We start from the raw sequence: 115343 nt of genomic DNA on the forward strand, positions 1-115343 counted from the left end.
GGATCGACCTCGATCCGCACCACCCGGGTCCTGGGCTCACTGCTCGCCGGCGACCTGTTCACGCGCCCAGCGATAATCCGCCTTGCCCGCCGGGCTGCGGCTGATGGCCGGCCGGAAGACGACCGCCTTGGGCAGCTTGTACCGGGCCAGTGACCCCGCGGCGTGCTCGACCAGTTCGTCGGCGCCCACCATGGTTCCCTCGGCGCACTGCACCACCGCGACGACCTCCTGCCCCCAGCGCTCGCTGGGCCGTCCCACGACCAGGACGTCGGCTACGCCGGGATGGGACGCGAGGGCCATCTCGACCTCCTCGGCGAAGATCTTCTCGCCACCGGAGTTGATCGTCACCGCGTCGCGGCCGAGCAGTTCGACGGTGCCGTCGGCGCGGTGCCGCGCCCGGTCACCGGGCAGCACGTACCGGACTCCGTCGATCACCGGGAACGTCGCCGCGGTCTTGGCTTCGTCGCCCTTGTAGCCCAGCGGGGTGAACAGCCGCTTGGCCAGCCAGCCCAGGCCGTCGTGGCCGGGTTCGAGCACCGAGGCGAGATCCTCGGCGACCACGCGGGTGTCCAGGCCCGCCGAAAAGGTACCGGTGGAGACGAAACCGGCGGCCGAGACGTGGTGCAACTGGGTCCCGGTCTCCGACGAGCCGACCCCGTCGAGCACGGCCAGTCCCGGCACCGCGTCGATCCACTCCTGTTTGAGCACGGGGTTCAGCACCGCGCCGCCGTTGGCGATCGCGGCCAGCGAGGACACATCGGCGACGCCGGACCGCACCGCGGCAAGCAGCGGCCGCGCCATGGCATCGCCGACGACGATGGCGATCGCCACCCGTTCCCGTTCGATCGCGCGCAGCGTCTCGTCCGCGTCGATCCGGTCGACGACCGGGGAGAACACGACCGACTGCCCGGTGGTCATCGCGGTCAGCACCGCCCACTGGGCGGCGCCGTGCATCAGCGGCGGCAGCAGCATCAGCTTCACCCCGGGATTGGCCGCGGCCCTGGCACCGATCTCCTCGTAGGAGCCCACTGTGGCGCCGGTGTTGACATCGCGGCCACCGCAGGCGGCCATGTAGATGTCGTGCTGGCGCCACAGCACGCCCTTGGGCATTCCGGTGGTGCCACCCGTGTAGAGGACGTAGAGGTCGTCGGGTGAGGGAGTCACCGGCGGCGGCACCGGGTCGGTCTCGGCCAAAACCGTCTCGTAATCGACTGCGCCGTCCAGCAATTCGTTGCCCGAGTCGTCGGCGATCTGGATCAGCACCCGCAATCGGGGCAGTTCGGCGCGGATCTCGGCCACCCGCGGCGCGAAGGCCGCGTGGTAGATCAGGGCCGTGGCTCCGGCATCGGCGAGCAGGTGGCCGAGTTCGCTCTTGACGTACCGATAGTTGACGTTGAACGGCGCGACCCGGGCGCGGAACGCCCCGACCAGGCTCTCGATGTACTCGTGGCCGTTGTGGGCGTAGATGCCGAGCAGATCCTGCCCGACCTCGTGACCACGCAGCGCCGAACGCTCGGTGTGACAGCCGAGCCCACGCTGATGCAGATAGGCGGCCAGGCGGATGGAGCGCTCGGCGGTCTGGGCATAGGTGCGGCGGTGTTCGCCCTGGATGACCAGTTCCCGGTCCGGCAGCGCGGCCGCGGCAGCGTCGGCGGCTCCCACCAGGGTGAACTGTGCCGGTTCCGGCCCGGCGGTGGCAGCGGACAACATGACTCCTCGAAATTCGGCCGTCGGCGACGGCGCGTCGGATGGGGGAAGTGAGTGGGTGCGGCGATCAGGCATCAGCGGTGCAGGTCCGCACCGGCAGCCGCCCCGCGACCCGGCGGGCGGTGCGCCACCGGGCGGCTCGCAGGGCAAGGTCGACGATCCGGACCGTCCACTGCCCGAAGGGTGGCGCGGCGATTCCGGTGATCGGGAAGGGCAGATCGGTGCCGGCGACGGTGCGCCGATGGCTGAAGGTGTCGAAGCCGGTTTTGCCGTGATAGGCGCCCATGCCGCTGTGGCCGACGCCGCCGAACGGCGCGTTCTCGGAGAACATGTGGATCGCGAACTCGTTGCGGGCCACCCCACCGCTGCGGGTGCGGGCGACGAACGCGCGGAAGTCGGCGCGATCGGGGCCGTACCAGTAGGCCACCAGTGGCGACGGGTGGGCGTTGATGTGGTCACTGACCTCGCCGAGCGTGGTGTACGGCCGCAGCAGCAGCACCGGACCGAAGACCTCCTCGGTGGCGATACGCATGTCGTCGGTGACGTCGTGGATCAGCGTCGGCGCGATCTTGCGCCGGTGCGGATCGGGCAGCGATTCCCCTTCCGGCGCCACCGATTCCACCCGGGCGCCGCGAGCGCGGGCATCCGCGATCAGCTCGACGATCCTGGTGTAGTTCGCGTCGTCCACCGAGGAGGTGTAGTCGTCGTTGTCGCCGATCGTGGGGAACATGCCGCGCAGTTCGGACCGCAGAGCCTCGGTGAACCCGGCCATGCCGTCCTCGGGCACGAAGACGTAGTCCGGGCACACACAGACCTGGCCGCCGTTGACCATGCGCGCGCGAGCGATCCGGTTCGCGGCGCGGCGCAGATCGGCGCCGGGGCCGACCACGACCGGATTCTTGCCGCCGAGTTCGAGGGTCACCGGGACGAGATTCTCGGCGGCGGCGCGCATCACCTTCCGGCCCACCCCGGTCGACCCGGTGAAGAACAGGTGATCGAAGGGAAGCGCGGTGAACGCCGCGCCTACCTCCGGACCGCCGACGACGATCGAGAGCTCGTCGGGATCGAAGTATCGCGCGGCGAGCACGCGGGTGAGTTCGGCCGTGCGCGAGGTGATCTCCGACATCTTGATCATCACCCGGTTGCCCGCCGCGAAGGCCGAGGCGGCGGGAACGACCACCAGCTGCAGCGGGAAGTTCCATGGGCCGACGATGCCGACCACGCCGAGCGGGCTGGGATGGATCTCGGTGCGGATACCGAAGCCACGCGAGAACGGATTCGGCTTCTCCGGGCGCATCCACCGCGCGACATGGGAGCGGGTGTGCTCGAAAGCGGCGAGCATGCCGAGGATTTCGGCGAACAGGGTGCCGGTGCGCGACCGGGTGCCGAAGTCCTGCGACATCGCTTCGGCGTAGTCGTCGATGTGATCGAGGACCATGGCCAGCAACCGGTCGATCCGGTCGCGCCGCACCGCGGCCGACGGCTGCCCCTCTCGCAGGAACGCCGTGCGCTGGCGAGCCAGCATCGCCGGTAGCTCCGCCGGGTCCGTCGCGGCCGGGTCGGAGTGGACTCCGGCGCCTGCTGTGTTGGTGGTCGTGATCTCCATGGGCGGGTGCCTCTCCGGTGCAGCGTCAGATCAGGTCGAACGGGCCGTCGGCGATCGCGGTGCGCAGGCCGGCGAGGTCGACGCCGAGATCGGCGGTGGCGCTCACACACGCCGCGACGTCCTTGCGCAGGAATGGGCCCGCCAGCTTCCCGAATTCGGCGAAACCGCCGGTCTTGCGGATCGAATCCGCCGCGAAGCTGTTGCCGCTGGCCACCGCCAGCGCGTCGAGGAGCTGGTTCTCCTCGACGCCGAGCTGCCTGCCGACCGCGGCGGCGACCCCGACCAGCTGGGCATTCGCGGCGAAGAGAGCGTTGTTGATCAGCTTCACCCCCAGCGCGCTACCGAGCACGCCGGTGGTCATGACCGTGCTCGAATAGGCCTCCAGCACCGGACGGACAGCCCCGGCGGCTTCGGCGGGACCGCCGAGCAGCACAGTCAGCCTGCCGTGGGCGATGTCCTCGGACGAACCACTCACCGGGCCGTCGAGCAGGACCGGCCCCTCCGGGTATTCGGCCGCGAGCGCCTTGACCGTCGACACCGCGCCGGTGGTGTGCGAGACCACCACCGCGTCGGGCCGGGCCGTCGCCAGCAGACCGGACGGACCGCCGAGCACCTCGATCAGCTGGGGGTCGGAATACAGGCAGGTGATGATCACTTCGGCACGCTCGGCGATCGTCGCCGTCGAGTCGACGACCTCCGCGCCCGCGGCCCGCAACCGCTCGCGCACGTCGTCGCGGCGGGCGTACACGATGGTCCGGTATCCGGCGGCGACCAGCCGGACCACCATCGGTTCGCCCATGCGCCCCGCCCCGACAAACCCGACAACCTTCGACATCTCGCGCCTCCTCATCGGCCGCATCCTCGCGACCGGACGTCAGCGCGAACCCGGCGCGCTGCGTACAGATGCTACTCCAGTAATGCCAACTGTAAACAACTTCTTGCACCCGGCACACCCCCACAATAGAGTCTGGATGAAAGCCATACCGTTGCTATTACAATATGGCCGACTAGAGGGAGGGCCAGTGACCGGCCGACACACCGACAAAGTCGCTTTCATCACCGGCGCCGCACGTGGGCAGGGGCGAGCCCACGCGATCCGGCTGGCCACCGAGGGCGCCGACATCATCGCGGTCGATCTCGCGGGCCCGCTGCCCGCGGCCGTCCCCTACGACTCCGCGACGCCTGCCGACCTCGACGAGACCGTGCGTCTGGTCGAGGCGACCGGGCGCAGGATCATCGCCCACCGGGTCGATACCCGCGACCTGGATGGGTTGCGCGCGGCCGCCGACGCCGGCGTGGCGGCGTTCGGCCGCCTCGACATCGTCGTGGCCAACGCGGGCATCTGCATCCCCCAGGTCTGGCACGAGATCACCGCCGAGTCGTTCCGCGACGTACTCGACATCAATGTCACCGGCACCTGGAACACGGTGGCCACCACCGCGGGTCATCTCGTGGACGGCGGGCGTGGCGGCTCGATCATCCTGGTCAGTTCCGCGGCGGGGGTGAAGATGCAGCCGTTCATGGTGCACTACACCGCCAGCAAGCACGCGGTGACCGGGATGGCGCGAGCACTGGCCGCTGAGCTCGGCAAGCACCGGATCCGGGTCAACAGCCTGCATCCCGGCGCGGTCGCCACTCCGATGGGCGGGGGCGACATGGTGGCCGCCCTCGGGCGGGCACTGCAATCCAATCCGCAACTGGCACAGATGGGCACGCCGTTCCTGCCGGAGTGGATCGCCCAGCCCGAGGACATCGCCGCGGCGGTGAGCTGGCTGGCCGCCGACGATTCCCGGGCGGTGACCGCCGCGCAGATCGCGGTCGACCTCGGCTCCACGCAGTACTGACACGAAAAGGAATCCACGCCAATGCCACTTCTGGACGGACGCGTCGCAGTCGTCACCGGCGGCGCCCAAGGTATCGGGCTGGCCATCGCCGCAGCGTTCCTGCGCGAAGGGGCCTCGGTCGTCCTCGGTGATCTGAATCCCGGTACCGCCCTGGCGGACCTGGGCACCGACCGAGTCCGCGTCACCCGCTGTGACGTCACCAGCGGCGCCGACGTCGAGGCGCTGCTGGCCACCGCGGTGACCGAATTCGGGTCGGTGGACGTGATGGTCAACAATGCCGGGATCACCCGCGACGCCTCGATGCGCACCATGCGCGAAGAGGACTTCGACCAGGTGATCGCCGTGCATCTCAAGGGCACCTGGCACGGCACCCGCCACGCCGCGGCGATCATGCGTGAGCAGGGCCGGGGCTCCATCGTCAACATCTCCTCGCTCTCGGGCAAAGTCGGGATGGCCGGGCAGACCAACTATTCGGCCGCCAAGGCGGGCATCATCGGCCTCACCAAGGCCGCAGCCAAGGAGACCGCCCGATTCGGCGTGCGGGTGAACGCGATTCAGCCAGGCCTGATCCGCTCCCCCATGACCACGGCCATGCCGGAGAAGGTCTGGGACCAGAAAATGGCGGAGATCCCGATGGCCAGAGCGGGTGAACCCGGAGAGGTCGCGGCGGTCGCGCTGTTCCTGGCCTCCGACCTGTCGTCTTACATGACCGGCACCACCCTGGAAGTCACCGGCGGGCGGTTCATGTGACCGGATGGCAGGCACACACCGTGGTCACCGACGACTACGTCGATCCCGCCCCGGTGGCCGCGTTGAATGCCCTGTTCGACTCCGGGGCGGCGGCGATCGGGGTGGGCGATCCGCTACCGCCCCTGTGGCATTGGGCCGCGCTGGCCCGCTGGCCCGTCTCGTCGGCCATCGGCGCGGACGGGCACCCGGCGCGTGGGTCGTTCCTGCCGCCGGTGGAGCTGCCGCGTCGCATGTTCGCCGGCGGCACGGTGTCGTTCCCCGGGACGGTGCACGTGGGATCCACCGTCCGCCGGGAGGCGCGGGTGGTCGCGGTCGACGCCAAGAACGGCCGCTCCGGTCCGCTCACGGTCGTCGAAGTCGAGATACGGCTGTTCGCCGAGACCGGTGCGCTCGCTGTCGTAGAGCACCAGAACCTCGTCTACCGGGGCGCCGGTACCGCCGCGCCGGCGGTCGAGTCCGACCGGACCTACCAGTGGCCGCGCAACCCCCTGCAGCGCAGCAGCGCATGGGACTGGCAGCTGCACACCGACCCGACCGTGCTGATGCGGTTCAGCGCGGCGACCGCCAATCCGCACCGCATCCACTACGACCTGTCCTACGCGACCGCGGTCGAAGGATATCCCGGCCTGGTTGTGCACGGTCCGCTCATGACCCTGGCCATGGCCGAGACCCTGCGCTGGGAACAACCGGACCGGCGCCCGGCCCGGCTGCGCCACCGCAACATCGCCCCGCTGTTCTGTGGCGATCCCGCCCGGATCCGGCGTCGCGAGACCACCGATGGCGACCTCGCTCTCGCCGTCCACACCGAGCCCACCCCCGGCCAGGCGGTCGAGCACACCGTGCTCACCGCCGATTTCACCGTCGACGGAGACCCAGCCCATGCGTGAAACTGTCATCTGCGAGCCCCTGCGCACCCCGATCGGACGCTACGGCGGCGCGTTCGCCTCGCTCACCGCGGCCGAACTGGGCGTGATCGCCCTGAAGGGCCTGCTCGACCGCACCGGCATCGACCCGGACATCGTCGACGACGTCGTTCTCGGGCACTGCTATCCGAGCAGCGAGGCACCGGCGATCGGCCGGGTCGTTGCCCTCGACGCGGGCCTGCCGGTGACCGTCGGCGGCATGCAGGTCGACCGGCGCTGCGGCTCGGGTCTGCAAGCCGTCGTCCAGGCGGCGATGCAAGTCGGCAGTGGCGCCTGCGATGTCGTCGTGGCAGGCGGTGTCGAATCCATGACCAACACGCCGTTCTACTCCACGGATATGCGCTGGGGTGGTGCGCGTGGCGGTGTCCGGGTGCACGACGCGCTGGCTCGTGGCCGCGAAACCGCCGGTGGCCGTTTCCATCCCGTCCCCGGCGGCATGCTCGAGACCGCGGAGAACCTCCGGCGCACCTACGCGATCACCCGCGAGGAACAGGACCGGCTGGCGCTGACCTCGCACCAGCGCGCGATCGAGGCCGCGCGCAGCGGAGTGCTCGCCGCGCAGATCGTCCCGGTGCCCGTGCGCTCCCGCAAGGGCGAGGTGCTCGTCGACACCGACGAACACCCCAGGTCGGACACCACTCTCGAATCCCTGGCCGCGCTGAAACCCGTTCGGGCGGCGCTGGATCCGGAGTCGACCGTCACGGCGGGCAACTCCAGCGGCCAGAACGACGCCGCTTCGATGTGCCTGGTGACCACCCGGGCCAAGGCCGAGGAATGGGGGCTGACTCCCCTGGTCTCGCTCACCTCGTGGGCCGTGGCCGGGGTGCGCCCCGATGTCATGGGTATCGGACCGGTCCCCGCGACGGAGGCGGCGTTGCAGCGGGCCGGACTCACACTGGCCGACATCGACCTGATCGAGTTGAACGAGGCGTTCGCCGCCCAGGCCCTGGCCGTCATGCGGGAGTGGAAGTTCGGCGAACGTGATGCCGAACGCACCAATGTGCACGGATCCGGAATCTCGCTCGGGCACCCCGTCGGCGCCACCGGTGGCCGGATGCTGGCCACCCTCGCCAGGGAACTGCACCGCCGCGAACAGCGCTACGGTCTGGAAACGATGTGCATCGGCGGCGGGCAGGGCCTGGCCGCGGTGTTCGAGCGGGTGAACTGACCATGACACTGCGCCGCTTCACCTCCGTCGACGACCTCACCGAAGCCCTCGGCGAACCCATCGGTCCCAGCCCGTGGATCGCCATCGGCCAGGAACGCGTCGACACGTTCGCTGCGTGCACCGGCGACGACCAGTGGATCCACGTCGATCCCGACCGCGCCGCGAGCGGGCCCTACGGCACCACGATCGCCCACGGTTACCTCACCCTGTCCCTGCTGCCCCGCCTCGGCCGCGATCTCTACACCCTCGAGTTCGGCACAGCCCGGATCAACTACGGCAGAACAAGGTCCGCTTTCCCGCCGCGGTCCGCACCGGAACCCGGGTCCGGGCGGTCGCGATCCCGCTCGCCCTGAGCACCGAGGGCTCGCGGGCCCTGCTCACCGTCAGCTGGTCGGTCGAGAACGAGGACGGCGACAAGCCCGCGCTGGTCGCCGAGACCCTCACCGCGATCATGCTCTGATCCTCGCCGCCGGTCCGCCCCGGCCGGCGGCGCCGTCCCTTCCACGAACGGATCCACCGATGAAACTCGCGCACACCCACGGACTCACCGACGTGCAGACCGAAATACTCTCCGCTGTCCGGACTTTCGTCGACAAGGAGATCATCCCCACCGCCCAGCAGCTCGAGCACACCGACACCTACCCACAGGACATCGTCGACCGGATGGCCGAACTGGGCCTGTTCGGCCTCATGATCGACGAGGAGTACGGCGGCCTGGGTGAATCCCTGCTGACCTATGCCCTGTGCGTCGAAGAGCTGGCGCGCGGCTGGATGAGTGTTTCCGGTGTCATCAACACCCATTTCATCGTCGCCTACCTGATCGCCCGGCACGGCACCCCCGAGCAGAAACAACGGTTCCTGCCACGCCTGGCGACCGGGGAGATCCGGGGCGCGTTCTCCATGTCCGAACCCGAACTCGGCTCCGATGTCGCCGCCATCCGCACCAAGGCGACCCGCAACGAGGACGGCGGATACACCCTCGACGGCCGCAAGATGTGGCTCACCAACGGCTCGACAGCCACTCTGGTCGCCACGCTGGTCCGTACCGACGAGGGACAGCCACGCGCACACGACAATCTCACGACCTTCCTCCTCGAAAAGCCTGTCGGCCTGGGCGAAGTCGCACCGGGCCTGACCATCCCGGGCCGACTCCACAAGATGGGCTACAAAGGCATCGACACCACCGAGATGCTGCTCGACGGCCACACCGTGCCCGCCGAGGCGGTCCTGGGCGGCACCACCGGCCGTGGGTTCAAGCAGATGATGGACGGTATCGAGGTCGGTCGCGTCAATGTCGCGGCCCGCGCCTGCGGGATCGCGATCCGCGCCTTCGAACTCGGCGCCCGCTACGCCCAGCAGCGCAGCACCTTCGGCAAACCCATCGTCGAGCACCAGGCGATCGAGTTCGCGCTCGCCGAGATGGCGACCAAAGTGGAAGCGGCGCATCTGATGATGGTCAACGCGGCCCGGCTCAAGGACTCCGGCCTGCGTAACGACGTCGCGGCGGGCATGGCCAAGTATCTGGCCAGTGAATTCTGCAACGAGGTGACGCAGGCCGGGTTCCGGATCCACGGCGGCTACGGATACTCCACCGAGTACGAGATCGAACGCCTCATGCGCGAGGCGCCGTTCATGCTGATCGGTGAGGGCACCAGCGAGATCCAGAAGCGCATCATCGCCAAGGGCGTACTGCGCGACTACCGGATCTGACTGTGCCGATACCCGCATGGTCCAGGCAGCTATGGGACGAATTGCGCGGCGACTGACATCACTTGCGCCAGAACCGGAAACACTCGGCGAGCCCACGCAGAACCTCGGCGCGATACCTCGCGGGCACCTTGTACACCGCGAGCCCGATCGCCACAGTCCGGCCGACGGTTGCAATGGCCAAGGCCAGAGCCGCAATCAGGATCAATGTTGTGGTCATCGGTGCTCCATCACGCCTTCTGCTAGTTCGGTGAGACCAGCTGAGCCTGATGCACCGCCATATTCCGATAGGTGGCACAACAGGACAATGATCGACGACTCCGCGTCACACGATCCGAACGCCTCCAACCAATCCCGACAACGGCGTCCGCCACTCGACGCGGTCTGCGAGATCGTGATTGCCGAAGACCGAGACAGCGAGCCGCTGGCACGGCAGCAGACTGAAGCTCTTCTCGACATCCTGCGGTGGCACGCCACACAACGCCCGCCGTCTCGGTAGTCACTGGCCAGCGTCAGCTGGAAACTGCCATTGCCGTGGTGCGATATGTGTCGAAACGCGCGTAAGCCCGCAGGCCGAATACGAGCTAACCCCACTACGACGGAATCGACCGCACCGGCGAGGGTTGTGTTCGGCTGCGACTCGAGGACCTCCTGGGCGGCACTCAACGCCGCCCGATGAAAGTTCTCAGACTTCCTCTTGGTTCCGAGAACGGACGGCCGCCGCGGCCCGCCCGCCAAGCGACTGGTACATGGAAACCACACCCGACGGTGTCAGTCACGAGCAACAGGCCCCTGAAAGGGGCCGGGCGATCGTCGTTTCGGTGGGTTCGGGCCAGGTCACGAAATCCGTCCCGGCTCCGGCTCCTGGCATCGTGCCGAGCGTGAGGACGTACTGACAGATCTCGTCGCATCCAACTCACCGCTCATCGCGGTGACTGGTCGCAGCGCGGTGTGCTCATGGTGGTGACAACGTTGTTCGGTGGTGCACGTCCAGGCGGAAAAGTTCGTCGCCAACGGTGCAGAATCTCAGGTCGCGGCCACGCAATATTTCCCTCGCACCACTCAAAGGCGAGAGGAAATTCCTTGTCCAGCAAGACTATTCAGTGGCTCCGGATCGCACCCTTCGTCGCGGCCATCGCCGTGTCGCTCGGGGTTGTCACGCCATCCCACGCCGCCGACAACCCTTACGAGAAGGGCCCGAACCCCACCGAGGCGAGCGTGACCGCCGAGAAGGGGTCATTCGCCATCGCCGAAGCCCCCGCACCCTCGGGCGCCAGCAACAAGTTCAACAAGGGGACCGTCTACTACCCGACGGCCACCGACCAGGGAACGTTCGGTGCGGTCGCCGTGGCCCCCGGTTTCACCAATCCCGAGTCCATCATCAGTTGGCTCGGCCCCCGCCTGGCCTCCCAGGGCTTCGTCGTCATCACCCTCGAAACGAACACCACACTGGATTTGCCCGAATCCCGTGGCGACCAGTTGCTCGGGGCCTTGGACTGGCTGACCACCCAGAGCCAATACAAGGACCGCATCGATCCCACCCGCACCGCCGTCGTCGGGTTCTCCATGGGTGGCGGTGGCGCGCTGCGCGCCGCCGAGGACCGGCCGGCATTGAAAGCCACCGTCGGTCTCGCACCGTGGGAGCCCTACTCCGCCTGGCAGAAGGTGACCACACCAACGTTGCTGATCGGCGCCGCCGACGATGTCATCGCGCCCACCGGAGCACATTCCGAGCCCTTCTACGACCATCTGACAAACGCCAGGGACAAGGCCTACCTGGAGTACAACTTCGGCAACCACTTCAAGCCGGTGGAGGCCAACGCGACCAACACGAAGTTCACACTGTCGTGGCTGAAGCGGTTCGTCGACAACGACACCCGCTACGACCAGTTCCTGTGCCCCGGCCCGTCCAAGTCGGCGGAGTTCCAGGAATACCGAAACACCTGTCCTCTGGGCTGAGCGGCAGCCGGGGAGGGTCGGCCGATGCCGCCCCTCCCTCGGTTCTCGGGCGAAATTCCGTGCAGATCCTTGCGGCACGAGCAGGAGGCGACTGTGCCGAACCATCGCGGAGGCACCCGATCATGGCGAACTCGAGTGCCGTCTGCGGCTTTCAGGTTTCTGCGTGTGGGAGCGCTGGTAGCGATCACGATCTACATGTCGTTGCACACAGCAGAAGTGCCAGCGACACCGGCGGGCATCACAACCACCGAAATCCGCCGCGAGATCCCGCCACACATCTCGCCCACGTCACCACGGTTCGAACCAGGGCTCGTGACCTCGCCCAGCGACCCTACGCCCAACCAGCACATTCACGAGCAAGGATCGTCACCGACAACTGAATCCGAGAACACATCCAAGCCGATCTGGAACTAATCGCTTAGTTGACTGGCTGACACAAATCTAGATGCACATTTCTTTGCCTTCTATAGACATATAGTTGACTAGATCGAGTGCTATGATGCACAGATGGCACTACGCAACGCGATCCTGGCCGCCCTCCTGGACGGCGAGTCCTCCGGCTACGACCTCGCCAAGGAGTTCGACGCATCGGTCGCCAATTTCTGGATGGCCACACCCCAGCAGCTCTACCGAGAACTGGACCGGATGACGGCCGAGGGCCTCATCGAAACACGGGTTGTGCAGCAGGAGCGCCGACCGAACAAGCGGTTGCACTCCCTCACCGAAGTCGGCCACGCCGCGCTCCACGAGTTCGTCGCCAGCGAGTCCAAGCCGACAGCCATCCGCGACGAGTTGATGGTGCGAGTGCAGAGCATGCAAACCGTAGACGCGCCGGCGGTACGAGTAGCGGTCGAAGAGAAGCGAGAGTGGGCGGTCGCCAAACTCGCTCGCTACGAACGGCTCCGCTCCCGCCTGCTCGCGGGGCGAACCGAACAGGCCTATCTGGAGGAAGCCGAACGCGTCGGCCCCTATCTGACCTTGATGCGGGGAATCTCCTTCGAACAGGAGAACATTCGCTGGAGCGAATTCGCATTGGCGGTCATCGACCGCCGCATCAGCGCCCAGGTATGAGAGGCACCGTGCGGGATCACGCACGCAGCAGCGCCGATTGAACCGTCTGTAGCCGTTCGACGTCGCCACGGAATCCAGCCACAGCGTCGTTGTAGAGGAACGCCTCCCACAATCGCACCAAGGCGTAGGCCAGCGTGGCCGAATCGATCGGTGGCCGATAGCCCCGCGCTTCGGCCTGCTCGATCAGGTTCTCGACGGTGGCCACCGCCGCCTGGTGCACCGGTCCGTCGCTGCGAGTGACCAGCCGCAAGGCTGCGGTTGACTCATTGTCGAAATAGGTTCGGAGCGAGTCGTCTTCGACGAGTAGATGGATGGTGCGGTCCAGTATTTCGCCCAGCCGATCGCTGCCGACAGCCTGCGCGTGCCGGTCGGCGTAGGCCACGGTGCGTTCGAGCTGGCGCGCGATGGCCGCGCCGAGCAACCCGTCGCGCGATCCGAACCACCGATAGACGCTGGCGCGGGCGACGCCGAGCTCGGTGGCGATGGCGTTCACGTCGAGCCGTTTGCCCGCCAGGAACATGGCGACGGCGGCTTTCAGCACGTCCTCCGGGCTCGCCGATGCCGGCCGGCCCGGCGCCCTGGACCCCTCTGCGCGTTTCACCGGAAAAGCATAGGAGCCAGTGGCAGTTGCTCGACGCCCCGCCACAAAACTATTTGAGACATTCAAAGCTCTGTGTATCATATTCGGTATGATTCGCATTCGGGGAGCTGTGCTCGAGGAAACCGGCAGAGCCCGTCCCTACGTCGACACCCGTCCGATCACCGTGTGCGACCTCGATCTCGACGGCCCCGGACCCACCGAGGTCCTCGTGGCGATCAAGGCCGCGGGGGTGTGCCACTCCGATTTGAGCGTGGTCGACGGTAACCGGCCGCGACCGCTGCCCATGCTGCTCGGACACGAAGCGGCAGGCACGGTGCTGGCGGTCGGTGACGCGGTCACCGATGTCGCCGTCGGTCGGCAAGTGGTCATGACGTTTCTCCCCCGCTGCGGGAGTTGCGATGCCTGCGGTCACAGCGGGGCCGATTGGAGTCGCGACGGCCGACTACCGTGCACCGAGGGCACCCGTGCCAATGCGGCCGGGGAACTGCTGAACCATCCAGGGCATCTGGTCCGCGACGGCGCTCGGGTGCGCCATCACCTCGGGGTGTCAGGGTTCGCCACCCACGCCGTTGTAGATCGCGCATCGCTGGTGGTGGTCGGAGACGATGTGCCCGCCGAAGTAGCGGCACTGTTCGGATGCGCGGTGCTGACCGGTGGTGGAGCGGTGCTCAATGTCGCGCGACCGCAACCGTCGGACAGCCTGATGGTGGTGGGTCTCGGCGGCGTCGGGATGGCAGCGCTGTTGGTGGCGAAGGCGATTGGCGTCGAACGGGTCGTCGCGGTGGACCGCGTGGCCGACAAGCTCGACGCGGCGATGTCCCTCGGTGCCACGGAAGCGATGACCCCGGACGAGGTCATCGCCTCAGGAACCCGGTGCCAGTTCGCCATCGAGTGTGCGGGACATCCCGCGGCCCTGGAAACCGCATACGCCGCGACCCAGCCCGGCGGCATGACCGTCACCGTGGGTCTGCCCGCTCCCGACGCCACGATCACGCTGCCGCCGCTGAGTCTCACCGCCGAGGCACGCACTCTCGTCGGCAGCTACCTGGGTTCAGCGATTCCGGCACGCGATGTTCCGCGCTACGAGCAGCTCTGGCGGGAGGGGAAGTTGCCGGTGGAACGGCTGATCTCCGCCCGCATCGAACTGCCCGCGATCAACGACGCGATGGACGCGCTCGCCGACGGCACAGCCATCCGACAGATCATCGTTTTCGACCAGCAAGATCAGGAGCTACCATGACCCGCACTCTCGACAAGCTGTACGACGGGCTGCCGACAGGTCACTTCATCGGCGGTGAATGGCACGTCGGCAACACAGATCTGCCGGTGGAGAACCCCGCCACCGGTGCCGTGATCGCTACCGTCGCCGATGGCGGCCCCGACACTGCCGCGATCGCGCTGGACGCGGCAGTCGCCGCCGCGAACGACTGGGCAGCGACAGATCCGCGCACCCGATCCGACATCCTCATGAAGGCCTTCCACCTGCTGCATGAGCGGGCGCACCGGATCGCGCAGATTCTGACGCTGGAGATGGGTAAGCCGCTCGCTGAAGCACGCGGTGAGGTCGTCTACGGCGCCGAGTTCCTGCGCTGGTTCGCCGAGCAGTGCGTGCAGGCGGGTGGCGAGTACTTCCGGGCACCCACCGGCGGGCAACGAATTCTGGTGACGAAACAGCCCGTCGGTCCGGTGCTGGCCATCACGCCATGGAACTTCCCCCTGGCCATGGTGACCCGCAAGGTAGCGCCCGCGCTTGCCGCCGGGTGCACCATCGTGCTCAAGCCCGCCTCCCAAACGCCGCTCACCGCATTGGAATTGATGCGCGTATTCCAGGACGCTGGCGTGCCCGCCGGTGTGGTCAACTGCGTCACCACCAGTCGGTCGGCGGCGGTCGCGACCACCATCATCACCGACGAGCGCCTACGCAAGCTCACTTTCACCGGCTCCACCGGGGTCGGCCGCAAGCTGCTGGCCCAGGCATCCGAGCGCATCCTGCGTACTTCCATGGAACTGGGCGGGAACGCGCCCTTCGTGGTGTTGGCCTCGGCCGACCTGGACAAGGCCGTCGCCGGCGCGTTGGCGGCCAAGATGCGCAACGGCGGACAGGCGTGCGTGGCGGCCAATCGCTTTCTCGTGCACGATTCCCTGGCTGTCGAGTTCGCCGAGCGGCTGACTGCGGCAATGTCGGCCCTAAGGATGGGCGATGGCATGGATCCGGCGACCGCGTTGGGGCCACTGATCGATCGCGCTGCGGTCGATCAGATGCACTGGTTGATCGAGGACGCGGTGGCCCGTGGTGCCCGTGTCCATTCGACTGCCGAACTCCCCGACAGCCCTGGACACTTCGTTCGCCCGGTGGTCCTGACCAAGATCGATCCCAAGGCGCAGGTGTGGCGCGAGGAAATCTTCGGCCCCATCGCTCCGGTCCGGGCCTTCTCCGATATCGACGAAGCGCTCGCTCTCGCGCAGGACACCGAATCCGGGTTGGCCGCCTATGTCTTCGGCGAGAAGCTCGGGGAGACGATGAATTTCGCCGAAGGCCTGCAGTCGGGCATGGTCGGCATCAACACGGGGATCATCTCCGATCCGGCGGCACCCTTCGGTGGCGTCAAGGCGTCCGGCCTCGGCCGTGAGGGCGGCAGCACCGGCCTCGATGAGTACCTCGAGACCAAGTACCTGGCACTACGACTGTCCTAGCCGGACATCGAAATCAGCCGGTCGGCGCACGGCCGACCGGCTGATTCCGACGGTTTCGAGAACAGGTCAGATCGCCAGGGCCAGGCGCGTTCCCTGGTCGATGGCCCGTTTGGCGTCGAGCTCGGCGGCTACGTCCGCGCCACCGATGACGTGAACACTCATGCCCCGGCCTACCAGCTCCGAGTGCAGTAGCCGATTGGGTTCCTGCCCGGTGCACAGCACGATGTTGTCGACTTCGAGCACGTATGCGGTGTCGTCGAGCCGGTAGTGCAGTCCCAGGTCGTCGATGCGTTCATAGCGGGCGCCCGCGATCATGATGACGCCGCGGTGCTTGAGCTCGGTGCGATGGATCCATCCGGTCGTCTTGCCGAGGCCAGCGCCGACTTTGCTCGACTTACGCTGCAGCAGAGTGACTTCGCGCACCGGAGCCGGACGCACGACATCGGTCAGGCCGCCCCGCGCGCGATGTTCGGCGTCGACCCCCCATTCGGCGAGAAAGGTGGCGACATCGGGTTGCACCGCAGGATCGGGCGCGGTGAGGAACTCGGCCACGTCGAACCCGATGCCTCCCGCACCGAGCACAGCGACCCGGTTCCCCACGACAGCCTTGTCACGCAGGACATCCAGATAGCCCAGCACCATCGGGTGGTCGACGCCGGGCAGCTCGTCCGGAATCCTCGGGACGACACCCGTGGCGAGCACGATCTCGTCGAAAGACCCGTCGGTGAGCCATTCCGCAGTGGCAGTGACGTTGCGGCGCAGCCGAACACCGGTCTCGGCGAGGCGATGCCGGTAGTAGCGCAGCGTCTCGTCGAATTCGTTCTTGCCCGGAACCTGGCGCGCGATATCGAGTTGTCCACCGATCTCTGCGGCGCTGTCGAAGAGCGTGACCACATGACCACGCTCCGCGGCGGTAGTGGCGAAAGCCAGGCCCGCGGGCCCCGCACCGACAACGGCGAGACGCTTGCGCCTACGGGTCGGCCCGAGCACGAGTTCGGTTTCGTGGCACGCGCGCGGATTCACCAGGCAGGAGGTGATCTTCATGCTGAAGGTGTGGTCCAGGCAGGCCTGGTTGCAGCCGATGCAGGTGTTGATCCGCTCGGGAGTGCCCGCGGCGGCCTTGTTCACGAAGTCGGGGTCGGCGAGGAAGGGGCGTGCCAGCGACACCATGTCGGCGTAGCCGTCGGCGAGCAGTTCCTCGGCCTTGTCCGGGGTGTTGATCCGGTTGCTGGTGACCAGCGGAATCGAGACCGCGCCCATCAGCTTCCTGGTCACCCACGCGTACGCGCCGCGCGGCACCGAGGTGGCGATGGTGGGGATGCGGGCTTCGTGCCAGCCGATGCCGGTGTTGATGATCGTCGCGCCCGCGGCCTCGATCCGCTGGGCCAGGTCGACGACCTCGTCGAAGGTCGACCCGTCGGGCACCAGGTCCAGCATGGACAGCCGGTAGACGACGATGAAATCCGCGCCGACCGCCTCGCGGACCCTGCGCACGATCTCGACCGGGAACCGGACCCGGTTGTCGTAGCTGCCGCCCCAGCGATCGGTGCGCTGGTTAGTGTGGGCGGCGATGAACTCGTTGATCAGGTAGCCCTCCGAGCCCATGATCTCCACCCCGTCGTAGCCTGCCAGTTTCGCCAGCCTCGCGCAGCGCACGAAGTCCTCGATGGTCTGCTCGACCTCGGCATCGGAGAGTTCACGTGGCGGGAACGGGCTGATCGGGGCTTGTAGCGGGCTCGGCGCGACAAGCTCGGGATGGTAAGCGTATCGACCGAAATGCAGGATCTGCATGGCGATCTTGCCGCCGGCGGCGTGCACGGCATCGGTGACGATGCGATGGCGGTGTGCTTCGGCTTCCTCGGTCAGCATCGCCCCGCCCGGGTAGGGGCGCGCCGCTTCGTTCGGCGCGATACCGCCGGTCACTATCAGGCCGACACCGCCGCGCGCCCGCTCGCCGTAGAAGGCGGCCATCCGCTCGAAACCCTGGGGCGCTTCTTCGAGCCCGACATGCATCGAGCCCATCAGCACGCGGTTGCGCAGCCTGGTAAAGCCCAGATCGAGCGGTGCGAGCAGGTGCGGATAGTGCGTCGTGTTCATCGAGGACCTACCGATCATTTCCAGGTAAAGGGCATCGCCGATACGAGCCCACGTAGTCAATTTTGCTACTATGTTCGCACGATAGCTTCTGCGGAAGATCGGCGTCTAGCGCTTGTTGACCGATGCCAGCTCGCTCGGTACTGTTCAAATCGTTTACTCAACGATTTGAATATGAGGTGTGCGATGCATCCGTTCCGTGTGGCCGTCGAGGCCGAAGACATGATCGCGCTGGAGGCGCTGCTCGCCGACAACGTCGTCTTCCGCAGCCCGGTGGCATTCGCGCCGTATCCGGGCAAGCCGATCACCGCCGCGATCCTGCGTGGCGTGACCCGAGTGTTCGAGGATTTCCGCTACGTCCGCGAGATCGAGGACGCCGGGGGTCGAGATCACGCCTTCCAGTTCGAGGCGACCGTCGACGGCAAGCAGGTAGCCGGCTGCGACTTCCTGCATTTCGACGAGGACGGCAAGATCGACGAGTTCACCGTGATGGTGCGTCCGCTCTCGGCAGCCAAGGCGCTCGCCGAGGCTATGGCGGCGCAGTACCCGCGTATCCAGGCCGAAGCGGCAGAGCAGGTGCAGCGCGAGACGGCCGATGCCGGAGCCGAGCAGCGGTGACGCACTACAAGAGCAACATCCGGGACCTGACATTCAACCTGTTCGAGGTCCTCGGTCTCGGCGAGTTGCTCGACGCCGGCGCCTTCGGCGACCTCGACACCGACTCGGTGCTGGACATGCTCGAGCAACTGCGACGCGTCGCCGAAGGCCCACTGGGCGCCTCGTTCGCCGATGCCGACCGCAATCCCCCGGTCTTCGACCCCGAGACCAACTCCGTCACCTTGCCCGAGTCCTTCAAGGACAGCTTCCAGGCACTGCGGGAGATGGGCTGGGAACGACTGGGTCTGCCCAGCGATCTCGGTGGCATTCCCCTGCCGCGCGCCGTGTACTGGGCACTGAGCGAATTGGTCCTCGGGGCCAACCCCGCGGCCTATATCTACGCGCTCGGCCCCGGGTCGTCGGCGGTGTTCGCGACCGGCAGCGACCAGCAGCGCGCGATCGTGTGGACCGCCGTCGAGCAGGGCTGGGGTGGCACCATGGTGCTGACGGAAGTCGATGCCGGCTCCGATGTCGGAGCACTGCGCACCAAAGCGATCCCTCAGCCCGATAGCACCTGGCACATCGAAGGAGTGAAGCGATTCATCAGCTCCGCCGATTCCGATGATCTGTTCGACAACATCTTGCATCTGGTCCTGGCGCGAGCCGAGGGGTCAGGTCCCGGGACGAAGGGGCTGTCGCTGTTCTTCGTCCCGAAGTACCGATTCGACCCGCACACCGGCGAACTGGGCGAGCGCAACGGCGCGTTCGTCACCAACGTCGAGCACAAGATGGGCCTGAAGGTGTCGGCGACCTGCGAGTTGAGCTTCGGGACACACGGCGTTGCGGCGACCGGGTGGCTGGTGGGCGAGCTCGACAACGGCATCGCGCAGATGTTCCATATCATCGAGCACGCGCGAATGATGGTCGGCACGAAAGCGATCGCGACGCTGTCCAGCGGCTATCTGCACGCGCTCGCCTACGCCCGTTCGCGGGTGCAGGGTGCGGATCTGACCCGCGCCGCCGACAAATCCGCCCCGCGGGTGCCGATCATCGCCCACCCGGAGGTGCGGCGTTCGCTGATGCTGCAGAAGGCCTACGCCGAAGGCCTGCGGGCGGTGTATCTGTATACGGCCGCACACCAGGACCCCGCACTGGCGCAACGTATTTCGGGCGTCGATCCGGAGCTGGCCGCGCGAGTCAACGACCTACTGCTCCCGGTGGTGAAGGGGGTGGGCTCGGAGCGGGCCTACCGCTACCTCGCCGAGTCACTGCAGACGCTGGGCGGTTCGGGTTACCTGCAGGACTACCCGATCGAACAGTATCTGCGGGACGCGAAGATCGACTCGATCTATGCGGGCACGACCGCGATCCAGGCCCAGGATTTCTTCTTCCGCAAGATCGTTCGCGACCGAGGTGTGGCGTTCACACATCTATCGCAGCAGATCGTGGCGTTCGGAGAGAACACGGCGGGCTCTGCGGAGCTGAAGAATGAACGAGTACTGCTCACTGCGGCGCTCGACGACGTGCACGCCATCACCGCGACGCTGACCGCGCATGTTCTGGCGGCCGGTGAGGATCCGCATGGCCTGTACACGGTCGGGCTCGCCTCGGTGCGCTATCTGCTGGCCGTCGGCGACCTGCTGATCGGCTGGCGGCTGCTGGAGCATGCCGAGATCGCGCTCGGGGTCCTGCGTGATCCTGCGGCAGGCACCGATACCGAGTTCTATCTCGGCAAAGTCGCGGTCGCGCAGTTCTTCGCCCGCAATGTGCTGCCCGACCTGCACGCGCTGCGCTCGGTGGTTTCCGCCCTGGACAACGACATCATGCGGGTCGACGAAGCCGTGTTCTGAGTAGCGACCGGACCTGGGTCTCGTCGGGGGCACTCAGGTAGTCGGCGTTACGACAATGCCCGGGCGACGGATTCCGTTCGCCCGGGCATTGCGCTTGCTGCTACCGGCTCAGTTCCATCTTCTTGATCTTCCCGGTCGAGGTCATCGGGAGTACGGTGCGGAATTCGACGATTCGAGGGTACTTGTAGGCGGCGAACTGCTCCTTACCCCAGGCGATCAGCTCCTCTTCCGAGGTCGAGTCCCCGAGCGTTTTCAGCACGACCGCCTTCACCTCCTCACCGAGCGACGCATGCGCCACACCGATGACCGCGACCAGCGACACCGCCGGGTGAGTCATCAGCACCTCCTCGATCTCCCGGGGGTAGACGTTGTAGCCGCCGCGGATGATGACTTCCTTGGCGCGGTCGACGATGAAGTAATAGCCGTCGGCGTCGCGGCGGGCGAGGTCGCCGGTCCGGAACCAGCCATCGCGCAGGACCTCCGCGGTGGCTTCGAGCCGGTTGTAGTAGCCCTTCATGATCGGGTGACCCTTGATTGCGATCTCGCCGATCGCCTCAGGGTCGTCCGCTATTTCCGTCCAGTCGGCATCAATCAGCTTCATCTGGACTCCCCAGATCGGTTTGCCGATGGATCCGGGCCTGTTCGGTCCCGCCAGTGGTGAAAAGCAGGCTGCCGGAGAGGTCTCCGACAATCCGTATCCCTCGAGCACTCGGACACCGAGCCGTTCGGTGATCTGCCGGAGCAACGCGACCGGCATCGCGGCACCGCCCGAGATCGCGAATTGCAATGTCTCGGCGAATACTTCGGGCGCATCGACTTCGCCCAGCGCGCCGAGGAGAGCGTGATACATGGTCGGGACACCGGCGAAGTGGGTGACCGACTCGTCGCGCATGAGCCGCAACGCCTCGTGCGGTGCGAAGCGCGGCATCAGCACCACGGTCGCCGCAGAAGCGAAGGCGGTGTGCAGCTGCAGCGTTTGCCCGAAGGCGTGGAACAGCGGAAGCGCGACGAGATGAACCTCGGCGCCATCGGGCGCGCTGACCAGCCGCTGGGAGGTCATGGCGTTGAGTACGAGGTTCGCGTGGGTCAACTCGGCGCCCTTGGGCTGCCCCGTCGTACCGGAGGTATAGAGCACAACGGCGGAATCCGTCGACTCCGTGGCGGCGGATTCGAACGTCGTCGAACGACCCAAGAGCGCCTGCGCCAGGGTTTCGATGCCCGGCAGCGGCGACGGCGCCGACGGATCGTCGGTGATGACGAACAGGTGCCGACAGCCGTCGGCTTCGTCGAACCCGGCCCGGCCCTCGGTGGCCATCGGCAGGTCGATTGTGCCCTGGGCGCAGAAGTAGGCCACCGCGTCACTGTCGCGCAGGTGGTAGCCGATCTCTCTGGCTTTCAGTAGCACGTTCAGCGGGACTACGACGCCACCCGCTTTGAGGATGCCGTAGTAGACGATCGGGAACCACGGAGTGTTCGGGCACGACAGCGCGACCTTGTCACCGGTCCGGATTCCACGCTCGACCAGCAGCCCCGCCACCTGGTTGGCGGCGGCATCGATCTCGGCGTAGGTGAAGCGGGCGTCGCCGACCACCAGGGCCTCGCGGTCCGGATGGTTGCGTGCGGCGTCTTCCAGGAGAACAGCGAGATTGAGCACGTCAGGCGTCCTGTCCTCGGTCGGCGGGCCGCGGTGCTCGGACCGTCGGCGAAGAGCTGCGTCGGTGACGGCTTCTGTACATCCTGACTCCTATACTCACTTTTGTTAGTAGGTGTGTTTGCGATGCTATGACACGAGTCACGCATGCGTCCACGAGATTCAAATACTCAATTAGTTTCATATGTCGCCGGATGAGAATCATCACACTCCACGGTCATAGCTGCGCGCAATCAAGGCCGAGCGCAGCTGCCACAGACCCGAGGAGTGGGATGGGTCGATGCCTGTGAGGTGAGTGATCCGGCGCATGCGGTAGTCGACAGTGTTGGTATGTATGTGCAGTGCGCGAGCGGTATGTCGGCGGTTCATGTTGTTGGCCACGTACACCCGCAAGGTCTCGTACAGGTCGGGATGGTCGTCCAAAGGCGCCAGAATCTCCCCGAGCCGGGCTCGTCCGGGACCGGGTCGAGTCAGCTGGTACTCCAGGGCCAGATCGTTGAATCGATAGAGGCCGGGCGCGCAGTTCAGACGTTCGACGACATCGAGCAGCTCGTGGGCTCGTTTGGCCGCGTCGGGAATCTCCGAGGTCTGGGCGCTGATCAGCGTCGCCATGATCTCGGTGCGAGCCGACTGTGAGAGTTCCGCGATCAGGGCGTCGAGGGCTTCCTCGGCGGCCAGCTCTGTGGGGATCAACACGGTGCCGCCGTCCACCGACAACAACGCCAGAACCGGGCCGCCAAAGCGTTGCGCGAGTACGGATTGCACCCGCCTCAGTTTTCGCCGGGCCACGACACCGGCGTTGAGCCGCTTGTCGCGTTCGTCGGGATGTTCCCGGATCGACAGGGCCACGACCTGGTAGGCGCCCGCGATGGCGATCCCGCACTCACGCGACATCGTCGCGGTCGGCTGTCCGGCCAGCAGCGCGGAGGTCAAGGTGTGCACCGCGGTGTGATGCTGCCCCGAGACCACACGGTGCTCGAGGATGTAGGCGCGCGCCACGGTCGTGCACAGCAGATCCGAAATCGCCATGGCCGTACGGAATCCGTCGATCAGGGTGTCCGGATCTAGGGCAGCATCCCGGTCACGTTCGAGGTCCAGGCTCAGGCGCAGACCTTCGTAGAAGGCGTGCAGGATGGCGTCGATCGGTACTCCCTCGTGGGCCCACCCCGCGGCGGCTGCCGCGAGCCGGTGCATCTTCTCGCTCACGTCGTCGCCGTCGACGACCCCGCTGACGATCTCCAGACACGTTCGGATGACGGTGGTGATGTCGCCGGAGATCTCATCGCCCGGCAAGGTGGCGCAGGCTGCGACGTTGTCGACGAAGTGGCCGACGAGCTGACCGGTGAGCGTTCGCATGTCGCGCAACGGCTGCCACATCGATGCGCTGTCCAGGGGGATCGTCATCATCGACTTCCTCTCGCACCACGAACCGGCGCCGATGGTGCGAGAGGAATCCTTGCGCGATGACGGCGTCGGGTTCTTCGCCGTAGACGATGGAGTTTCCAGCGCCGGCTACTCACCGCCGAGCAAGACTGTCATCGCCGAGACAACACGGCGCCCGGGCTTGTCACCGCGGTGCGCGAAGAAGCTCCGCGTTCTCGGGGCGGTGGGTCAGGAGCCAATGCCGGACGGCGATCTGCAGAGCCATCTGGCGATCCGGCAGGTGCAAGTCCTCGCCGAAGAGTTCGTTGAGCCGACGGACGCGATGCCGGACCGTCTGCGCGTGGACACCGAGGCGCCGTGCGGCGGCGGGGGCATTGAATCGACATTCGAGGCAGGCGAGCAGGGTCTCGGCCAGCCGGTACTGCTCGGGACCATCGCCTGCCAAGGGCGCCAGCTGTTCTGCGGCCAGTCCGGCTACGAGGCCGCTGTTCTCCGAGATCAGCAGGTCGGGCACATAGTCAAGCGCACGGACCGGAGCCGCGGCTCGAATGCGGCTGCCCCGCACTAGGTTCAAGGTGCACAGTGCCCAGTTCAGAGAGTCGGCGACCGCACCCGGATCGACGGTCGGGCCGATGGCACCGATCCGGCCCTGCAACAGCGAGCGCAGCGCCTCGACGGTTTCCGGGCTGCCTGGGTCGGTCACGATGAAACACTGACGCTCGAGGTGCAGTCCGGATACCCAGTCCGCGGGGATATCGATGTCGGATCGACGAAAGGGATCGCGGGTCCACTCGTCGACGGCGACGGCCGCGACAGTTTCGGGCAAGGGCCATTCAGCCGCGGCCGCCGCAGCGCGGATGGCGGGTAGGTCCGGTTCCGGATCGATGAGCAGTTCGAGCAGCCTGCTGCGCTGCCGAGTCCGTTCGCCGCCGGCGGCGACATCGGCATAGCCCTCCCGCAAGGCCGCCATGACCGTGTTCTGGAAGATCAGCACCTGCTGGGCTACTTGCCCGATCGTCGCCGCCGTCACCGCCGGTAAGGTCATCGAGAGTTCGGCGAACCGCGCGATGGATACTCCGGTGCCGATCCGAAACGCCGTCTGCCGCAACTCAGGAGCGAAGCCCTCGGCCGCGTCCGTACGGCCTACTTCACGCAAGAACGCCCGCAAGTCGGTCAACGGGGTCTCGTCATCTTCGAGCAGGTCGAGAAATTTGGTGTTGCACCACTGGACGATCAAGGCGCCGATCTCGTGGTCCCGGCGGCCGAGGGGGCGCAGTTGATCGGCAAGCTCGGTTTCGATCGCTTCGATAGCGGCCCGGGAGACCTCGGCGTTGTGTGCTCTCAGCAACGCGATGACCTCGGCGGACTCGGACTCGGTGAGCTCGTGATCGATCAGGTTGTACCGCACTGGCGCCTCCGGGGACGTCCGCACCGGTCGGCTGTGTCGGCCTCGGACTTCGACCGAAATTGTCACGAAGAGGTCACGGACGAGATAGATTGAATACTCAATTTGTCAACTAGCACAGAGATTACCTGTCCGGGTGACGACGCCGTCGGGGAATCCGGACGCGCCGTCACGATGACGGGAGGGCACGATGACCGCACAACTCGACCGACGACTGCCGGATCTGCTCCGGTCACGCACCACTGACGTGATCGACGAGATCGAGCGAGACTTCCGACTCCGCACCCCCGGGATCGCCGACACCTGGGAAGCCGCCACCAGCTGGTCGCTCCGCGCGATCATCGATGAGACGATCACCGGTTTTCTCGACGAGCTCACCTGCGAGCCGCCGACCTGGTCGTCGGCGACCTCCCTATACCGACGACTCGGCGCGGAACTGGGCAATCAAGAACGGGATCTCGAACAACTACAAACCGCGCTGCAAGTCGGCGGCCAGGTCGCCACGCGCCGATTCATCAGCGCCGCCTATCGTCATGGCTGGAGCGAGCAAGTCCTCGCCACCCTCACCGACCACCTCTTCGCGCTGATATCCACGGCCGCGGAGGCCGCCAACCAGGGCTACCTCCGGCAACAGGGTCAGGTCGTCACCGATCGCGACCGGCATCGAACGAGTCTGCGACATCTCCTGATTCGCGATCGGGAGCCCGAACTGGACGAGATCCACGAAGCCGCCCGAGCAGCATCGTGGCCGGTTCCGAAACGGATCGCGGTATTGGCTCTCGCTCGCGACGACAGGCGGTGCCAGGCCATTCTGCCGCCCGACGTACTGATCGACTGGGAAGCATCCACACCGTACCTGATCGTGCCGGACCCGGATCGACCACAACTGATCCGACAGCTGGTCAACCTCACCAGGCAACGACACGTCGCGATCGGGCCGACCGCCGCGGTCACCAGGGGCGCACATTCGCTGCATTGGGCGAGCTACGCCATCACTCTGATCGAGCGCGGCATCCTCCCCGCCGCCCGCGGCATCCGTTGCGTGGAGCACGCCGCCACCATCTCGGCATCGATGGCCGAGGACCTGATGGATGCCTCCGCACAGGAGCTGCTGGGCGAGCTGGCCACATTGCCACCGCAACGAGCACAGCCGCTACTGGAAACCCTGTTGGCCTACCTCGAATGCGGCGGCAACGCCCTCGTCGCCGGCGAGAGATTGGGCATCCACAGCCAGACCGTTCGCTACCGGCTACGCCGCATCACAGAGCTGATGGGCCGACCCATCGACGATCCCGATCGCCGTCTCGACCTGATGAGCATCGTGAACTGGCAGTGCCGCACCATCACCGGCACCCAGGTCGCCTGACAGGCGGCCGCGACACAACCCTCCCGAGTAGCCCCCGGGGTCGGATCTCGATCTACCAATTCCGATTTGCTGGAGTCGCCGACTCGCCATCGAACTTCATCTCGACCCGGCCACGGGACAGTCTCCAGGAAGCGGTCCAGATTCTTGGTGTATTTGGTCGCGGACCGCAAACAAACAGGTCAGGCACGGTAACCGCGCTCGACCTGGTGTTCGCACCCCCATCTGGACTCGAAATGAGAAACCTGCCGATCAGGGGATGGTCACGCGGCTCGCGAGCCACCGGCCGTCCACCAGTTCCATGGTCATCTGTACGCGGCTGCGGTCGATCCGGGGATCGGTCGCGGCCGCGTTGCTCACCGTCTGATCGATGAACAGCAGTACCTCCACCTTGTCCGGCTGTGCGGATTTCACCGCCGCGTCCAGCACGGTGCCCTTGCCCGCCGCCTTGTTCTCGACGAGCAGCTGACGCAACTGGCCGCTGGAGCGGGTGTACATGTCCTTGAACTCGCCGGTGGACCCGTCGAGTACCGCGGTGAAATCGTGGTCCAGGTTGCCGGAATCGACACTGGTCAGGGTGACGGCGTAGGCGCGCGCCGCGGCGAGCCCGGCCGCGGCCGCGGACTCGGTGTCGCTGTCCTGCTTCAGTTTCCATCCGAAGACCGCCGCGAGGACGACCGCGACGACGGCGACGGCGATCAGCAGCGGGATCCGGATCTTTCGCCAGATCAGCAGGGCGATCATGCGCCGGATCTGCCATTTGGTCGGCAGCACCGCCTCGGGCTGCGCAGCGGCCGTGGGAGATTCGGCGGCCGCGGTAGCGGTGTCGGCGGTCGTCTCGGCGCCGGGATCGGAATCGGTGATCGCGTCGGCGGCGGTGTCGGTCTTCTCGGTCATCACGGGTCCTCGCTTCTACACAACGTACTGAGGGAGCTGTCTTCACTTGGGGGGTGCGGGTATCTCCTGGCCGGAATCGGCCAGTGGCAACGGAATCGGCAGGGAGAAGGGTCCGGTGGGCGTCACGGTGGCGGTCCGGTCGACCGGCTCGCCGGGCGGCGGCGGGCCGGGGACCCGTTCGCCCGGCGGGCGCGGTGCGTTGTGCGCGCCGCGGACCAGCAGCGACGGATCGGTGTCGGCGCAATAGGTGTAGAGGTAGGGCTCGACGTAGTTGTTGAGGGACGGCGCCTGGCGGGGCAGATCGTAGGTGCAGGTGCGCCGTGGATACAGGCTCACCAGGCCCCAGAAGCCGCCGTCGTGGATCACGGTCACCAGCGCGTCGAGCGTGGAGCCTGCGCGCTGGGTCGGGAAGAAGAACTCCTGGAGAGCCGGGACGCGCGTCGTGGTCATCGACGCAACGGTCGACAGGTTCGTCAGCAGCGAAACCACCGCCGTGGAATTGTCCGCCACCATCGTGTCCAGTGCGGCGAGTGTGCCCGGCGTGGTGTGCAGGAGCTCGGTGTATCCGCCGGTCTTCGCCTCGACGCCGCGCGCCGAGGCGGCCAGATCGGCGGCGAATCGGTCGAGCGCGACCGATCCCGAGCCCACCGTCGACAGCACCGTGCGGCTGTCGCGGATCAGCGACACCGTCTGTGGCAGCACGGCGTCCAGTGTCGACACCAGGAAGATGCCGCCGTCGAGCACATCGGCCAGTTTCTGTGGGCCGCCGGGTCCGGAGCCCAGTTCGTCGAGCACCGCGGTGAGCCGGGCGGGATCGACCTGCGCCAGGGTGCTGTCCAGCGTGCCCAGCATGCGCCACAGCGGTGTCGGCACCGACGTGCGGTCCTGGGTGATCACCGTGCCGTCGTCCAGATACGGCCCGGCCGATCGCCGCGGCCGGAAGTCGAGGAACTGCTCACCGGCGGTCGACAGGCTCGTCACCTCCACCGTGCCGTCGTCGGGCACCCTGACGCCGGCGTCGATGCGGGCCAGCGCCACCACCCCGCCGGGAGCGAAGTCGACCGCCGCGACCTCGCCGATCGGCACGCCACGCAACGTGACGTCCTGCCCGGGGAGCAGTCCACCGGATTCGGTGAGATGCACCCGGACCGTGATCGTCGCCGCGGTCGGATCGACGCCGAGGGCACCGAAGACCAGATACGTCGAACCGACCACCGCGGTCGTGGCGAGTGCGATCGCCGACACCGCATGCCGGTACCGTGTCCCACCGCGGACCAGGCCGACCAGCAGGCGCGCGGGCAGGTCCGCGGTGGCGACCATCGCGCGACGCAGGCTCACCGGCCGGGTCCCAGCACGCGTTCGCGCAGCCGCAGCAGCGTGTAGGTCAGGGAACCGACCATCGCCTGCCAATCGCTCGCGCCCGGGATCCGGCTACCGGGATCGGCTTCGTGCCCGGGATCGGCCAGCGCGCCGATCGCGAAGTCCTGCAGGTCCACGTTTCCGTGGGCGGAGGTGCCGCTGCTCAGTTTGATGATCGAGGGCAGCAGCTTGTTCATCGCGACCAGGCTGGTCGACGGGTCGAGGATGGCGTCGTTGAGGCCCGCCGAGATCCGGTCGAGATTGCCGATGAGGCCGCCGATCTCGCCACCGCGCAGCACCGGGAACTTCGCCAGCTCGGCGGTGACACCGTCGATCCGGCGGACCATGTCGAGCATCTGGGGCGCGTTCGCGTCGACGACGGTCGAGGCCGGGCCCGCCGCGGCGACGAAGTCATCGATCACCTGGCGATCCCTGGCGAGTTCGCCCACCAGCCGGTCGGTTTCGGTGAGGGCGCGGCGGATGTCGTCGGATCGGGCCAACAGCGCGGTCACCAGGGCCCGCGATTGCTCGATCAGGTCGCCGAGCCGGTCACCGCGATCGCCAACGGCCCGGCCGAACCCGTTGACCACGGTGGTCATATTGCGGATCGCGCCGCCGTTGACCAGCAGGGACGCCGTCGTCAGCAGTTCCTCGACGGTCGCCGCCGCCGAGGTCTGCCCGACATCGATGGTGTCGCCGTCCCGCATGGTCGCCGTCGCGAGCCCGGAATCGGCCGGGGCGTCCAGGGCCACATAGACATCGCCGAGCGGTGTCGCGGTGCGCAACTGGGCGCGGGTGCCGACCGGCAACGCGACATCGGCCCGGATGGTCAGGTGCACCACGGCCCGGTAGTCGGCGACCGTCATCTCGCGCACCTCGCCGACATCGGCACCGGCCAGCCGCACCTTGGCCTTGTCAGGCAGATTCAGGGCATTGGTGAAGCTCGCGGTGATCGTGTACCCCGGCACACCGGAGCCGCGCGCGGACAGCGGCAGATCCCCCAGTCCCACACCGCATCCGGTGGTCAGCACGAGCAACGCCGCGGCTGCGGTCCCCAGAACGGAATTCCTACTCATCGAGGCAACCTGCTCATCGCTTCCAGCATGTCGGTGACCCCGAAGTCGGGGCCGAAGTCCTGCAAGGTCCCTGTGCTACAGCCAAGTTGGCGGAGGCCGAGGATGTTGCAGACCTCCTTGACCATCTGCCCGTCGAACACCACGCTGTCGGTCAGCGCGTGGATGCGCGCGCCGCCGGTCTGCTGATCGACCGTGTTGTAGCCGTTGGCCATCAGCATCGGGGTGACGTCGAGGAACTCGGCGAGCTGATCGCGGTAGTCGGCCAGGGCTTTGATGACCGTCGCCGAATCGGTGACCGCCGAGTTCAGCGCCGCCCGGTTGTCGACGAGCAGTTCGTCGGCTTGGCGCATGACCGCGACGATCTGAGCCCCGGTGGTGCCCGCCCCGATGTCGAGCTGGGCCAGCATGTCACCGAGCTGGACCGACGCCGCGCCGAATTCGCGGATGGTCTGGTCACCACGGGACGCGGCCGCGACCAGCGCCGCCAGCTCGTTCACGATCTGGGTGACCGTGTCGCGGGTCTGGGCGCCCGCGTCGTCGCCGAGGCGCAGGGCACGCGACAGCTCGTCCATGGTGGCCCGCAATTGATCTCCGTTGCCCGCGGTCGCCGAGGACGCGACCGCGAGCAGCCGGGCGATCGGGCCGTCTCCCGGCTCGGCACCGGACAGCCCGCCGGACATCCGGTCGGCCATCGAGAGCAGCCGGTCGATGCCGACCGGCGTCCTGGTGTGGTCCGGTGCGAGCACGGCGCCGTCACGCAGGACCGGTCCGCCGCGGTAGACCGGGGTGAACTCCACGTGCCGGTCGGTCAGCACCGAGGTGGACACGGTCACCGCGGTCGCGTCGGCCGGGATCGGGGTCGCACCGTCGACCCGCATGCGCACCTCGACGTAGGCCCCGGCGGGCGTGATCGCGGTGACCTCGCCGATCGGCATCCCCAGCACGGCGACCGCGTTGCCGACATATAGACCCGCGGCGTCGTCGAATCGCGCCACCACGGTGATGTCGTCGGGCTCGGTGCGCAGCGGTCCGCCCGCGCACCCGGCGAGGACACAGATCGCGAACAGCGCCAGCGCGCGCAGCACGATGGTCGGCGACATCATCGGCACTCCCCGAAGTATTTCGGCAGGCTCTGCTGCGCGGCCTGTCCGCTCAGCGCGCACATCCAGGAGTCGACGAGGACGCCGGCGGGGGCGTTGAAGTCGACCGAATTCCCGTTGCCCGCCGCGTTGGCGAGGTTGCGCACCGACACCGGCAGGATCTCGAGGGTGTTGCGCAGCAGGTCGTCGTGCCGGGCGAGCGAGCCGAGCAGCCCGTTCAGCCCGGCGATCAACTCGTCGACGCGGGGCCGGTCGTCGACCACGATCGCGCGCACCTGTTCGACCAGCCGGGTCGTCGCCGTCATCAGCAGTTCGATCACCTGCCTGCGCGCGGCGATATCGGTCAGCAGGTCCCGGCCCGAGGTCGCGATCGCGGTGAGGTCGGACTGCTGCGCGGTCACCGTCGCGGTGAGGTTGCGCACCCCGGCCAGCAGCGAACCGAGCTCTCCGCGCCGGCTCGCGAGAATGCCCGCCAGGGTCCGGATGTCGCCGAGCACCCCCGGCAGCACGGCCGGGACGCCGTCGAGCTGGGTGGCCAGCAGTTCCAGCGACCGGCCGACCTGCTCGGCGTCGATCTGTTCGAACGTGGTGGTGGCGTTCTCCAGCGATTGCTGCAGATCGTAGGGAACAGCGGTGCGCGACAGCCCTATTCGGCGATCGGGCAGCTCGCCGGGACCGGCGGGGCGCAGCTCGACGTAGCGGGCGCCGAGCAGGGTGGTCAGCTTGATCGCGGCGGAGGTCTCGGTGCCCAGGGTGACCTGGTCGTCGACCCGCATCCGGACCACGACCCGATCGCCTGCCAGGCGCTGGCCGGTGACCTCGCCGACCGGAACTCCGGCCACGGTCACACCGTCACCGACGCGCAGGCCGGCCGACTGGGCGAACTCGGCTTCGTAGCTGCGCTCACCGACACCGACGGCGGATACCCCGAGCGCGGCCAGCAGCACCCCGGCGAGCACGGTCAGCGCGATGACCCCGAGTACCCGGGGACGTTGTTCTTCGAGTGGGCGGCCGACCGCGACGAGGCGCCGGAGCCCGGGTGGGATCGTCATGAGTGGTTCACCTACACATCGGCGATTGCTGGACGGTGCCGGACGGGGTCGCGTAGCGGACGATCGCGGGCACGAGATCCGACAGCGCGGGGACAGCGGTGAAGCCGAGATTGCACAGGTAGACATTCATGTTCGCGCCCTCCTGACTCACCCGGGCGATTCCCTTCAGCAGCACCGGGAGGTTGAAGCCCAGATAGGCGAACTGATCCTTGTTCTGCTCGAAGTGCCGGGTGAAGCCCGGCTCCCGGGTCAGCAGCCGTTCCAGGGCGGGCCGGTCCTGGGCGACGACGGTCGCCATCCGGTCGGCGACCCCGGACGCCTCGGTCAGGGTTGTCATCAGCTCGGCGCGGTGGCGGGCCAGCCCGTCGACGATGGCGCGGGTCCGGCTCAGCAGGGTGCCGAACTCCGCGCGGCGGGTGTCGAGGTGGGCTACCACCTGGTCGAGGTTGACGATCACCGAGCCCAGTACCTGATCGGGACCCGCGAGTGACTGGGCGAGCGTGGACATCTGGGCGATGAGCGTGGTCAACGATCCCGCGTCGCCCTGCAGGGCCCGCACCAGCGCGGCGGTGACGTTGTCCACCTGCTGCGGGTCCAGGCCGCTGAACAACGGCTCGAATCCGTTGAGCAGGCCGGACAGGTCGAACGAGGGCTCGGTGCGCTCCACCGGAATCTGTGCGCCGCCGGACAATTCGGCGGCGGGCCCGGCCGCCGGGCGGGACAGGCCGAGATAGCGCTGGCCGATCACGTTCTGGTAGGTGATCGCGGCGGTGGTGTCGGCGTACAGGTGCTGCTCGACCGCGACCCGGAAGCGCACCCGGGCCAGGGTGCCGTCGAGTTCGACGGCGTCGACCCGGCCGACCCGCACACCCGCCATGCGGACGTCGTCACCGGAACGCAGGCCGGTGGCATCGGTGAAGATCGCCGAGTACGACCTGGTCGTGCCGTCGACGCCGCGGTGCAGCGTCACGAACGTCATCCAGATGAGCGCGAACGCGACGACGAGAAACATGCCGAGTCCGACGACCGAGCGACGGGACTTCATCGCGGGACACCTCCTGTTCCGGGGATTCCGGTGGTGAGCAGTTGGGCGAGAACCTGTTCGGCGGCATTGGCGTCACCGCCGAGCACGCGGCCGATCAGGTCCTGTAGTTCCGGGGCGAGCACCGGTTTCGGAAGGGAACGCGGGTCCAGCGAGGCGGGTAGTGGTTGCGCGGTGGCCGATTCCGGTGCGGTCGAGCAGCTGGGACCGGCCAGGTCGCCGTAGCGCGGGCAGTCGGCACGGGTGTAGGGCGTGTCGGCGCTCAGCCGGATCTGGAACTTTCCGGTCCCGGTCTGGGTCCGCTCGTTCCAGAACTCGGCGAACCACACGTCGGACAGCTTCTTGATCCGTCCCGCGATCGGGCCGAAATGTGAACTGCCCGCGGCGAAGACGTCCAGGACCGGCGTCAGCTGATCGGTCGCGGTGACCATCTCGTCGACGTGGGCGCCGAGCCCACCGCCGACCGTCGACAAGGTCGCGGCACCCGCGGTGAGGACATCGCGCAGAGCCGCCTCCTGGGTGACCACCGTCTGCATCGGGATCACCGAATGATGCAGCGCGTCCAGCAGATCGGGGGCGGCGTCGGCCAGGCCCTGCACCGAGGCGGTGAGCGCCGCGATCGTCGACGGTTCCCCCGGCGGTGCGATCTGCGCGGACAACCCGGCGGTGATCCGTTCGAGCGCAGCGCCCGCCGCGACCAGGTCGCCACCGCGCCGATCGGTGGCCTTGGCCACCGCCGCCAGCACGCCGACGGTGTCGCTGGAGCCGATCCGGGCGGAGGCGGCGACGATGGCGCGCAGTTTGGTCAGCGCCGTCTGCAATTGCACGGTCGACAGGCTGTCGTCCTGCTCGATCGCGTCACCGGCCCGCAGCGGCCTGCCCGGCCCGTTGTCGACCAGCTGGACCGAGGAGACCGCGAAGACATTGCCCGGGACCACCCGCGCGGTGACGGTACTCGGGACATCGTCGATCCGCGCGGGATCGAGTTCCAGCAGCGCCCGGCTTGGGCGCCCCTCGGACCCGGGTGACACCTGGGCGACGGTCCCGATGAGGACTCCACGAAACTTGACGTCGGAGCGCGGTGGCAGGCCGTCGCCGACGTGCTGGAGCACCGCGACGACTTCGGTCTTCTCGTCGAACGTTCCCGACGATTTCAGCACGACCGCGGTGACCCCGCCCGCCACGAGAGCGGCGAGCACGACGCCCCGGACCAACAGCCAGAACAGGGAGGGTCCACGCCCGTCCTTGTCGAACATCACCGGTAGCTCACCCTCCCAGCCGGGCGCTGGTGCCGATACCCCACAGGGCCACGGTCAGCAGCAGATTGACGACGATCATCACCGAGATCGCGGCGCGCATGGCCCGGCCTGCCGCGATGCCGACACCCTGCGGGCCGCCGGCGGCGTAGTAGCCGTAGTAGCACTGGATCGTGGTGGTCAGCAGGACGAACACGATGGCCTTGCCCAGCGAATAGACGATGTCGGGTCCGCTGAGCACGAGCTGGAAGTAGTGGTGGTACGTGCCGAGCGACAGCCCGCCCGCCGCGCCGACCACGAATTCGACCGCCAGGTAGTTCATCGCCAGACAGACCAGGTACAGCGGCACGATCGCCACGACCGAGGCCAGCAGTTTGGTGCTCACCAGGTAGGGAATCGACCGGATGGCCATGGACTCCATCGCATCGATCTCCTCGGAGATCCCCATCGCCCCCAGCTGCGCGGTGAATCGGCACCCGGCCTGCGCGGCGAAGGCCAGCGAGGCCATGATCGGGGCCAGTTCCCTGGTCGAGGCGGTCGAGGCGACCAGCCCGATCGCCGGTTCCATCCCCAGCAGGTGCAAGGCGTTGTATCCCTCGAGCCCCACGATCGCGCCACCCGCGGCGCCCAGCACGATGATGACGCCCGCGGTACCGCCGCCGACGACGATCGAGCCGTTCCCCCAGGCGATATCCGACAGGGTCCGCAGGAATTCCGCACGATAGTTGCGCAGCATCACCGGAATGGCGAGCACGGCCCGGACGAAGAAGGTGAGCATGTGGCCGAGCCGCATGAACACGATGCCGATTTCCTTCAGGAGCACGGCCGCCATCCGTATTCCGGGCGGGTAGTAGGTCGACGCCATTACAACCCCTGCCGCGGGAACAGCATCATGAATATCTGCGTGAACAGAACATTCACGATCATCAACAGCAGGATCGACGAAACCACCGTGGAATTCACCGAATTCGCGACGCCCGCCGACCCACCCTCGGTCGTGAGTCCCTTGTGACAGGCGACGATCGCGACGATCGCGCCGTACACCACGGCTTTGATCAAAGTCAGGACGAGGTCGCCGACGGTGGCGAACGACGCGAAGGTGGCCACGAAACTGCCCGGCGCGCCGTCCTGCGCGAAGACATTGAAGACGTAGCCGGCCACGAAACCGACGAAACAGACCACGCCCGTGAGTGAGACGCCGATGAGGACAGCGGCGGCGAACCGCGGGACGACCATGCGCCGGATGACCGAGACACCCATGATCTCCATGGCGTCGAGTTCCTCGCGGATCTTGCGGGAGCCGAGGTCCGCGCAGATCGCGGAACCGACCGCCGCCGCCATCAGCAACGCGGCCACCATCGGGGCGCCTTGCCGGATGACAGCCAGGCCGCTGGCGGCGCCTGCCAGCGAGGTCGCACCCACCTGACCTGCCAGCAATCCGAACTGGATGGACAGGGTGACGCCGATGGGCAGGGCGACGAAGATGGTCGGCAGCACCGCGGCCGATGCCATGAAGGCGGCCTGATCCACGGCTTCGCGGACCGCGAACCGGCCGGTGAGGATATCGGTGATCAGGAACTGCACGGTGCGCACCCCGAGGACGAATTGTCCACCGACGGTGCCGAGCGCGACGCCGGGGTGCCGGTCGAGGTATCCACGGAACCAGGAGCCGACTGCCCGGCTGGCCGGCATCGAGTAGGGCTGCTCAGTGTTTCCGTATCGCGTTCGCCCGGAATCACCGAGTGCGCCGACAGAATTGGATTTTTTCGACATCCGGCATTCCTGACGAATCGTGGGGACACGCCGAATCACCCGGGAAAAGCGAGTAATTCGATCAGCAGGTCGGCCGCCGTCGGTCAACGTCGGCCCATCGATGTGTACTTCGGCACGGTTACTGGCGCGCCGACGATCTCCGCTGCGCGTCCAGCCGGGCCGCACCAGGATCTACAGGACGATACTGTATCACTTACAGTTGGATCTACAACAGCATTTCAGACGAAGTCCGAACCGCCGTCGACATTGATGTTGGCGCCGGTCATGTAGGAGTTGCGCCGGGAGGCGAGAAAGGCGACGACCGGACCGATCTCGTCGGGCAGGCCGGCCCGCGGCAGTTGCGCGGGATGCCCGTAGTGCTCACCGATGGCCGCCATCAGCCGGTAGGGGTCCGCACTCTCGATGCCGACCGAACGAGCCCAGCCGAGCAGGGCCGGCGTCACGAAGGTGCCGGGCGAGACGACATTGACCAGGATCTCCTCCGGCGCGAGCAGCAGCGACAGATTCTTCGACACGCTGGTGACCATGGCTTTGGCGGCCGTGTAGGCCGCCAGCGACACGGATTGACGCTGCGTCGAGTGCGCGGAGAAGTTCACAATCCTCCCCCACGACGCCCGGCGCAGCAGCGGCAGCGCCGCGTTGACGCAGTGCACCACGGGCAGGACTCCGTGATCGAGGGCCTCGTGCCACTGCTCGCCGGTCAGCTCTTCCACGGTGCCGCGCACATCCGGCCCGACCGTGTTGATCAGCGCGTTGAGCGTGCCGTCCCAGCGCTCACCCAGTTGCCCGAACACCGCCGCCACCTGCTCGACATCGCGTACGTCGGCGACGAGACCGACCGCGTCCGCACTCCCCGAGCGGACGAGCTCGTCGGCGGCCGCCTCGACATCGGCGGCGGAGCGTCCGACCACCGCGACCCGCGCGCCCTCCTGCGCCAGACATCGCGCGGTCGCCAGCCCCATACCCCGGCTACCGCCGACCACGACCGTGGCCGCGTCGCGCAACCCCAGATCCATACCGCACCCGCTTCGTATCAAGGAGATCCCCGGGGCGCGACCTCGATATCGTGGCCGACAGACAGGCTCACCGGCCTCCTATTCGCCGTTACTGTAAAGCATCCAGTAAGGATCGTGAAGAGTTCTCCGGCATTTGCCCGGCGACGGCCGCACGCTGCGGGGATACACCCCGGGACACCGTCACCCCGATTCCTGACGGGCCGCACTCGCCGGCACCCTTCGACACTCGAGATACCGCTGGCCACAGCGGTTTACGTACGAGTTCGTTGACATTTTTCACTGACATCTGTCAACATCAGCACACCGCTCCACACGTTGACAGCGGTCGAGGGCAAGGGTTAGAACCCAGCCATGAGTACAACCCCGGAGCAGCACCAAGGCCGACAGGCCCGGCGGCTGCACACACGGCAGCGGGTGTTCGACGCGGCCATCGCCGAACTGAAGCAGACCGGCGTGGCCGATGCCGACATCAACGCCATCGCCGAGTCCGCCGGTGTCGCACGCGGCACCTTCTACTTCCACTTCCCCACCAAGGAGCATGTGCTGCTCGAACTCGAGCAGCGAGAAGAGTTCCGCATCGCCCGTGCGCTGGAACGATTCCGGCGCCGATCCCCCGATCTGCGCGACACCTTAGTCAGGACCGTCCGGCTGGTCACCGAGCTGGAGCGACAGCTGGGCAGCCTGCTGTTCAGAGATCTTCTCGCCATGCACTTCTCGCCGACGCGGCCGGTCGACGAGAGCTGGCGTGAGCATCCGCTGATCATCGTGCTGACCGAGGAAATCACCCGCGGCGGAGAGCGGGGCGAGGTACAGAACGCCGTCGAGCCGCACCACAGCGCGATGTTCTTCCTGCTCGGCCTCTACGGCCTGCTGACCTCGACCACCGGCACGAAAGCCCTGCGGCAGTCCGTACTCGACAGCTACCTCACCACCACACTGCGCAGCCTGGAGCCCCGATGAGGACGCACCGGCCGCACCGACAGACAGAGAGAGCCCAGCATGCTGCTCGATATCGTCCGACTGATCCTCACCTGGGGAGCGATGCTGCTGATCATCGCCTTCTGGTACTGGGTCATGAACAACATCGGCACCTTCTGACGAAGCACCGGCGCATTCCGCCGCACCGCGCGGTAACCCCTTGCCCGCGCGGACCTTAGAAGAAGAGAGTTCCCGTGAACGAACAAGACCGCCGGCGCAAACGTGCGCTGATCGTCTTCCAGATCGCCATTTACGGCTTCCTGCTGACGATGTTCCTGATCCAGATGCAGATGTACATGAACAGCGACTGGTAGGGACCGCCATGACCGCAACCGTCACCTTCGACCAGCACCACGAGGACAGCAGGCTCGCGCAGCGGCGCGCCGATCGCTGGCTCACCGCGGGCACCGCGCTGATGGGCACCTATGTCCTCGGGATCTTTGGCCTGCCACTGTTCCTGCGCGGGGTCTTGCTCCAGCGCAGAGCCCAGCGATCGGGGCTCTCCGTGCGGCCCGTGATCGTCACCCTGATCGGCTATCTCGTCATCCTGGACGCCTTCCTCAACACGGTCGGCTGGGCCCTCGACATCGGCGCCAGCCACACCCTGATCACCCGCGTGTTCTTCACCGCCTGGGGCAACTTCTTCGACGGCGGCTACTGGTGGCACTACAACGAACTCTGGGTCGGCGGATCGGGCGCGCCGGGCGAGAAGGGCTGGGAGATCGCGTGCATCCTCGTCGTGTTCCCGATGCGCGTCGCCGCCGCGATCGCGTTCCTGCAGATGAAACGGTGGGGACACCAGTGGCTGACGGTGACCTGCTGGTTCGGCGTGGTCATCTGGGTCGGCTACATCGTGAACATGACCGTCTACGCCGACATCCGGTTCGACAGTGTCGTGCTGCCGGTCATCGGCTGGTGGTCTACGACATCTTCTACATCACGCCGTTCCTGGCGATCCCCTACCTGCACACCGTGAATCGCGAGATCTTCTCCGACTGAACCGGCCCCCGCTATCAGGAGCAACTCATGACCGACTCAGAATCCGGTGCCGGACAGGATCTTCCGCTCGGCACCACCCCGACGTTCGCCCGCATGCACAAGTTCCTCAAACGCGGCATCTTCGTGTGTCTGTTCGCCCTCGTCATCGAGGGCGCGTTCACGGTGCCCGCGCTGGCTCTCTGGTACGGGTGGCCGACCTTGTCGCTGCACGAGATCTGTGACGAGATGATCAAGGTCCGCTATTCCGACGACTCGCTGACCTGTGAATACCCCGCGGCGTTCAACGCGCCGCCGCTGGGCGGCCAGGCCGAGGGCGCCGGGCAGACCACCGCCCGCGACGAGTGGGGAGTGCAGCCCAAACCCGGGTGGGAACGCATCGGCTTCCGCGAACTGGTGCGACACCACGACGAGCGCGTCGCCCGGCAACAGGCCGAGCGGGCCGGTCGGTGAGTCCGCAGATACCGCATCCGGCGCGTGTCCTCGTCGAGGGCACGCGCCGGGCGGTGCGCACGGCCCGCAATCGCAGGTCCCCCGGTGCTTCGCGGGTGCCCTCGCAGCTCACCGACATCACACCGGCGTGGCTGGCCACCGCGCTCGGCAAACCCGTGGGGTCGATCCGGGCGATCACCGTCCTCGACAGCCATTCCGGCACCGCGGCCAGGGCCCGCATCGGTGTCGATGCCGACGACGACAGCATTCCCGACCGCCTGTTCGTGAAGCTGCCGCCGAGCGACTATCCGCAGCATGTCCTGCTCGATCTGTTCGGGCTGGCCGAGAAGGAGGTCCTCGCCTATCGGGCGCTGGGCGAGGACCGACCGGTGCGGATCCCGCGATGCCATGCGGCGGAGTCGGATCCACGGCGGTCGCGTTTCGCGCTGGTGCTCGAGGATCTCACCGCGACCGCACGGTTCCGGACCGTCGTCGACACGGTGAGCCGAGCCGAAGCCGAGGCAGTCGTCGACGCGATGGCCGACCTGCACTCGGCGTTCTGGAACAGCGACCGCTTCGCGGGTGACCTCGCTCCCCTCGCCCACCGCCCGGCGTTCGAGACGCACCTGGGGACGATGATCCGCAGGCTCCTGCTGCGAAACATCAAGGGGCACACCGCCGACATGATCCCTGAAGCGGTCGCGCGGGCTTGCCGGATCTTCTATCTCCGCAGCGCCGAGATGGATACCTTGTGGGCGAGCCTGCCACAGACCCTGCTCCACGGCGACCCACACCTGGGCAACCTGTTCTTCGAGAACGACGTGCCGGGGTTTCTCGATTGGCAGATCGCGTCCGCCGGTGCCGGAATCCGCGATGTCGCGTATTTCCTGACGTCGTCGGTGGATCCGGCCTTGCTGCGCACGATCGAGCAAGCACTGGTCCAGCGGTATGCGGACCGGCTCGTCACCGCGGGAATCGCGGTCGACGGTGCGCGGCTGTGGACGCTGTATCGGGCAGCGACCACCGACTGGTTCCTGGCCGCGGTGTGCACCGCCGAGGCCGGTGCGCGGATGCAGCCGCTGGAGGTGTCCAGGGAAGGTGTCCGCCGCGCGGTCGCGGCGGTCGAAGCGCACGACAGTTTCCGTGTGCTGACCGCGCTCGTGGACGGCCGGTGACCTCGCCGTCCCGAACCAGCGGAATCAGGTGAGGCGGATCGGTCAGGGCTGGGCTCGCGAGTCCGTGCCGACGTCGTCGATCAGGTTCCACCCCAACGCCGTCGCGGTATCGATGGGGTCGCCGGTGAGCATCATCCAGGCCGCACGCCAACGCCCGATCCGCCGGGGGATGCTCACCGTGCCCCCGGCGCCGGGGACCAGTCCCATCGCGATCTCGGGCAACCGGAACCGGGTGCCCGGCGCGGCGACGAGCCGTCCGGCGAAGGCCGCCATCTCGATGCCCGCGCCGATGCACGCACCCTGGACGTGCACGACGGTCCGATCGCGCAGCCGGTCGATGATGCGCCACGGCGCGCGCTCGAGCCGGACCTCGTAGGCGGCGACGACGTCGGTGGCGGTCCCGAACTCGTCGAGATCGCCGCCACTACAGAACACCGGACCCGCCCCGGCTATCCGCACCCGCTCGATCGCGGGGTCGAGTTCGGCCAAGCGCAGCACCTCGAGGAGTTCCTCGCGCAGGCGCGCGCTCAAGGCGTTGCGACGTTCGGCATGATCGAGAACGAGCGCGAGCTCCGCGCCGGACCGGTCGAAACGCACCAGTGGGCGGTCGGGGAAGGTCACCGGACGCGGACCGCCCCGGCCACGTAGCCAGGTCCGGAACTCGGTGCCCGCCAGCAGCATCGAGTACACCGCGGCTTCGCTACTCAGCGCGACAGTGGTGTCCGCGACGCCGGTCTGGCGCAGGAGCCTGCCCAACGCCACGCTCGCCCGCGGATTGTGTCGCGTCGCTTCCTCGAGCTGCCGTACGGCCGCGTCGGGATCGGGATGGGTCACGACCTGGCGGGATGCCTCCGGACCGTCGCTCAAGGTCAGGGTCAGCGCGTCCAGGAGCGGGGACACCGCGGGCGGGGCCGCACCGCGCAGGACGCCGACGGTGAGGCACAGCGAACCCGATAGCAGGGCCGCCGTGTCGGCGATCCGGGCGGGCGACGCGTCGGCCCAGTCGTCCAGCGGCAGGACCAGCAGTGGCTGTACCGGCGTTCCGTCCGCGTCGAGATCGAGTTCGAAGTCCACCGGCGCCGGGTCGCTCACATATCGGCTCACCGGCCCATCGTGGCACGGCGGCTGTCGTGTCCTTCGCCCTAGTATCGAGCTGTGCCTTTCACCCGCTCGTCCCAGTCCGGTTCACCGGTGGTGGACTGGTCCGACAGTGGTGTGGTCGCGCTGACCGGACGGCCCGACGGGCCCGTGCTGATGCCGCCCGGGCGGGCAGCGACGCACGCTCGGGAGCTGATCTCCGTCCTCGCTACCGCTACCGGGACATCGATCGGGCTCGACGGCGCGCGCCTGCTCGGCGAACGCGCCGCGATCACCGGGCTACGCCGCGGTGGCGCAGTCTCGGCGGGCCGCCATTGCCGACTGCTGCGCACCGCCGACGGCTGGGCCGCGGTGTCGTGTGCCCGGCCCGGCGACGCCGACCTCATCGGCGCGCTCGTCGGCGTGAACCTCGACGGCGCGGATCCCTGGCCCGCGCTGACGCGCTGGGCCCGCGAGCATCCCGGCACCGAGCTGGGCGATCACGCCGAACTGCTCGGTCTCGCGGCAGGTCCCGTCCGCACCCGCGCCGACCGCACAGTCCCGGGGCTCCCGGTTACCTCCGACCTTCGCCCGCCCGCTGCAACGCCATGGCCCGGGATGACAGCTCGCCCGGTCGCCGGACTCCTCGTCGTGGATTTCAGCGCACTGTGGGCGGGTCCGCTCTGCGCGCATCTACTCGGGCTGGCCGGTGCCCGCGTCGTCAAGGTCGAAACGCCTCACCGCCCGGACGGCGCGCGGCGGGGCAATCCCGAGTTCTACGCGCTGCTGCACCACGGCCACGAGTCTGTGGTGCTCGATCCCGGGGAACCGGGTGGCAGACGCGCGCTGGCCGCGCTCGTCGACGCGGCCGACATCGTCATCGAGTCCTCCCGGCCCAGGGCGCTGGCCGGTTTCGGCCTCGACGCCGCCCGCGCGGTCGCGCGCGGGACCTCCTGGCTGTCGATCACGGCGGCGGGCCGATCCTCGCACCGGGTGGGTTTCGGCGACGACATCGCCGCGACCGCGGGTCTGCTCGCCCACGACATCGACACGAACACACCGGTGTTCGTCGGTGACGCGATCGCGGACCCGCTGACCGGGATCACCGCCGCCGCGCTCGCGGCCTCGGCGCCTGCCGACGGATCCGGCGTGCTCTGGGACCTCTCGATGACCGACGTCGTCACGGCGACCCTGACCGACGAACCGGCCGCACACCTCCGGCGCGACGGCGAGCAGTGGATCGCCGACACCGAGGAGGGCCCGGTGCCGGTGGCCGACCCCACTCCCCGGGCACCGGCCGGTCCCGCACCGGAATCCGGCGCCGACACCGCCGGAGTGCTCGGCTCCCTCCGGATTCCGGTCCCGTGACCGTCATCGTGATCCGGCACGCCGAGGTCGACGGCGTCCCCGATCTGGATGTGCGGCTCCGCGACGGACGCGTGGATCAGCTCGGCCGGAACCTGTCCGCCCGAGATGCCGCGGAGGTGATCGACGCACACGGCGGTGCGCTGATCCCCGGTCTCCACGACCATCACCTGCATCTGCACGCCATTGCCGCCGACGCGACCTCCACGGCGTGCGGACCACCCACGGTCCGGGACCGCGCCGCCCTCGCGACGGCGTTGGCAGCCGCGCCCGGTGACGAACACGGCTGGGTGCGCGGCACCGGCTACGTCGACACCGTCGCGGGCGATCTCGACGCAGCGGCACTGGACGCGCTGTATTCCGCGCGCCCTGTCCGCATTCAGCATCGCAGCGGCGCGATGTGGATCCTGAACTCCGCCGCCCTCGCCGCCGCGGGAATCAGCGGCCCCGCGCATCCGGGCGTCGAATGCGGCACCGACGGGCTTCCGACCGGCCGGATCTGGCGGGCGGACCCGTGGCTGCGCACCCGGCTGCCGCGCACCGGGCCGCCGCGGCTCGACGGGGTGGGTGCGACCCTCACGGGATTCGGGATCACCGGGGTCACCGACGCCACGCCGGACCTGTCCGACCGATCGCACGCGGCGCTGATCTCCGCCGTGGCCGACGGCGCTCTACCCCAACGGGTTTCGCTGCTGGGCGCCCCACTCGGCGGCGCATGGGAGTACCCCGGTCGCGTCGGCGCCGGACCCTACAAGATCGTGCTGGCCGATTCCGGACTCCCGCTGTTCGACGACCTCGTCGCGCGCGTCCGCGCCGCGCACGCGGACCGCCGCGCTGTCGCGGTCCACTGCGTGACCCGCGAGGCGCTGGTCCTGCTGATGGCCGCGCTGGACGTCGCCGGGTCGTTTCCCGGAGACCGCATCGAGCACGCGGCCATCGTGCCTGCCGACATCATCGACACCCTCGCGAGCCGGGGCGTGCGCGTGGTCACCCAGCCCGGATTTCTCGCTCAGCGCGGCAGCTACTACCGCGACCACCTCGCCGACGACGACCTGGCCGATCTCTACCGCTGTCGCACCCTGCTCGACGCCGGTGTGGGTGTCGCGCTGTCGAGTGACGCACCGTACGGCCCTATGGATCCCTGGGCCGTCATCGCGGCCGCCGTCCACCGCCGCCCGGAAACGGGCGAGGTCCTCGGCCCGGAGGAATGTCTCTCCCCCACACAGGCACTCGATGCCTACCTCGCGCCGCTGGACGATCCCGGCGGCCCGCCCCGGCGCGTCCAGCCGGGCGCTCCCGCCGACCTCGTGCTGCTCCATGAACCGCTGCGCGGCGGGCTCGCTGTCGGCTCGGCCGACGTGGTCCGCCGGACGTTCCTCACCCGGGCTGCGACGTAACCACCGCCCGCCGCCCCACCCCGCGGCCGTGTGTCAGCGGCACCGCGTCGACGATCTCGGCGGTCGAGGCGTGCCAACCGCAGGGCAGGCCACAGGTGCGAAAGAACCTGCGCTCCAGGACACCCCGGGAAAAGGCGCGCGTAGTGACCGACGCCTGCGCCGCGTATCCGCACGACGGGCACTTCTCGAAGTAGTCCAGCAGGTCGTGGGTCGTGGTGCCGATCAGATCACCGAGAACGGGCTCGTCGACATCCGTACCGGGAAACCGAGGCGAGCCGGTTCCGGCGCCGTTGCGCTCGACCATCGAGCACCATCCTCTCGCGCGGACCAATTACTGTCGCCCTTACAGTAATTAGTTCAGCGAGGTGCCCGTCTCGGCCCTTTTCCCGGTGGCCACAACCGGCGTGTCGTCCGGGGTGGACTCGGATGCCTGCTCGTCCACCCCGGAATCGGTTGCGGCGGAGCGCACTCGGCCGGGCGCCCAGAAGACCGTGACCACAGCCGCGGCGAGCACTCCGGTCCCCAGCACCGTGGCCGCCGCGCCCGACCCGTGGACGAACGCCTCCTCGATCTGCTCGACGAGCGGACGCGCCGCGGGCCCGAAGACCCCGGCCGCCTCCAGCGCCGCGGCAGGCGAGGCCGCCACCGGCGCGCGCAACTCCGGCGGCAGTGCCGCCACCACCGGGCCGATCCGCTCCCGGTACCCGGCCGCGAGCAGGCTCCCGACGACCGCGATCCCGATCGCCGCGCCCACCTCACGGGTCGCATCGTTGACAGCCGCGGCGACGCCGTGTTTGTGCGTCGGCACCGCGCCGACGATGGCCGCCGTGGCCGGTGTCGCGGACAGCGCGATACCGAAGCCGATCACGACCAACGCCCACAGCAATTCGACGTACCCGCTGCCTACCGACAGCCGGGCCAGACCGAACATGCCCACCGCGGTGACAGCCAGTCCCGACGCCATCATGGCGCGCAACCCGACGCGCTCCGACAGCCAGGGGGCGACCGGCGAGACCAGCATGAGGGGAACCATGATCGGCGCCACCGCCAGTGCCGCACCCAGCGGGCCGTACCCGAGCACCAGCTGCAGGTACTGCACGACCAGCATGAAAACGCCGAACACCACGAGGAACTGGGCCGTGATGGTGAACGCTCCGGAACCGAACCGCCGGTCGGCGAAGAGCCGCACATCCAGCATCGGCGCGTCGGCCCGCAATTCCACCGCGACGAACAACGCAGTCGCGCCGAGACCGACCGCGAGGAGAACGAGCACGAGGGGATCGCTCCACCCGACCAACGGCACCTCCGACGCCGCGAACACCACCGAGCCGATGGCCACCGCCCCGACCACCGCACCGGCCGTGTCGAACCGGAGTCGCGACTCCTCGACGGATTCGGCCACCGTGCACGCGGCCACGGCCAGAATCAGGCCGGCACCGGCCATCGCCACGAGAATGGCCGTCCACGACCACCACATCAGCAGGGCGCCCGCACCCAGCAGTCCGATCGCGCCACCGCAGGCCACCGCCGCCGCCCAGATTCCGACCGCCAGCCCACGGCGCGACGCGGGAAACTCCGCGGTCAGCAACGACAGGGTCGACGGCATGACCAGCGCTGCCCCGGCACCGGTGACCGCACGCGCGGCGATGAGCCAGACCGGGCCCGACACCACCAGCGGGATCAGCGAACCGGCGGCCAGGACGATCAAGCCCGCCACCATCATCCGGCGGCGCCCGTACCGATCGCCGAGGGCGCCACCCGGCAGCACCAGGCAGGCCAGTGCGAGGGTGTAGGAATCGGTGATCCAGGTCAATTGCTGCTGCGAGGCGCCGGTCGCGGTGGCGATGCTCGGCAGGGCTCCGTAGAGCGCGACCATGCCCGCGATCACGAGCCCGACCGCGAGGCAGGCCACGAGCAGCGCCCAGACCCGGCCGGCGCCGAGCCTTTTCGAGTCGAGATTCCCTGTCATCCGACCCTCCACGATGCTCTGTCGAATCAGCTACTGTAATTATTCCAGTAGAACGTATCATCAGCTCGTGACCGACGTGCTGCACGACCTCATGACCTGCCTGGATCTGCGCGAACCCGATCCGCGCGCGGGCCACACCGTACCCTCGCCGCCGGGCGCAGCGTCGCGGATGCTCACCGGAGCCAATCAGCAACTGCCGCACCGGCGCCTGTTCGGCGGCCAGCTCCTCGCCCAGTTCGTGCGCGCGGCACACGTCCACGCGCCGGACCGGTCGATCAAATCCCTGCACGCCCTGTTCACCAGGGAAGGGCGCACCGAGGACCCGGTCACCTATCTCATCGACCCCGTCCACCTCGGGCGCTCGTTCGGCGCGCTGACCGTCTCCGCGTGGCAGGGCGACCGAACGATCGCCACCTGCGCGATCTCCCTGCACAGCGACGAAGACGGCCCCGCGTATCAGCCGGACCACCCGGCCCTGTCGGCGCCCGGGCCCGAGCACCGCGTCGAGATCGAGCTCCTGCCCTGGGACACGCGAGCGACCTCGACACCCGACGACGGCGATGCCGGCGCCGACTTCGACCTGTGGATGCGCTTGCCCGGCAACGACTCCGGCGTCCGCGCGGCGCTCCTGGCCTATGCGAGCGACCTCCACGTGATCGCGACCGCGCTACGATCGTTTCCCGGCATCGACCACCACGGCAACGGCCGGGACTTCACCTCCGCCACCACCTCGCACACGCTGTGGTTCCATCACCCGATGCCCACCGATGGCTGGCTGCTGCTGCGCCATCGTCCGGCGCTCGTCGGACGCGGCCGTTGCTACGGCCAGGGCGACGTCTTCGGCGAGGACGGCACCCTGATCGCCTCCTTCGCCCAGGAGTCGCTGCTGCGATTCCCCGCCGGCACGGCTCCCCGACCCCATTCTTGATCCGTTACTGTATGGTTTACCGTAAATAAGACAATTACCCGTGGGGTGATCCAGGGCCACCGGGCCGTCCCGCCTTCGCCTCGCGCGCAGGGCGGCCCGGAGCGACAACCCAGCTCCCGAGGAGGGCGACTGTGAGCAGCACCGACGAACAATTCCGTGCCGCACCGATTTTCGATGCCGACCAGCACATGTACGAGAACCCCGACGCGCTGACGAGGTACCTGCCGGAGCGGTACGAGCGAGCGGTGCAGTTCGCCCAAATCGGCCGCCAGACCCGGATCGTGATCAACAACCAGGTCACCGACTTCATCCCGAACCCGACCTTCGAGCGGGTGGCCGCCCCCGGCGCGCACGAGAAGTTCTTCGCCGGGGAGAACACCGAGGGACTCACCCTGCGCGAGATGCAGGGCCCCGCGATCGACGCGCCCTCGGGAACCCGGAACCCGGCGGACCGGATCGCCGAGCTCGATCGCCAGGGTGTGGTCGAAGCGCTGAACTACCCCACTCTGGCCAGCCTGGTCGAGCATTCGGCCGCCGATGATCCCGCGCTGACCCTGGCGATCATCCACGCCCTCAACCAGTGGATGGCCGAACACTGGACCTACAACTACGACAACCGCGTGTTCTCCACGCCGATCATCAACCTGTCCGAAGTCGATGCGGCACAGCGGGAACTCGCCTATGTCCTCGACCACGGCGCCAAGGCCGTGCTGATCAAGCCGGGACCGGTCAACGGGCTACACGGCTGGCGTTCCCCCGCCCTGCCGGAGTTCGATCCCTTCTGGCGCGAGGTGGAATCCGCCGGCCTGCCCGTGGTCCTGCACGCGAGCTACCCGCCGCTCGACAGCTACATCGCGCGCTGGGAACCGCCGCACACGGCGAACTTCATGGCGCAGAGCTCGTTCCGGTGGATGACCCTGGGGCATCGCGAGATCGCCGACATGATCACCAGCCTCATCTGCCACGGAACCCTGACCCGCTTCCCGAATCTCCGGATCGCCAGCGTCGAGAACGGCAGCTCGTGGATCCAGCCGCTGTTCCACGACTTCGAGGACCTCTACAAGAAAATGCCGCAGAACTTCCCCGAGCACCCGCACGAGGTGTTCCGGCGCAACATCTGGGTGAGCCCCTTCTGGGAGGGCTGCGTCGCCGACGTGGTCGACACGGTCGGGTGGGACAAGGTGCTCTTCGGGTCGGACTACCCGCACCCAGAAGGTCTCGCCGAGCCCCTCGGCTACTGGAAGTACGCCGAGGACATGGACGTGCAGCGGACCTACGATTTCATGGGCGACAACGCGCGCCGGTTCCTCGGCCTGCCGATCGCCAACCCCGCCCCCACGCTGCGGTCCGCCCAGGCCACGCCCGATCCGGTGTAGTGCAACGGGCCGGTGCTCCCTACCCTGTGGAGCACCGGTGGGGTGGTCATCGCGACCGCGCCGGCCGAACGGCGACCCGGATTGCGCTTCGACCGTAAGCTGGAACACGTTCTATATTGCATAGTTATCGTCAGCGACAGGGGGAGACCGACCGTGGATCGCCACACCTCCACCGCCCGATGGAAACGACTCCGGGCCAGGTTCTCGGTGCACGATTTCCATCCGGATCTGCGTTCGATGGCGGCGGTCGCGCCGAGCCGCGCCGTTTCCCGCAGGTCGCTGCCGTTGTTGCGCGGGCTCGTCGGCCCTCTACGGCTGCGCTCCTCTCCCCATGCCACCGAAGCGACCACCGATGCCGGGGTCCGGGTCCGGCTGCACCACCCGCGCCACCCGGTGGCCGGTCCGCTGCCCGCTCTGCTGTGGATTCACGGCGGAGGGTACGTCTTCGGCGTGCCGGAACAGGATGACGCGGTGTGCCGTGGTCTCGCCGAGTCCTTGGGAATAGTCGTCGCCGCGGTGGACTACCGGCTCGCCCCCGAGCATCCGTATCCCGCGGGCCTCGAGGACTGCTACGACGCGATGACCTGGCTCGCGCGGCGCTCCGACATCGACGCGCGACGGGTCGCGATCGGCGGCGCCAGCGCGGGCGGCGGCCTCGCCGCGGCCCTCGCGCTGCTCGCCCGGGACCGCAGGGAGGTCGCACCCGTATTCCAACTACTGGTCTATCCCATGCTCGACGACCGGACGTCGGCCCGGTCCGACCTGGACGACACCCGATGGCGATTGTGGGATCGGCGCAGCAACCACTTCGGCTGGGCCGCCTACCTCGGCGACACCGACCCGGAGATCGCCGTACCGGCACGCCGCACCGACCTCTCCGGCACCGCGCCCGCCTGGATCGGCGTCGGCACCGCCGACTTGTTCCACGACGAGTCCACGGCGTACGCGAAACGCCTGGCCGACGCCGGCGTCCCGTGCACCGTCGAGATCGTCACGGGCGCCTTCCATGGTTTCGACCTGATCCTGCCGAAGGCACCGGTGTCGCGGTCGTTCTTCGCAAGCCAACGCGACGCACTGCGCGCGGCGCTCGTCGACCGGCCCTTTCCGGCGCCGAGCCCGCACAATCCCGCCAGTTAGTCCTGTTCGGGAAATCCACCCTCCAACAGCGAACCTCCCCCAAGCCGACAAACTTCAGCGAGTTGGCCATCGAGAAGGCGCAGGAACCCAAGAAGCTGTTCTGGATCGATGGCGCCACCCACATCGATCTCTACGACAAGGACGAATACGTCCCCACCGTGGTAGACAAACTGGACAGCTACTTCACCGAGTATCTCGTCGGCAACAACTGATCAACGACAGAAAGAGGGCTCAACAACTGTTGAGCCCTCTTTCTACGTCGGATCAGTACCTGGCGAGCAGTCCGCACCGATCCTGCCGTGGCGCGATCACATCGATTCCGGCAGCCAGGTGACGATGCCCGGGAACAAGATGAACGCAATCGCTACCAGGATCATGGCCAGAGCGTAGGGGGCCGCGCCCCGGAACACCTCGACCGTGTCGCGGCGCGCCGCGCGAGCGACGACGAAGACATTCAACCCCAGCGGCGGTGAGATCAAGCCGATTTCGCCCATCAGGACCACGAATACACCGAACCAGATGGCGTCGTACCCAAGGGTCTGCACCAGCGGCAAGACGATCGGCACCGTGATCGCGATGATCGCGATCTGATCCATGAAGAACCCGAGCACGACATACAACAGCAGAATCAGCACCATGATCGCCAAGGCCGGCACCGCGAGGCCGCTCACCCAATCCACCATCGCCGCGGCCGACCGTGTGTGGGCGAAGGCGTGCCCGAACACATGTGCGGCGATCACGATTGCGAAGATCATCGCGCTGGCCTTCACCGACTCGACGACCGACTCCACCAGGCCCGACCAGGTCATCCGGCGCCGGGCCACCACCAGCAGGAACGCAACGAGGCAGCCGATCGCCGCCGACTCCGTCGGTGTCACGATGCCGAGGTAGATCAGCCCGACGACCGCGACGAAGATGAGCACGATCGGCGAGGCCTGCGCCACCTCACGCCCCTTGGTCGACCACGTCGCCCGTTCGCCGCGCGGAACGCTCAAAGGATCACGCAGGATCGGCAAGAACATCGTGATCAGCAGCGCGACGGCGATGATGAGGCCGGGCACGATACCCGCGATGATCATGTCACCGACGTTCGTCTCCGCGGTCACTGCGTAGAACACAAGGATGACACTGGGTGGAATCATGCCGGCCAGAGTTCCGACCGAAGCGACGATTCCGGTCGCGGTGGTCGGCCGGTAGCCTTCCTCGATCATCCGCACACTCGTAGTGCTGGCCAGGGTCGCCGCGGCGGCGGTCGATGAGCCCGACACCGCAGAGAACCCGACACCCGCCATTGTGGAGGCGATTCCGGTACCACCCGGCATCCGTCCGAATATGGCTCTGCCCGCGTTGAACAGCGAATCCATCATCCCCGACATCAGCATGAAATGCGCCATCAGAATGAACAGCGGGATGGCGGTCAGGGAAAGGCTTTGGACCGAACTGAGGGGGATTATTTCCAGCACGCCGAGGGTGGCGCCCGCCGTCGTCTGCAACAGCAAACCGACAATTCCCGAAAACAGGATGGCGAACGATACCGGTACCCGCATGGTAATCAGCAGAACGAGAAGGACAATCATGAACAGTGCGATCATCGGCCGGCTCCGCTTTCTGCTCCGAGCACAACTCGCCCATCTTCTTCTGCCCCGAAATCACCCGGGTCGTAATCGGTAGCTGTTCGGTCCCACGGCGAGAACAGCTCGCGCGCGAGATCGATCACCACGAGAATTACTCCGAGACCTGTCGAAACGGGGACGATCGACCACATCAGCCAACCCGGTATCGGTAACTCGGAGGAGCCGGGTACCGGGCCCTCACTGATCTCGACGGCGAACACGGTTGCCATCAGGCCGGCCCAGCCCAGCGCGCACAGCCCAACCAGGACAACGAGATACGCGAAGATCATCAGCAGCTTCTGCCCTCTCGGCGGCGTACGGTTGAACAGGCTGACCACCGCGATATGGGCGCCGCTTCGATAAGCCGTGACGATTCCGAAGAATGCCGCCGCCGTCAGCAGGTACATCTCGATGAACGACACCGACCAACCCAGCGGTGACTCGAAAAGAGAACGCGCCACCACGTCGGCCAAAGTGATGAGCACCATCGCGACGATGCTCACGCCGGCGATGACCGCGGACACTGCCGAAATCATGTTCTGCACCCGGTCCAGGGTCGGATGCTCAGCGGTGAGGTAGCCGAAGGGAGTGCGTTCGGCTCGACCCCGGCGATCCGGGTGCACGATCGTGGTTGTGTCTTTCATCGCTGCACCTCCGACAGCCGCTGCTCGAGTCCGGTGAGCACCGAACGGGCCGGGATACCAACGGATTCCAGGTCATCGACCCATTCCTGACGGATGCCCGACAACGCCTCGTCCCACTTCTGCCGTCCCTCGGGCGTTATCTCGACGAACTCCACTCCAGCGGCGCGCAGCGTCTCGACAGCCGCGGCCTCAGCCTTGGCCAGTTCCTGGCAGGCGCCGGCCTGCGCGACCGCGGCGCCGTCGGACACGACGCGTCGTTGCGCCTCGTTCAGCTCGCCCCACGCGGCCGAACTCATGGTGAGCCATGCCGTGGTCGCGCCGAGATCAGCTCCCAGAGTGGAATAGCGGATCTCGTCTTGGAGGCTGTAGGACGGGATCACATACTTCGAGGTCATCAGTCCGCCGACCGTTTTGCGGGCGATAGCCTCGTAGAGGTCGCCCGCGGGCAACGACACGGGCGCGGCGCCGAGTCCTCGCAGGACACGATCGCTGACTCCACCGGCAGCGCGAATGACCGTCCCGTGCAGATCTTCCGGAGTTTCGATCCGTTTCTCCGAGGTCATCACTTCCAGACCCGAGATCGTCACGCCCCACAGCGGGTGCAGCCCGCGGCTTTCGAGTTCTTCGGTGTACACCGCACCGCCCGGACGCATCATCGGGGCGATGGCCTCGGTCGCCGCGCAGGGATCAGTGCTCAAGCCGGGCAGATCCCCGATGCCCGACAATGGCAGCTCATTGGCGAGATACGACGGAATAATCGTTCCCAGATCGACTGCCCGGCTGCGCACCAGGGTCGCCATCTCCGACTGTTTCCCGAGCTGGCCCGCTCCGTAATATTCGAGCTTCAAGCCGACAGCAGGCCCGTGCTCCGTAACATAGGCAAGAAACTTATGCATCCCGCCTTTTCCGACCGGGTGTTTCGCCGAAAAACTGTCTGCCATGACCAGGGTGATCGACCCGGGATCCGGCTTCGACGCACTACACCCCGTGACAGCGGCGACAACAATCATCACCGCAGCGGCCACGGCAGCTCTCCAACGGAACGTCAAGTTCAGCCTCCGATTTCATCAGAATTTGACACATCCCGACATATCGGAAAGACAGCTACCTGCACCGCAAAGCAGATGGAGCCACTGATGTGTTACCTATCACAGCAGAGGCTAACCAGACCGCTGAACGAAAACAATTGACGAAACCGAAATTCGAGATTCACTCGACGCGAATCACTGTCGCGAACACGTTACTACCAACATTCCAGATACCCCTGCAGGGATCGGCCGAAGATCCCTCGTAGCGGGCGAATGTCGCGCTGGACCGCTGGTCGCAGCACGCTCCCGCGCGGTGACACGAAGCAGCAGGGAGGACCTGTTCTCAGGCGAAGCGTCGCCCTGGTTATCGCCCGGCTAACGGCGCAGACCGTGCACAGGCCGAAGGTGTCGGCCGGTCGAGTTCCCCCGCGCACAACGTGCGGGCGGTGGTGAAAGGGCACGGTTCAACTCGTGAGCATGGGCGGCGGCCTTCGCTTCGGTCTTGGCACGGGTTTGTCCGTGCGTCGCGGCGGACGCCATGGAAAGTGTTCATTCCGCGCCGCTCCGATTCCACCAGGCCGACCTTGCGGAAGCTGGCCGAGGTCGTGGGAGACGGTGGACTCCCCCGAGCCGACTTCGGCGGCCAGGTAGCCGCCGTTGCGTTCCGCTTGCGGGCGGTGAGCAGCAACAACAGCAGCTTGACCCGGACAGGGTCGGCGATCGCTTTGAGCCGCAGTGCTATCTGGAGGGCGACTCGCCAACTTGCGACCGCCCTTGTCCAGGGGATGCCGCGCAGGTAGCAGAGATTGCTCACACCGTCACCGGCATGCTGAATGCCGACCGACGAAAACCATGTGCGCTCACCACACCAGCGTTCTAGCGTTAGCGCATGGCAATCGCAAAGAAGGGGCGGCGCAAGATCGTGGTGGGCCATCGCGAATTCCTGTGGTGGGTTCGCGCGGACTGGGAGAACTACAACGCGCCCGGCGCTGCCACCCTGACGGTCGCTTCTGACGATCGACGGATTCTGCTCGATTACGTCCTGAACCAGGACGAGGAAGCCCGGCATGTCACCGTGCTGGGTCCAGAGTTTCGCGGAGTGACCCAGAAGGGCCCAGCTCGCCGCTTTCGTTGCCCGATGTTCGGCCTCCCCGACGAGATCCGACCATCAAACGTGGCCGAACTCATCACGTGGTTCACCGATCCTGGACCGCTCCCGGAGCCCACGAACCTGCTGGGACGTACCCTCACGGCTCGACGGACCTGATCACCCTGTCATAGTCGGCAGATGCGAACGTTCGCCGACCACGAGGTCAGCGCCATGTGCGAATGTTTGTCCACGGCGCGATTCGGTTGTGAGAGCAAGGATCTAACATCAGCAACAAGTGAGACACCGGTCTCGATGACGAGAGCTCAGGGAAGCTGACGACAGACCACCAGCACTCGATGAGAGCAAAGATCGAGTTGCTGATCGGCCAGGGTGCCGAAGAGGAACTCGGGCGCCGATATGAAGCCGGGGAGTTCGGGGAGGACTACGACGACGAGCCTTGTGTCTCCACGACGGAGTCGAGCTCCCCGAGCACCTGCCAGCAGACCTACGCGAGCTCTACGCACTCACAGCTCATCCGCAGTTCGGTGACCTACAGTTCAGCAACCATCGCAGCTTTACCCCTCAAAAACTGATCGACGCCTTCGGCAACGTCATCGACGCCGGAAGTACGCTGACCATTGGGCGGGCGGATGAGCAGTCGATAGTGCTCGACCTCGATACCGAAGCGGTGTTCATCTTTGATTTCCTGTACTTCCGTCACGGCTTGGGCACAGGCTTCGTGCTGCGCTGTGACAGCGTCGCGGAGTTCATCGATACTGTCGCGTTGGGTCCGCGGTACCCCTACATACACGGTCCGCACGAAACCTGGAACGAGCCATGGCGGTTGTCTGACCCCTGGTACGCCTACCTTCAGAAGCTAGGCTTCGCCTGAGACCACCCACCCGGCTCGCGTCAAAGGTGGACTGCGAGACGTGAGTCGGGCTGAGCGCGCTCATCGGCATGAGCGCGCAGGGCGGTTTGAGCGGGCTGAGGGGCAGCGCCTCTTGCGAATTGTTCAGGGCCAGAGCAGCTTCGATGCTGCCAACGCGGCGGAATGATAGGTCGGTAGAACAGCTTGGGCAGGGTCTGCCTCGATCAGCTGCTTTCTTGCAACTCTCGCCACAGCTGAGAACTCAGGTAGTCGGACAGTTTCGCCTCCTCCACTCCGACCTCGGTCTCGACGGGATACAGCCAGGACGCTGGATTCGCGGCCGCCTGTTTCGGTGACCGATACAAGTTCGACGACCTTGGACAACGCGGACGCCTCCAGAGCTTGTTGCGCGTAGGTCGGCCGCCAGCCCACATCCGAGACGCATACCAACCCCAACACACAACAAACACACACTTTTGACCGGAATCCATGGAAAATGATGGGAACCGGCCAGCACATCAACTACGCGAACTATGTTGACTACCAATAGCATTGGGTCCCAACGGGTACCTTCGCGCCAACCAGAACCGTCGCCAATGCACTTGGTACAGGAACTGCGCCAAATCCGGATTGTGGTCATAGATCCACTGAATCAATGCCGGTAGCAGCGGATAGGCATCGGTGATGCGGTCTGCGAATCCGGTCACCGCGCTGACGCTTTTGTACAGCTCGAGTGTGTCAGTTTGACCGAGTAGATCTGGCCTGATTCGGCCACCGATCACGGCAGGTGTTGAGCACATACGGTGCGGTTGTGGGCTTCCGTCGACTCATGCGTCAGCAATCAAAGTCACCCAAACGAGCTGGTAGCGACCTTGATAACCGTCCAGTTCGATGGTCCTCAGCGCGTCCGAGCGATCGTGCGCAGGACATCGAACGTCTCCTGCTCGTCCTGCTCGACACCGTGGTCGCTGAGTTTCACGATGACCGTGCCGGTGTCGGGGTCGACGTAGATGTATTGGCCGTACACCCCGAGCGCCGAGAAGTCGCTGCCATCGCCTGGGTGCCACCACTGGGCGGAGTATCCCAACCCGGAAACCTGGTGCGGCGCGGGTTCGCGGATCCGATCGATCCAGTCCGCCGGGATGACCTGCACGCCGTGGGCATTGCCGCCGTCGAGGACCAGCTGTCCGATCTTGGCGAAGTCGCGAGCGGTCGCGTTGATGCAACAGAAGGCCTTCTCCTGCCCCCCGTCGTCATCGAGGTTCCAGGTCGCCGAGTCCTCGGCGCCGACCGGTGCCCAGATCTCGGTCTCGAGGAGTTCGGCGAGCGGCCTGCCCTCGACCCGGGCGACCACCTGCCCGAGGAGTTGGGTGTCGACACTGCGGTATTCGCCCGTACTTCCCGGCGGGAACCGCAGATTCCGGTGCTCACGGACGAAGTCGGAAAGGTCCCGGGTGAGATACATCCGGGCAGTGCCCGTCAGGGGGAAGTATGGGTTGTAGTTCTCGGATACGTCGACGCCCGAGGTCATGTCGAGCAGGTTCCGCACGGTGATCGCGTCGTACTCGCCCCCGGTCGCCAGCTCCGGGAGGAGGTCGACGAGCCGGTCGTCCTCGCCGAGCTTGCCGGCGGCGATCGCCCGGCCCACCATCAGCGACACCACCGACTTGGCCACCGACCAGGACGACAGCCGGGTGGTCGGCTCGACTCCGTCGCGATACCACTGGTTGGTCAGCGCTCCGTCGCGGAGCACGAGAAACGCATTGGTCCTGGTGGTTTCGAGGAACTCCGGCACCGTGATCCGCCCACCCTTCCACGGCACGGAATCGGGCATCGGCTGCGGGTTCACCGGGAGCGGTCGGGGCTCCGGCGCGGCCGCCACCTCGCGGGTCGGATAGAGCTGGCCCTGCTTCGACGGATCCTCGGTCAGGAGCCGGGCCAGCGTCGGCGGCCCGGGAATGTCGAGAACAGCTGTCGCGGTGAATGTTCCGGCGAGCAGGACCGCGATCGCGATCGGCACCGCGATCATCGCCCGAATCTGGCACCGCCGGGCACGAGTGGGTGCCACCATTTGTTCAGTCATTCTGCGTGCTCCTGTCGGATGTCGCGCGCCGAGCCTCGACGGCGGCCCAGAACGCCTCGATGAGGGTGTCGAGCACCGTGTCCGGTCCGACCTCGGCGAGCCGGGGAGCGAGGGCCGCGATCGCCGGGTACTCCCGCGGATCGGCCGCCGCGTACTCGCGCGCCCAGGCCCGCTCGTCGGCATCGCGAACCTTTTTCGGCAGCAGCGCATAACCAGCGCGGAAGCCCGCGTACGCGAGCACGCTGTCGGCGAGCATGCGCTGGTAGCGGACCCGGTCGGGTACCTCGAGACCCAGATCACCAAGAGCCGTCAGCATCATCTCGACCACCGCGAACTCGCCCGGCCCGCGGGTGGTGCGGGAGGCGACGGCGGCACCTACGTACGGATGGGCGGTGAACACGTCGACGACGGCGTGCGCGAGTCGTTCCATCCGACTCTTCGGATCGAGCGCGTCGGGCACCCGGTCGTAGGCCATGGTCAGCAGTCGGTCCCCGACCGCGCGCAGCAACGCGTCCTTGTCGGCGAAGTGCCGCCACACCGCCGACCGGTCGACGCCGAGTTCCTCGCCGAGCGCCCGCCCAGTCAGACCGTCGGAGCGCCCCCGCGCCGCTATCCGCACGGCCGCCTCGACGATCATCTCGGGCGTCAGCCGCACTGCACGGCGCGCACCGTCTACAACCATCGAACCACTCCCAGATCCCGATGCAGCCACTCCGTCACCATTGTTGTCATCAATGATGACACCAGCGATGCGGCGGTGCAACCCCTGGTCACCACGCCGCATTGCGCCGAACACCTGGACACCGAAGGAATCAAACTTGCCACCCAGCTCGGCCGACACCGACGCATAACCGCCCGGACAGGCGCGACACCAGCAGCCACGCCATATCCGTTTGTTTTCGCGAGTACTACCGGAACCCATGCAGCAACGACGAAACCAACTGTGACAGAACATGATCCCGTCGCACGAATGCGCGGGCGCTTGGAGACGTCCCGTGAGTCTGACTCGGTGACAGTGACGGTCCACCGGCCAGGAATCAGCAGGTGTGGGCGAGGTTGGCCAGAGTCGCCACCCCAGCCATCGCGACACCCACCCCATCACCGCTCAAACGGCAGTCGCGCAAGATCTTCAAGGTCTTCATCCGGACGAAAGCATGCTCGACGCCACCGCGGACCTTGTGATGGGACTTGTTGTGTGCCTGTTTCCATTCCGGCAGCTCGACAACAGGTGACCGGCGGTGCGCAATGATCAAGCCGGTGCACTGGTAGCCGCCGTCCGCAATCACCACTGCGTTGCGACAGGCATCGGCCGCACCGGACTCGGTCCAGGCTCGCCAGTCGTTGCGGTTGCCCGACAACGGCACACCGAGCGCGACGACGAGCTCGGTGTCGGCGTCGATAAGGCCCGCGTATCGGAGGCCAGGCTCCACCGCGATCTTGGTGTTCTCAGCGGCCGGCGGTTGCCGCCCACATCGGCCCGAACCAGCCCGACCGCAGCCAGACACCGAATGCCCCGAACTCGCGAGGCGAGTCCGGGGCATTCGTGATTGGGTAATCGGCCGCGCACAGGCTCTGACACAAGCTAAATGGTTGGCGCTTCGCGCGTAGGCATGCCGAGGTGGGCTGCGAAATCGGCGGTACCGGGATCACCCCGGCCGGCTACGGACTGGTCTCGGTCATAGGGCTCACCCCACGTCGCGCTCGGTCGCCGATTGGCAGTCCGGCGGCTGATGAGCGTGGACGCAGGACACCTCGTTCAGTTGGAGCTGGACGCAGACGAGCCAGCCCGGATCTGTACGGGATTGAACACACAGAACCCGAGAAGCGGGCCAGCCCGGGACCATCCCCACCAGCGCGGGGAGCACACCGCCAGGCCCGCGCCGAGCGCCGCGTTCTTGGGCTAGCTACTGTGATAGCAGCATTCCTCGCGGCACTGAACTTCAAGTCGACGGTCTGCACTTCCAGACTTGTTCCCATCCTCAAATAACGCCCAGAACTGACGACACTACTCGATTCACCCGATAGTGATCTTCCCTCAACGGGGTCCCCGGATACAGCTACTCCAAATGACCCGACACACTGGGGAAATTTCCGGCAGTTCGACATTGGTGACGCGTTGGCGCATGCTCGCCCGCCGGGTGTCGTCGTCATCGTGTGGTTGGGCCGCGACGAGAGCCGCGATGGTCTTCTCGCGGTGGCGACGGTCGAACAGTCCCACGATCCAGGTATCGACCGGTGCGATGAGGTGATCCTCGAGCAGGCTGACCGTGCGGGGATGAGTAGCCAGGACCCCACTGCCCCGGGTGAGAGTTTTAGCCCGACACCGATAGAACGGATGTTCACGGATCGTCTCGCCCTGCATCCGGCGGCCACACAGATCGCAACGCACCCGTCCCGCGAGCAGATACCCCGGCACAGTGGCCCGAGTACGTTCAGCTTCGCTCGCGACCATGGGTCAGGATCGCCGCGACCGAACCGGCCTGCCACATCCGAATCCTGCGGAACGCGGGCCAATGGTGTTCGCCGCGCGGTCGCGGCTGGAACGCTCCGTACTCGCCGGAACGGACCATTAGCTCGGATCGAAGCGCGCGAACCAGGCCGCGATGTCCTCCGAATCGAACTCCGGGAACGGAATGCTGGGCCGAAACGCTCTCGGCGCGAACGATTCCGCGAGCCTCCGGTAGGGCTCGGGATCGCCATCCGGCGGGCCGTCGACCTGAATCACCATTGTGCCGCTGGATAATTCGCGAACCAGCAGATCCGGATCGGTCGGCGGGTCGACGGTTCCCGGTGCCAGATAGTTGAGCCAGTAGGCACCGCGAATCCGGTCACCGAGCAGCATCCAGTCCAGCGAGATGTAGGGGATGTCGAGACAGGGATGCTCGCGCCAGATCGCCCGGATCACCTCGAAGGCGGCCGGTTCGCCCGCACCCGTCGCGGCGAGGAACGCGGGCGACACATAGCCGGTGGACAGCGGCAGGCGGTCGGCGACCTCGTCGTGGAAGCGAGCGAAGCGCTCCAGCCCGAGACGTTCCACCGTCTCCGAGGCGTAGGTGAGCAACAACAGGCTGGTCGCTTCCGGCCCCGCGATCGGGTCATCGGCACCGAAACCCATGTAGCGCAACCGATGTCCGCTGACACCGTTCTCGCGATCCATGAGATACAAGCCGACGGATTCACCACTCGGCTTCGCGACGTACGCGAGCCGTTCCACGATCTCCATATCCGTCAGCGCGACCGAATAGCCCTCCTCGTCGATGGTCAGCCGCAGGTCCGGACTGTCGACCAGGCGCAGATACTCCGCGACGCTCTCCGCCACCGCCACGCGATGCCGGTCACAGGAGCCGGGCAGGTAGAAGACGGCGACCCAGCCGTCACGCAGTACCGGCACGCCGATCTCGACGTGCGCACGGAGACGGGGCGGGAATTCCGGCACGGACGGATACTGCCACGACGACCCCGAAGTTTGTCCGGCGACGCCGCCCGTGGCATCGCTCTCAACCAGATCGAAGAAACACCGACGACCGAGTCGAACACCCTGTCGTCTTCATCCACGGCCTATGGCTGCACGCCTCCAACTGGCAACCGTGGATCGAGCACTTCAGCGCCGCTGGTTACGCCCCGTCGCGCCCGGCTGGCCCGGCGAACCCGATACGGTAGCCTGCGCCCGCACCGACACCGCCGCCGGCCGGGGCATCGAAGACGTCACCGCCCACTACCGCACCATCATCGCGCCGACGACCCTTGGCGCGACGACCTCAGCCCCGAATGGACCAGATTCCCCATCGCCTGCCTGCACCACGCCAAGACCACGGGGCTGTGGACGCTCTACTGGCGCGACCGCCACCTGAAATTCCATCGATACCAGGCCCTGGCACCCAGCCCGCACGTCCAGGGCCTCCTCGACTACCTCGACGAACAAGCCGATCCCATCTCCTGGGGATAACCACCAGCTACGCTGCTGATGCGCTGACCGACTGAGACCAAGACCGTTTTAACGAACGGCCCGTCGTGACCGCACCCGCCTTGGTCCGACGCTCCCGGCCTAGGCACCGTGCGGCTGCAGGAAACGCAGGGCTACCGTCTGGCCCGCGGCGGTGCGCTCGCGTGTGATCACCAAGACACCGGGCCCGACCACGACGTCGAGGCGTTCGCCTTGTTCATGCGTAACGCCCGCGTGGTCGCCGTCGGTCGTCATGTTGAGCGGCGGGTAGGCGAGGGCAAGGACCAGCGTTCCACTCGGCACATCGACGAGCCCCATCGGAAGGGTTTCGGTACGTGGCTCGTGTTCGAGGCCGTCCTCCGGAATCGGGCGGATACCCGGCTCGGCCGGTGGCGAGATCCACAGAGTTCCGTCCTCGCTGCGACGCACCTCGTGGCGGCCGTCACCGTGGGCTTCCTCGACGTAGACGCGCAATCCGTCGAGCACCAATTGCGCGCTGCCCTCAGCGGCGAGCTCGTCGCCGTGGACATCCCAGCCACCGAACCGCGCCCCCGCATCACACAGCACCAGGAAAAGCCCGTCATGCACGGGATTTCGGATCGATCCAAGGTAGTTCACGATGGTTCAGGCTACTGCGGGGATCGTTCGGCGATGGCCTCCGGCTCACCCTGCGAAGCGGCGGTGGCGCTGGGTGGGTGCGGGATGTGGTTCATGCTGTCGGTGCCGATTGAATACTGATCGGATTCGGGGCCGATGCAGACCAGGTTGAGCAGCCGACGCTTAGCACCACCGAGCCGCCCGAGTTCCGCGGCGGCCAGGGCGCTCCACTTCACCCGCGCGATGCAGGGCTACCTGTCGTCGGTTCTCGAACAGGTCATCTCCAAAGAAGAGACGTGAATCCGCAGGTAGACCACTTCTCAGGACGATGTTGAGCACGTTCGTTTTGTGACCGTTTTTGTGACCGTTTTGAGGGTGATGAGCCGGAATCCCGGGTGATCTCCGGTGAAGACAGCGGCCCCGCGCCGGATTTCTCCGGGGCGGGGCCGCAAGCGAAAAGTACTGCTATGAGCTACTTTTCACACATTCGACAGCACTACTTCTGCGCGGCCTTGTACTCGCGACGACGGCGGTGCAGGATCGGCTCGGTGTAGCCGTTGGGCTGCTTGGTGCCTTCGAGGACCAGTTCCTTGGCGGCCTGGAAGGCGATGCTGGCGTCGAAGTTCGGGGCCATCGGGGTGTAGGCCTTGTCGCCGGCGTTCTGGCGGTCGACGACAGGGGCCATGCGCTCGAGGCTGGCGATCACGTCGGCCTCGGAGACGATGCCGTGGCGCAGCCAGTTGGCGACCAGCTGGCTCGAGATGCGCAGGGTGGCACGGTCTTCCATCAGGCCGATGTCGTTGATGTCGGGCACCTTGGAGCAGCCGACACCGTGGTCGATCCAGCGGACGACGTAGCCCAGGATGCCCTGGGAGTTGTTGTCCAGCTCCTGGCGCTTCTCCTCGTCGGACCAGTCGGTGGACTGGGCCAGCGGGATCTCCAGGATCTGGTCGACGGTGGCGCGCGGGCCACCCTTGGCGATCTCGGACTGCCGCTTGAACACGTCCACCAGGTGGTAGTGGGTGGCGTGCAGGGTGGCGGCGGTCGGCGAGGGCACCCACGCGGTGTTGGCGCCCGACTTCGGGTGCACGATCTTCTGCTCGAGCATGCCCGCCATCAGGTCGGGCATGGCCCACATGCCCTTGCCGATCTGGGCCTTGCCGGGCAGGCCCTTGGCCAGGCCGGTGTCGACGTTCCAGTCCTCGTAGGAGGCGATCCAGGTCTGGGCCTTCATCTCGGCCTTGCGGACCATCGGCCCGGCCTCCATGGAGGTGTGGATCTCGTCGCCGGTGCGGTCCAGGAAGCCGGTGTTGATGAACACCACGCGCTCCTTGGCGGCCTCGATCGACGCGGCGAGGTTGACCGTGGTGCGGCGCTCCTCGTCCATGATGCCGACCTTGAGGGTGTTGCGGGTCAGGCCGAGGACGTCCTCGATCCGGCCGAACAGCTCGTTGGTGAACGCGGCCTCGTCGGGGCCGTGCATCTTCGGCTTCACGATGTAGACCGAGCCGGTGCGGGTGTTGGCCAGCTTCGCGGTGCCGTTGAGCGAGTGCACGGCGATCAGCGAGGTGATCAGGCCGTCCATGATGCCCTCGGGGACCTCGTTGCCCTCGGCGTCGATGATCGCGTCGGAGGTCATCAGGTGGCCCACGTTGCGCACGAACAGCAGCGAGCGGCCGTGCAGCACCAGCTCGGAGCCGTCGAGCGCGGTGTAGACGCGGTCGGGGTTCATGGTGCGGGTAAAGGTCTTGCCGTTCTTGGTGACCTCTTCGGCCAGGTCGCCCTTGTTCAGGCCGAGCCAGTTGCGGTAACAGACGACCTTGTCCTCGGCGTCGACCGCGGCGACCGAATCCTCGAAGTCCATGATCGTGGTGAGCGCGGACTCGAGCACGATGTCCTTGACACCGGCGGTGTCGGTCGAGCCGATCGGCGAGTTCGCATCGATCTGGATCTCGATGTGCAGGCCGTTGTGCTTGAGCAACACCGAGGTCGGGGCCTCGGGGTCGCCCAGGTAGCCGACGAGCTGCGACGGGTCGGCCAGGCCGATGTCGGTGCCGTCTTCCAGGCCGATCTCGAGCTCGCCGTCGACGATCTTGTAGTACGACGAACCGATGTGCGAGCCGGTGATCAGGGTGACGGCGTCGTCGAGGAAGTTACGGCCCCACTCGATGACCTTGTCGCCGCGCACGCGGTTGTAGCCGGTGCCCTTCTCGGCGCCGTTGGCCTCGGAGATGGCGTCGGTGCCGTAGAGCGCGTCGTAGAGCGAACCCCAGCGCGCGTTGGCGGCGTTGATCGCGAAGCGCGCGTTCATCACCGGCACCACGAGCTGCGGGCCCGCGGTGGTGGCGATCTCGGCGTCGACGTTGCCGGTGCCGATCTGGAACGGGGCGGGCTCGGGGCGCAGGTAACCGATCTCGGTCAGGAACTGCTTGTAGGCGCCCTTGTCGTAGCCGGCGCCGGGGCTCTCCTGGTGCCAGGCGTCGAGCTTGCCCTGGATCTCGTCGCGTTCGGCCAGCAGGGCGCGGTTGCGCGGGGCGAGGTCGTTGATGACCTGCTCGGCTCCGGCCCAGAACGCGGCGGAATCTACGCCGGTACCGGGGAGCGCCTCGTTCTCGATGAAATCGTGGAGAACGCTGGCCACCTGGAGCCCGCCGACCTGAATCCGCTCTGTCATCTACTGCCTCACTTTTGAGAAAGCCGGGTGGGAAAAGTCGATGTCATGTTACCCGTGGGTAGTGGTGACACCTCGTGTGGGTTCGAACGCCGTGGAACCGCCGTCCATTCCGCCACGCCGAGACGCCGAGGTCGACGCGTGGGCGTGGCGGCCCACCCCTTGATTGTAGGCACCCGGAGAATTAATGTACTGACCGGAACATTTCTCGGCGGCTCGTCCCAGGTCGCCCGGCGGAGTGGAGGCACGGTGGACGGCGCGCGACCCGGCGAACCCGTCGCCCCGGTCCGCCGCCGTGGCCGCCCACCGGCCACCGATCGTGGCGCGGCCGACACCCGCGACCGCATCCGGGCCGCCGCGCTGGACCTGTTCGCCGAGCGCGGCTTCCACGGCACCGGCGTCGCCGAGATCGGTGCCAGGGCCGATGTCCAGCGCGGCGCGCTGTACTACCACATCGGCTCCAAGGAAGAGCTGCTGTGGGAGATCCTCGCCGACTACACCCGCCTGCTGCTCGCCGACGCCGAGCGCCTCGCCGACGCGAGCACCGACCCGGTCGAGACAGTGCGCCTGCTCATCCGCAGTCACGTGGAGCTGATCGTCACCCATCGCCGGGCGGTCGCGGTGCACCTGCGCGACGCCGGCGCGCTCACCGGCGAACGCGCCGTCGAGCTGCAGCGGCTGCGTGATCGCCTCCAGCACCGCTGGCAGGAGGTGATCGACGCGGGGCACGCCACCGGGCGGCTGCGCACCGCCGATCACGTCGTCACCAACGGCCTGCTCGGCATGCTGAACTCGCTCGGCTTCTGGTATCGCGAACGCGGTGCGCACTCCCCCGCCGAGATCGCCGACATCCTCACCGACACCATCCTGTCCGGGCTCAGCGCCACGGACACCGATCCGAAAGGCTGATCATGGCGTGGGATTTCGAGACCGACCCGGAGTACCAGCGCAAGCTCGACTGGGTCGCGGAGTTCGTCCGCACCGAGGTCGAGCCCCTGGATCTGCTCTACCCCAACCCCTACGACCGGACCAACCCCGAGATCCGCGCGCTGATGCGGCCGCTGCAGCAGCAGGTCAAGGACCAGGGCCTGTGGGCCTGCCACCTCGGCCCCGAACTGGGTGGTCCCGGGTACGGTCAGCTCTCGCTGGCCCTGCTCAACGAGGTACTCGGCACGTCGATGTGGGCGCCGCTCGTCTTCGGTTGTCAGGCACCGGATTCCGGCAACGCCGAGATCCTGGCGCACTTCGGCACCGCGGAGCAGAAGGCGAAGTACCTCCAGCCGCTGCTCGACGGCGAGATCGGCTCCTGCTACGTGATGACCGAGCCCACCGGCGGCTCGGACCCCACCGCCTTCCACACCACCGCGGTCCGCGACGGTGACGAGTGGGTCATCAACGGCGAGAAGTGGTTCAACTCCGCCGCCGAGTTCGCCACCTTCCACATCGTGATGGTGGTGACCGATCCCGACGCCGAACCGCATCTGCGACTGTCGATGTTCATCGTCCCGGCCGACGCCCCCGGCCTCGAACTGGTGCGCAATTTCACCGTGCCCGGCTTCAGCGAACACGAGGGGCACCTGCGGTTCACCGACGTCCGGGTACCCGCCGATCATCTGCTCGGCGCGGAGGGCGCCGGTTTCGTCGTCGCGCAGACTCGCCTCGGCGGCGGCCGCGTGCACCACGCGATGCGCACGGTCGCGTTGGTCCGCAAGGCCTTCGACATGATGTGCGAGCGCGCGGTCTCGCGCCCGGCCCGCAAGGGGGTGCTCGGCGGCTTCCAGATGACCCAGGAGCGCATCGCCGACAGCTGGATCCAGATGGAGCAGTTCCGCCTGCTCGTGCTGCGCACGGCCTGGCGCATCGACCAGGCCCAGGACTACCGCGCGGTCCGCAAGGACATCGCCGCCATCAAGGTGGCCATGCCGACGGTCATGAACGACATCGCCCGCCGCGCACTGCATCTGCACGGCGCCCTCGGGGTCAGCACCGACCTCCCGTTCCTCGACATGACCACCTACGCCGAGGTGATGGCGATCGCCGACGGGCCGACCGAGGTCCACAAGATCACCCTCGCGAAGGAAGTCCTGAAGCAGTACTCGCCCGCGGATCCGGTGTACCCCACCGGTTTCCGGCCCACGCTCCGCGAGGAGGCCCGCGACCTCGTGGCCCGCAGGCTCGAACGAGAGGTCGGCAACCTCTGATCGGGAGGACGAGGGTCGGCTCGCGAACCCTCGTCGTCCGCAACCGTCAAGGAGCAGTCGCCAGCCCGGCCCACCAGTTGTCCATCGCGCGCATCACCATTTTGCAGCCGGCCAGGAAGTGCCTGCCATCATTCTCGGCACGAAGCCGGCCACCGACGACCTGGCGTAGTCCCATCTCGTGCTGGGGTTCGAAACCGCAGATGTGGGATTCCAGGAACTTGTGGATCAACCCGTCGGGTCGAACTACGAGATTTCCAGAAAGCCTGGCATATTCGCCGATCAGCGTTCGGACGATCTTCAGCTCCTCCACCGCGGTGGCCTCGATGGAGTAAACGGCGCCCGCCACGACGAACGGACGGTGGTCGGACATCGCGCGTGTCAACGCCCCCAGAAAGGTCTCGGTGACCGGCCATCGTACCGCCGCCGACACTGCGATCCCGAGTTCGTCCTCGAGTCCTCGCTTGAACATCGTGAAGTGCTCACGATCCGGATGACCGTCACCAAGTTCCTCCGCGATATTGCGCTCCAGTTCCGTCGCGGCCTCCGGCCAACAACTCAGGTTCTCCTTCGCGGTGGACAGTATTCCGACGATCGCTTTGGTCAGAAACGTGTATTGAGCGATCATCCAGCCCAGTTGGGCCGGGGACAACGTGGCCGCGGCTTTGATCGCAGGGTTGCGAGCGGGGTCGACAGCTATGTGGTCGTAGTGGATGACAACCCTGGCCCGTGTGAAGTAGTCCTGTTCGGTCATTGCTGTTCTTCCCTCCGTGTCCGGCGTTGGAAACGCCGTGATACCAGTGCGTTCTTCAGGTTTCGGGCCGTCCGTGGGTTCGCGTGGACGAACAGCACCTCGACTGTCGACACGGCCGCGATCACTGCCAGTGCCAGACCCGGCGTCGCCCAAACGTCGCTGATGAACGCGCTCAACAGCCCGGTCGTCCAGGGCAGTGCCGGTGCCAGTCGAACAATCGATGGCACCGGGACGTATTCCACTGCCTCACGGGTTGTTTCGCTTACCTCTGTGTTGCGCTCCATGGGTCACCTTGCTCGTCTGGGGCTGATTGCCCGGCCGTCTCGAGGATGACATTCAGAGGGTCGCGATAAGGGCATGTGGAACGGATCTACGCTGGCCGTGACCGCGCTGCACGCGATGCGTGCAGCGCGGCGTCACAACGTCGACACGCGCAGTTCTCCGGCGATACCCTCGAACCCTGTGTGACACAGCAGACGCAGAAGCACTTATGCCAGAAAGGCCAGCGGCGTGAGTAATAGTGAGCACAACAGTTCGTGTGGACGCCGAGTGGCCCGGGCGGCCACAGCGTCGGGAAGTTCGGCCTATGAAGCCGCGCTCGCAGTCCACCGGCACTGCGGTGTTTCGCTTCTACGAGCCCACCGCACAGCGCAGGGCTACACGTTGGTCGAGGTTGTCGGGTTGCTGAAAGACATTCTGCAAACCGACGGATCGGGCCTTGCCCATCAGCGGCTGTCGCAGTGGGAGAACGGCATGGACACCCCGACCCCACGCTATTTGGACGCGCTGTGCCAGCTGTATCGCACCAGACCAGACCGGCTCGGTTTCGGTCACGATTACTCGGACCCAGAGCCGGGCCCGACACCCCGATTCGAGGAGATAGTGGAGCGACGCCATTTTCTGAGCTCCGCGGCGGCCGGCGCCGTGTTCCTGTCCTTGCCCGTCTCGACAGCCGGGCAGCCGACCAGTGATCACCGTGTGTCAGCGAACAGGAAGCCATCTACGGCATATCTCGACCTGCTCGAAGAGCTCACCGAGGAAAGCGGATTCGCGCTTTACACCGCACCGCCTGAGGAGTACATCCCCGCGCGCATGATCGACTTGGCCCGCATCCAAGCCTGTCTGCTTACCAGTTCCGCCGCAGATGTTCAGCGTCGGCTGCACCGAACCTTCGCCAAGAATGCCGGTTTCATCGCTATCCGCCTCAATGATGTTGCTGGAGTGGATGACACGTTCGAATGGTTCAGCGTCGCGCGTCGCGCCGCCCGCCGAGCCGGCGACATCGAGGTCGAGGCATGGATCGCTGGGCACATTTGCGACGCGTGCGCCTGCTATGGCCATTCGTTCAAGTCAGGACTCGCGGCCGCGCGCCTAGCTCAATCGTGTGGGGGCAATGGTCACGCGAATGCCCCGGCTGTCTTCGGCTATCTGGCGGAGGCGGGCGTCCAGGCTCGGATGGGTCGACGGCGCGAGACCTTGGACGCAGTCCGAAATGCCGATCGGATGTTCGCGGCTCTCCCCGACACAGAGACGGTGGCCGATGGTCTTCACGTCACGGAATACTTCCTGCGCTGGCACCAGTCCAATGCACTGACGATGATCGGCATGAAGAGTCAAGCCGATCCACTGCGGACACGAGCGCTCGAACTGCCGTTCAGTCGCCAAGACCAGGTCGGAGAGGCCCTTTTACAGCTGGACCAGGCCGCCTTGTGCCTAGGCGCCAAAGACCTCGAGCAAGGCTGCCGGACGATCACCGACATGTGGGATCGCTTGCCGGCAGGGTTTCGTACCGGGCAGATCCCGCGGCGCGCCCTCCAGGTACTCGACGGCGTCCCACCCGCGTATTCGGAATGCCGGGAGGTGCGCGCGACCCGGGAACTGATCGGATCCGACACCACCGTGCCGAGCGCACGCACTGCAAGCCGCTCATGGTCGCCGAAGCCTTGACGAAATATGCACAACACTCCTCGCCAACCGCGCCGGACAACCAGTACTCGGCGCACAGCCCTCATTCCACGCGGCGCACGGTGGTGGTCGCGGCGGTGATCGGTGTTCCGGACGAGTTCCGAGGGTGTAGCTCAGCGACGTGCCGACCGTCCCGGTCGACGAGGGTCGAGTGCCGTTCACCGTCGGCGAAGGCGTGCCGTTCACCCCACTGACGCAGCGCGACGATCGTCGTGAACAGGTCCCGCCCGGCGGCGGTGAGTTCGTAGACGTGCCGCTTGCCGCTCGGGGTGGCACTGGTGGTGAGGATGCCGTCGTCGACGAGCCTGCGCAGCCGGTCGGCGAGGATGTTGCGGGCGATCCCGAGCCGCTGCCGGAACTCGGTGAACGAGCCGGGGCCGTCCATGGCGTCACGGACGATGAGCAGACTCCAGCGATCGCCCACCAGGTCGACGGTGCGCGCGACCGGGCAGGTGGGGTCGGTCCACGCGCGATCGCGGCCGGACGTCGGCGTCATCTGTCACCTTTCCGCATTGGGTTGCGTTTCGAAACCATTATTCCCTATCGTGAATTGGTTGCATTTTGCTACCGATTGGAGAGTGATGGTCACCGGAATCGCGCGCCCACAGCGCTTGCTCCTGGCCGCGGTGTGCGCCGTGGCGGTGGCGACGATCTACGCGATCCAGCCGGTGCTGGGCGCGGCGGGCGCGCAGCTGGGGTTGCCGGCCGAGTCGGTGGGGTTGCTGGTCGCGGCCGGGCAGATCGGCTACTTCGCCGGGCTGATCCTGCTGGTGCCGCTGGGGGATCTGGTGAACCGGCGGGGGCTGATCGGCGGGCTGCTGGCGCTCACCGGCGTCGGAGCGGCGATCACGGCCGCCGCGCCGAACGGTGTCGTCGCGATGGCGGGGCTCGCCGTCGCCGGGGTGTTCGCGGTCGTCGTGCAGGTGACGGTCGCCTACGCGGCCGCGGTGTCCGAGCCCGGCGAACGCGGCCGCGTCATCGGCGCCGTCACGTCGGGGGTGGTCGTCGGCATTCTGGGTGCCCGAGTGGTCGCGGGCGTCTTCGGCGACACGCTGGGCTGGCGCGCGGTCTTCGTCCTGCTGGCCGCGTCGTGCGCGACGCTCGCCGTCGTCACCCGGGCGGTTCTGCGCCCGGACACCCGGACGCCCGGCGCGCGCTACGCGCAGATCCTGGGGTCGATGGGACGTCTCGTGGTCACCGATCGCCTGTTCCGGAGCCGGGGCCTGATCGCCTTCTTCCTCTTCGCGTCCTTCGGCACGCTCTGGAGCGGCCTCGCCCTGCCCCTCGGTGCCGCGCCGTGGTCGCTCGGTACCACCGAGATCGGGCTGTTCGGCGTCGTCGGTCTCGCGGGTGCGCTCGGTGCGACCCGGGCGGGCAGGTGGGCCGATGCCGGTCACGCGCAGGCGATCACTGGGTGGTCACTGCTGGTCCTGGCCGGGTCCTGGCTGCTCATCGCCCCGATGGGGCCGACCCTGCTCCCGCTCGTGGCCGGCATCGTCGTGCTCGACTTCGCCGTCCAAGCCGCGCATGTCTCCAGTCAGCACCTGCTGACCACCGCGCACCCGGACCGCACCGGCAGTGTCCTCGGCGCCTACATGACGTTCTATTCCGCCGGCTCCGCGCTGGGCGCGGTCACCACCGCCTGGGCGTACACCGCGTGGGGATGGTGGGCCGCGTGCGGGTTCGGCGCGGGCTACGCCCTGTGCGGTTTCGCCGTCTGGGGACTGGCCCAGCTCCGTCTCGGCGAGCGAGCGGAATCCGTTCCGGTGCAGCGGGTTCCGTGCCCGCAGACATGATCGACCCGGCACCGCCGATCAGCTCATCGGCATGACCGGATGGACCGCGAGATCGCATACCGACAGCGCCTCGGACACCGGGACGGTGTCGGTGGTGTCGGGCGGGGTGACTCGCAACCCGGTGTACGCCGGGCAGGCGTTGCCCGAGGCGTCGGTGGTGGTCCCCTCCACGACGGCTTGCGCACCGTGGTCCTGGGTGAGGACCACGGTCGCCGGCTCGCTCCGATCGGGCGGCAGTCCGCCCAGGTAGCCGCGCAGGGTGCGGGTCGCGTTCGCGGTGGTGTCCCCGATCGCGTCGACGCCCGGATAGCCGGTCAGCGAACAGGGCCCGCTGGCCCCGACCAGCCAGAAGCGCAAGGTCAGCCCCTGGTGCCCGGCCGCCGCGGTGACCGGCCCGCCGCCGACGAGCACCTGACCGTCGGCGCACGCGGGCGCGGTATCGGGCAGCGCGACGCCGGGCGGACTGGTCGGACCGCCGGTGGCCGCCGGCGCCGAGGACACGGCCGGGCCCCGGGACGGGGCGGGCAGGGCGGCCGGGGGCACCAGCGTCGCGGGCCCCGCCGCGCTCGTCCGGACCGACGACGCCGGGCCGGGTGCGGGCAGGGTCGGACTCGGCCGATCGGCGGGCGCACTCGTACCGCCGGAATCGCTGTCGCAGCCGGGAAGGAGCAGGACCACCGCGCAGGCCACGATGGCCGGAATCAGCGCTGTCCGCATGAGCACCACTCCTCGCGTTCGGTGCGCCCGACGGGCACCTCACCCCGAAAATGTATCGCGACCTGCCGGTTCGAGGTTTCCGTCGGTATCGGAGCGTTACCGGAAATAAATCAGCCGACATCCGGCGCGCCGTATGCCACCATGAATTCCACGCCGGTCATTCGCGACAAGGCGACACCGACGAGATACCCCGAGAGGAGGAGACGGCCATGAAAACCCTTGCGCCACTGCGACAGTCCGAAAAGACCTATCGCCGCGCCGGTTCGGCCCACAGCGCGTCGAGCGCGGGCCCCGATGCCATGGCCCGTCTCCGGTTCGCGCACTGACGCGGTAATCCCACTCGACTCCGACCGTCGTTCGCACATCTCTCGAAACATGGTGATTCCCATGACGATCCGTCATGCCGTCGACCCGATGGCGCCCACGTCCGACACCTGGATACGCACCAGGGTGCTCGTCCTCAACGCCAGCTACGAAGCCCTCGACGAGATCACCGCCGACCGGGCCGTGACACTGCTGATCAGCGGTGCCGCGGAGACCGTCATCGAGCGGGCGCCGCGGTTCCCGATCCGGTCCCAGCACCTGGTCATCGGGCTGCCGGAGACGATCCGGCTGCTGCGCTACGTCTACCTGGGCCACGTCGCCCCGGTCGGTGAGGACAGCCGCGCCACGCTGGCCGGTGTCCTGCGCCGCGACCGGCACCGCTGCGGCTATTGCGACGACTGGGCGCAGACCGTCGACCACATCCGCCCGCGCAGCAGGGGCGGACCGAACACCTGGGGCAACCTGATCGCCTGCTGCGGCCCCTGCAATACGAGCAAGGCCGACCGCACCCCGGAGGAAGCGGGGATGCGGCTGCTGTGGGAGCCCAAGGCTCCCGACCCGCTGGCCCGCACCCAGCGCCGGATCTGGAAGGAGTACGCGCCGTGACCACCACCGACCTCGCCCTGACCGAACTGCTGACGCTGTCCGATTCCGGACAGTGGCACCGGGCGGCCTGCCGCGGCGACCCGAACCACGAGGCCTGGTTCCCGTACCCGTCGCAGGACTTCGACTACGCCCGCGGGATCTGCGCCGGTTGCCCGTTGCTCGCGGGGTGCACCGAGTACGCGGCGCAGACCGGCCAGTCGGGAGTCTGGGGCGGCCGTGAATACGACCGCGGGCGCGTGATCCGCGAGTGACCGGCCGGGGCCGGGTGTCCGTCGTGACACCCGGCCCTACGCCGTGACCTGCACCGATGCGCACCGGAGTACACCGTGCGGCGGCCGGGTCACGAGTCCTTAAACTTGCCACGTGGGTACTCATCGCAGCGGGACCAGATCTCGAACCATCAGCAAAGGTCCGGTTATCGCGGCATCGGTACTCGTTCTGGTGATCGTGGCCGTCTTCGCGTGGTTCCAGCTCAGCGACCGCGCCGCGAGCACCGACGTCGCGGCGGCCGCCGAATGTGTCGAGGGACCGGCGTCGCTGGACGTGACCGTCGATCCGGCGATCGCGGGCCCGGTGCGCGCCGCCGCCGAGCGCTACAACGCGACCAAGCCGCGCGTGCGCGACCACTGCGCCCGGGTGGAGGTGTCGGCCCGGCCGTCGGCCGCGCTGGTCGCGGGTCTGGCCGATCCGGGGAAGTGGGATCCGGCGCTGGGCCCGAAGCCGGGCCTGTGGATCGCCGATTCGACCCGGTCGATCGAACTGGTCCGGGTGCCCGGCCTGATCGAGGGCACGCCCGCCTCCATCGCCACCAGCCCGATCGTGCTCGCCGTGCCCGACGCGCTGCGCCAGGCCCTCGAACAGCATCAGGTCGCCTGGTCCGACCTGCCCCGCCTGCAGCAGGGCTCCCTCGACGAGGTCGGCCTGGCCGGCTGGGGCGGCCTGCGGATGGCACTGCCCACAGGCGACGCCACCACCGCGGCGGCCGCCTCGATCGGAGCCGCGATCTCGGGCACCGAGCCGCTCACCGAGCAGGCCGCCGGGTCCGGTCAGGTCGTGGCCGCGATCTCCGGGCTGGCCGCGGGCGCGCAGACGCCCGCCGACCTGATGACCGCGATGGCCGCGATCACCACCGACCCCACCGCCGACGAGGTGCACGCCGTCGCCGCGACCGCCCAGCAGCTGGGCACCGGCGGGCTGACCGCGTTCCGGCCGGTCGGGACCGCGCCGCTGGCGGACTATCCCGCCGCGCTGCTGTCGGGCCCCTGGGTCGACAAGACCCAGAACCTCATCGCCTCCCGCTTCATCGACTTCCTGCGGGCTCCCGAGCAGGCGGGCGCGCTGGCCACCGACGGGTTCGGCCCGGCCATCGGCTCTGCCCCGCCGAACCCGGACAAGGCGGCACTGCAGAAGGTCCAGTCCACCCTGGCCAACCCGGTGCTCGGCGTGAACGCGACGGTGCTGCTCGACGTGTCATCGTCGATGGGCACCGCGGAGGGATCGACCACCCGGCTCGCGAACGCGAGCGCGGCACTCGCCTCGACGCTGACCGTGATGCCGCCGGACTTCGGCCTCGGGCTGTGGACCTTCGGCAAGAACCTCGACGGCACCACGCCGTACAAGGTCCAGGTCCCCACCGGCCTGCTGACCGACACGCAGCGCAATGCCGTCGGGACGGCGGTCACCAGCACCAAGGCGACCCAGACCACCAGCGATCAGGCCTACCCGAGCCTGCTCGCCGCCTACCGGGCCGCGGTCGCGGCCTACTCCCCCGGCCGAACCAACTCGATCCTGATCATCACCGACGGTCCCGACGACGACTCGACGCTGACCGGGCCCGCGCTGGTCAGCGAGATCACCGCCGCGACCACCGCGGGCAAGCCCGTCCGGATCGACGTCGTCGTGGTCGGTGGCCAGGGCACCCAGACCCTGCAGACCCTCGCGCAGCAGACCGGCGGCACCTACACCCGGCTGCCGACGAGCAACGACCTCGGCTTCGGCACCGCCGTGGTGAAGGCACTGACCACACCCTGACGCCCCGAACGGCCGCGCGGACACCATCATTCGCTCGCGCGGCCGGAATCGGTGGTGTGAATCACCGCACCGCCGGGTACTCGCAACCCACTGCGTTCGGTCCGATCCGCGGCGGGGAGACGAGTGATGGCGACGAACCACGGTGCGCGAGTCGCGTTCCGGCACTGGCGCGAACGCGTCGACCGCGCCGTCATCCTGGCCGCGCGCAAGCCGAACCACTACATCCTCACCGCCAGTACGGCCACCGCAGGCGTGTTCAGTTCGCTCGAGATCGCCGACCCGGTGAAGCGGGGCATCGACGCGCTGCCGGTGGTGACCAACAGCGATTGGCTCGGCTTCGTCCTGTTCACCGTCGTGATCGCGGCCGGGCTGCGCGGGTTGTCCCTGGCGGTCGGCAGGCTCGCGGGCCGGGAGCCCATCGACGTGCTGGCCGGGATCATCGACGACAGCGGGCTGCTGCCCGACCTCACCTCGCACTATGGGAGACGGATGACCGGCGACACCGACGCGACCCCGCAGCTCGACTACCGGGTCCGCCATCTCGACGACCGCGACCTGGACACGCTGTGCCAGATCAACCGGGAAGCCTTCGCCCGGTCCGGCTTCGCCACCCCGCTCGATGTGATCAGGCAGCGCAATCTCAGTGTGCACCAGGTCAATCCGCTGGCGTACAGCCTGATCGAGGCCCAGGTCGACGGCACCTTCGTCCCGGTCGGATTCTCCTGCATCCTGCCGCTGAACCGGCTCGGCGAGGCCGCCTACTGCCGCACCGGCGGACTGACCGACGCGCAGCTGCGCGGTCTGCACCTGAGCAGGCCGGGCGAGTGGTCGGACGCGGTGGTGCTGTTCTCGGTCGGGCTGCTGCGCGGGTTCCGGGGCAGGCTCGGCGCCAGCCCGCTGACCATCTCGCAGATCTACATCGACCATCTGGCCGAGGTCCTGCTCGACATCCACGCCGCCGATCCCACCCGGCCGACCACCCGGGTCTACGCGCAGACCGAGCACGCCGGAACCGGCGTCGCGCGCCTGCTCGCGGCCTTCGGTTTCGCAGACACCGGCGTGGTGACCGGCGACGGCTATCCGCTGCGGATGCTCGAGATGCCGCTGGGCGCGATCGATGCCGCGACGGCACCGACCGCGCCCGGGTTGCGCGCCCTGCTCGAGCGGTTGCGGTCCTCAGCCGGGTGAGACCTCCACCAGCGCACCGGATTCCATCGCGATCCAGAGGTGACCGCGGGCGTCGACGGTGAGTCCGTGCGGTTCCTTCCCCGGGAGCGGCAGGTGGTCGAGCTCGCCCTCGGTGGTGATCCGGCCGAGCGTGCCGCTCGCCCATTCGGTGAACCACAGCGCGCCGTCGGGGCCTGCGGTGATCGCGTGCGGGCGCGCGGCCGGGTCGGGCAGCGCGAATTCGGTGACGGTGCCGTCGGTCTCGATGCGCCCGATCGCGCCCGCTCCGATCTCGGTGAACCACACCGCGCCGTCGGGACCGGCGGTGATACCGACCGGTGCGGCGGCGGGTGTGGGCAGCGGGAACAGGGTGAGCGTGAGGTCGCGGTCGATCCGGCCGATCGCATTGCCCTGGTTCACCGTGAACCACAGTGCCCCATCGGTTCCCGGGGTGATCATCGACGGCATCCCGTCCACGTCGACGTGCTCGACCGTGCCGTCGGCACCGAGCCGCCCGACCCGGCCCGCCTGCAACGCGGTGAACCACAGCGCCCCGTCGGGGCCGGCGCACACGCCGTAGGGCCCGTCCATCGCGATGCTCGTGACGACGCCGTCGAGGGTGCGGCGGCCGAGCCGTCCGCCCCGGAACTCGGTGAACCACAGTGCCGCGTCCGGTCCGGTCACGATCACGGTCGGTTGCCCGTCGGCCGGGTCGAGCGGGAAGATCTCCACCTCGCCGCCCGCGCAACGGCCGAGGGCGCCCTGCGCGACCAGCGTGAACCAGACCGCGCCGTCCGGCCCGGCCGTCACCCCGTAGGGCGCTCCGGGCACGTCGATCACTTGTACGATGTCAGCCAAAGTCTTCGATTCCCTTCTGTATTCCCCGGAATCGCCTGCGCAGCGCCCGGTCGTGCGAGACGACCACGACCGCGCCCCGGTAGTCGTGCAACGCGCGTTCCACCTCGTCGACCAGGGTCAGCGACAGGTGGTTGGTCGGTTCGTCGAGCAGCAGCAGATCGTGGTCGCCCGCGAGCACCCGCGCCAGGGACAGTCGGCGTCGCTGGCCCTCCGACAACGTACCGACCGGACGATCCAGCAGTTCGGGCGCGAACAGCCCGGTCGCCAGCAGCGCGGCCCGGCCGAAGCCGTAGGCCTCGGTGACGCTGTGGTTCGGCTCGAATCGCTCCTCCTGCCGCAGGTAGCCGACCCGGCCGGGCGCCGTCGCGTGCAGCGCGTCGAGCAGGGTCGATTTGCCCGCGCCGTTGGGTCCGTGGATGAGCAGCCGTCCCCGGGCGCCCAGCGTCACCGGACCGACCGCGAACTCCGTGTCCGATCCGGCCGCCGCGAATCGCCCACGGAAGCGCAGGGGTTCGGGCGGGCAGGGCACCGGATCTTCCCGCAGGCGGCGCAGGCGTTCGGCGGTCCGGCGCACCCGGGAGGCGACCGAGCTCTGCACCCGGCCCGCGTTGCGGTCGTAGGCCATCTTGTTGTTGTCGGTCATCGCCCGCCCGTGCGCGACCCGCACCGCGGTCGTCGTCGCGAACTCCTCCAGCCGGCCGATCTCGGCGCGCCACTGGGCGTACTCCTGCTCCCAGCGCATCCGCGCGGCCGCCTTCTCGGTCAGGAACCCGCTGTAACCGCCACCGAACCGGGTCAGGCCGCGGTCGGCCACCTCGAGGATCGCGGTCACGACGCGGTCGAGGAAGATCCGGTCGTGGGAGACCAGGACGACCGTGCCGCGATGGCCGCGCAGCCGCTCCTCGAGCCAGGTCAGCGCGCTCTCGTCGAGGTGATTGGTCGGCTCGTCGAGCAGCAGTACCTCCGGCGACGCGGCGAGCAGACAGGCCAGGCCGAGCCGGGCCCGCTCGCCGCCGGAGAGACTGTCCAGCCGTCGCGACCGGTCGATCCCGCCCAGCCCGAGTCCGTGCAGCGACGCCGACACCCTGGCGTCGGCCGCGTAGCCGTCGCGGGCCTCGAACCGGGTGAGCAGGGCGCCGTAGCGTTCCATGTCCTGCGCCTCGGCGGCGGCCTGCATCGCGCGCTCGAGCCCGCGCAGTTCCGCCAGCGCCTGCTCGACGGCCGCCTCGACGGTGTCGCCGGACAGGGTCTGGGCGAGGTGGCCGAGCCCGCCCTCGGCGGTCACGGTGATCGATCCGGCATCGGCGTGCTCGGCGCCTGCCAGCAGCCGCAGCAGGGTCGACTTCCCCGAGCCGTTCTCCCCGACGATGCCGATCCGCTCGCCGGGCCGGATCGTCGCCGTCACCGCGTCGAGTACCGGCCGGTCCGCGTAGGACTTCGACACGCCCCGCAAGGTCAGTTGAGTGGTCAAACAGCGCTCCAATCGCAACTTGTGTAGCTTTAACCATACGGACACTCGACCACTAACGCAACAGGAGTAGATTTTGGAACCGCAACGGCGCCCCGGTGGGCGCAGCGCCCGAGTGCGGGAGGCCGTCCTCGACGCGACGACGGCCGAGCTCGCCGAGCACGGCTACCAGGGCCTGACCGTCGACGCCGTCGCGCAACGGGCCGGGGTCCACAAGACCACCGTCTACCGGCGCTGGCGGAGCCCCGAGGGCCTGGTCGCCGACGCGCTCGACCTGGCCGCGGGCCGATCGTGGGCCATCCCGGACACCGGCACCCTCACCGGCGATCTGCGCGCCCTCACCGAGCTCGTGCGCACCGGGTTCACCGACCCCGAATCAGGTCCGGTGGCAACGGCTTTCGTCACCGCGGGTCTGCAACATCCCGCGGCGGCCGAGGCCCTGCGGACCTTCTACGCGGCACGACACGCCGAAGCCGCGGTGATCGTCGACCGGGCGATCGCGCGCGGCGAACTCGGCCAGGAGGTAGCCGGAACCGAGGTCGTCCGGTTCGCGGTGGCGCCGTTGTTCCACCGGCTGTTCGTCACCCACGAGCCCGTGACGACCGCGCACGCGCACCAGGCCGCCGATGCGGCGATCACGCTCGCCCGCGCGGGATTGCTGACCGGCGAGCAGGCACCGTGATCCCGTAGCGGGCGGCCGACGGCGAAAAAGGGCCCCGCCGAACTGATTTCGGCGGGGCCCTCTGTCGAGTTCGTCAGTCCTCGTACGCGTCCAGCGGCGGGCAGGAGCAGACCAGGTTGCGGTCGCCGAACGCACCGTCGATGCGACGCACCGGGGGCCACACCTTGGGGCGGGTGTGCCCGATGCCGCGCGGGTAGACCGCGACCTCACGGCTGTACGGGTGGTCCCACTCGCCGACCAGGCTCGCCGCGGTGTGCGGTGCGCCGCGCAGCGGGTTGTCGGTCACCGGCCACACCCCGGCGCCGACCTGGTCGATCTCGCCGCGGATCGCGATCATGGCCGCGATGAACTCGTCGAGTTCCTCGAGGTTCTCGCTCTCGGTGGGCTCCACCATGAGGGTGCCCGCCACCGGGAAGCTCATGGTGGGCGCGTGGAAGCCGTAGTCGGCCAGGCGCTTGGCCACGTCGTCGACGGTGACGCCGGTCTGCTTGGTGATCTCGCGCAGGTCGAGGATGCACTCGTGCGCGACCATGCCGTTCTCGCCGGTGTAGAGCACCGGGAAGTAGGCGTCGAGGCGGCGGGCGATGTAGTTGGCCGAGGCGATCGCGGTCAGCGTCGCCGCGCGCAGGCCGTCGGCGCCCATCATCCGGATGTAGGCCCAGGTGATCGGCAGGATCGAGGCCGACCCGTAGTTCGCCGCCGACACCGCGTGCGAGCCCGTCTCGCGCGGGTCGCCGGGCAGGTACCGGGTCAGATGCGAGCGCACCGCGACCGGGCCGACGCCGGGACCGCCGCCACCGTGCGGGATGCAGAAGGTCTTGTGCAGGTTCAGGTGGCTGACATCGCCACCGAAGCGGCCCGGACGCGCCAGGCCGACCAGGGCGTTGAGGTTCGCGCCGTCGACGTAGACCTGACCGCCCGCGTCGTGCACGAGCGCGCACAGCTCGGCCACCTCGTGCTCGTACACGCCGTGCGTGGACGGGTAGGTGATCATGATGCAGGCCAGCCGGTCGGCGTGGTCGGCGATCTTGGCGCGCAGGTCGTCGAGGTCGACGTCACCGTTCTCGCGGCACTTCACGACCTCGACCCGCATGCCGACCATGGCCGCCGAGGCCGCGTTGGTGCCGTGCGCGCTGGACGGGATCAGGCAGGTGTCGCGGTGGTCGTCGCCGCGATCGAGGTGGTAGCGGCGGATCGCGAGCAGGCCCGCGTACTCGCCCTGGCTGCCGGCGTTGGGCTGCAGGCTCACCGCGTCGTAGCCGGTGATCTCCGAGAGCCACTGCTCGAGGTCGCCGATCAGCTTCAGGATGCCGGGCACGTCCTCGGTGGGCGCGAACGGGTGCAGGCGGGCGAAGCCGGGCCAGGTGATGGCTTCCATCTCGGCGGTCGCGTTGAGCTTCATAGTGCAGGAACCGAGCGGAATCATGCTGCGGTCCAGCGCGATGTCCTTGTCCGACAGCGAACGCAGGTAGCGCAGCATGGCGGTCTCGGTGTGGTGGCGGGTGAACGCCGGATGCGTCAGGTAGTCCGAGGTGCGGGACTCGATCGCGGCGGGCTCGGCACCCGCGCTCGCGTCGGGAGCCTGTGCGGTGCCGAAGGATTCGACGACGGCGGCCACGTGCGCGTCGGTGGTGGCTTCGTCGCAGGCGATCGCCACGTGGTCGGCGTCGACCAGGCGCAGGTTGATGCCCTGCGACTTCGCCTTGGCGACAACGGCTTCCGCGCCACCGGGGACGTGCGCCAGGACGGTGTCGAAGAAGGCGTCGTGCACCAGCGCCGCACCGATGCCCGAGGCCACGGCCGCCGCGTGCGCGTGCACCCGGCGGGCGATGGCGCGCAGCCCGTTCGCACCGTGGTAGCTGGCGTACATGGCGGCCACGATGGCCAGCAGGACCTGCGCGGTACAGATGTTGGAGGTGGCCTTCTCGCGGCGGATGTGCTGCTCGCGCGTCTGCAGGGCCAGCCGGTAGGCGGGCGCGCCGTCGGCGTCGACCGACACGCCGACCAGCCGGCCCGGCAGCTGCCGGGCGAAGGCGGTGCGCACCGCGAGGTAGCCGGCGTGCGGGCCGCCGAAGCCCATCGGCACACCGAAGCGCTGGGTGGTGCCGAAGCACACGTCGGCGCCCTGCTCACCGGGCGGGGTGATCAGCGTCAGCGCCAGCAGGTCGGCGCCCGCGGCGACCAGCGCACCGCGCTCGTGGGCGGCGGCGCACAGCGCGGTCCAGTCGACGATCCGGCCGGACGCGCCGGGGGTCTGCACGATGACGCCGAAGAACTCGCCCTCGGGCAGCACACCGGTGGACAGGTCGGCCTCGACGAGCTCGATGCCCAGCGGCTCGGCCCTGGTGCCGATGATGGTCTTGGTCTGCGGGAACAGATCGGCGTCGAGCAGCAGCCGGTTCGACTTGGACTTGCCCGCGCGGCGCAGCAGCGTCATCGCCTCGGCGGCGGCGGTGGCCTCGTCGAGCATGGAGGCTCCTGCGACGTCCATGCCGGTCAGATCCGACACCATGGTCTGGAAGTTGAGCAGCGCCTCGAGCCTGCCCTGGCTGATCTCGGGCTGGTACGGGGTGTAGGCGGTGTACCAGGCCGGGTTCTCCAGCAGGTTGCGCACCAGCACCGGCGGGGTCAGCGTGTCGTAGTAGCCCAGGCCGATCATCGAGGTGGCGACGGTATTGGAGTGCGCCAGCGCGGCCAGTTCGGCGAGGACCTCGTGCTCGGTGGCGGGCGCGGGCAGCGCGCCGAGGCCGGACTCGTCGAGGATGGTCGCGGGCAGCGCCGTGGTCGCGAGCGCGTCGAGGGACTCGACGCCGACGGTCGCGAGGATCCGGGCGAGTTCGTCGGAATCGGGTCCGATGTGGCGGTCGGCGAACGAACGGGTCACGGCAGCTCCAAGGTCGGGCGGGTCGACCAGGCGGTCGACGGGTACCAGCCCTCCCCCTCTGTCGTGGCGCCTGAGAGATTCGGTGACCCGACCGCGGACGGCCGTGCCCCTTTCCCCGTGGGCGGGCAGCCTGCAGCCACCGCTTTCCAGAGGCGTCGAATCACCGTGCGGTCCCTGTTGCCTGAGAGATTGACGGGGAGGTGCTGCTCCTTCGGCGCCCGGACTCTCACGACTCCGGGACTCTCCCGCACGGCGGCGACGCGTCATCAAGTCTAGATGCAGCAAACCCCCGGCCGCGCCACCTGGGGCACGCCGGGGGTGTAGTGCTCGTCACTACCCGGTCTTACGGTTCTCCCGCACCTTGCGGCGGAAGGACAGTTCGTCCTCGGGTCGATCGGTGATCTCGGTGGCCCGTTCGGCCGGGAAGTCGGCGATCGCCCCGGTCAGTTCCCGCATGGCGCCGCTGACCGCGATCCCGAAGACACCCTGCCCGCCCTGCAGTAAATCGACGACCTCCTCGGGCGAAGTGCACTCGTACACCGTGGTCCCGTCGGAGAACAGCGTGATCCCGGCCAGATCCTGCACGCCGCGGCTGCGCAGGTGATCGACGGCGATCCGGATGTTCTGTAAAGAGACGCCCGCGTCCAGCAGTCGCTTCACGATCTTGAGGACCAGGATGTCCTTGAACGAGTACAGCCGCTGACTGCCCGACCCGGCGGCGCCACGGATCGACGGGACGACCAGCCCGGTGCGGGCCCAGTAGTCGAGTTGCCGGTAGGTGATGCCCGCGACCTGACACGCGCTCGGCACCCGGTAGCCGACGAGATCATCCGGAACCGAGTCGTCCGGGAACAAGCCAGGCTGCACCACATCCTGCGATTGCTCTTCCACTGACCACTCCTTGCTCTGCCGACGTTCTCGAGTACCGGAGTCACGACGGATGTTGCCCGACTTTCGAGGTTACTCCTGCCATTGTCGGACCTGCACTGTTGTCGCACCAAGCACCGCGCGCGGCGATTCCCTCGACCTCTACTTCAGGTCTAGAAGATCGTGATGTGAATCAGCTGTCCGTGGCCTTGAAGTCGTCGGGCGAGACGGACTCGAGGAACTCCTTGAACTTCTCCACCTCGTCCTCGCGCTCGTCGGGCATCACCAGCCCGGCCTCGGCCAGGACCGGCTCCTCGGCGAAGATCGGGCAGCCGACGCGCAGCGCGATGGCCACCGAGTCCGAGGGCCGGGCCGAGACCCGCAGGTCGCCGTCGAAGACCAGATCGGCGTAGAAGGTGCCCTCCTGCAGATCGACGATCCGCACTTCCTTGAGGGTGTGCCCGAGTTCGGTGATCAGAATCTTGATCAAATCGTGAGTGAGCGGGCGGATCGGCGTGACCCCCTCCTGCTCGAGCACGATCGCGGTCGCCTCGGCCTGCCCGATCCAGATCGGCAGGTAGCGCTCGCCCGCCGCTTCCCGCAGCAGCAGCACGGGCTGGTTCTGTGGCTGCTCGACACGGATGCCGATGACGCGCATCTCGCTCATGAGTTCTTGCCTCCCATACTCGCCGCCGACCGGCAGGACCGCTGCCCAGCTCGCCGTAACCACGAGTCTAGGCGAATTCCGGGCGGTGCAACGCGGACGCCCGAGCCGAAATCGGCGTGTTGCCGGGGTGATACCCGATCCGGTGGCCGGGTGTGTCAGTTGCCGAGCGCGGCCCGCACGGCCGCCTTCACCAGCGCCGCGTGCAGGTTCAGCGACAGGGCCGCCAGTTCGCGGACGGTCTCCTCGGCGCGGGCGCGCGCGTCGGCGTCACGGCTCTTGGCGATCGGCGCGGCGATCTGGGCGACCAGGGCCGCTTCCCGATCGGCGGCCAGCTTGAACGCCCGCAGATGCCGGGCCTCCAGGCCGAATTCGGCCATCGATTTGGCCGCGTGCGCCAGCGTCACCGCGTCGGATTCGAAGAAGCCGCCCGCGCCGGGGACGATGAGTCCGGCGCGCAGCAGGTCGTCGAGGAAACGGTCGTCGATGCCCGCCTTGGCGAGCAGATCGGCCCGGGTGAGCCGGACCCCGACGTCGAAGCGCAATTCCTCCGGCGTGATCTCGCCGGGGACGACGCCGAGCCGACGGGGCGGGGCCGGACTGGCCTCGCCGTCGGTCTCCGCGCGCGCGGCGCCGGAGCGCGACTGCCCGGCCTCCGCGGCACTGTGGTGGGAGTGCGCCCTGGCACGCGCTTCACGCACGCCCAGGGTCGCCGCACCGCTGTCGATCGCTTCGAGCTGCTCCTTGATCACCTTCAGCGGCAGGTACTGATCGCGTTGCGCGGTCAGGACGAAGCGCAGCCGCTCGTAGTCGGCCACCGAGAACCGCCGGTACCCCGACGGCGTTCGTTCCGGCCGGATCAGGCCCTCGGATTCGAGGAACCGGATCTTCGAGATGGTGATGTCAGGAAAATCTGGTCGCAGCAGGTCGAGCACGGAGCCGATCGACATTCCTCCGCGCGCCCACTGCGCCGCCCCCGTCACAGCACTGCGCCCAGCACGGACACCAGCACCGTAGGGGTCATCGCGACCCCGCGCCCGACGCCGACTCGTTCGCCTGCGCGCGCGGACCGGTCAGGAAGACCAGCCGGAACTTGCCGATCTGGACCTCGTCGCCGTTCTGCAGCTCCGAGGAGTCCACCGGCTCCCGGTTGACGTAGGTGCCGTTGAGGCTGCCCACATCGACGACCTGAAACGAGTCGTCGTCCTGACGGAACTCCGCGTGCCGGCGGCTGACGGTGACGTCGTCGAGAAAAATGTCACTGTCGGGATGGCGACCGGCCGAGGTGGTCGGCTGATCCAGCAGGAAGCGCGAGCCCGCGTTCGGGCCGCGCTTGACCACCAGGAGAGCCGCGCCGACCGGCAGGCCCTCGACGCCCTGCACCGGCTGTTCGCCGGTCGGCTCTCCGGAGCGCGACGCGTCGACCTCGTTGAGGAAGTCCGCGCGGAAGACCGACGTCGTCTCGGCCGCGGTCTCCCCGTAACCCGGGTCCCTGTTCTCGCTCACCGTTTCTCTCCTCCTCGAACCTGATTATCCATGCAAGCAGGTGCTGTATTCGGCGACACGACCGGCGCGATCACATCGCCAGGAAAAAGATCCCGGCGTCGATTCCCCGACGTATCCGCTTGGCTTTGACCGTACCCTGCCGGGGCGTACCCGTGCAGGGAGAACTGTGAAGGCTTGCTCAGCCCCCGATAACTCCTTGATAACCCGCCGCATCCAGCAGTTCACCCAGTGCGGAATCGAGCGTTGCCGCGTCGTCGAAGGCGAGCTCGAACAGCCAGCCCTCGTCGTACGGATCGGTGTTCAGCGTCTCCGGTGCCGAGACCAGATCCTCGTTCACCGCAACGACTTTGCCGCCCAGCGGGGCGTAGATGTCGGACACGCTCTTGGTCGACTCGACCTCGGCGATGCTCTCGCCCGCGGTCACGTCCTTGTCGACGTCGGGCAGCTGTACGAACACGACGTCACCCAGCTGTGACTGGGCGTAGTCGGTGATACCGACACGAACCGCCGTGGGGCCGGTCCGCCGCACCCATTCGTGCTCTTCGGTGTAGCGCAGATCCTCGGGGGTCCGGGTCACTGGACGTCCTTTCGTCGTCAACGTTGCACGCAAGAGTATCGACTAGCTCCCGCGGTGCGGCACAGGCGGTATCGATCGCGCGACCGCGACCGCCAGCCCCGCGTAGAGCACCCCGGTCCAGACGTAGAGCGCGGTACCCCAGATCAGCAGTGCCCAGCCGAAGGCCCACCCGAAACCCGCCCCTGCCCAGTCCATCTCCCCGGTGAGCAGCCACGGCAGGGCCGACATCAGCGCGAAGGTGGCCGCCTTGCCCAGGTAGATCACCTCGGGCGCGGGCAGGTCACGGCGCTTGTATACCGACAGGGTCACGGTGAGTACCAGATCGCGACCGATCAGGATCACGGCGATCCACCACGGGATCAGCCCGCGTGCGACGAACGCCACGAGCGTCGTCACGAGGTATAACCGGTCGACCAGTGGATCGAGCAGCGCGCCGAGCCGCGAGGACTGGTCGAGCAGGCGGGCGAGTTTGCCGTCGAGGAAATCGGTGACACCGCTGGCGATCAGCAGGGTGAACGCCCAGCCGTCGGCATGGCGGACCAGCATCAACCACAGGAATATCGGGATACCGATCAGCCGGAGCAGGCTCAGCACATTGGGCACGGTCAGGATGCGGTCGCTGAACACGCCACCGGTTTCGGTGTCGTTGATGCCCGGCGGTCCCGATTCGGTTGCCACGCCCCTGCATACCGCACGAACCCCCGCTCGCGCCATCCGGCCACGCCGAAAACCTTCGGGCGTGTCCGGTTGCCACGCGGTCGCGATGCCCACCGTCCCCCGACCCGCTAGCCTGGGCGGTTGTGTCCGACAGTGGTCCAGATCTGCGCTCCTACGTTTCCGCCGAGGACGCCCGCGCGCGCGGCCGCGCCGCCCGGCAGCGCGTGCCGTTCGACGCGGCCGACCGGGTAGTCGAGAGCCCCGACCGGCCGACGGTGCTCGAGTTCGTCGAGGCGAGCAACGAGGGCCGGATCGAGCGGCTGATCCCGCTGCGGATCGGCCGGATGACCGCGTCGCCGTTCACCTTCTTCCGCGGCGCCGCCGGGTTGATGGCGGCCGACCTGGCCGCCGGCCCCGACAGCGGGCTGCCCGCCCAGATCTGCGGCGACGCGCACGCCGCCAATTTCGGCCTCTACGGCACCCAGCGCGGCGAGATCGTGATGGATATCAACGACTTCGACGAGACCGTGCTCGGGCCCTGGGAATGGGACCTGCGGCGGCTGGCCGCCAGCCTGGTGCTGGCCGGGCGCGAGAGCGGCGCCGCCGAGGACGACTGCGTGCGCGCCGCGCGCGACGCCGCCCGCTTCTACCGGCAGACCGCGGGCGAGCTCGCCGAGATGCCGTTCATGCAGTCCTGGACCGCGCTGCCCGACGAGTCGATCCTGGGCTCGGCCAAAGCCGACGACCTGATCGACGACTTCAAGAAGGCCGCCAAGAAGGCACGCAAGAACACCAGCGCCAAGGTCGTGGCGAAGTGGACCGAGCACCTCGACGATCACGAGACCGGCATCCGCAAGCACCGCTTCGTCAGCGACCCGCCGATCCTGACCCCGGTCGACGCGCCGGTCGCCGACGCCGTGATCGACGGCCTCGAGCGCTACGCGAGCACCATCCGCGAGTCCCGTCGCGCCCTGCTCGCCCGCTTCGCGGTCTCGGATGTGGCCTTCCGGATCGTCGGCACCGGCAGCGTCGGCCTGCACAGCTATGTGGCGCTGCTGCACGGCAACGACGGCGAGTCGCTGGTGCTACAGGTCAAGCAGGCCAGGCCGTCCGCGCTGGCCCCGTTCCTGCCGCCGGTCGCGCCGCGCCACGAGGGCGAGCGCATCGTGGCGGGCGCGCGCAGCGTGCAGTCCGAGACCGACATCCTGCTCGGCTGGACCACCGTCGACCTGGACGAGCCGCTGCCGTTCGTGGTGCGCCAGTTCCGCAATCTCAAGGGCAGCATCGACCCGGCCGGGCTCTCGGCCGACGACCTCGACGACTACGGCAGGCTCGCGGGCGCGCTGCTGGCGCGGGCGCACTCGCGTTCGCTGGACCCGCGCACCCTGGCCGGCTACCTCGAAGCCGACGACGACGCGTTCGAGGAGGCCGTGGCCGCCTACGCGGTACGTTATGCCGATCGGACCGAGGCCGACCACGCCGAACTGGTCGCCGCCGTCGCGGCGGGCAAGATCGCCGCCGAACCGAGCTGAACACCACCCGGCGTCCTGCCGGGCATCCACCGGTTGTCGAGCTACGATGTACGCCAACGGTTCTCGGCCCGCGGCGCCAACGACCCAGAAGGGCGGACTCCATGCTCGTGCGCGTGCAGAATGCGGCAGGCACCGATGCCGAGCTCGCACTCATCGATTGGCTGCGCACGTGGAAGGACCCGTCGAGCCCGCACGGCGTCGCCACGATCAACTGCGGCCTGTTCCACAACGACCGGCTGCACCAGCTCGACGCGGTGGTGTGGACACCGACCAGCTGCGTGATCATCGAGGCCGAGACCTTCGCGGTGCCGCAGGACGGGGTGCTGGAGATCCCGCTCAACGGTCCGTGGATGGTCTCCGGCGAGCTCGCCCAGTTCACCGGCGGCGAGAAGTCGACACCGCTGGAGCGCTCGCGGGAACACACCTTCGCCCTGCAGGACTATCTCGCCGCACGCGGGCTCGGGCAGCGGGCCGTGCACGGGCTCGGCGTCATCGTGCCGCAGCCGGGCGCGCAGATCGACGTGCACCAAGGCTGGAACGATCCGAGTTTCGACGTGATCGTCACCGACGATCCGCACCGGCTCGAGCAGTACTTCGAGATGCTGGCCGCCAAGGAACACAACCTCTGGACGGCCAACGACATCGCCATCGCCTTCCGCGGCCTGGGCATCCTGCCGTTCCTGCCCGCGCCGCAGGACCTGCTCAACGAGGGTTTCCTCGGCCCGATCGATGTGACGCTGTGGCACGGTGGCCCCACCCAGGCCCAGGCCGAGCAGTACGCCGAGGAACAGGCCCAGCTCGAGCGCGAACTGGCCTCGCGCGGCCTGGTGGCCCCCTGGTACAGCCCGTGGAAGCTCTACCCGCGGGTCGACGGCGACCTGGACTTCGGTCGCGCGTTCCTGCGGATCACCCTGGCGATCGGCATGATCGTGGCGATCGCGTGGGTGCTGTGGTTCGTGGTGACCGCGGTGCTCACCTACGGCCCCGCCTGAGACGTCACCCGCGGCGGCTATCGTCGCGTCGGTGATCGACCACGTTCCCCCGCGCAGCACCGTCGTCCGCGCGACGGCCATCGGGGCAGGCGCGGCGCTCACCGCCGCGCTGCCGCTGACCTTCCCCGCCGACGGCGGACCGTCCGGACTGGACGCGGCCGTCGCCGACCCGATCACCGCGGCGGTCTCCCCCGGCCTGGCACAGGTGCTGGTCGCGCCGAGCAATGCGCCGGTCGTGCTGGTGCTGCTGCTGGCGGCGGTGGGCTGGTTCGCGGTGCGGCGCCGATGGTGGGCGGCGGTCACCATGCTCGTGGTCCCCGAGCTCGCGCTGGTGATCAACACCGTGGTGCTGAAACCGCTGTGGGACAGGCGGATGCACGACTACCTCGCCTACCCGAGCGGCCACACGGTCCATATGGTTGCTGTCGCAACGACTTTCGCGTGCCTGGTGACCACTCTCACAGCGCGGGTCGTGATCGCAACGCTCACCGTGCTCGCGCTCGCCGCGATCGTGCCCGGCATGGTCGTGCTCGGCTACCACCGCCCCACCGATGTGCTCGGTGGGGCGGCAGCGGCGGCGTCGCTGACGATGGCACTGTGCCTGCTCGCCGAGCGACTGCGCGCCGGGACGCGTTAGCTCCGGTCGAAAACGCTCGCGTCGTGCAGCATTTCGGCGCGCAGCATGGTCTCCGGCACGCCCATCGCCTCGACCAGGGTCAGCGCGTCCGGACGCAACCGGTCGACGAGTTCGTTCACGCCGCGGCGCACCGCCTTGGCCCGCTCCACCGACATGAACCGGTGCATGATGTACCAGGACAGGTTTTCCTCCAGCGTGGCGTACACGTAGAGGTCGCAGACGGTTTCGGCGAGCGCCTTGGCGTCGGGGTCGTCGATGGCGGCGATCCCGTCGACGAACTCCTCGAGCACCAGCCGGTCGATGTGCGCGGCGCCCGCGGCGAGGATGTGGTCCTGGGCGTTGTTGAACGCTTCGAACGGGCCGGTGTCGGCGGCCCTGGCCCGCAGCCGGTGCGCGGCGGTCCGCAGCAGGTAGTCCTCGCGGTCGGCGAACAGCTGCAGCTGCACCGAGCGCTTGGACAGGTCGCCCTCGTCGACGGATTCGTCGGAGCGATCGCGCAGGGTCTGGATCAGCTGACGGACCCCGGAGCGCTTGCGCACCACGTCACCGGCCATGGTGGCGGCGAACTTCACCCAGCCCAGCGCGTCGAGATCGCGGACCTCGTCGGAGTAGGCGGTGAGCAGTTCCTTGGCGACGAGCTGGGTGAGGACGACGTTGTCGCCTTCGAAGGTGGTGAACACGTCGGTGTCGGCCTTGAGCGTGACGAGGCGGTTCTCGGTGAGATATCCCGCACCGCCGCAGGCTTCGCGACATTCCTGGATGGCCCTGGTGGCGTGCCGGGTCTGGGCGACCTTGAAACCGGCGGCGCGCTTCTCCAGCGCGCGCTGGGCGCCCGGTTCGGTGTCGCGGCCGCTCTGGATGAGGTCCATCCGGCGGACCAGGTCGTTCTGGGCGAAGGCCAGCGCGAAGGACTTGGCGACCAGCGGCAGCAGCCTGCGCTGGTGGCTGCGGTAGTCCAGCAGCAGCGTTTCCGCGCCGGTGTCGGGGTCGGCGAACTGGCGCCGGGCCAGCGCGTAGCGCACCGCGATGCTCAGCGCCACCCGCGCGCCCGCCGCGGCCGCGCCGCCGACGCTCACCCGGCCGCGCACCAGCGTGCCCAGCGTGGTGAAGAAGCGGCGGCTCGGGTTCTCGATCTCCGAGGAGTAGGTGCCGTCGGGCTCGACGTCGGCATAGCGGTTGAGCAGGTTCTCCCTGGGCACCCGGACCTGGTCGAACACGATCCGGCCGTTGTCCACGCCGGGCAGCCCGCCCTTGAGGCCGTCGTCGTAGGTGGTCACGCCGGGCAGGTCGGCGCCGAGTTCGTCGCGGATGGGGACCAGCAGGCAGTGCACGCCCTGGTTCTCACCGCCGGTGATCAGCTGGGCGAACACGGCGGCCATGCGGGCGTGTGCCGCCGCACCGCCGATGTAGTCCTTGCGCGCCGACGGGGTCGGGGTGTTGATCACGAATTCCTGGGTGGCCGGGTCGTAGGTGGCCGTGGTCTCCAGGTTGGCGACGTCGCTGCCGTGGCCGGACTCGGTCATCGCGAAGCAGCCGAGCAGGTCGAGGGAGATCAGCCGCTTGATGTAGTCGCGGTGCCGTTCGGTGCCGAGATTCTCCACGGCGCCACCGAACAGGCCCCACTGCACACCGGATTTCACCCACAGCGACAGGTCGGCGTAGGCCAGCATCTCCAGGCCCGTCACCGCGCCGCCGGGGTCGCCGGTCCCGCCGTTCTCGGAGCGGAAGCCGCGCTCGGGATACCCCATGGTCGCGATGACCCGCATCTGGTCGAGGACGCGCGCCCTGGCGGCGTGGATGTCGAGTTCGGGATCGCCGGTGAAGCGGTCGTCGGCGAGTTGGACTCGTGCCTGGTCCCGGACCGCGCGCCACGGTCCGTCCAGCGCTGCGCGGAGATGTTCTGCCGTCGTCGAGTTGCCGGTAGCCATACTTCGACCATAATCCGTGCACGCGGCCCGGCGGCGGATTCGCGTTCTCCCTCACATCGTGCCGACGCCGCGTGCTCAGGCGGCGAACATGTCCCGCATGGACCTCTCGGTGGGCCGCCAGGTCAGTCCGAGCTCGGTCAGCGCGGCCGAATCGTCGGTCGGGGTGTCGGAGGTGAGCAGCCACGCCGCCTCGTAGCCGAACGCGGCGTCGACCTCGACGAACCGCGACGCGACATCCGCGGCGCGGCCCAGCGCCCGGAACATGCCGGGGCGCACCGGAATCCGGCGGATCCGGCGGCCGGAGGCGGTGGCGAGCAGGTCGATGGCGGTGTCGAACGGGACCTGGTGGCCGCCACACAGGTACCGGCGCGGCCCCTGGCCGGGAACCATCACCGCCGCGTGCAGCTCGGCCACGTCGCGGACGTCGATCATCGCCATCCCGCCGTCGAGCCGGGGCGCGAATCCGCTGCGCAGCATGGTGTTCCAGCCGCGCTCGGTGATGCCGCGGGTGCCGGCCAGACCCGGTCCGATCACGCTGGAGGGATAGGTGATCACCACCGGCGCGCCGCTGCGCTGCAGTGCCCGGGCGACCCGGTCCGCGGCGGATTTGGTGCGGCCGTAGGCGCTGCGGCCCGTCGCGGTGGGGCTGTCCGGGGTCATCACCGGGTCCGGGCACGGGAACAGCGCGCTGTAGCTGGCCACGTGCACGATGGGGTCGAGGCCGGCCAGGGCCGCGCGGCACAGGAGTTCGGCGGTGGCGTCGACATTGACCTGCCACATCAGCGGTTCGCGGCGGTCGTCGGTGGCGACCACACCGGCCGCGTGCAGCACGGCCGCGCAGCCGTCGAGCAGCGCGGTGATCGTGTCGCTGTCGCGCAGGTCGCCGCGCACGACGGTGATGCGGTCGCGGTCGTGCGCGAACTCCGGCCACCACCGGTCCAGCGATTCGCCGGGGTGGACCAGCAGCCGGATCTCGTGACCATCGGCGAGCAGGGCGGCGACCGTGGGCGCACCGAGATAGCCGGTGCCCCCGGTGACGGCGATTCTCACGACAGGTTTCCTTCGGCGATCGGCAGCACACAGCGGGTGCCGGTGAAGATGGTCGGCATGCACTCGTTGCAGTGGGTGCAGGCGGCGGTGGTCGTGGTCTCGGCCGCGATCCGGCGCGGCAGGTCGGGTTCGCACAGCAGCGCCCGGCCCATCGCGACGAACTCGAAGCCCTCGGTGCGGGCGAGCCGCATGCCGTCGTAGTCGGTGATGCCGCCGAGCAACACGAGCGGCATGCGCAGTGCCGCGCGGAACAGCTGGGCGCGCTCGAGCAGATAGGCGCTGCGGTAGGGGTATTCGCGCAGGAACATCGGTCCGGCCACGCGCAGGCCCCAGCTCAGCGGCGGCCCGAAGGTGCGGGCGAAGGACCGCCGTGGTGCGTCGCCGTGGAAGTACAGCATGGGGTTGAGCAGCGAGCTGCCCGCGGTCAGTTCGAGCGCGTCGAGGGTCCCGTCGGCCTCGAGCATCTGCGCGACCTGCACGGATTCGGCCGGGCGCAGACCACCGGCGACACCGTCGTCCATATTGAGCTTGGCCAGCACGGCCAGCCGACCGCCGACGGCACGTGCCACCCCTTCGGCGATCTCCCTGGCCAGCCGCGCCCGGTTGGCCAGGCTGCCGCCGTAGCCGTCGCGGCGCCGGTTGAGCAGCGGGCTCAGGAAGGCGCTCACCAGGTAGTTGTGGCCGAAATGGATTTCCACCGCGTCGAACCCGGCCTCCTCGGCCAGCAGGGCGCTGCGCACATGCGCGGCGACCAGCTCCGCGATGCCGTCGGCGTCGGGGCGCCGGGTCATGCTCATCCCGAGCGGGGAGAACAGCCTGCTCGGCGACAGCGCGGGCACGCGATTGGACGCGGCGTTGGCCACCGGCCCGGCGTGCCCGATCTGCGCCGAGGCCGCGGCGCCCTCGGCGTGGATGGCGTCGGTGAGCCTGCGCAGTCCGGGCACCGCGTCGGGGCGCATCCAGATCTGGTGCCGGTCGGTGCGGCCCTCGGGCGCGACCGCGCAATAGGCGACGGTCGACAAGCCGACACCGCCCGCGGCGATGCGGCGATGGAATTCGATCAGCTCGTCGGTGACCAGGGCGTCCGGGGTGCGGCCCTCGAAGGTGGCGGCCTTGATCACGCGGTTGCGCAGGGTGATCGGGCCGAGGGTGGCCGGGGCGAAGATATCGGTCATCGCGCACCCGGTCCCGCGAGTCCGGCCAGCACGAAATCGCGCAGCGTGGCGACGCTGCCCGCCGACGGCGCGTGGCCCGCGCCGAAGCGCATGATCAGCACCTCGAAGGCGAGCAGCCACCGCCGCTGCGCCTCGGCGGGGTCCAGGTCGGGCAGGAAGCGCACCCAGGAGTCGAGCTGGAACCAGTCCCCGGTCCAGCCCACTTCGCGGCGGCCGAGCACCAGTTCGGCGAGCAGCCGCAGGTACAGGCGGCCGCGCGGATCCGCGGCCAGCTCCGCCAGCGGGCCGATCACCGCGTCCACCACCTCGGCGAGCTCGGCCTCCCGCTGGGCCGCCGCACCGAGCTGCTCGGCCCACAGCGGCGCGAGCCGATCCTCGAGCAGCGCCGCCACCAGTGCGTCCTTGCTGCCGAAGTGATAGTGGACGGCGGCCGGATTGGTCTCGGCGGCGACGCACACCGCCCGCACCGAGACCTCCGCCGACGGCTGTGTCAGCAGGAGTTCCTCCGCCGCCGCGAGCAGCCGCTCCCGCGTCTCCACCGACCGCGCGTCGCGGGGCTTCGTACCGATTGATCCCATACCGTCAGCCAACCAGATTTCCATCGTTGTTTCAATCACTATTTCAAACATTGATTGATAACTGGTTCGCCGGAAACTCTTGCTCGCGGATTGAACGAGTGTTTAGTATATTGAACATGTGTTCAGCCAACAGCCCGTACCGCAAGGATCCACCGCCGATCTGACGACCATGGCCCGCATTCGCGATACCGCGATCGACCTGTTCGGTGAACAGGGTTTCGGTGTCGGTGTCCGGGCGATCGCCGCGGCGGCCGGAGTCTCCCCCGGCCTGGTGAACCATCACTTCGGTTCCAAGGACGGCCTGCGCGCCGCCTGCGACGACCGCGTACTCGAGCTCATCCGGGACGAGAAGCTCCGCGTCATCCGCTCGCAGGGTGCCGCCGGAATGCTCACCGCCCTGGCCGAGATCGAGATGTACGCCCCGCTGCTCGCCTACATGCTGCGCAGCTTCCAAGCCGGCGGCGCCCTGGCCGAGTCCCTGCTCGAGCACATGGTCGACGACGCGCAGGACTACATGCAGGCCGCCGTCGAGGCGGGCCAGCTCAAACCCAGCCGCGACCCCGCGGCCCGGGCCAGATACATCGTGCTCTGCCACGTCGGAGCCACCAACCTCTATCTGCAGATGCGAATGCAGCGCGAGGGAAAGCTCGACTACCGCAAGGCGATCCGGGACCTCTCGGATCTGACCACCTTCCCGGCACTCGAGCTCTACACCCAAGGCATGCTGACCGATTCGACTCTGCTCGACAGCCTCATCGAGGAGTAGACGATGCCCTCCCCCACCACCGATCGGGTCATCGAAGTCCATGACCTGCGTAAGACTTTCGGCCGATTCACCGCGCTCGACGGACTCGACCTGCTGGTCGGCCCCGGCGAGATCCACGGTTTCCTCGGACCCAACGGCGCAGGCAAGTCCACGACGATCCGCGTTCTGCTCGGAGTCCTGCGCGCCTCCGGTGGCGACGCGGCCCTGTTCGGCCGCGACCCGTGGACCGACGCGGTCGCCCTGCATCACCGGATCGCTTATGTCCCAGGCGATGTCACGCTGTGGCCGTCGCTGTCGGGCGGCGAGACGATCGACCTGCTCGCCCGGATGCGCGGCGGACTCGACGAGAACCGCCGCGCCGAACTGATCGAGCGGTTCGAGCTGGACCCGACCAAGAAGGCCCGCACCTATTCCAAGGGCAACCGGCAGAAGGTCGCCCTCGTCTCGGCGTTCTCGGCGAACGCCGATCTGCTGATCCTCGACGAGCCGACCTCGGGCCTGGACCCGCTGATGGAGCGGATCTTCCAGGACCGTGTGCGCGAGGCCGCCGCCCGCGGGGCGACGGTGCTGCTGTCGAGCCACATCCTGTCCGAGGTCGAGCATCTCTGCGATCGGGTGACGATCATCCGCGCGGGCCGCACGGTCGAAACCGGCTCGCTCGACCAGCTGCGGCACCTGAGCCGCACCGCGATCACGGCCGAATTGATCGGCGACCCGGGCGATGTCGGCGCCCTGCCCGGCGTCGAGGACGTCGAACGTGACGGCTCGACCCTGCGCTGCCAGGTCGACGCCGACCACCTCGGCCGGCTCATCCGGGTCCTGGGTGACGCGGGCGTGCGCAGCCTCACCAGCGCACCGCCGACCCTCGAGGACCTGTTCCTGCGGCACTACCACGTCGAGGCCGACGGCGCGGCCGCCACCGGGGAGAAGGTGCGGGCATGACCACCATCGCCGCCTCCCCCGGGTTCCTCGGAACCACCCGCACCGCAGGCGAATTCGCGGGCACCGCGCAGATGCTGCGGCTGTATCTGCGCCGCGACCGGATCATCGCCCCGCTGTGGTCGCTGCTGATCGGGCTGATGCCGGCCCTGCAGATCGTCTCGATCAAGGACCTCTACACCACCCAGCAGCAGCTCGACAGCTTCGCCGCGACCACCGCGGCGAGCCCGGCGCTGCTGGCCATGTACGGTCCCGTGTTCAACTCCTCGCTCGGCAGCATCGGCACCTGGAAGGCCGGGGCGATGTATTCGATGATCGCGATCGCCGCTGTGCTGACGGTCATCCGGCACACCAGGGTCGAGGAGGAGACCGGGCGCGCCGAACTGGTCGGCGCCACCAGCATCGGCCGTTTCGCCGGGCTCACCGGGGCGCTGCTGCTCACCTTCGGCGCGTCGGCGGTGGCCGGAATCGCCTGTACCGCGTCGCTGCTCGCGGCCGATCTGCCGGTCGCGGGGTCGGTGGCCTGGGGTGCGGCGCTTGCCGCGTCGGGCGTCGTCTGGGCCGCGGTGGCCGCGGTCGCCGCGCAGTTGAGCAACGGCGCGCGGATCGCGCGCGGCGTCGCGCTGGGCACCCTGGGTGCCGCGTTCGCGATCCGCGCGGTCGGCGACGCCGGAAACGGTGTGCTGTCGTGGTTCTCGCCGCTGGGCTGGTGCCTGCAGATCCGGCCGTACGCGGAGGAACGCTGGTGGGTGCTGGTGCCGCTGGCCGTCGTCGCCACCGGCGCGACGCTGCTCGCCTACCAGCTGCTGCGGACCCGCGATCTCGGTGCCGGCCTGCTGGCCGAACGCCCCGGTCCGGCCGTCGCGGGTGCCGCGCTGTCGGGTCCGGTCGGGCTGGCGTGGCGGTTGCAGCGGGGGTCGATGCTGGCCTGGACGGTCGGTTTCGGCCTGTACGGTCTGCTGATCGGCGGCGCGGTGAACAGTATCGGCGGCATGCTCGGCGACAGTGGCACCCTGCGGGACGTGGTCACCTCGATGGGCGGATCGACCGACCTCGAGAAGTCGTTCATCGCCTACGCCATCACTATGCTCGCCGCGGCCGCCGCCGCGTACTCGGTGTCGGCGGTGCTGCGCCTGCACGAGGAGGAGAACTCCGGCCGCGCCGAGAGCGTGCTCGCGGCGGCGGTGGGCCGGGTGCGCTACGCGTCGAGCCACCTGCTGTTCGCGCTTGCCGGTCCGGCCGTCACCCTGCTGGTGGCGGGTCTGGGCATCGGTGTCGTCTGGGGCGCCACCGACGGCGACGTCGTCGGCAAGCTCGGTGAATCGCTGAGCGCGGTCGCCGTGCAGCTGCCCGCGGTGTGGGTGGTCACCGCCATCGCGCTGCTGCTGTTCGGGGTGGTCCCGAAATACGCGTCGCTGGCCTGGGCGGTGCTCAGCGCGATGATCGTCGTGGTCCTGCTCGGCGCGCTGGGGACCTTCCCGCAGTGGCTGATGGATCTGGTGCCGTTCGTGCATCCGCCGAAGCTGCCGGGCGCGGCGTTCGACATCATCCCGATCGGATGGCTGCTGCTCATCGCCGTGGCGGGAATCACCGTGGGGCTCACCGCTTTCCGACGGCGCGACCTGCGCTGAGCCGGAAGCCGGGGTGGTGTGCGTCGCGCACCACCCCGGTGGTCAGTACGCGCCGTCGCCGCGGGTGACCGCGCCGATGGTGCGGCCGATCAGCACCAGGTCGAGGACCATCGACCAGTTCTCGACATAGGACAGGTCCAGACGTACCGAATCCTCCGGGGACAGATCCGAACGCCCGCTCACCTGCCACAGCCCGGTGACGCCGGGCTTCACCAGCAGCCGGCGGCGCATCTCGCCGTCGTAGCTGTCGACCTCGCGCTGGACCTGCGGACGCGGCCCGACCACGCTCATGTCCCCGCGCAGCACATTGAAGAACTGCGGCAGCTCGTCGAGGCTGTACTTGCGCAGGAAGCGGCCCACCGGGGTGACGCGCGGGTCGTCCTTCACCTTGAAGAAGACCGGGTTGCCGCCGTTGCTCTCGATCAGCGCGTCCACCGCGCGGTCGGCGCCGACCAGCATGCTGCGGAACTTGATCATCCGGAACGGGATGCCGTCGCGGCCGATCCGTTCGGACAGGTAGAAGACCGGTCCCGCGCTCGTCGTGCGCACCGCGATCGCGATGGCCGCCAGCATGGGCGCGATGAGCAGCAGCACGGTGGCGGCGAAGCAGAAGTCGAACAGTGCTTTGCGGCTGGACTTGGCGTGGTCGTAGCGCGGCCCGTCGATGTGCAGCATGGGCATGCCCGCGACGATCCGGTTGGTGAGCCGGACACCGGCGATGTCGACCACGCCCGGCGCCACGATCAGGTCGACGCCGAGCGGGTCCAGTTCCCAGGCCATGCGGCGCAACTCGACCGGGCCGAGGTGCTCGGTCGCCGCGACGGCCACCGAGTCGGCGCCACTGCGGCGCACCGCCTCGAGCACCGACCGATCGTCGCCGAGGACCGAGGGCCCGTCGACGGTGGCGAAGCGCCCGTCCCCGGTGCCGGCGGGCACACAGACACCCACGATCCGGTAGCCGGAGCCGGGGTCGTCGGTGAAGGCGCCGGCCATCGCCTGCGCGGCCTCCGGCGATCCGACCACGAGCACCGCGGTGTGACAGCGCCCCTGGGCGCGCCAGCGCCGCAGCCGCAGTCGCCACACCACCCGGCCCACGATCAGGGCGAACAACCCGGCCGGTAGCGCGATGGCGAGGTAGCCGCGCGCCACCTCGACCCGGAGCAGCAGCGCGAGGATGGCCAGCACCCCGAACAAGCGCATCGTCGCCGAGACCAGCCGCCGGAACTCCTCGCTGCCGGAGCCGATCACCTGCGGTGTGCGGGTCCCGTGCAGCAGGGCCAGCCAGCCCGCGGCCAGTGCCAGCGATACCACCGAGTAGCCGATCTCGTAGGGCAGCGGCCAGGCCAGCGGCGGCGCGGCGGGGCCGTCGAAGCGCAGGATCTGGGCGGCGACGACGGCCGCGAACACGGCCACGACATCGGTGGCGGCCAGGCGTTGTAGGTACGCCGCCTGCCAATTCTCGCGCTGCGTTCGGCGCAGCACTCGGACACCGTTGACCACATCGACATCGCTGCCACCGGCGAGCTCGAAGCTCATGAACCCACACCTCCCCCTCGGGAGACGAATCAATTTCCGGTCGCCGTCGACCGAAAAAGCTGCCCCTGCTCGGCCGCTCTGCCCGTCGATTCGATACCCGTCCGATGATTGTTACAGAGTCTCGAGTGGACTTCTTCCCGAAGGGTATGTGCCACAGTGCATTCCATATGGTTGCCGAGTATGACGGCAATCACATGGCTATCACACGGATAATCATGGCTATCAAACATGATTGCAGGACATTTGATTTCCCCGGTGGGACGAGTCACAATTCCCCGAGGTCTCGCTGTTGTCGCCGACAATTTGCCGAAATGCCCGCGAACAGCCCCAACCTCGAAACATACCACGAATCGGTTTCGCTCCCAGCGGTTTCGAATGGCCCCCCGCGCCCCCCGGTTGTAACGTCTGAGCTCGCCGCGCCGACGTCCGGCATGTCCGGCAGCGGCCGCGATGATCGAACAGCTAGAAGGTGGACCCCGCGTGCAGTGTCGTCTCTGCGATTCCGATCGGCTCGTGAGCGTGCTCGATCTGGGCGCGACCCCACCGTGCGAGAGTTTCCTGTCCGAGGCCCAGCTCGACCTGCCGGAAGCGACCTATCCGCTGCACCTGCGGCTGTGCCGGGACTGCCTGCTGTTGCAGATCCCCGCGCTGATCACCCCCGAGGAGACCTTCACCGAGTACGCGTACTTCTCCTCGTACTCGCGCAGCTGGGTCGACCACGCCGAGCGGTTCGTCGCCACCGCGACCGAGCGGCTGGGACTTGGCAGCGACTCGTTCGTCGTCGAGGTCGCCAGCAACGACGGTTACCTGTTGCGCCATGCGGTGGCCCGGGACATCCCGTGCCTCGGCATCGAGCCGTCGGTCAATGTCGGCGCGGCGGCCAGGGCGGCGGGCGTCCCCACCGAGACCGCGTTCCTCGACGCGGAGTCGGCCGCGCGGGTGCGGGCCGAGCACGGGCCCGCCGATCTGGTGGTCGCGAACAATGTCTACGCGCACGTCCCCGACCTGCGCGGTTTCACCCACGCGCTGCGTACCCTGCTCGCCGACGACGGCTGGCTCAGCATCGAGGTGCACCACGCGCTCAACCTGGTGCGGCTGGGCCAGTTCGACACGGTCTATCACGAGCACTTCCAGTACTACACCGTGCATTCGGCCCAGCGCGCACTGGCGGTCGCCGGGCTGACGGTGGTCGATGTGGAACTGCTGGAGACCCACGGTGGGTCGATCCGCGTGTGGGCCCGCCCCGACCCGGTCGCGGTGCCGACCGCGCGCGTGGCCGAGGTCCTCGCGCTCGAGCGGGCCGCGGACCTGCACGTCCCGGCCGGCTATGCCGAACTCGGCGTCCGGGCCGAGCGGGTCCGGCTCGAGCTGCTGCGCTTCCTGCTCGACTGCCGGGAGCAGGGCAGGCGGGTCGTCGGCTACGGTGCGCCCGGCAAGGGCAACACCCTGCTGAACTACTGCGGCATCCGGCCCGACCTGCTCGAGTACACCGTGGACCGCAATCCCTACAAGCACGGGCGATTCACGCCGGGGACCCGGATTCCGATCCATCCCCCCGAGCGCATCGATGCCGACCGGCCCGACGTGGTGCTGGTCCTGCCGTGGAATCTCGAAACCGAGATCACCGCCCAGCTGCGCCATGTCGGCGACTGGGGCGGCGAACTGGTCTATCCGCTGCCGGTGCTGCACCGCGCGGGCACGGAAACGAAGGTGAACCGATGAAGGTCGTGTTGTTCTGCGGCGGATACGGCATGCGCATGCGCGGCGGCTCCGACGACATCGTCCCGAAGCCGATGCAGCTGGTCGGGCCGCGGCCGCTGCTGTGGCACGTGATGCGCTACTACGCGCACTACGGGCACAAGGAGTTCATCCTGTGCCTGGGCTACGGCGCCGAGCACATCAAGAACTTCTTCCTGACCTATCAGGAGTCGGCGTCCAACGACTTCGTCATCCGCAACGGTCAGGTGGAGCTGCTGGGCAGCGATATCGGCGACTGGTCGATCACCTTCGTCGACACCGGGGTGGAGTCGGCGATCGGCGAGCGGTTGCGCCGGGTCCGGCAGCATCTCGACGGCGACGAGTACTTCCTGGCGAACTACGCCGACGTGCTCACCGACGCCCCACTGGACACCATGATCGAGAGCTTCCACGCCTCGGGCGCGGCGGCATCGATGATGGTGGTCCCGCCGCAGTCCTCGTTCCACTGTGTCGACATCACCCCGGCCGGTGAAGTGAAGGAGATCATGCCGGTGGCCCGGATGCCGCTGTGGGAGAACGGCGGCTACTTCGTCCTCGGCCAGCAGATCTTCGATCTGCTCCCGCCCGGCGGCGATCTGGTCGCCGACGCGTGCGGCGCGCTGGCCGGGCAGGGCCGCTTGTTCGGCTATCAGCATCTGGGCTTCTGGAAGCCGGCCGACACGTTCAAGGAACGCGCCGAACTCGACGACGCCTACCGCAACGGCTCGCGGCCGTGGATGGTGTGGGAGCAGGGGTGATCGGGCTGTTCCCCCGTCCGCCGCGCCGGATCGCGCTGCTCGGCGCGCACTGTGACGACATCGCGATCGGACTGGGCGCGACGCTGCTCGCCCTCACCGGCGCCGACCCGGAGCTCGAGGTCAGGGCCCTGGTGCTGTCCGGTGGCGGCACCGCGCGCGAGGACGAGGAACGCGCGGCGCTGACCGCGTTCTGCTCCGGCACGAAGCCCGAACTCGACGTACTCGACATTCCCGACGGCCGCGCACCGGCGCACTGGGACCGGATCAAGGACGCGCTGGCCCGCTTCCGGCGCGCGGGCGAACCCGACGTGGTGTTCGCGCCGCAGCGCGGTGACGCCCACCAGGACCACCGGCTGCTGGCCGAGCTGGTGCCCACCGAGTTCCGCGACCACCTGACCCTCGGTTACGAGATCCTCAAATGGGAGACCGACACTCCCGCACCCACCCTGTACCACCCGCTGACCCGGGAACTCGTGCGGGAGAAGTCGCGGCTGCTGCACGAGCACTATCCGTCGCAGACCGGCCGCGACTGGTTCGACGAAGAGGCCTTCCTCGGTCTGGCCCGGATGCGTGGCGTGCAGTGCCACGCGCCCTACGCCGAGGCGTTCGTGCTGGACAAGGCGATCATCAGATGGGAACGGACGTGAACATGCGGGTACTGGTCACCGGGCACCAGGGCTATCTCGGCACCGTGATGGTGCCGGTGCTGCGGGCGGCGGGACACAGCGTCACCGGTCTGGACATCGGCTACTTCGCCGACTGCCTGCTCGGCGACTTCGCCGGTGATCCCGACGAGGTGGCCGTGGATCTGCGCGAGGTCACCGTCGACCAGCTGCGCGGCTTCGATGCGGTGATCCATCTGGCGGCGCTGTCGAACGATCCGCTGGGCGCGCTGGCCCCGGAGATCACCTACGACATCAACCACCACGCGTCGGTGCGGCTGGCGCGGCTGGCGAAAGAGGCGGGGGTGGCACGGTTCCTGTACGCCTCCACCTGTTCGGTGTACGGCGCGGCCGGTGCCGATCTGGTCACCGAGGACGCCCCGCTGCGCCCGATCACCCCGTACGCGCAGAGCAAGGTGCGGGTCGAGGACGATGTCGCCGCCCTCGCCGACGCCGACTTCACGCCCGTCTTCCTGCGCAACGCGACGGCGTTCGGCTTCTCGCCCCGGCTGCGCGCCGACATCGTGCTCAACAACCTGGTCGGCTACGCGGTGCTCACCGGCGAGGTGAAGGTGCTCTCCGACGGAACACCGTGGCGGCCGCTGGTGCATGCCGAGGACATCGCGACCGCGTTCGCGACCTGCCTGACCGCGCCGGCGGCCGACATTTCCTGCCGCGCCTTCAATATCGGCGCCGAGGTCAACAATCTGACCGTGGCCGAGATCGCGGCCGCCGTCGTCGACACGGTGCCGGGGTCGCGGCTGCTTATCACCGGCGAGAACGGCGCGGACCCGCGGTCCTATCGGGTCGACTTCTCCGCCGCGCGGACGGTGCTCGGTTACGAGGCGCGGTGGACGGTGCCGGCCGGGGCCGCGGAGCTCTACCGCGAATACACCGCCCGTGGCTTGACCGCCGACGACTTCTTCCAGCGGTTCACCCGGCTGCCGCACCTGCGCAAGCTGTGCGACACCGGCGAACTCGACGCGCGGTTGCGCCGGATCAGTGCGACGACCCCAGCGTAGCCAGCAGCCGCGACCAGCTGCCCGCCTGCGCGTCGCGCGCGGAGACGACGCCGACGGGCAGCGGCCAGCCGATCGCCAGGTCGGGGTCGTCGTAGGCGACCCCGAGATCCTCGGCCGGGTCGTGCGGACGGTCGATGCGGTAGCAGACGTCGGCGACCTCGGTCAGCGCCTGGAAGCCGTGCAGGAAGCCGGGCGGCACGTACAGGTGGTGGAAGTCCGCGTCGTCGAGCCGGAACGCCTGCTGCGCGCCGAAAGTGGGCGAGCCGGGCCGGATGTCGACGAGGACGTCGTGCACGGCGCCGTGCGCGCAGCGGACCAGTTTCGCCTCGCCGCGGCCGCCGCGCCCGTGCATGCCCCGGATCACCCCGCGCCGGGACCGCGACTGCGAGTCCTGCACGAAACTCGCCGCGGCACCGTCGACGCCGAGGTGGGCGTCGAACTCCGCGGCGTCGAAGGTGCGGGTGAACAGTCCGCGCTCGTCCCGGAACGGTTCGGGAACCAGTACCACTACGTCGGCCAGCTCGGTCCGCTCGATACGCACGAGGACATCCTGTCATGACCCGCCGGTGCCGCGGCTGCGGAAGTACCGCCCTCACCACCGTTCTCGATCTGGGCTCGGTGCCCGCCGCCGATCACTTCCCGCCGCACGACACCCCGGTCGACCCCACCGAGTCCGGCCATCCGTTGCGGATGGACCGCTGCGCGGAATGTGAGCTGGCGCAGCTCGCCGACGACGACACCGTCACCGCGGAACCCCGCGGTCTCGAGCCACTGGCCCTGCGCGAACAAGCCTCCGAGGCGGTCCGGCTCGTCGACACGGCGGGGCTGCTGCGGGGGACGACGGTGACCGAGTTCGGTAGCCCGCACGGCGGGACCTGGCTGCCATTGCTCACTGAGCGTGGCTTCACCGCCGCCGACGGGCCCGCCGACGTGGTCCTGGACTGCTTCGGCATCATGCACGAACCCGACCAGCGTGCGGCCTTCGCGGCCCGCGCGGCCGCCACCGCACCCGGCGGCGTCCTGCTGGTGCAGTACCACTCACTGGCCGCGATCCTCGCGCAGGGACAGTGGAATGCGTTGCGGCACGGGCATTTCGCCTACTACACCCTCGCCACGCTGGACACCCTGTTGCGCGCGGCCGGGATGAGTGTGGTCGCCGGGTGGCGGTTCGAGCTCTACGGCGGCACCATGCTGCTCGCCGCCCGGCACGGCGACCACGACGCCGATCACACTGTCGCGGCGATCCGCGCCGCCGAGGCCGCCGTCCCGGCCACCGGCACGTTGCAGCGGGTGGTCGATCAGCACGTCGGTGCCCTGCGCGCCTGGCTCGAGCACCGGGCTGCCCGGGGCGACCGGGTGTACGCCTACGGCGCGGCCTCGCGCGCCGTCGCGCTGCTGGCGATGGCGGGCGCGCATCGCGGCCTGCTCGCCGGGATCGCCGATGCCTCGCCCGCCAAACAGGGCGGCCGGATGCCGGGCACCGATGTCCCGATCGTCTCCCCCGCCGACCTCGTCGCGGCCGATCCGGACGCCGTCCTGCTGACGCTGCCCGATCTGTTCGACGAGGTCACCGCGCTGTTGCCTGCCCTCGACGGCCGCTGGTTCGTCGACGATCCGGCCGGACCGCAGGCCCGCGCGGTCGATGCCGTGCCCGGAACACTGTGGCGCAGATGATCTTTCGCTGATCGGCGGCGGCGCCGCACCCGTGGGATACTCGACGTGCCCAACGTCGCGCCGGGTGCAGTGTCGCACCGGCTGAGCCCGGATCGTGGGGAGGCGACGTCGAACACGCTGTTCGGCGGGCGAAGGTTCAGGGGAACAATTCCGAGGGGCATCATCGTGTTCGTCCGCGCGCGCTGCGCAGGATCGCGGCGGCCTCGGCCGTCGTCATCGGTCTCACCATGGGCACCGGCTCGGCCGGTGCCGTCGTCGACAGCAGCAACTCCGTCCTCGACGGGCACAACCGCACCGTCGAGGCGGTCCAGTCACATACCAGGATCGACTTCGTCGCACCGCTGGACGGCAATCCGCTGACCCGCGAGTGGTTCCACAGCGGCGAGGCGTCCTACCTGGTCACCGGCCCCGACGCCGCCGACTGGACCGGGCGTCTCACCATCGGCTACCAGGTCGGCTATCCCGCCACCCTCGACGGACGACTGAAGTTCGAGTGGTCGACGCCCAGCCTCGGCGTCGAGGTCGGCGGCAGCGGTCCGACCGTGAAGCTGGACGGCCTGATCCCCCGCGCCGGCGTCGAGCTGGCGGTGGGGTTCGGCCCGGGCATCCGCGAGGTCGAGGTCGCCGGTGGCGACATCGCCGGAACCGACGGCGTGCTGCGGCTTTCCGGGTTCCACGGCACCGTGACCGGGGTACTCGGCCAGACCAATGTCCGCCCGTTCGTGAAGATCGTCACCGCCACCGGCGACACCGTCGTCACCTACGGCCGGACCTTTTCGATCTGATCCGGGGTCGCGAGCAGCGCGTCCAGCATGCGGGGCAGCGTCACGGCGAGATCGTGGTCGGCCGCGATCGCGTCGCGGCCGCCGTCCCGCAGCCGGGCGCGCAGCTCCGGGTCCCGGCCGAGCCGCCGTAGTGCGTCGCGCAAGGCGATCGGATCGTCGGGCGCGACGCACAGTGCCGTGTCGTCGGTGGCATTGCCGCCGTGATCGGTCGCGACGACCGGCACACCCACGCTCATCGCTTCCAGCACCACCAGCGGGCCCGCCTCGGGCAACACACTCGCCGACACCAGCACATCCCAGCCGCGGATCGTCGGCAGCGGGTCGACATTGCCGAGGAACCGGACGCGGCCGACCAGGTCGGCCCGCTGAGCCCGTTCCCGCAGCGCGGCCAGATACGGTTCGTCACCCGGATGCGCGGAGCCGGCGATCTCGATCCGGAGCTCGGGGAGCTCGGCGGCAGCCGCCAGCAGCACGTGCTGGCCCTTCCACTCGGTCACCACGCCCAGGATCCCGGCCACCAGGGGCTCGCGCTCGACAACCGGGGCGGGATCGACCGGCCAGCCCACGCCCTGCCGGGCGACATCGACGTCGAATCCCAACGCGCGCAACGGAATCGCGGCTCGCTCGGATACCGCGACCGCGCGACCGACCGCGCGGCGCCCCGCCCGCGCGACCGCGAGCTGCCGTCGGCTGACCACCACATCGTGCACCAGCCAGACCGTCGACCGCCGTCGCGGCAGCGCCAGCGCCACCGCGGGCAGCGCCATCGTCGAGTTCACCACCAGCCGGACCTCGCCGGTGCGCGCGACCCGCCGGAGCACGCGGGCGGCCAGCCACCACCGCCACACGAGAACGGCGGCGGCGCGCAGCCGCTGTCCGCCCCGCTGACCGGCCAACCCGAGTTCCGGGATCGCGACATGACCGACCGCGGCGGGCAGCAGCTTCCGCAGCGGTCCGTCGGGACAGACCACCCGGACCCGCCTGCCCTGTCGCACCGCCAGTTCGGCGAGGGCCAGCATGATCTTCTCGGCGCCCGAGGCCCGGCTGGAATGCGCGACGAACACCAGCTCCCGAGCGTCGCTAGCGGCCGGCACGGCGGGCCTCCGCGTGGGCGCGCAGCACGGCCAGCGCGGGTTTCTCGGTGTAGTCGCGGCGGAGCATGCCGAAGTTGTCCTCGAGATCGTCGCGGTCGTCCCCGGCGTCGACGAGGGAGTAGACGAACACCGGCCCGATATCGTGCATCGTGGCGATCAGACCGAGTCCCTGATCGAGGATCTCGGCCTGCACGGCCTCGCTGACGGCCCGCGCGCCGGTGCCCGTCGGCGCCCCGAATTCGGTCGGCCACAACAGGACCGAGGTGTCGTTGTTCGCGTCCATGATGCGCCGGATGGCCATCAGATTGCCGAACGCGTTGTACCAGGCCGGCGACGCGGGCAGCTCCGGATAGGAGTAGGGGTGCACCGCGATCCCGTCGAAGTCGGCCGCGGCCCCGAGTTCGTAGAGCAGCTCCACGAACGAGGTCGGCGCGATGTCCTGGCCGTTGTTCGTCGCCGGTGCCAGGCCGCCGACGAGGACCTGGCCGTGCGGCTGCCGCGCCCGGACCGACAGCGCGGCCTGGCGCAGCAGATGCGCGTAGACGCCGATGTCCGGCCGCGGCGCGAAGAAGGCGGTGACATTGGGTTCGTTCCAGATCTCCCAGTGCGAGATCTGGTCGCGGTACCGATCGACCGCGTCGCCGACGAACCGGCCGAACAGCACCGGCTGCGGCACCGCCTTACTGGTCTCGACACCCTCGTGCAGCCCGGCCCAGGCGGGCGCGTAGGTCAGGATCGCCAGCACGGACAGGTCGTGGGCCCGGGCCGCGCCGACGGCGCGGTCGGTCGCCGACCAGTCCTGGCGGCCGCGCTGCGGTTCGATCACCGACCAGTCGAGGTCGATCCGGACCCAGGTGGCACCGCTCGCGGCGACGACGGCCATCTGCCGATCCAGTTCCGCCGCATCGGATTCCAGCCAGGCGTGGCCACCGGACACACCGAGACCGGTGGCGGGGGCGGCGGTGTCAGTGGTGATCGGCACGGTCGTCGCGCATCCCAGCATCGTCACCGTGACGACTGCTGTGGTGAGCATCCCCCGGGCGATTCGCCACAGTGTCATCAGGTTTCGGCCCCCGCAAGGTTCGTATCGTCAATCCGTCGGTCCGTCGCACGATGCAGCCGGCGAGGAACAGGTATATCAGGCAGGCCGTGATCGCGGTGACGATCCACGGAGGTGCCCAGTGCCGGTCGATCGTGGTCGCCGCGGCGATCACCGCGGCGGCCACCCCGGCGACGGCGGTCACCGTGGCCAGCGGCACCAGCCGGCGCACCCGGACCGCGGCGGCCAGCGCGACCCAGACCGCGACCAGCAGCACCAGCTGCGCCGCCAATCCGGCGACGGCCGCGCCCGTATAGGACCAGCGCGAGATCAGCGGCCAGGCCAGCGCGAGGTCGACCACTAGGGCGACCGCGGCGATCCAGGGGATGACGACATTGCGGCCGACGGCCATCAGCGCCACCAGGCCCAGGTGCGCCAGCGCCCCCAGCAGGCCGCCGAGGATCTGGATCCGGGCGGCGTCCGCCGCCGCGTCCAACTCCGCGCCGAACAGCAGCCGGACACTGTCGGTGGCGACCGGCCAGAAGGCCACCAGCGCGGCCAGGCCGAGCGCGGCCAGCGCGATGGTCGCCTGGCGGAAGTAGCGGCGGAAGCGTGCCGGATCGTCCGGCCACAGCGCGATCAGCAGCGTGGTCAGCGGGGCGACCACCGCGAGCGCCGCGGTGTCGAGCAGGTCGGCGAACTTCATGCCGACGGCGTAGAGCCCGACGGACTCGTAGCTGTCGAAGTGCCCGAGCAGCAGCAGCCCGACCTTCTGCAACACGATGATCAGGGCGAGACCGATGCTCAGCGGCAGCGCTTCCCGCAGCATGCCGCCCCACCAGCGCAGCTCGATGCGCCGCGCGGGGATCGGCCCGCCCAGCCCACGCCCGATCCCGACGATCTTCACCACGAGCGCGACGATCTCGTACACGACGGCGGGCACCACGACCACGAGCAGGGTCGGCGACCACAGCACCGCCAGGACCGTCAGCGCCAGCTGCACGGTGCGGGCCAGCGCTTCGGCGGCGGCGACCAGGGTCAGCCGCATCGTCGACTGGAACAGCACGGTCAGCGCGTGACTCGGCGTGGCCACGACCACCACCAGCCCCGCGACCGCGGTGGCGGTGACGACCTCCGGCGGGCACCGCAGGACCAGCACGTACCCGAGCGCCAGGCTGTAGCCGACGAGCCCGAGCACCGTCCGCAACACGATGAACGAGCTGGCGATCTCGGCGGCCTCGGCGGGTTCACCGTGGACCAGCTTCCCGATGACCGCGCGTCCGACACCGAGATCGGTGACGATCGCGAGCATGCCGAGCAGCCCGAACACGAAGGAGAAGTAACCCCATTCGACCGCGGGCAGCATGCGCGCGATCAGCGTGGTGCCCAGCAATCCCAGCGCCGCGGCGAAGATCCGGCTGGCCAGCATCGCCGCGGTGTTGCTCGCCGCGGCCCGGCCGGATCGAGCACGGCCACCGTGCGCGGGATCGTCGCGGGAGACGGCCGCGGTGGCTTCGTCGGTCACGACAGCAGCCCGGCCGCGCGGTAGGCGGCGACGGTCGCCGCCGCCGTCCGCTGCCAGCTCAGCTCGGCCGCCGCGGCGCGGCCGCGCTCGCGCAGGTCCTGGTTGGCGGCCGCGTCGTGCACCAGCGGACGCAGGGCCTTCGCCCAGTCCTCGGCGGTCGTCCGCGCCACCAGCACCGCGCCGTCCCCGCAGACCTGGGGCAGCGCGCCGACCGCGCTCGCGACCACCGCGCCACCGCAGGCCATGGCCTCGACCGGCGGCAGCCCGAATCCCTCGTACTGCGAGCAGTAGGCGACCACCGTCGCGGCCGCGTACAGCGCGGGCAGGTCCGCGGTGTCGACGTAGCCGAGTCCGAGCGCCGTGCTCGGCGCCTGCGGGCCGTCGGACCCGGCGCCGGCCAGCACCAGCGGGATGTCGAGCAGACCGGCCGCCTCGGCCAGCATCGCGACCTGTTTGCGCGGTTCGACGGTGCCGACCTGCAGCACGAATCGCGGCGGCAGGTCGTAGCGCGCGCGCACCCGCGCGACCTCGTGGTCCGCGGGTACCCGCGCCCACCCGGCGGGCGCGAGCGGCACGACGACCGCGTGCCGGCCGAACCGGTCCGCGATCCGCTCGGCGGTGAACTCCGAGACCGCGACGAGCAGATCGGCACGGGCCAGCGACATCCGGACCAGCAGCTGTTCGCCCCGCGCCCGGTAGCGGCTGAACGCCCACGGCACGTCGAACACCGACAGGTCGTGCACGGTGCTGACGGTGGCGCGCGGCCCGATGACCGGAACGTCGACGTCGAGCCCGTGGAAGACATCGACGCCGCGCAGCGGGGCGATGCCGTGCCAGGCCCGCCGCGCCCCGGCCGCGACCGGACGCGGCACCGGGGTGATGCCCGGGGGCAGGGTCGCCGCGGCATCGGCCTGGACCACGGCCGACAGGGTCGTTCCCGCCAGCAGCGCGGGCATCCGCGCCAGCAGCTCACGCTGATACGTCGACACCCCCGCCCCGTTCGGGCGGCAGGCGAGCGCACCGAACCGCAGTGCGCCACCTGAATTCTCACGTGCCTCGATATTCATGTCACCTGCTCGGGGACGGAGCTGCGCTCGACGGTCGGGGACTGCTGGGTGATGGCACAGCCGACGACAGCGGCCAGCAACCAGAAGTAGAAATCACTCGGGAAGATCTCGAAGTAGCTCGAGGCGACCGCGGCCACCGCACTGGCCAGCACGGCGGCCGCGACCCCGAGGGCCAGGGCCGCGTCGTTCCCGCGCAGGGTGCGGGCCGCGCGAATCGACATCAGGTAGATCACCACCATGATCGCCGCGAACAACCACACCCCGATCGGCCCGAGTTCGATCAGCAGCTTCACGTAGTAGTTGTCGGGTTGGTACGGACGGCCATAGATCTGCACCTCGCCGGTGGCGTAGGGCAGTTTCTCCGCCATCGGGCCGAGTTCCTCGACCAGCTGACGCGCCTTCGCGGCCCCGGTGGAGCCGAGTCCGTCCCCGAACGGATGACTGCCCATCGACCGGAGCACGGTGTTCCACCCGGTCCCCCGGTCGGCCAGGCTCGACGAGGAGAACAGCGAACTGCGGGCCTGCGCGGACACCGCGACGCTGCCGAGCACGATCAGCACGACCCCGCCGATGATCACCGATTTCAGCTGCCGCCGATACCGCACCACCGCCAGCACCAACGCCCCCACCAGCAGACCGGCCAGCGCGGCCCGCACCACACTCGCCGCGATCCCCGCGACCAGGATCGGCGTCGCCAGCAGGAAGATCCGGTTGCGCGGGCGCCGGGGCGCGGCCAGCGCGACCGATCCGCCGACGAGCAGGACCGTCACCAGGTAGAAGCCGAACGGGAACGGCTGATTGAAGGTGCTGAACGAACGCAGGATGCCGCCCGAGAACCGGATGGTCTCGTTGTACTCGTACCCCATCTGCGCCAGACCGGCCGCGCCGATCGCCTGCTGGGCTAGCCCGAACACCGCGATCGCGACCGACTCCACCATCATGATGGTCACCAGCAGATCGCGGTCGCGCGCGCTGAACGGTCGCAGGTACAGGATCAGCGGGACCACGACGAAGTAGAAGAACGTGATCTTGATCGCGAACAGGCCGAGCGAGCCCGCCGTCACGAACGCCGACACGACCCCGAACAGGACCAGGGCAGCGCCGAACGGCCACCACGGAATCACCGGGCGCGGTTCGGGTTCGCGCTGCGGGACGAAGACGGCCACCCCGAGGGTGAGCAGCAGCAGCGCCTCCTTCCACCCGTCGACCTGCATCCACCCGGGCGCGATCAGGAGCAGACCGTTGAACGGCACCAGCGCGGCGACCAGCAACAGCCCGCGCTGCGGCCGATGCCGGATCCAGCGCAGGAACACCCAGGCGACCGGGACGGCGAGCAGATACAGCAGCGGGCCCACGCGCTCAGTCCTTCCCGATCGCGCGTTTGGCCCGCGCGCACAGCCGGACCAGCGCCTGCCGCACCACCTTGCCGTCACCGACGAGCAGATCGACGGCGCGGATCTGATCGCGATGCCTGCGGCGGTAGTGGTGGTTGAAGCGGAGCACGTCGGACAGCTTGCTCAGGGTCGACGTGGTGGACGAATGGTTGAACGCCGAGGCGCGGTTGACCGCCAGCACCCGGCTGTCACCGTAGAACCCGCCGCGCTCGACCAGTTGCGCGACGAGGTCGATGTCCATCGCGTAGAGGAAGTCGGTGCGGAATCCGCTGGTCGTGGCGAGATCGCTGCGGCGGAACATGAACGCGGCCGTCGGGCACAGCTCGTCGGGGAGCTTGCGGACGAAGGCCCGCAGCGTGGTGCGCGACGAGCAGCGGCCGAGCAGGCCCGTCAGCCCGCGCGATCGGGCCAGCAGCGTCCCCGCGTCGTCGATGATGTCGAACCTGGCCCCGGTGACGGCGATCGCCGGATCGCGCAGCGCATCGACCTGCGCCGACAGGCAATTCGGGGTGATCAGGTCGTCGGCGCAGACGAGCTTGACCAGCTCACCGGAGGCCAGCCCGATCGTCCGGTCCCAGTTCTCGGCCATCGGCAGGACGGCGTCGTTGGTGTACAGCCGAATCCGGTCGTCGTCGAACGACCGCACCAGGTCGCCCGTGCCATCGGCGCTCGCGTTGTCGACCACGACGATCTCGAAGTCCGCGAAGTCCTGCTCCAGGATCGACCCGATGGTCTCGACGATCGTGCGCGCCGCGTTGAATGCCGGGACACACACCGACACCCGAACCCCCACCACTGTTCGATCCTCCATGATTTCCGTCACTCACCGATCCGTCGTGCCCGCTGGGGGCCGGCACGAACCGGCTCAGCGTACCGATCTCCCCGTGCCCGCGCTCATCTGGCGATTTCCACCACACCGAGCCGCTGAACGGTTGCCGGACACGCCGCACCACGTGCGTATCGAACGCGACGGCGTCGACGTTTCCGATCCGGCGACACGTTTGCCGAGCCCGCCCGGCGGGTAACCGTCTCGCGGCCACGTCTCGCCGCGCTCGCGGCACCTCGGAACCCCAGCTAACATCGCCACCACTACCGGCGGAATGTGGGGGAAGTGTGAGCGAGACGGGGACGGCGGCGACGGGTGAGTCCCGCTCGGCGAGTGCGTCGATGTCCGGCGTCGACCTCGCCGGGCACGCCCGCCAGCTGGTCCGGGTGCTGCCGATCGCCCTGGTGATCGCGGTGCTGGTCGGCGCAGGCGTCTGGCTGGTGCGCGATCGCAGCGACCGGACCTACGAGGCGAGCCTGACCGCGCAGATCTCCCAGCAGTCGATCGGCGCGGTGTTCAACGAACTCACCCAGCCCTACATCGTGCTGGTCACCGAGAGCCGGGTGCTCTCGGACGTGGTGAAGAACGGGCTCGCCCCCTCCGAAGACGATCTGCGGCCCCGGGTCTCGGCCATGACCGGGCCCGCCCCGTCGCTGTTGATCATCAAGGCGCAGGCGGGCACGCCCGAGCAGGCCGCCAAACTCGTCCTCGCGGTGCAGCAGTCGCTGGACCGGGTCGGTTCCCAGATGCGCACCGAGGCGATCGCCCGCTCGGCGGCCGACCTGGAGGATCACCGCCGGGCCGTCGAGGACACCTTCTCCAAGCGGCTCGTCGACGATCCGCTCCGCCCGGAGCTGAGCTTCGACGCCAGGGACGTCGCCCGCGAGATCGAGTTCCGCCAGGTGCTCGGCATGGCCCGGCTGACCGTGATCAGCAACCCGCGCACGGAACTGGTGGCCCCGCACCCGGTGCAGGAGGGCCTGTTCGCCGCGTTGGCGACGTTGATCATCGCCGCCGAGGGCCTCGTCCTCGCGCGGGGTGTGCTGGAACGGCGCGCCGGCCGCAAGCGCCCCGCCGATGAGCCGGAACCCGCCGCCGCGACCTCCGATACGCCCGCGCCGGCGAGTACGTCCGCGGCCGTGTCCGCCCGTGCCGATGCGGTCGCCTCGGCGACGGCACCCGGCGCGTACGACCCCGAGACCACGGTCCTGCCCCGGCAGTGGCCGCCGCGGGCCGCGCCGGTGAAGACCGCGAGCAAGAACGCGACGCCAAGCTCGTAGGCAGGCAACCGCTCGGACCCGGTCGCCGAGGACCCGCACGAGCCGAGAGGAATGCCGATGCGCAGCTTCGAACACAGCACGGCCGTCCAGGCCCGGCTGCACGAGCTGGTTCCCGGCGGCGCGCACACCTACGCGCGTGGCAGCGACCAGTACCCCGAGGGCATGGCACCGGTGCTGGTGCGCGGCAAGGGGGCTCGGGTCTGGGATGTCGACGGCAACGAGTTCGTCGAGTACGGGATGGGCCTGCGCTCGGTCACGCTGGGCCACGGCTACGAGCCGGTGTGCACGGCGGCCGCGCTCGCCGCCGCCGACGGCCTGAGCTTCTCCCGGCCGACCGAGCTGGAACTGCTCGCCGCCGAGGACTTCCTGTCACTCGTCCCCGGAGCCGACATGGTCAAGTTCGCCAAGAACGGCTCCGACGCCACCACCGCCGCGGTCCGCCTCGCCAGGGCGGTGACCGGCCGGACCCGGATCGCCGTCTGCGATCAGCCGTTCTTCTCCGTCGACGACTGGTTCATCGGCACCACCGACATGGCAGGTGGCATCCCCGTCGTCGACACGGCGAAATTCCCCTACAACGACCTCGACGCGCTGGCGGCCACGCTGGCCGCCGGCGACGTGGCCGCGGTGTTCCTCGAGGCCGCGACCGCGCTGGCCGAGCCGCTGCCCGGCTACCTGGAAGGCGTTCGCGCACTGTGTGATCGGTACGGCACGCTGCTGGTGTTCGATGAGATGATCACCGGCTTCCGCTGGGCGGCGGGTGGCGCGCAGGCGGTCTACGGCGTCACGCCCGACCTGTCGTGCTGGGGCAAGGCGATGGGCAACGGTTTCCCGATCTCCGCACTCGCGGGCAAACGCGAGTACATGGAGCGCGGCGGCCTGCGTACCGACCAGGACCGGGTGTTCCTGCTCTCGACCACACACGGCCCGGAGACCTCGGCGCTGGCCGCGTTCCGCGCGGTCGTACACGCCTACCGCGCCGAGGACCCGATCGCCCGGATGGAGCGGGCCGGTCGCGACCTGGCCGACGGCGTGAACGCGGCCGCCGCCGCGCTCGGCCTCGCCGACCACCTCCAGGTCCTGGGCCGCCCGTCCTGCCTGATCTTCCGCACCCTCGACGCGGAAGGTGTTCCATCTCAAGCCTTTCGGACCCTGTTTCTCCAGGAGCTCCTCCTGCGTGGCGTGCTGGGTCAGTCCTTCGTCATCTCCGCCGCCCACGACGCCGACGCGGTGCGCGCCACCGTCGCCGCCTGCGCCGAGGCGGCCGTGATCTATCGCCGCGCGATCGACCACGGCACCGTCGACGGCCTGCTGCGCGGCAGACCCGTCGCCCCCGCCCTGCGCCGCACCGCGGCTCCCCGACAGATCGAAACGAGCACCTCCCGATGACCCGTGTCGCCCTCGTGCACGAACGTTTCACCGAGTTCGGCGGATCCGAGGCGGTGGTCGGCGAATTCGTCGAAACCTGGCCCGGCGCCCAGGTTTTCGCACCGATCGTCGCACCGGGCGGCGTCCGCGCACCGGTCGGCGCGGTCCACGACAGCTGGCTCAGCCGGGCCCACTCCCTGACCGGCGGCAGGCACGCTCCCCTGCTGCCGCTGGTGCCGCGAGTGCTGCGACGCCTGCCGCTGCGCGACCACGACGTGGTGGTGATCAGCCATCACGCCTTCGCCACCCAGGC

Annotated in this window: 106 protein-coding genes, 3 pseudogenes and 1 riboswitch (1 of these 110 running past the window's edge); of the genes and pseudogenes, 50 read left to right on the forward strand and 59 right to left on the reverse strand. The window is 68.6% G+C overall.

Going from position 1 to position 115343, the window contains the following annotated elements; all coding sequences use genetic code 11:
• Positions 1 to 36 precede the first annotated feature (36 nt).
• The 3 genes from AB0H54_RS32070 to AB0H54_RS32080 form a co-directional block, all read right to left on the reverse strand.
• Positions 37 to 1710 carry an acyl-CoA synthetase gene (locus AB0H54_RS32070; protein ID WP_357350580.1) on the reverse strand — a complete coding sequence of 558 codons (1674 nt, stop codon included), beginning with the start codon at positions 1708 to 1710 and terminating at the stop codon, positions 37 to 39.
• A 64-nt stretch (positions 1711 to 1774) separates the two neighbouring features.
• Positions 1775 to 3313, reverse strand: coding sequence for a coniferyl aldehyde dehydrogenase (locus AB0H54_RS32075; RefSeq protein ID WP_357350582.1), 1539 nt, complete (start codon positions 3311 to 3313; stop codon positions 1775 to 1777).
• A 25-nt stretch (positions 3314 to 3338) separates the two neighbouring features.
• The gene (locus AB0H54_RS32080; protein WP_357350584.1) at positions 3339 to 4148 is read right to left on the reverse strand and encodes an NAD(P)-dependent oxidoreductase; all 810 of its coding nucleotides are present in this window, start codon (positions 4146 to 4148) and stop codon (positions 3339 to 3341) included.
• A 187-nt stretch (positions 4149 to 4335) separates the two neighbouring features.
• On the opposite strand from AB0H54_RS32080, the gene AB0H54_RS32085 reads away from it, so the two are divergent.
• From AB0H54_RS32085 to AB0H54_RS32110, 6 genes and pseudogenes are all read left to right on the forward strand, one after another.
• Entirely contained in the window at positions 4336 to 5157 is an 822-nt protein-coding gene (locus AB0H54_RS32085; RefSeq protein WP_357350586.1) for a mycofactocin-coupled SDR family oxidoreductase, read from the forward strand.
• A gap of 21 nt (positions 5158 to 5178) precedes the next feature.
• Complete coding sequence (gene fabG / locus AB0H54_RS32090) at positions 5179 to 5907, forward strand: 3-oxoacyl-ACP reductase FabG (RefSeq protein WP_357350588.1); 729 nt, start codon at positions 5179 to 5181, stop codon at positions 5905 to 5907.
• Positions 5904 to 6794, forward strand: a complete 891-nt coding sequence (locus AB0H54_RS32095; RefSeq protein WP_357350590.1) for a hypothetical protein — start codon at positions 5904 to 5906, stop codon at positions 6792 to 6794. Before fabG ends, AB0H54_RS32095 begins: the two co-directional genes overlap by 4 nt.
• Positions 6787 to 7998, forward strand: a complete 1212-nt coding sequence (locus AB0H54_RS32100; protein ID WP_357350592.1) for an acetyl-CoA C-acetyltransferase — start codon at positions 6787 to 6789, stop codon at positions 7996 to 7998. Before AB0H54_RS32095 ends, AB0H54_RS32100 begins: the two co-directional genes overlap by 8 nt.
• Before the next feature lie 8 nt (positions 7999 to 8006).
• Positions 8007 to 8458: pseudogene (locus AB0H54_RS32105) on the forward strand (MaoC family dehydratase).
• A gap of 59 nt (positions 8459 to 8517) precedes the next feature.
• Complete coding sequence (locus tag AB0H54_RS32110) at positions 8518 to 9708, forward strand: acyl-CoA dehydrogenase family protein (protein WP_357350594.1); 1191 nt, start codon at positions 8518 to 8520, stop codon at positions 9706 to 9708.
• A gap of 58 nt (positions 9709 to 9766) precedes the next feature.
• Here the strand turns inward: AB0H54_RS32110 and AB0H54_RS32115 are convergent, their stop codons facing one another.
• On the reverse strand, positions 9767 to 9925 hold the full coding sequence (locus tag AB0H54_RS32115; protein ID WP_357350596.1) for a hypothetical protein: 159 nt from the start codon (positions 9923 to 9925) through the stop codon (positions 9767 to 9769).
• Between the two features lie 863 nt (positions 9926 to 10788).
• Here AB0H54_RS32115 and AB0H54_RS32120 point away from each other — a divergent pair.
• Entirely contained in the window at positions 10789 to 11664 is an 876-nt protein-coding gene (locus AB0H54_RS32120) for a dienelactone hydrolase family protein (RefSeq protein ID WP_357350598.1), read from the forward strand.
• Between the two features lie 507 nt (positions 11665 to 12171).
• Positions 12172 to 12735 carry a PadR family transcriptional regulator gene (locus AB0H54_RS32125; RefSeq protein ID WP_357350600.1) on the forward strand — a complete coding sequence of 188 codons (564 nt, stop codon included), beginning with the start codon at positions 12172 to 12174 and terminating at the stop codon, positions 12733 to 12735.
• Positions 12736 to 12751: 16 nt separating this feature from the next.
• On the opposite strand, the gene AB0H54_RS32130 is transcribed toward AB0H54_RS32125, so the two are convergent.
• Positions 12752 to 13336, reverse strand: a complete 585-nt coding sequence (locus AB0H54_RS32130) for a QsdR family transcriptional regulator (RefSeq protein ID WP_357350602.1) — start codon at positions 13334 to 13336, stop codon at positions 12752 to 12754.
• Between the two features lie 91 nt (positions 13337 to 13427).
• Here AB0H54_RS32130 and AB0H54_RS32135 point away from each other — a divergent pair, with 91 nt between their 5' ends.
• Together AB0H54_RS32135 and AB0H54_RS32140 are read left to right on the forward strand one after the other, a co-directional pair.
• A complete protein-coding gene (locus AB0H54_RS32135; protein WP_357350764.1) occupies positions 13428 to 14576 on the forward strand; it encodes a zinc-binding dehydrogenase in 1149 nt (382 codons plus the stop codon).
• Positions 14573 to 16030 (forward strand): NAD-dependent succinate-semialdehyde dehydrogenase, encoded by a 1458-nt coding sequence (locus AB0H54_RS32140; protein WP_357350604.1) that lies wholly within the window; start codon positions 14573 to 14575, stop codon positions 16028 to 16030. The genes AB0H54_RS32135 and AB0H54_RS32140 overlap by 4 nt, the downstream gene beginning before the upstream one ends.
• A gap of 66 nt (positions 16031 to 16096) precedes the next feature.
• Here AB0H54_RS32140 and AB0H54_RS32145 read toward each other — a convergent pair whose 3' ends face one another.
• Complete coding sequence (locus AB0H54_RS32145) at positions 16097 to 18127, reverse strand: NADPH-dependent 2,4-dienoyl-CoA reductase (protein WP_357350606.1); 2031 nt, start codon at positions 18125 to 18127, stop codon at positions 16097 to 16099.
• A gap of 183 nt (positions 18128 to 18310) precedes the next feature.
• Here AB0H54_RS32145 and AB0H54_RS32150 point away from each other — a divergent pair, with 183 nt between their 5' ends.
• Together AB0H54_RS32150 and AB0H54_RS32155 are read left to right on the forward strand one after the other, a co-directional pair.
• Complete coding sequence (locus AB0H54_RS32150; protein ID WP_357350607.1) at positions 18311 to 18742, forward strand: nuclear transport factor 2 family protein; 432 nt, start codon at positions 18311 to 18313, stop codon at positions 18740 to 18742.
• Positions 18739 to 20571: an acyl-CoA dehydrogenase gene (locus AB0H54_RS32155; protein ID WP_357350608.1), complete on the forward strand. Its 1833-nt coding sequence runs from the start codon at positions 18739 to 18741 to the stop codon at positions 20569 to 20571. The genes AB0H54_RS32150 and AB0H54_RS32155 overlap by 4 nt, the downstream gene beginning before the upstream one ends.
• A 100-nt stretch (positions 20572 to 20671) precedes the next feature.
• Here the strand turns inward: AB0H54_RS32155 and AB0H54_RS32160 are convergent, their stop codons facing one another.
• The 3 genes from AB0H54_RS32160 to AB0H54_RS32170 all read right to left on the reverse strand — a co-directional run bounded on the left by AB0H54_RS32160 (position 20672) and on the right by AB0H54_RS32170 (position 25013).
• Entirely contained in the window at positions 20672 to 22225 is a 1554-nt protein-coding gene (locus AB0H54_RS32160) for a long-chain fatty acid--CoA ligase (protein ID WP_357350610.1), read from the reverse strand.
• A 201-nt stretch (positions 22226 to 22426) separates the two neighbouring features.
• Positions 22427 to 23626 (reverse strand): helix-turn-helix domain-containing protein, encoded by a 1200-nt coding sequence (locus tag AB0H54_RS32165; protein WP_357350612.1) that lies wholly within the window; start codon positions 23624 to 23626, stop codon positions 22427 to 22429.
• A 163-nt stretch (positions 23627 to 23789) separates the two neighbouring features.
• Positions 23790 to 25013 (reverse strand): helix-turn-helix domain-containing protein, encoded by a 1224-nt coding sequence (locus AB0H54_RS32170; RefSeq protein WP_357350614.1) that lies wholly within the window; start codon positions 25011 to 25013, stop codon positions 23790 to 23792.
• A gap of 187 nt (positions 25014 to 25200) precedes the next feature.
• Between AB0H54_RS32170 and AB0H54_RS32175 the strand changes: the two genes are divergently transcribed.
• The gene (locus tag AB0H54_RS32175) at positions 25201 to 26376 is read left to right on the forward strand and encodes a helix-turn-helix domain-containing protein (RefSeq protein WP_357350616.1); all 1176 of its coding nucleotides are present in this window, start codon (positions 25201 to 25203) and stop codon (positions 26374 to 26376) included.
• A gap of 249 nt (positions 26377 to 26625) precedes the next feature.
• On the opposite strand, the gene AB0H54_RS32180 is transcribed toward AB0H54_RS32175, so the two are convergent.
• From AB0H54_RS32180 to AB0H54_RS32225, 10 genes are all read right to left on the reverse strand, one after another.
• Complete coding sequence (locus AB0H54_RS32180) at positions 26626 to 27270, reverse strand: hypothetical protein (protein ID WP_357350618.1); 645 nt, start codon at positions 27268 to 27270, stop codon at positions 26626 to 26628.
• A gap of 42 nt (positions 27271 to 27312) precedes the next feature.
• The gene (locus AB0H54_RS32185) at positions 27313 to 28608 is read right to left on the reverse strand and encodes an MlaD family protein (RefSeq protein WP_357350620.1); all 1296 of its coding nucleotides are present in this window, start codon (positions 28606 to 28608) and stop codon (positions 27313 to 27315) included.
• A complete protein-coding gene (locus AB0H54_RS32190) occupies positions 28605 to 29705 on the reverse strand; it encodes an MlaD family protein (RefSeq protein WP_357350622.1) in 1101 nt (366 codons plus the stop codon). Before AB0H54_RS32190 ends, AB0H54_RS32185 begins: the two co-directional genes overlap by 4 nt.
• A complete protein-coding gene (locus tag AB0H54_RS32195; RefSeq protein WP_357350625.1) occupies positions 29702 to 30808 on the reverse strand; it encodes an MCE family protein in 1107 nt (368 codons plus the stop codon). The genes AB0H54_RS32190 and AB0H54_RS32195 overlap by 4 nt, the downstream gene beginning before the upstream one ends.
• Complete coding sequence (locus AB0H54_RS32200) at positions 30805 to 31857, reverse strand: MCE family protein (RefSeq protein WP_357350626.1); 1053 nt, start codon at positions 31855 to 31857, stop codon at positions 30805 to 30807. Before AB0H54_RS32200 ends, AB0H54_RS32195 begins: the two co-directional genes overlap by 4 nt.
• Positions 31858 to 31864: 7 nt before the next feature.
• Positions 31865 to 32902, reverse strand: a complete 1038-nt coding sequence (locus AB0H54_RS32205; protein WP_357350628.1) for an MlaD family protein — start codon at positions 32900 to 32902, stop codon at positions 31865 to 31867.
• Entirely contained in the window at positions 32899 to 34155 is a 1257-nt protein-coding gene (locus tag AB0H54_RS32210) for an MCE family protein (RefSeq protein ID WP_357350766.1), read from the reverse strand. The genes AB0H54_RS32205 and AB0H54_RS32210 overlap by 4 nt, the downstream gene beginning before the upstream one ends.
• 10 nt (positions 34156 to 34165) lie before the next feature.
• A complete protein-coding gene (locus tag AB0H54_RS32215; protein ID WP_355278407.1) occupies positions 34166 to 34987 on the reverse strand; it encodes an ABC transporter permease in 822 nt (273 codons plus the stop codon).
• Positions 34988 to 35019: 32 nt separating this feature from the next.
• Entirely contained in the window at positions 35020 to 35847 is an 828-nt protein-coding gene (locus AB0H54_RS32220; protein WP_357350630.1) for an ABC transporter permease, read from the reverse strand.
• A 299-nt stretch (positions 35848 to 36146) separates the two neighbouring features.
• Positions 36147 to 36944: an SDR family oxidoreductase gene (locus AB0H54_RS32225; RefSeq protein ID WP_357350632.1), complete on the reverse strand. Its 798-nt coding sequence runs from the start codon at positions 36942 to 36944 to the stop codon at positions 36147 to 36149.
• A gap of 351 nt (positions 36945 to 37295) precedes the next feature.
• Here AB0H54_RS32225 and AB0H54_RS32230 point away from each other — a divergent pair, with 351 nt between their 5' ends.
• The 4 genes and pseudogenes from AB0H54_RS32230 to AB0H54_RS32245 all read left to right on the forward strand — a co-directional run bounded on the left by AB0H54_RS32230 (position 37296) and on the right by AB0H54_RS32245 (position 40525).
• Entirely contained in the window at positions 37296 to 37904 is a 609-nt protein-coding gene (locus AB0H54_RS32230; protein WP_357350634.1) for a TetR family transcriptional regulator, read from the forward strand.
• A gap of 340 nt (positions 37905 to 38244) precedes the next feature.
• Positions 38245 to 38921: pseudogene (locus AB0H54_RS32235) on the forward strand (hypothetical protein).
• Positions 38922 to 38948: 27 nt separating this feature from the next.
• The gene (locus AB0H54_RS32240; protein ID WP_357350636.1) at positions 38949 to 39371 is read left to right on the forward strand and encodes a hypothetical protein; all 423 of its coding nucleotides are present in this window, start codon (positions 38949 to 38951) and stop codon (positions 39369 to 39371) included.
• Positions 39368 to 40525 carry a phosphotransferase gene (locus tag AB0H54_RS32245; RefSeq protein ID WP_357350638.1) on the forward strand — a complete coding sequence of 386 codons (1158 nt, stop codon included), beginning with the start codon at positions 39368 to 39370 and terminating at the stop codon, positions 40523 to 40525. The genes AB0H54_RS32240 and AB0H54_RS32245 overlap by 4 nt, the downstream gene beginning before the upstream one ends.
• A 42-nt stretch (positions 40526 to 40567) precedes the next feature.
• Here the strand turns inward: AB0H54_RS32245 and AB0H54_RS32250 are convergent, their stop codons facing one another.
• Positions 40568 to 41629, reverse strand: coding sequence for an enoyl-CoA hydratase/isomerase family protein (locus AB0H54_RS32250; RefSeq protein WP_357350640.1), 1062 nt, complete (start codon positions 41627 to 41629; stop codon positions 40568 to 40570).
• 51 nt (positions 41630 to 41680) lie between these two features.
• On the opposite strand from AB0H54_RS32250, the gene AB0H54_RS32255 reads away from it, so the two are divergent.
• Both AB0H54_RS32255 and AB0H54_RS32260 read left to right on the forward strand, forming a co-directional pair.
• The gene (locus AB0H54_RS32255) at positions 41681 to 42970 is read left to right on the forward strand and encodes a CoA transferase (protein WP_357350642.1); all 1290 of its coding nucleotides are present in this window, start codon (positions 41681 to 41683) and stop codon (positions 42968 to 42970) included.
• Positions 42967 to 44364 (forward strand): amidohydrolase family protein, encoded by a 1398-nt coding sequence (locus AB0H54_RS32260; protein ID WP_357350644.1) that lies wholly within the window; start codon positions 42967 to 42969, stop codon positions 44362 to 44364. Before AB0H54_RS32255 ends, AB0H54_RS32260 begins: the two co-directional genes overlap by 4 nt.
• Here AB0H54_RS32260 and AB0H54_RS32265 read toward each other — a convergent pair.
• On the reverse strand, positions 44345 to 44668 hold the full coding sequence (locus AB0H54_RS32265) for a hypothetical protein (RefSeq protein WP_357350646.1): 324 nt from the start codon (positions 44666 to 44668) through the stop codon (positions 44345 to 44347). The genes AB0H54_RS32260 and AB0H54_RS32265 overlap by 20 nt on opposite strands.
• 48 nt (positions 44669 to 44716) lie before the next feature.
• The gene (locus tag AB0H54_RS32270) at positions 44717 to 46333 is read right to left on the reverse strand and encodes an MFS transporter (RefSeq protein WP_357350648.1); all 1617 of its coding nucleotides are present in this window, start codon (positions 46331 to 46333) and stop codon (positions 44717 to 44719) included.
• Between the two features lie 67 nt (positions 46334 to 46400).
• Here AB0H54_RS32270 and AB0H54_RS32275 point away from each other — a divergent pair, with 67 nt between their 5' ends.
• From AB0H54_RS32275 to AB0H54_RS32290, 4 genes are all read left to right on the forward strand, one after another.
• Positions 46401 to 47261 (forward strand): acyl-CoA thioesterase domain-containing protein, encoded by an 861-nt coding sequence (locus AB0H54_RS32275; protein WP_357350650.1) that lies wholly within the window; start codon positions 46401 to 46403, stop codon positions 47259 to 47261.
• Positions 47262 to 47449: 188 nt separating this feature from the next.
• Positions 47450 to 48637 (forward strand): amidohydrolase family protein, encoded by a 1188-nt coding sequence (locus tag AB0H54_RS32280; RefSeq protein ID WP_357350768.1) that lies wholly within the window; start codon positions 47450 to 47452, stop codon positions 48635 to 48637.
• 237 nt (positions 48638 to 48874) lie between these two features.
• A complete protein-coding gene (locus tag AB0H54_RS32285) occupies positions 48875 to 49774 on the forward strand; it encodes an alpha/beta hydrolase (protein WP_357350770.1) in 900 nt (299 codons plus the stop codon).
• Positions 49775 to 49836: 62 nt separating this feature from the next.
• Positions 49837 to 49986, forward strand: a complete 150-nt coding sequence (locus AB0H54_RS32290) for an alpha/beta hydrolase (protein WP_357350652.1) — start codon at positions 49837 to 49839, stop codon at positions 49984 to 49986.
• 96 nt (positions 49987 to 50082) lie between these two features.
• On the opposite strand, the gene AB0H54_RS32295 is transcribed toward AB0H54_RS32290, so the two are convergent.
• From AB0H54_RS32295 to AB0H54_RS32310, 4 genes and pseudogenes are all read right to left on the reverse strand, one after another.
• Positions 50083 to 51366: a TRAP transporter large permease gene (locus AB0H54_RS32295; RefSeq protein WP_357350654.1), complete on the reverse strand. Its 1284-nt coding sequence runs from the start codon at positions 51364 to 51366 to the stop codon at positions 50083 to 50085.
• Positions 51363 to 52031 (reverse strand): TRAP transporter small permease, encoded by a 669-nt coding sequence (locus tag AB0H54_RS32300; protein ID WP_357350656.1) that lies wholly within the window; start codon positions 52029 to 52031, stop codon positions 51363 to 51365. Before AB0H54_RS32300 ends, AB0H54_RS32295 begins: the two co-directional genes overlap by 4 nt.
• A complete protein-coding gene (gene dctP / locus AB0H54_RS32305) occupies positions 52028 to 53056 on the reverse strand; it encodes a TRAP transporter substrate-binding protein DctP (RefSeq protein WP_357350658.1) in 1029 nt (342 codons plus the stop codon). The genes AB0H54_RS32300 and dctP overlap by 4 nt, the downstream gene beginning before the upstream one ends.
• Before the next feature lie 523 nt (positions 53057 to 53579).
• Positions 53580 to 53810: pseudogene (locus AB0H54_RS32310) on the reverse strand (ArsR family transcriptional regulator); the annotation flags it as partial.
• A gap of 138 nt (positions 53811 to 53948) precedes the next feature.
• Between AB0H54_RS32310 and AB0H54_RS32315 the strand changes: the two are divergent.
• Together AB0H54_RS32315 and AB0H54_RS32320 are read left to right on the forward strand one after the other, a co-directional pair.
• Complete coding sequence (locus AB0H54_RS32315) at positions 53949 to 54326, forward strand: hypothetical protein (RefSeq protein WP_357350660.1); 378 nt, start codon at positions 53949 to 53951, stop codon at positions 54324 to 54326.
• A gap of 280 nt (positions 54327 to 54606) precedes the next feature.
• A complete protein-coding gene (locus AB0H54_RS32320) occupies positions 54607 to 55041 on the forward strand; it encodes a hypothetical protein (protein WP_357350662.1) in 435 nt (144 codons plus the stop codon).
• 877 nt (positions 55042 to 55918) lie between these two features.
• Here AB0H54_RS32320 and AB0H54_RS32325 read toward each other — a convergent pair.
• The 5 genes from AB0H54_RS32325 to AB0H54_RS32345 form a co-directional block, all read right to left on the reverse strand.
• Positions 55919 to 57049, reverse strand: coding sequence for a serine hydrolase (locus AB0H54_RS32325; RefSeq protein ID WP_357350664.1), 1131 nt, complete (start codon positions 57047 to 57049; stop codon positions 55919 to 55921).
• 46 nt (positions 57050 to 57095) lie between these two features.
• A complete protein-coding gene (locus AB0H54_RS32330) occupies positions 57096 to 57944 on the reverse strand; it encodes a helix-turn-helix domain-containing protein (RefSeq protein WP_357350666.1) in 849 nt (282 codons plus the stop codon).
• Between the two features lie 196 nt (positions 57945 to 58140).
• Positions 58141 to 58644, reverse strand: a complete 504-nt coding sequence (locus tag AB0H54_RS32335) for a transposase (RefSeq protein ID WP_357350668.1) — start codon at positions 58642 to 58644, stop codon at positions 58141 to 58143.
• Positions 58645 to 59138: 494 nt separating this feature from the next.
• Positions 59139 to 59555, reverse strand: a complete 417-nt coding sequence (locus AB0H54_RS32340) for a zinc ribbon domain-containing protein (protein WP_357350670.1) — start codon at positions 59553 to 59555, stop codon at positions 59139 to 59141.
• A gap of 117 nt (positions 59556 to 59672) precedes the next feature.
• Positions 59673 to 60539 (reverse strand): type VI immunity family protein, encoded by an 867-nt coding sequence (locus tag AB0H54_RS32345; protein WP_357350672.1) that lies wholly within the window; start codon positions 60537 to 60539, stop codon positions 59673 to 59675.
• Here AB0H54_RS32345 and AB0H54_RS32350 point away from each other — a divergent pair.
• Positions 60432 to 61049 carry a DUF3024 domain-containing protein gene (locus AB0H54_RS32350; protein WP_357350674.1) on the forward strand — a complete coding sequence of 206 codons (618 nt, stop codon included), beginning with the start codon at positions 60432 to 60434 and terminating at the stop codon, positions 61047 to 61049. The two genes, AB0H54_RS32345 and AB0H54_RS32350, sit on opposite strands and share 108 nt — an antisense overlap.
• A 99-nt stretch (positions 61050 to 61148) precedes the next feature.
• Here the strand turns inward: AB0H54_RS32350 and AB0H54_RS32355 are convergent, their stop codons facing one another.
• From AB0H54_RS32355 to AB0H54_RS32365, 3 genes are all read right to left on the reverse strand, one after another.
• The gene (locus AB0H54_RS32355) at positions 61149 to 61664 is read right to left on the reverse strand and encodes a hypothetical protein (protein WP_357350676.1); all 516 of its coding nucleotides are present in this window, start codon (positions 61662 to 61664) and stop codon (positions 61149 to 61151) included.
• A gap of 11 nt (positions 61665 to 61675) precedes the next feature.
• Positions 61676 to 61879: a hypothetical protein gene (locus AB0H54_RS32360; protein ID WP_357350678.1), complete on the reverse strand. Its 204-nt coding sequence runs from the start codon at positions 61877 to 61879 to the stop codon at positions 61676 to 61678.
• A gap of 260 nt (positions 61880 to 62139) precedes the next feature.
• Positions 62140 to 64317 (reverse strand): malate synthase G, encoded by a 2178-nt coding sequence (locus tag AB0H54_RS32365; RefSeq protein WP_357350680.1) that lies wholly within the window; start codon positions 64315 to 64317, stop codon positions 62140 to 62142.
• A 246-nt stretch (positions 64318 to 64563) separates the two neighbouring features.
• Here AB0H54_RS32365 and AB0H54_RS32370 point away from each other — a divergent pair, with 246 nt between their 5' ends.
• Both AB0H54_RS32370 and AB0H54_RS32375 read left to right on the forward strand, forming a co-directional pair.
• Positions 64564 to 65223, forward strand: coding sequence for a TetR/AcrR family transcriptional regulator (locus AB0H54_RS32370; RefSeq protein ID WP_357350682.1), 660 nt, complete (start codon positions 64564 to 64566; stop codon positions 65221 to 65223).
• Positions 65224 to 65225: 2 nt separating this feature from the next.
• Positions 65226 to 66515: an acyl-CoA dehydrogenase family protein gene (locus tag AB0H54_RS32375; protein WP_357350684.1), complete on the forward strand. Its 1290-nt coding sequence runs from the start codon at positions 65226 to 65228 to the stop codon at positions 66513 to 66515.
• Between the two features lie 46 nt (positions 66516 to 66561).
• On the opposite strand, the gene AB0H54_RS32380 is transcribed toward AB0H54_RS32375, so the two are convergent.
• Together AB0H54_RS32380 and AB0H54_RS32385 are read right to left on the reverse strand one after the other, a co-directional pair.
• Positions 66562 to 67266 carry a DUF3865 domain-containing protein gene (locus AB0H54_RS32380; RefSeq protein WP_357350686.1) on the reverse strand — a complete coding sequence of 235 codons (705 nt, stop codon included), beginning with the start codon at positions 67264 to 67266 and terminating at the stop codon, positions 66562 to 66564.
• A complete protein-coding gene (locus tag AB0H54_RS32385) occupies positions 67263 to 67550 on the reverse strand; it encodes a hypothetical protein (RefSeq protein ID WP_357350688.1) in 288 nt (95 codons plus the stop codon). Before AB0H54_RS32385 ends, AB0H54_RS32380 begins: the two co-directional genes overlap by 4 nt.
• 379 nt (positions 67551 to 67929) lie before the next feature.
• Between AB0H54_RS32385 and AB0H54_RS32390 the strand changes: the two genes are divergently transcribed.
• Positions 67930 to 69213 (forward strand): helix-turn-helix transcriptional regulator, encoded by a 1284-nt coding sequence (locus AB0H54_RS32390; RefSeq protein ID WP_357350690.1) that lies wholly within the window; start codon positions 67930 to 67932, stop codon positions 69211 to 69213.
• A 61-nt stretch (positions 69214 to 69274) separates the two neighbouring features.
• Here AB0H54_RS32390 and AB0H54_RS32395 read toward each other — a convergent pair whose 3' ends face one another.
• Positions 69275 to 69727, reverse strand: coding sequence for a helix-turn-helix domain-containing protein (locus AB0H54_RS32395; RefSeq protein ID WP_357350692.1), 453 nt, complete (start codon positions 69725 to 69727; stop codon positions 69275 to 69277).
• An 85-nt stretch (positions 69728 to 69812) separates the two neighbouring features.
• On the opposite strand from AB0H54_RS32395, the gene AB0H54_RS32400 reads away from it, so the two are divergent.
• The gene (locus tag AB0H54_RS32400; RefSeq protein ID WP_357350694.1) at positions 69813 to 71027 is read left to right on the forward strand and encodes an MFS transporter; all 1215 of its coding nucleotides are present in this window, start codon (positions 69813 to 69815) and stop codon (positions 71025 to 71027) included.
• Between the two features lie 18 nt (positions 71028 to 71045).
• On the opposite strand, the gene AB0H54_RS32405 is transcribed toward AB0H54_RS32400, so the two are convergent.
• Positions 71046 to 71744 (reverse strand): DUF4232 domain-containing protein, encoded by a 699-nt coding sequence (locus AB0H54_RS32405; RefSeq protein WP_357350696.1) that lies wholly within the window; start codon positions 71742 to 71744, stop codon positions 71046 to 71048.
• Positions 71745 to 72131: 387 nt separating this feature from the next.
• On the opposite strand from AB0H54_RS32405, the gene AB0H54_RS32410 reads away from it, so the two are divergent.
• From AB0H54_RS32410 to AB0H54_RS32425, 4 genes are all read left to right on the forward strand, one after another.
• Positions 72132 to 72674, forward strand: coding sequence for an HNH endonuclease (locus AB0H54_RS32410; protein ID WP_355278453.1), 543 nt, complete (start codon positions 72132 to 72134; stop codon positions 72672 to 72674).
• A complete protein-coding gene (locus AB0H54_RS32415) occupies positions 72671 to 72925 on the forward strand; it encodes a WhiB family transcriptional regulator (RefSeq protein WP_357350698.1) in 255 nt (84 codons plus the stop codon). Before AB0H54_RS32410 ends, AB0H54_RS32415 begins: the two co-directional genes overlap by 4 nt.
• A gap of 190 nt (positions 72926 to 73115) precedes the next feature.
• Entirely contained in the window at positions 73116 to 74705 is a 1590-nt protein-coding gene (locus tag AB0H54_RS32420; RefSeq protein ID WP_357350700.1) for a VWA domain-containing protein, read from the forward strand.
• Between the two features lie 126 nt (positions 74706 to 74831).
• Entirely contained in the window at positions 74832 to 75893 is a 1062-nt protein-coding gene (locus AB0H54_RS32425; protein ID WP_357350702.1) for a hypothetical protein, read from the forward strand.
• On the opposite strand, the gene AB0H54_RS32430 is transcribed toward AB0H54_RS32425, so the two are convergent.
• On the reverse strand, positions 75882 to 76730 hold the full coding sequence (locus AB0H54_RS32430; protein ID WP_357350704.1) for a virginiamycin B lyase: 849 nt from the start codon (positions 76728 to 76730) through the stop codon (positions 75882 to 75884). The genes AB0H54_RS32425 and AB0H54_RS32430 overlap by 12 nt on opposite strands.
• The gene (locus AB0H54_RS32435) at positions 76723 to 78201 is read right to left on the reverse strand and encodes an ABC-F family ATP-binding cassette domain-containing protein (RefSeq protein WP_357350706.1); all 1479 of its coding nucleotides are present in this window, start codon (positions 78199 to 78201) and stop codon (positions 76723 to 76725) included. Before AB0H54_RS32435 ends, AB0H54_RS32430 begins: the two co-directional genes overlap by 8 nt.
• Positions 78202 to 78274: 73 nt before the next feature.
• On the opposite strand from AB0H54_RS32435, the gene AB0H54_RS32440 reads away from it, so the two are divergent.
• On the forward strand, positions 78275 to 78880 hold the full coding sequence (locus tag AB0H54_RS32440) for a TetR/AcrR family transcriptional regulator (RefSeq protein ID WP_357350708.1): 606 nt from the start codon (positions 78275 to 78277) through the stop codon (positions 78878 to 78880).
• A 73-nt stretch (positions 78881 to 78953) separates the two neighbouring features.
• Here AB0H54_RS32440 and gcvP read toward each other — a convergent pair whose 3' ends face one another.
• The 7 genes from gcvP to AB0H54_RS32475 form a co-directional block, all read right to left on the reverse strand.
• Entirely contained in the window at positions 78954 to 81764 is a 2811-nt protein-coding gene (gcvP, locus tag AB0H54_RS32445) for an aminomethyl-transferring glycine dehydrogenase (protein ID WP_357350710.1), read from the reverse strand.
• A gap of 158 nt (positions 81765 to 81922) precedes the next feature.
• A riboswitch (glycine riboswitch) is annotated at positions 81923 to 82022 on the reverse strand.
• A 75-nt stretch (positions 82023 to 82097) separates the two neighbouring features.
• Positions 82098 to 82655, reverse strand: a complete 558-nt coding sequence (locus AB0H54_RS32450) for a MerR family transcriptional regulator (protein WP_355278472.1) — start codon at positions 82653 to 82655, stop codon at positions 82098 to 82100.
• Positions 82656 to 82824: 169 nt separating this feature from the next.
• Positions 82825 to 83298 carry a bifunctional nuclease family protein gene (locus AB0H54_RS32455; RefSeq protein ID WP_019046780.1) on the reverse strand — a complete coding sequence of 158 codons (474 nt, stop codon included), beginning with the start codon at positions 83296 to 83298 and terminating at the stop codon, positions 82825 to 82827.
• A 155-nt stretch (positions 83299 to 83453) separates the two neighbouring features.
• Entirely contained in the window at positions 83454 to 84245 is a 792-nt protein-coding gene (locus AB0H54_RS32460) for a MerR family transcriptional regulator (RefSeq protein ID WP_357350712.1), read from the reverse strand.
• A gap of 70 nt (positions 84246 to 84315) precedes the next feature.
• Positions 84316 to 84801: an FHA domain-containing protein gene (locus AB0H54_RS32465; protein ID WP_110041099.1), complete on the reverse strand. Its 486-nt coding sequence runs from the start codon at positions 84799 to 84801 to the stop codon at positions 84316 to 84318.
• Positions 84802 to 84979: 178 nt separating this feature from the next.
• Positions 84980 to 85378, reverse strand: coding sequence for a glycine cleavage system protein GcvH (gene gcvH / locus AB0H54_RS32470; protein WP_355278478.1), 399 nt, complete (start codon positions 85376 to 85378; stop codon positions 84980 to 84982).
• A 42-nt stretch (positions 85379 to 85420) separates the two neighbouring features.
• On the reverse strand, positions 85421 to 86056 hold the full coding sequence (locus tag AB0H54_RS32475) for a CDP-alcohol phosphatidyltransferase family protein (protein ID WP_355278481.1): 636 nt from the start codon (positions 86054 to 86056) through the stop codon (positions 85421 to 85423).
• 122 nt (positions 86057 to 86178) lie between these two features.
• On the opposite strand from AB0H54_RS32475, the gene AB0H54_RS32480 reads away from it, so the two are divergent.
• The 3 genes from AB0H54_RS32480 to AB0H54_RS32490 all read left to right on the forward strand — a co-directional run bounded on the left by AB0H54_RS32480 (position 86179) and on the right by AB0H54_RS32490 (position 89196).
• The gene (locus AB0H54_RS32480) at positions 86179 to 87567 is read left to right on the forward strand and encodes a DUF2252 domain-containing protein (RefSeq protein WP_357350715.1); all 1389 of its coding nucleotides are present in this window, start codon (positions 86179 to 86181) and stop codon (positions 87565 to 87567) included.
• 113 nt (positions 87568 to 87680) lie between these two features.
• A complete protein-coding gene (locus tag AB0H54_RS32485) occupies positions 87681 to 88559 on the forward strand; it encodes a nuclease-related domain-containing protein (protein ID WP_355278486.1) in 879 nt (292 codons plus the stop codon).
• A gap of 31 nt (positions 88560 to 88590) precedes the next feature.
• Complete coding sequence (locus AB0H54_RS32490; RefSeq protein ID WP_357350717.1) at positions 88591 to 89196, forward strand: phosphatase PAP2 family protein; 606 nt, start codon at positions 88591 to 88593, stop codon at positions 89194 to 89196.
• Here the strand turns inward: AB0H54_RS32490 and AB0H54_RS32495 are convergent.
• The 4 genes from AB0H54_RS32495 to AB0H54_RS32510 all read right to left on the reverse strand — a co-directional run bounded on the left by AB0H54_RS32495 (position 89193) and on the right by AB0H54_RS32510 (position 93927).
• Positions 89193 to 91124, reverse strand: coding sequence for an acyl-CoA dehydrogenase (locus tag AB0H54_RS32495; RefSeq protein ID WP_355278491.1), 1932 nt, complete (start codon positions 91122 to 91124; stop codon positions 89193 to 89195). The genes AB0H54_RS32490 and AB0H54_RS32495 overlap by 4 nt on opposite strands.
• 75 nt (positions 91125 to 91199) lie before the next feature.
• Positions 91200 to 92174, reverse strand: a complete 975-nt coding sequence (locus AB0H54_RS32500) for an NAD-dependent epimerase/dehydratase family protein (RefSeq protein WP_357350719.1) — start codon at positions 92172 to 92174, stop codon at positions 91200 to 91202.
• Positions 92171 to 93349: an NADH:flavin oxidoreductase gene (locus AB0H54_RS32505; protein WP_357350721.1), complete on the reverse strand. Its 1179-nt coding sequence runs from the start codon at positions 93347 to 93349 to the stop codon at positions 92171 to 92173. Before AB0H54_RS32505 ends, AB0H54_RS32500 begins: the two co-directional genes overlap by 4 nt.
• On the reverse strand, positions 93346 to 93927 hold the full coding sequence (locus AB0H54_RS32510) for a TetR family transcriptional regulator (RefSeq protein ID WP_357350723.1): 582 nt from the start codon (positions 93925 to 93927) through the stop codon (positions 93346 to 93348). Before AB0H54_RS32510 ends, AB0H54_RS32505 begins: the two co-directional genes overlap by 4 nt.
• Before the next feature lie 118 nt (positions 93928 to 94045).
• Between AB0H54_RS32510 and AB0H54_RS32515 the strand changes: the two genes are divergently transcribed.
• The 3 genes from AB0H54_RS32515 to AB0H54_RS32525 are packed head-to-tail and all read left to right on the forward strand — an operon-like array spanning position 94046 to position 97263.
• The gene (locus AB0H54_RS32515) at positions 94046 to 94693 is read left to right on the forward strand and encodes a TetR family transcriptional regulator (RefSeq protein ID WP_357350725.1); all 648 of its coding nucleotides are present in this window, start codon (positions 94046 to 94048) and stop codon (positions 94691 to 94693) included.
• Positions 94694 to 94696: 3 nt separating this feature from the next.
• A complete protein-coding gene (locus tag AB0H54_RS32520; RefSeq protein ID WP_357350727.1) occupies positions 94697 to 95635 on the forward strand; it encodes an ABC transporter ATP-binding protein in 939 nt (312 codons plus the stop codon).
• Complete coding sequence (locus AB0H54_RS32525) at positions 95632 to 97263, forward strand: ABC transporter permease (protein WP_357350729.1); 1632 nt, start codon at positions 95632 to 95634, stop codon at positions 97261 to 97263. The genes AB0H54_RS32520 and AB0H54_RS32525 overlap by 4 nt, the downstream gene beginning before the upstream one ends.
• A 42-nt stretch (positions 97264 to 97305) precedes the next feature.
• On the opposite strand, the gene AB0H54_RS32530 is transcribed toward AB0H54_RS32525, so the two are convergent.
• Complete coding sequence (locus AB0H54_RS32530; protein ID WP_357350731.1) at positions 97306 to 98799, reverse strand: sugar transferase; 1494 nt, start codon at positions 98797 to 98799, stop codon at positions 97306 to 97308.
• A 480-nt stretch (positions 98800 to 99279) separates the two neighbouring features.
• On the opposite strand from AB0H54_RS32530, the gene AB0H54_RS32535 reads away from it, so the two are divergent.
• From AB0H54_RS32535 to AB0H54_RS32550, 4 genes are read left to right on the forward strand one after another with little or no spacing between them, the layout of a single operon-like run.
• Positions 99280 to 100521, forward strand: coding sequence for a class I SAM-dependent methyltransferase (locus tag AB0H54_RS32535; protein ID WP_357350733.1), 1242 nt, complete (start codon positions 99280 to 99282; stop codon positions 100519 to 100521).
• Complete coding sequence (locus tag AB0H54_RS32540) at positions 100518 to 101294, forward strand: glucose-1-phosphate cytidylyltransferase (RefSeq protein ID WP_357350735.1); 777 nt, start codon at positions 100518 to 100520, stop codon at positions 101292 to 101294. Before AB0H54_RS32535 ends, AB0H54_RS32540 begins: the two co-directional genes overlap by 4 nt.
• Positions 101291 to 101941: a PIG-L family deacetylase gene (locus tag AB0H54_RS32545; protein ID WP_357350737.1), complete on the forward strand. Its 651-nt coding sequence runs from the start codon at positions 101291 to 101293 to the stop codon at positions 101939 to 101941. The genes AB0H54_RS32540 and AB0H54_RS32545 overlap by 4 nt, the downstream gene beginning before the upstream one ends.
• Positions 101942 to 101943: 2 nt before the next feature.
• A complete protein-coding gene (locus AB0H54_RS32550; RefSeq protein WP_357350772.1) occupies positions 101944 to 102978 on the forward strand; it encodes an SDR family oxidoreductase in 1035 nt (344 codons plus the stop codon).
• On the opposite strand, the gene rfbC is transcribed toward AB0H54_RS32550, so the two are convergent.
• On the reverse strand, positions 102956 to 103519 hold the full coding sequence (rfbC, locus tag AB0H54_RS32555; RefSeq protein ID WP_357350739.1) for a dTDP-4-dehydrorhamnose 3,5-epimerase: 564 nt from the start codon (positions 103517 to 103519) through the stop codon (positions 102956 to 102958). The genes AB0H54_RS32550 and rfbC overlap by 23 nt on opposite strands.
• Positions 103520 to 103533: 14 nt before the next feature.
• Between rfbC and AB0H54_RS32560 the strand changes: the two genes are divergently transcribed.
• Complete coding sequence (locus AB0H54_RS32560; RefSeq protein ID WP_357350741.1) at positions 103534 to 104652, forward strand: methyltransferase domain-containing protein; 1119 nt, start codon at positions 103534 to 103536, stop codon at positions 104650 to 104652.
• Positions 104653 to 104879: 227 nt separating this feature from the next.
• Positions 104880 to 105437 carry an MspA family porin gene (locus AB0H54_RS32565; RefSeq protein ID WP_357350743.1) on the forward strand — a complete coding sequence of 186 codons (558 nt, stop codon included), beginning with the start codon at positions 104880 to 104882 and terminating at the stop codon, positions 105435 to 105437.
• On the opposite strand, the gene AB0H54_RS32570 is transcribed toward AB0H54_RS32565, so the two are convergent.
• The 6 genes from AB0H54_RS32570 to AB0H54_RS32595 are packed head-to-tail and all read right to left on the reverse strand — an operon-like array spanning position 105413 to position 112352.
• Positions 105413 to 106531 carry a glycosyltransferase family 4 protein gene (locus AB0H54_RS32570; RefSeq protein ID WP_357350745.1) on the reverse strand — a complete coding sequence of 373 codons (1119 nt, stop codon included), beginning with the start codon at positions 106529 to 106531 and terminating at the stop codon, positions 105413 to 105415. The two genes, AB0H54_RS32565 and AB0H54_RS32570, sit on opposite strands and share 25 nt — an antisense overlap.
• Positions 106518 to 107513, reverse strand: a complete 996-nt coding sequence (locus AB0H54_RS32575; RefSeq protein WP_355278531.1) for a beta-xylosidase — start codon at positions 107511 to 107513, stop codon at positions 106518 to 106520. The genes AB0H54_RS32570 and AB0H54_RS32575 overlap by 14 nt, the downstream gene beginning before the upstream one ends.
• Entirely contained in the window at positions 107497 to 109095 is a 1599-nt protein-coding gene (locus AB0H54_RS32580; RefSeq protein WP_357350747.1) for an oligosaccharide flippase family protein, read from the reverse strand. The genes AB0H54_RS32575 and AB0H54_RS32580 overlap by 17 nt, the downstream gene beginning before the upstream one ends.
• Positions 109092 to 110162: a glycosyltransferase family 1 protein gene (locus tag AB0H54_RS32585; RefSeq protein WP_357350750.1), complete on the reverse strand. Its 1071-nt coding sequence runs from the start codon at positions 110160 to 110162 to the stop codon at positions 109092 to 109094. Before AB0H54_RS32585 ends, AB0H54_RS32580 begins: the two co-directional genes overlap by 4 nt.
• Positions 110159 to 111517: an O-antigen ligase family protein gene (locus AB0H54_RS32590; protein ID WP_357350752.1), complete on the reverse strand. Its 1359-nt coding sequence runs from the start codon at positions 111515 to 111517 to the stop codon at positions 110159 to 110161. Before AB0H54_RS32590 ends, AB0H54_RS32585 begins: the two co-directional genes overlap by 4 nt.
• A 4-nt stretch (positions 111518 to 111521) precedes the next feature.
• Positions 111522 to 112352 (reverse strand): glycosyltransferase, encoded by an 831-nt coding sequence (locus tag AB0H54_RS32595; protein WP_357350754.1) that lies wholly within the window; start codon positions 112350 to 112352, stop codon positions 111522 to 111524.
• Positions 112353 to 112669: 317 nt separating this feature from the next.
• Between AB0H54_RS32595 and AB0H54_RS32600 the strand changes: the two genes are divergently transcribed.
• The 3 genes in view from AB0H54_RS32600 to AB0H54_RS32610 are tightly spaced (at most 57 nt apart) and all read left to right on the forward strand, a layout consistent with a single transcriptional unit that may run on beyond the window.
• Complete coding sequence (locus AB0H54_RS32600; protein WP_357350756.1) at positions 112670 to 113662, forward strand: hypothetical protein; 993 nt, start codon at positions 112670 to 112672, stop codon at positions 113660 to 113662.
• A gap of 57 nt (positions 113663 to 113719) precedes the next feature.
• Positions 113720 to 115051, forward strand: a complete 1332-nt coding sequence (locus tag AB0H54_RS32605) for a glutamate-1-semialdehyde 2,1-aminomutase (protein ID WP_357350758.1) — start codon at positions 113720 to 113722, stop codon at positions 115049 to 115051.
• Positions 115048 to 115343, forward strand: the 5' portion of a protein-coding gene (locus tag AB0H54_RS32610; RefSeq protein ID WP_357350760.1) for a glycosyltransferase. Its footprint extends 808 nt past the window's final position; only the first 296 of its 1104 coding nucleotides appear in the window; it begins with the start codon at positions 115048 to 115050; its stop codon lies beyond the right edge, outside the window. The genes AB0H54_RS32605 and AB0H54_RS32610 overlap by 4 nt, the downstream gene beginning before the upstream one ends.

The sequence above is a fragment of the Nocardia sp. NPDC050718 genome (assembly GCF_040654235.1).
Taxonomy (GTDB): Bacteria; Actinomycetota; Actinomycetes; order Mycobacteriales; family Mycobacteriaceae; genus Nocardia.

Bases quoted from the DNA above. Each gene is read 5' to 3' on its own strand.
- AB0H54_RS32070 (WP_357350580.1), bottom strand. From the start codon at position 1,710: ATGTTGTCCGCTGCCACCGCCGGGCCGGAACCGGCACAGTTCACCCTG.
- AB0H54_RS32075 (WP_357350582.1), bottom strand. From the start codon at position 3,313: ATGGAGATCACGACCACCAACACAGCAGGCGCCGGAGTCCACTCCGAC.
- AB0H54_RS32080 (WP_357350584.1), bottom strand. From the start codon at position 4,148: ATGTCGAAGGTTGTCGGGTTTGTCGGGGCGGGGCGCATGGGCGAACCG.
- fabG (WP_357350588.1), top strand. From the start codon at position 5,179: ATGCCACTTCTGGACGGACGCGTCGCAGTCGTCACCGGCGGCGCCCAA.
- AB0H54_RS32100 (WP_357350592.1), top strand. From the start codon at position 6,787: ATGCGTGAAACTGTCATCTGCGAGCCCCTGCGCACCCCGATCGGACGC.
- AB0H54_RS32110 (WP_357350594.1), top strand. From the start codon at position 8,518: ATGAAACTCGCGCACACCCACGGACTCACCGACGTGCAGACCGAAATA.
- AB0H54_RS32115 (WP_357350596.1), bottom strand. From the start codon at position 9,925: ATGACCACAACATTGATCCTGATTGCGGCTCTGGCCTTGGCCATTGCA.
- AB0H54_RS32125 (WP_357350600.1), top strand. From the start codon at position 12,172: ATGGCACTACGCAACGCGATCCTGGCCGCCCTCCTGGACGGCGAGTCC.
- AB0H54_RS32140 (WP_357350604.1), top strand. From the start codon at position 14,573: ATGACCCGCACTCTCGACAAGCTGTACGACGGGCTGCCGACAGGTCAC.
- AB0H54_RS32145 (WP_357350606.1), bottom strand. From the start codon at position 18,127: ATGAACACGACGCACTATCCGCACCTGCTCGCACCGCTCGATCTGGGC.
- AB0H54_RS32150 (WP_357350607.1), top strand. From the start codon at position 18,311: ATGCATCCGTTCCGTGTGGCCGTCGAGGCCGAAGACATGATCGCGCTG.
- AB0H54_RS32165 (WP_357350612.1), bottom strand. From the start codon at position 23,626: ATGACGATCCCCCTGGACAGCGCATCGATGTGGCAGCCGTTGCGCGAC.
- AB0H54_RS32175 (WP_357350616.1), top strand. From the start codon at position 25,201: ATGACCGCACAACTCGACCGACGACTGCCGGATCTGCTCCGGTCACGC.
- AB0H54_RS32180 (WP_357350618.1), bottom strand. From the start codon at position 27,270: ATGACCGAGAAGACCGACACCGCCGCCGACGCGATCACCGATTCCGAT.
- AB0H54_RS32190 (WP_357350622.1), bottom strand. From the start codon at position 29,705: ATGAGTAGGAATTCCGTTCTGGGGACCGCAGCCGCGGCGTTGCTCGTG.
- AB0H54_RS32195 (WP_357350625.1), bottom strand. From the start codon at position 30,808: ATGATGTCGCCGACCATCGTGCTGCGCGCGCTGGCGCTGTTCGCGATC.
- AB0H54_RS32200 (WP_357350626.1), bottom strand. From the start codon at position 31,857: ATGACGATCCCACCCGGGCTCCGGCGCCTCGTCGCGGTCGGCCGCCCA.
- AB0H54_RS32205 (WP_357350628.1), bottom strand. From the start codon at position 32,902: ATGAAGTCCCGTCGCTCGGTCGTCGGACTCGGCATGTTTCTCGTCGTC.
- AB0H54_RS32210 (WP_357350766.1), bottom strand. From the start codon at position 34,155: ATGTTCGACAAGGACGGGCGTGGACCCTCCCTGTTCTGGCTGTTGGTC.
- AB0H54_RS32215 (WP_355278407.1), bottom strand. From the start codon at position 34,987: ATGGCGGCCGTGCTCCTGAAGGAAATCGGCATCGTGTTCATGCGGCTC.
- AB0H54_RS32220 (WP_357350630.1), bottom strand. From the start codon at position 35,847: ATGCCGGCCAGCCGGGCAGTCGGCTCCTGGTTCCGTGGATACCTCGAC.
- AB0H54_RS32225 (WP_357350632.1), bottom strand. From the start codon at position 36,944: ATGGATCTGGGGTTGCGCGACGCGGCCACGGTCGTGGTCGGCGGTAGC.
- AB0H54_RS32230 (WP_357350634.1), top strand. From the start codon at position 37,296: ATGAGTACAACCCCGGAGCAGCACCAAGGCCGACAGGCCCGGCGGCTG.
- AB0H54_RS32240 (WP_357350636.1), top strand. From the start codon at position 38,949: ATGACCGACTCAGAATCCGGTGCCGGACAGGATCTTCCGCTCGGCACC.
- AB0H54_RS32265 (WP_357350646.1), bottom strand. From the start codon at position 44,668: ATGGTCGAGCGCAACGGCGCCGGAACCGGCTCGCCTCGGTTTCCCGGT.
- AB0H54_RS32270 (WP_357350648.1), bottom strand. From the start codon at position 46,333: ATGACAGGGAATCTCGACTCGAAAAGGCTCGGCGCCGGCCGGGTCTGG.
- AB0H54_RS32280 (WP_357350768.1), top strand. From the start codon at position 47,450: ATGTACGAGAACCCCGACGCGCTGACGAGGTACCTGCCGGAGCGGTAC.
- AB0H54_RS32285 (WP_357350770.1), top strand. From the start codon at position 48,875: ATGGCGGCGGTCGCGCCGAGCCGCGCCGTTTCCCGCAGGTCGCTGCCG.
- AB0H54_RS32295 (WP_357350654.1), bottom strand. From the start codon at position 51,366: ATGATCGCACTGTTCATGATTGTCCTTCTCGTTCTGCTGATTACCATG.
- AB0H54_RS32300 (WP_357350656.1), bottom strand. From the start codon at position 52,031: ATGAAAGACACAACCACGATCGTGCACCCGGATCGCCGGGGTCGAGCC.
- AB0H54_RS32315 (WP_357350660.1), top strand. From the start codon at position 53,949: ATGGCAATCGCAAAGAAGGGGCGGCGCAAGATCGTGGTGGGCCATCGC.
- AB0H54_RS32325 (WP_357350664.1), bottom strand. From the start codon at position 57,049: ATGATCGCGGTGCCGATCGCGATCGCGGTCCTGCTCGCCGGAACATTC.
- AB0H54_RS32335 (WP_357350668.1), bottom strand. From the start codon at position 58,644: ATGCCCCGGACTCGCCTCGCGAGTTCGGGGCATTCGGTGTCTGGCTGC.
- AB0H54_RS32340 (WP_357350670.1), bottom strand. From the start codon at position 59,555: ATGGTCGCGAGCGAAGCTGAACGTACTCGGGCCACTGTGCCGGGGTAT.
- AB0H54_RS32350 (WP_357350674.1), top strand. From the start codon at position 60,432: ATGCCGGTCACAGGAGCCGGGCAGGTAGAAGACGGCGACCCAGCCGTC.
- AB0H54_RS32365 (WP_357350680.1), bottom strand. From the start codon at position 64,317: ATGACAGAGCGGATTCAGGTCGGCGGGCTCCAGGTGGCCAGCGTTCTC.
- AB0H54_RS32375 (WP_357350684.1), top strand. From the start codon at position 65,226: ATGGCGTGGGATTTCGAGACCGACCCGGAGTACCAGCGCAAGCTCGAC.
- AB0H54_RS32380 (WP_357350686.1), bottom strand. From the start codon at position 67,266: ATGACCGAACAGGACTACTTCACACGGGCCAGGGTTGTCATCCACTAC.
- AB0H54_RS32385 (WP_357350688.1), bottom strand. From the start codon at position 67,550: ATGGAGCGCAACACAGAGGTAAGCGAAACAACCCGTGAGGCAGTGGAA.
- AB0H54_RS32395 (WP_357350692.1), bottom strand. From the start codon at position 69,727: ATGACGCCGACGTCCGGCCGCGATCGCGCGTGGACCGACCCCACCTGC.
- AB0H54_RS32400 (WP_357350694.1), top strand. From the start codon at position 69,813: ATGGTCACCGGAATCGCGCGCCCACAGCGCTTGCTCCTGGCCGCGGTG.
- AB0H54_RS32405 (WP_357350696.1), bottom strand. From the start codon at position 71,744: ATGCGGACAGCGCTGATTCCGGCCATCGTGGCCTGCGCGGTGGTCCTG.
- AB0H54_RS32410 (WP_355278453.1), top strand. From the start codon at position 72,132: ATGACGATCCGTCATGCCGTCGACCCGATGGCGCCCACGTCCGACACC.
- AB0H54_RS32425 (WP_357350702.1), top strand. From the start codon at position 74,832: ATGGCGACGAACCACGGTGCGCGAGTCGCGTTCCGGCACTGGCGCGAA.
- AB0H54_RS32455 (WP_019046780.1), bottom strand. From the start codon at position 83,298: ATGAGCGAGATGCGCGTCATCGGCATCCGTGTCGAGCAGCCACAGAAC.
- AB0H54_RS32460 (WP_357350712.1), bottom strand. From the start codon at position 84,245: ATGTCGATCGGCTCCGTGCTCGACCTGCTGCGACCAGATTTTCCTGAC.
- AB0H54_RS32495 (WP_355278491.1), bottom strand. From the start codon at position 91,124: ATGGCTACCGGCAACTCGACGACGGCAGAACATCTCCGCGCAGCGCTG.
- AB0H54_RS32505 (WP_357350721.1), bottom strand. From the start codon at position 93,349: ATGACCGATATCTTCGCCCCGGCCACCCTCGGCCCGATCACCCTGCGC.
- AB0H54_RS32510 (WP_357350723.1), bottom strand. From the start codon at position 93,927: ATGGGATCAATCGGTACGAAGCCCCGCGACGCGCGGTCGGTGGAGACG.
- AB0H54_RS32520 (WP_357350727.1), top strand. From the start codon at position 94,697: ATGCCCTCCCCCACCACCGATCGGGTCATCGAAGTCCATGACCTGCGT.
- AB0H54_RS32525 (WP_357350729.1), top strand. From the start codon at position 95,632: ATGACCACCATCGCCGCCTCCCCCGGGTTCCTCGGAACCACCCGCACC.
- AB0H54_RS32530 (WP_357350731.1), bottom strand. From the start codon at position 98,799: ATGAGCTTCGAGCTCGCCGGTGGCAGCGATGTCGATGTGGTCAACGGT.
- AB0H54_RS32540 (WP_357350735.1), top strand. From the start codon at position 100,518: ATGAAGGTCGTGTTGTTCTGCGGCGGATACGGCATGCGCATGCGCGGC.
- AB0H54_RS32550 (WP_357350772.1), top strand. From the start codon at position 101,944: ATGCGGGTACTGGTCACCGGGCACCAGGGCTATCTCGGCACCGTGATG.
- AB0H54_RS32560 (WP_357350741.1), top strand. From the start codon at position 103,534: ATGACCCGCCGGTGCCGCGGCTGCGGAAGTACCGCCCTCACCACCGTT.
- AB0H54_RS32565 (WP_357350743.1), top strand. From the start codon at position 104,880: ATGGGCACCGGCTCGGCCGGTGCCGTCGTCGACAGCAGCAACTCCGTC.
- AB0H54_RS32585 (WP_357350750.1), bottom strand. From the start codon at position 110,162: ATGAATATCGAGGCACGTGAGAATTCAGGTGGCGCACTGCGGTTCGGT.
- AB0H54_RS32605 (WP_357350758.1), top strand. From the start codon at position 113,720: ATGCGCAGCTTCGAACACAGCACGGCCGTCCAGGCCCGGCTGCACGAG.